The 112383-nt window shown below is 65.9% G+C and carries 108 protein-coding genes, 5 tRNA genes, 1 other RNA gene and 1 riboswitch; of the genes, 36 read left to right on the top strand and 78 right to left on the bottom strand.

Annotated features, from left to right (window positions below; translation table 11 throughout):
* Nucleotides 1–48: 48 nt before the first annotated feature.
* The 3 genes from AC5RWA_RS17770 to AC5RWA_RS17760 form a co-directional block, all read right to left on the bottom strand.
* Nucleotides 49–1008 carry an Fpg/Nei family DNA glycosylase gene (locus tag AC5RWA_RS17770; RefSeq protein WP_494058516.1) on the bottom strand — a complete coding sequence of 320 codons (960 nt, stop codon included), beginning with the start codon at nucleotides 1006–1008 and terminating at the stop codon, nucleotides 49–51.
* Nucleotides 1008–1502, bottom strand: coding sequence for a ribose-5-phosphate isomerase (locus AC5RWA_RS17765; protein WP_494058515.1), 495 nt, complete (start codon nucleotides 1500–1502; stop codon nucleotides 1008–1010). The genes AC5RWA_RS17770 and AC5RWA_RS17765 overlap by 1 nt, the downstream gene beginning before the upstream one ends.
* A 78-nt stretch (nucleotides 1503–1580) precedes the next feature.
* On the bottom strand, nucleotides 1581–2600 hold the full coding sequence (locus AC5RWA_RS17760) for a hypothetical protein (protein WP_494058514.1): 1020 nt from the start codon (nucleotides 2598–2600) through the stop codon (nucleotides 1581–1583).
* 167 nt (nucleotides 2601–2767) lie between these two features.
* Between AC5RWA_RS17760 and pepN the strand changes: the two genes are divergently transcribed.
* Both pepN and AC5RWA_RS17750 read left to right on the top strand, forming a co-directional pair.
* Nucleotides 2768–5320 carry an aminopeptidase N gene (gene pepN / locus AC5RWA_RS17755; RefSeq protein ID WP_494058513.1) on the top strand — a complete coding sequence of 851 codons (2553 nt, stop codon included), beginning with the start codon at nucleotides 2768–2770 and terminating at the stop codon, nucleotides 5318–5320.
* A gap of 24 nt (nucleotides 5321–5344) precedes the next feature.
* Entirely contained in the window at nucleotides 5345–5818 is a 474-nt protein-coding gene (locus tag AC5RWA_RS17750) for an OsmC family protein (RefSeq protein WP_115525811.1), read from the top strand.
* Here AC5RWA_RS17750 and AC5RWA_RS17745 read toward each other — a convergent pair.
* Complete coding sequence (locus AC5RWA_RS17745; RefSeq protein ID WP_494058512.1) at nucleotides 5815–6801, bottom strand: Rossmann-fold NAD(P)-binding domain-containing protein; 987 nt, start codon at nucleotides 6799–6801, stop codon at nucleotides 5815–5817. The genes AC5RWA_RS17750 and AC5RWA_RS17745 overlap by 4 nt on opposite strands.
* A gap of 120 nt (nucleotides 6802–6921) precedes the next feature.
* Between AC5RWA_RS17745 and AC5RWA_RS17740 the strand changes: the two genes are divergently transcribed.
* Entirely contained in the window at nucleotides 6922–7608 is a 687-nt protein-coding gene (locus tag AC5RWA_RS17740; protein ID WP_079596346.1) for a mechanosensitive ion channel family protein, read from the top strand.
* Between the two features lie 2 nt (nucleotides 7609–7610).
* Nucleotides 7611–8063 (top strand): globin, encoded by a 453-nt coding sequence (locus tag AC5RWA_RS17735; protein ID WP_115525808.1) that lies wholly within the window; start codon nucleotides 7611–7613, stop codon nucleotides 8061–8063.
* Between the two features lie 16 nt (nucleotides 8064–8079).
* On the opposite strand, the gene AC5RWA_RS17730 is transcribed toward AC5RWA_RS17735, so the two are convergent.
* Nucleotides 8080–8739: a DUF8185 domain-containing protein gene (locus tag AC5RWA_RS17730; RefSeq protein ID WP_079596348.1), complete on the bottom strand. Its 660-nt coding sequence runs from the start codon at nucleotides 8737–8739 to the stop codon at nucleotides 8080–8082.
* 83 nt (nucleotides 8740–8822) lie between these two features.
* Here AC5RWA_RS17730 and AC5RWA_RS17725 point away from each other — a divergent pair, with 83 nt between their 5' ends.
* Nucleotides 8823–9803, top strand: a complete 981-nt coding sequence (locus tag AC5RWA_RS17725) for an acyl-CoA thioesterase (protein WP_115525806.1) — start codon at nucleotides 8823–8825, stop codon at nucleotides 9801–9803.
* A gap of 98 nt (nucleotides 9804–9901) precedes the next feature.
* Here AC5RWA_RS17725 and ettA read toward each other — a convergent pair whose 3' ends face one another.
* The 3 genes from ettA to AC5RWA_RS17710 form a co-directional block, all read right to left on the bottom strand.
* Nucleotides 9902–11584, bottom strand: coding sequence for an energy-dependent translational throttle protein EttA (gene ettA, locus AC5RWA_RS17720; protein WP_079596350.1), 1683 nt, complete (start codon nucleotides 11582–11584; stop codon nucleotides 9902–9904).
* A 49-nt stretch (nucleotides 11585–11633) separates the two neighbouring features.
* Entirely contained in the window at nucleotides 11634–12236 is a 603-nt protein-coding gene (locus AC5RWA_RS17715; protein ID WP_494058511.1) for a DUF6993 domain-containing protein, read from the bottom strand.
* 116 nt (nucleotides 12237–12352) lie between these two features.
* On the bottom strand, nucleotides 12353–12913 hold the full coding sequence (locus tag AC5RWA_RS17710) for a single-stranded DNA-binding protein (protein WP_476245221.1): 561 nt from the start codon (nucleotides 12911–12913) through the stop codon (nucleotides 12353–12355).
* 214 nt (nucleotides 12914–13127) lie between these two features.
* Here AC5RWA_RS17710 and AC5RWA_RS17705 point away from each other — a divergent pair.
* Nucleotides 13128–13200 (top strand) — tRNA-Arg (locus tag AC5RWA_RS17705).
* A 100-nt stretch (nucleotides 13201–13300) separates the two neighbouring features.
* Here the strand turns inward: AC5RWA_RS17705 and AC5RWA_RS17700 are convergent.
* A complete protein-coding gene (locus AC5RWA_RS17700) occupies nucleotides 13301–14530 on the bottom strand; it encodes an ROK family protein (protein WP_494058510.1) in 1230 nt (409 codons plus the stop codon).
* Nucleotides 14531–14661: 131 nt separating this feature from the next.
* Between AC5RWA_RS17700 and xylA the strand changes: the two genes are divergently transcribed.
* On the top strand, nucleotides 14662–15849 hold the full coding sequence (gene xylA / locus AC5RWA_RS17695) for a xylose isomerase (protein ID WP_079596353.1): 1188 nt from the start codon (nucleotides 14662–14664) through the stop codon (nucleotides 15847–15849).
* A 3-nt stretch (nucleotides 15850–15852) separates the two neighbouring features.
* Nucleotides 15853–17280 (top strand): xylulokinase, encoded by a 1428-nt coding sequence (gene xylB / locus AC5RWA_RS17690; protein ID WP_494058509.1) that lies wholly within the window; start codon nucleotides 15853–15855, stop codon nucleotides 17278–17280.
* Nucleotides 17281–17399: 119 nt separating this feature from the next.
* Here xylB and AC5RWA_RS17685 read toward each other — a convergent pair whose 3' ends face one another.
* From AC5RWA_RS17685 to AC5RWA_RS17675, 3 genes are read right to left on the bottom strand one after another with little or no spacing between them, the layout of a single operon-like run.
* Nucleotides 17400–18239 (bottom strand): sugar phosphate isomerase/epimerase family protein, encoded by an 840-nt coding sequence (locus tag AC5RWA_RS17685; protein ID WP_079596355.1) that lies wholly within the window; start codon nucleotides 18237–18239, stop codon nucleotides 17400–17402.
* Complete coding sequence (locus AC5RWA_RS17680) at nucleotides 18236–19450, bottom strand: dihydrodipicolinate synthase family protein (RefSeq protein ID WP_494058508.1); 1215 nt, start codon at nucleotides 19448–19450, stop codon at nucleotides 18236–18238. The genes AC5RWA_RS17685 and AC5RWA_RS17680 overlap by 4 nt, the downstream gene beginning before the upstream one ends.
* Nucleotides 19450–20619 carry a Gfo/Idh/MocA family protein gene (locus AC5RWA_RS17675; protein WP_079596357.1) on the bottom strand — a complete coding sequence of 390 codons (1170 nt, stop codon included), beginning with the start codon at nucleotides 20617–20619 and terminating at the stop codon, nucleotides 19450–19452. Before AC5RWA_RS17675 ends, AC5RWA_RS17680 begins: the two co-directional genes overlap by 1 nt.
* A gap of 172 nt (nucleotides 20620–20791) precedes the next feature.
* Here AC5RWA_RS17675 and AC5RWA_RS17670 point away from each other — a divergent pair, with 172 nt between their 5' ends.
* From AC5RWA_RS17670 to AC5RWA_RS17660, 3 genes are read left to right on the top strand one after another with little or no spacing between them, the layout of a single operon-like run.
* Nucleotides 20792–21877, top strand: coding sequence for a LacI family DNA-binding transcriptional regulator (locus AC5RWA_RS17670; RefSeq protein ID WP_115525800.1), 1086 nt, complete (start codon nucleotides 20792–20794; stop codon nucleotides 21875–21877).
* Entirely contained in the window at nucleotides 21874–22656 is a 783-nt protein-coding gene (locus AC5RWA_RS17665) for an alpha/beta hydrolase (protein WP_494058530.1), read from the top strand. Before AC5RWA_RS17670 ends, AC5RWA_RS17665 begins: the two co-directional genes overlap by 4 nt.
* A gap of 38 nt (nucleotides 22657–22694) precedes the next feature.
* Nucleotides 22695–23402 carry a DNA alkylation repair protein gene (locus AC5RWA_RS17660; RefSeq protein WP_494058507.1) on the top strand — a complete coding sequence of 236 codons (708 nt, stop codon included), beginning with the start codon at nucleotides 22695–22697 and terminating at the stop codon, nucleotides 23400–23402.
* On the opposite strand, the gene mptB is transcribed toward AC5RWA_RS17660, so the two are convergent.
* Nucleotides 23399–24955 (bottom strand): polyprenol phosphomannose-dependent alpha 1,6 mannosyltransferase MptB, encoded by a 1557-nt coding sequence (gene mptB / locus AC5RWA_RS17655; protein ID WP_494058506.1) that lies wholly within the window; start codon nucleotides 24953–24955, stop codon nucleotides 23399–23401. The genes AC5RWA_RS17660 and mptB overlap by 4 nt on opposite strands.
* Before the next feature lie 156 nt (nucleotides 24956–25111).
* Between mptB and orn the strand changes: the two genes are divergently transcribed.
* From orn to def, 3 genes are all read left to right on the top strand, one after another.
* Nucleotides 25112–25741 carry an oligoribonuclease gene (gene orn, locus AC5RWA_RS17650; protein WP_079596361.1) on the top strand — a complete coding sequence of 210 codons (630 nt, stop codon included), beginning with the start codon at nucleotides 25112–25114 and terminating at the stop codon, nucleotides 25739–25741.
* Nucleotides 25742–25869: 128 nt separating this feature from the next.
* Nucleotides 25870–25942: transfer RNA gene (locus AC5RWA_RS17645), tRNA-His, on the top strand.
* A gap of 114 nt (nucleotides 25943–26056) precedes the next feature.
* On the top strand, nucleotides 26057–26629 hold the full coding sequence (gene def, locus AC5RWA_RS17640; protein ID WP_115525797.1) for a peptide deformylase: 573 nt from the start codon (nucleotides 26057–26059) through the stop codon (nucleotides 26627–26629).
* Nucleotides 26630–26648: 19 nt separating this feature from the next.
* Here def and AC5RWA_RS17635 read toward each other — a convergent pair whose 3' ends face one another.
* From AC5RWA_RS17635 to AC5RWA_RS17620, 4 genes are all read right to left on the bottom strand, one after another.
* Nucleotides 26649–27446, bottom strand: coding sequence for an HNH endonuclease family protein (locus tag AC5RWA_RS17635; protein ID WP_494058505.1), 798 nt, complete (start codon nucleotides 27444–27446; stop codon nucleotides 26649–26651).
* Nucleotides 27447–27558: 112 nt separating this feature from the next.
* A complete protein-coding gene (locus AC5RWA_RS17630; protein ID WP_115525795.1) occupies nucleotides 27559–27768 on the bottom strand; it encodes a hypothetical protein in 210 nt (69 codons plus the stop codon).
* Between the two features lie 70 nt (nucleotides 27769–27838).
* Nucleotides 27839–29317 carry a glyceraldehyde-3-phosphate dehydrogenase gene (locus AC5RWA_RS17625; protein ID WP_275729086.1) on the bottom strand — a complete coding sequence of 493 codons (1479 nt, stop codon included), beginning with the start codon at nucleotides 29315–29317 and terminating at the stop codon, nucleotides 27839–27841.
* Nucleotides 29318–29558: 241 nt separating this feature from the next.
* Nucleotides 29559–30101 (bottom strand): TspO/MBR family protein, encoded by a 543-nt coding sequence (locus AC5RWA_RS17620; RefSeq protein WP_494058504.1) that lies wholly within the window; start codon nucleotides 30099–30101, stop codon nucleotides 29559–29561.
* A 950-nt stretch (nucleotides 30102–31051) separates the two neighbouring features.
* Between AC5RWA_RS17620 and AC5RWA_RS17615 the strand changes: the two genes are divergently transcribed.
* Nucleotides 31052–31453, top strand: coding sequence for a helix-turn-helix domain-containing protein (locus tag AC5RWA_RS17615; protein ID WP_494058503.1), 402 nt, complete (start codon nucleotides 31052–31054; stop codon nucleotides 31451–31453).
* A 78-nt stretch (nucleotides 31454–31531) separates the two neighbouring features.
* A complete protein-coding gene (locus tag AC5RWA_RS17610) occupies nucleotides 31532–31771 on the top strand; it encodes a hypothetical protein (RefSeq protein ID WP_494058502.1) in 240 nt (79 codons plus the stop codon).
* 143 nt (nucleotides 31772–31914) lie between these two features.
* Here the strand turns inward: AC5RWA_RS17610 and rnpB are convergent.
* An RNA gene (gene rnpB / locus AC5RWA_RS17605) (RNase P RNA component class A) lies at nucleotides 31915–32307 on the bottom strand.
* A 56-nt stretch (nucleotides 32308–32363) separates the two neighbouring features.
* On the opposite strand from rnpB, the gene AC5RWA_RS17600 reads away from it, so the two are divergent.
* Entirely contained in the window at nucleotides 32364–33128 is a 765-nt protein-coding gene (locus tag AC5RWA_RS17600) for a YaaA family protein (protein ID WP_494058501.1), read from the top strand.
* Nucleotides 33129–33185: 57 nt separating this feature from the next.
* Here AC5RWA_RS17600 and AC5RWA_RS17595 read toward each other — a convergent pair whose 3' ends face one another.
* Nucleotides 33186–33923 carry a zinc ribbon domain-containing protein gene (locus AC5RWA_RS17595; RefSeq protein ID WP_079596369.1) on the bottom strand — a complete coding sequence of 246 codons (738 nt, stop codon included), beginning with the start codon at nucleotides 33921–33923 and terminating at the stop codon, nucleotides 33186–33188.
* A 68-nt stretch (nucleotides 33924–33991) separates the two neighbouring features.
* Entirely contained in the window at nucleotides 33992–34915 is a 924-nt protein-coding gene (locus tag AC5RWA_RS17590; RefSeq protein WP_181884858.1) for a Nif3-like dinuclear metal center hexameric protein, read from the bottom strand.
* Nucleotides 34916–35014: 99 nt separating this feature from the next.
* Here AC5RWA_RS17590 and msrA point away from each other — a divergent pair, with 99 nt between their 5' ends.
* The 3 genes from msrA to epsC all read left to right on the top strand — a co-directional run bounded on the left by msrA (nucleotide 35015) and on the right by epsC (nucleotide 37164).
* Nucleotides 35015–35539 carry a peptide-methionine (S)-S-oxide reductase MsrA gene (gene msrA, locus AC5RWA_RS17585; RefSeq protein WP_079596371.1) on the top strand — a complete coding sequence of 175 codons (525 nt, stop codon included), beginning with the start codon at nucleotides 35015–35017 and terminating at the stop codon, nucleotides 35537–35539.
* A 64-nt stretch (nucleotides 35540–35603) separates the two neighbouring features.
* The gene (gene cysK, locus AC5RWA_RS17580) at nucleotides 35604–36539 is read left to right on the top strand and encodes a cysteine synthase A (protein WP_079596428.1); all 936 of its coding nucleotides are present in this window, start codon (nucleotides 35604–35606) and stop codon (nucleotides 36537–36539) included.
* A 40-nt stretch (nucleotides 36540–36579) separates the two neighbouring features.
* Nucleotides 36580–37164 carry a serine O-acetyltransferase EpsC gene (epsC, locus tag AC5RWA_RS17575; protein ID WP_079596372.1) on the top strand — a complete coding sequence of 195 codons (585 nt, stop codon included), beginning with the start codon at nucleotides 36580–36582 and terminating at the stop codon, nucleotides 37162–37164.
* Nucleotides 37165–37167: 3 nt separating this feature from the next.
* Here epsC and AC5RWA_RS17570 read toward each other — a convergent pair whose 3' ends face one another.
* Nucleotides 37168–37632 carry an SDR family NAD(P)-dependent oxidoreductase gene (locus tag AC5RWA_RS17570; RefSeq protein ID WP_494058500.1) on the bottom strand — a complete coding sequence of 155 codons (465 nt, stop codon included), beginning with the start codon at nucleotides 37630–37632 and terminating at the stop codon, nucleotides 37168–37170.
* Nucleotides 37633–37750: 118 nt separating this feature from the next.
* Nucleotides 37751–39187 (bottom strand): NADP-dependent phosphogluconate dehydrogenase, encoded by a 1437-nt coding sequence (gene gnd, locus AC5RWA_RS17565; protein WP_494058499.1) that lies wholly within the window; start codon nucleotides 39185–39187, stop codon nucleotides 37751–37753.
* A 202-nt stretch (nucleotides 39188–39389) separates the two neighbouring features.
* Here gnd and AC5RWA_RS17560 point away from each other — a divergent pair, with 202 nt between their 5' ends.
* Nucleotides 39390–40115 (top strand): FadR/GntR family transcriptional regulator, encoded by a 726-nt coding sequence (locus tag AC5RWA_RS17560; protein ID WP_275725403.1) that lies wholly within the window; start codon nucleotides 39390–39392, stop codon nucleotides 40113–40115.
* Between the two features lie 160 nt (nucleotides 40116–40275).
* Here AC5RWA_RS17560 and AC5RWA_RS17555 read toward each other — a convergent pair whose 3' ends face one another.
* From AC5RWA_RS17555 to AC5RWA_RS17535, 5 genes are all read right to left on the bottom strand, one after another.
* Nucleotides 40276–40566 (bottom strand): hypothetical protein, encoded by a 291-nt coding sequence (locus AC5RWA_RS17555; RefSeq protein ID WP_494058498.1) that lies wholly within the window; start codon nucleotides 40564–40566, stop codon nucleotides 40276–40278.
* A gap of 103 nt (nucleotides 40567–40669) precedes the next feature.
* A tRNA-Val gene (locus AC5RWA_RS17550) sits at nucleotides 40670–40745 on the bottom strand.
* 111 nt (nucleotides 40746–40856) lie between these two features.
* A complete protein-coding gene (locus AC5RWA_RS17545) occupies nucleotides 40857–41777 on the bottom strand; it encodes an NAD-dependent protein deacetylase (protein WP_494058497.1) in 921 nt (306 codons plus the stop codon).
* 6 nt (nucleotides 41778–41783) lie between these two features.
* Nucleotides 41784–42278 carry a peroxiredoxin gene (locus AC5RWA_RS17540; protein WP_494058496.1) on the bottom strand — a complete coding sequence of 165 codons (495 nt, stop codon included), beginning with the start codon at nucleotides 42276–42278 and terminating at the stop codon, nucleotides 41784–41786.
* The gene (locus AC5RWA_RS17535; protein WP_079596430.1) at nucleotides 42275–42694 is read right to left on the bottom strand and encodes a DUF3052 domain-containing protein; all 420 of its coding nucleotides are present in this window, start codon (nucleotides 42692–42694) and stop codon (nucleotides 42275–42277) included. Before AC5RWA_RS17535 ends, AC5RWA_RS17540 begins: the two co-directional genes overlap by 4 nt.
* Before the next feature lie 427 nt (nucleotides 42695–43121).
* Between AC5RWA_RS17535 and aceE the strand changes: the two genes are divergently transcribed.
* The 6 genes from aceE (at nucleotide 43122) to AC5RWA_RS17505 (ending at nucleotide 51089) form a co-directional block, all read left to right on the top strand.
* The gene (aceE, locus tag AC5RWA_RS17530) at nucleotides 43122–45863 is read left to right on the top strand and encodes a pyruvate dehydrogenase (acetyl-transferring), homodimeric type (RefSeq protein WP_494058495.1); all 2742 of its coding nucleotides are present in this window, start codon (nucleotides 43122–43124) and stop codon (nucleotides 45861–45863) included.
* Between the two features lie 156 nt (nucleotides 45864–46019).
* Nucleotides 46020–47264, top strand: coding sequence for a PucR family transcriptional regulator (locus AC5RWA_RS17525; protein ID WP_275726756.1), 1245 nt, complete (start codon nucleotides 46020–46022; stop codon nucleotides 47262–47264).
* Nucleotides 47265–47352: 88 nt separating this feature from the next.
* Nucleotides 47353–48282: an ACP S-malonyltransferase gene (locus AC5RWA_RS17520; RefSeq protein ID WP_275726758.1), complete on the top strand. Its 930-nt coding sequence runs from the start codon at nucleotides 47353–47355 to the stop codon at nucleotides 48280–48282.
* On the top strand, nucleotides 48279–49340 hold the full coding sequence (locus AC5RWA_RS17515) for a beta-ketoacyl-ACP synthase III (RefSeq protein WP_079598972.1): 1062 nt from the start codon (nucleotides 48279–48281) through the stop codon (nucleotides 49338–49340). The genes AC5RWA_RS17520 and AC5RWA_RS17515 overlap by 4 nt, the downstream gene beginning before the upstream one ends.
* A gap of 78 nt (nucleotides 49341–49418) precedes the next feature.
* Nucleotides 49419–49664: an acyl carrier protein gene (locus AC5RWA_RS17510; protein ID WP_009359314.1), complete on the top strand. Its 246-nt coding sequence runs from the start codon at nucleotides 49419–49421 to the stop codon at nucleotides 49662–49664.
* A 189-nt stretch (nucleotides 49665–49853) separates the two neighbouring features.
* A complete protein-coding gene (locus tag AC5RWA_RS17505) occupies nucleotides 49854–51089 on the top strand; it encodes a beta-ketoacyl-[acyl-carrier-protein] synthase family protein (protein ID WP_079598971.1) in 1236 nt (411 codons plus the stop codon).
* A 102-nt stretch (nucleotides 51090–51191) separates the two neighbouring features.
* Here the strand turns inward: AC5RWA_RS17505 and AC5RWA_RS17500 are convergent, their stop codons facing one another.
* The 17 genes from AC5RWA_RS17500 to AC5RWA_RS17420 all read right to left on the bottom strand — a co-directional run bounded on the left by AC5RWA_RS17500 (nucleotide 51192) and on the right by AC5RWA_RS17420 (nucleotide 64509).
* Complete coding sequence (locus AC5RWA_RS17500) at nucleotides 51192–51695, bottom strand: DUF3145 domain-containing protein (RefSeq protein WP_009359312.1); 504 nt, start codon at nucleotides 51693–51695, stop codon at nucleotides 51192–51194.
* Nucleotides 51696–51937: 242 nt separating this feature from the next.
* Nucleotides 51938–52864, bottom strand: a complete 927-nt coding sequence (locus AC5RWA_RS17495) for a tyrosine recombinase XerC (protein WP_494058494.1) — start codon at nucleotides 52862–52864, stop codon at nucleotides 51938–51940.
* Between the two features lie 75 nt (nucleotides 52865–52939).
* Nucleotides 52940–54139, bottom strand: coding sequence for a DNA-processing protein DprA (gene dprA / locus AC5RWA_RS17490; protein ID WP_494058493.1), 1200 nt, complete (start codon nucleotides 54137–54139; stop codon nucleotides 52940–52942).
* Complete coding sequence (locus tag AC5RWA_RS17485) at nucleotides 54136–55680, bottom strand: YifB family Mg chelatase-like AAA ATPase (RefSeq protein WP_494058492.1); 1545 nt, start codon at nucleotides 55678–55680, stop codon at nucleotides 54136–54138. Before AC5RWA_RS17485 ends, dprA begins: the two co-directional genes overlap by 4 nt.
* Complete coding sequence (locus AC5RWA_RS17480; RefSeq protein WP_079598967.1) at nucleotides 55681–56037, bottom strand: YraN family protein; 357 nt, start codon at nucleotides 56035–56037, stop codon at nucleotides 55681–55683. It abuts the gene before it with no gap.
* 108 nt (nucleotides 56038–56145) lie between these two features.
* A complete protein-coding gene (locus tag AC5RWA_RS17475; RefSeq protein ID WP_009359307.1) occupies nucleotides 56146–56472 on the bottom strand; it encodes a DUF2469 domain-containing protein in 327 nt (108 codons plus the stop codon).
* Nucleotides 56473–56524: 52 nt separating this feature from the next.
* Nucleotides 56525–57352, bottom strand: coding sequence for a ribonuclease HII (gene rnhB / locus AC5RWA_RS17470; RefSeq protein ID WP_494058491.1), 828 nt, complete (start codon nucleotides 57350–57352; stop codon nucleotides 56525–56527).
* Nucleotide 57353: 1 nt separating this feature from the next.
* The gene (gene lepB, locus AC5RWA_RS17465; RefSeq protein ID WP_494058490.1) at nucleotides 57354–58196 is read right to left on the bottom strand and encodes a signal peptidase I; all 843 of its coding nucleotides are present in this window, start codon (nucleotides 58194–58196) and stop codon (nucleotides 57354–57356) included.
* Nucleotides 58197–58874 carry a signal peptidase I gene (lepB, locus tag AC5RWA_RS17460; RefSeq protein WP_494058489.1) on the bottom strand — a complete coding sequence of 226 codons (678 nt, stop codon included), beginning with the start codon at nucleotides 58872–58874 and terminating at the stop codon, nucleotides 58197–58199.
* An 86-nt stretch (nucleotides 58875–58960) separates the two neighbouring features.
* Nucleotides 58961–59320: a 50S ribosomal protein L19 gene (rplS, locus tag AC5RWA_RS17455; protein WP_079598963.1), complete on the bottom strand. Its 360-nt coding sequence runs from the start codon at nucleotides 59318–59320 to the stop codon at nucleotides 58961–58963.
* Nucleotides 59321–59589: 269 nt separating this feature from the next.
* Complete coding sequence (trmD, locus tag AC5RWA_RS17450; RefSeq protein WP_494058488.1) at nucleotides 59590–60399, bottom strand: tRNA (guanosine(37)-N1)-methyltransferase TrmD; 810 nt, start codon at nucleotides 60397–60399, stop codon at nucleotides 59590–59592.
* Nucleotides 60400–60948, bottom strand: a complete 549-nt coding sequence (gene rimM / locus AC5RWA_RS17445; RefSeq protein ID WP_494058487.1) for a ribosome maturation factor RimM — start codon at nucleotides 60946–60948, stop codon at nucleotides 60400–60402.
* Nucleotides 60949–61053: 105 nt separating this feature from the next.
* Nucleotides 61054–61296, bottom strand: coding sequence for an RNA-binding protein (locus AC5RWA_RS17440; RefSeq protein ID WP_009359302.1), 243 nt, complete (start codon nucleotides 61294–61296; stop codon nucleotides 61054–61056).
* Nucleotide 61297: 1 nt separating this feature from the next.
* A complete protein-coding gene (rpsP, locus tag AC5RWA_RS17435; RefSeq protein ID WP_079598982.1) occupies nucleotides 61298–61708 on the bottom strand; it encodes a 30S ribosomal protein S16 in 411 nt (136 codons plus the stop codon).
* A 204-nt stretch (nucleotides 61709–61912) separates the two neighbouring features.
* Nucleotides 61913–62353, bottom strand: coding sequence for a hypothetical protein (locus AC5RWA_RS17430; protein ID WP_494058486.1), 441 nt, complete (start codon nucleotides 62351–62353; stop codon nucleotides 61913–61915).
* A gap of 94 nt (nucleotides 62354–62447) precedes the next feature.
* Nucleotides 62448–63323: a VOC family protein gene (locus AC5RWA_RS17425; protein WP_494058485.1), complete on the bottom strand. Its 876-nt coding sequence runs from the start codon at nucleotides 63321–63323 to the stop codon at nucleotides 62448–62450.
* 103 nt (nucleotides 63324–63426) lie between these two features.
* Complete coding sequence (locus AC5RWA_RS17420; protein WP_494058484.1) at nucleotides 63427–64509, bottom strand: amidohydrolase family protein; 1083 nt, start codon at nucleotides 64507–64509, stop codon at nucleotides 63427–63429.
* Nucleotides 64510–64585: 76 nt separating this feature from the next.
* A riboswitch (TPP riboswitch) is annotated at nucleotides 64586–64693 on the top strand.
* Between AC5RWA_RS17420 and thiC the strand changes: the two genes are divergently transcribed.
* Nucleotides 64688–66523 (top strand): phosphomethylpyrimidine synthase ThiC, encoded by a 1836-nt coding sequence (thiC, locus tag AC5RWA_RS17415; RefSeq protein WP_494058483.1) that lies wholly within the window; start codon nucleotides 64688–64690, stop codon nucleotides 66521–66523. Its footprint overlaps the riboswitch before it by 6 nt.
* A gap of 71 nt (nucleotides 66524–66594) precedes the next feature.
* Here the strand turns inward: thiC and AC5RWA_RS17410 are convergent, their stop codons facing one another.
* Together AC5RWA_RS17410 and ffh are read right to left on the bottom strand one after the other, a co-directional pair.
* Nucleotides 66595–67329: an alpha/beta hydrolase gene (locus AC5RWA_RS17410; RefSeq protein WP_079598957.1), complete on the bottom strand. Its 735-nt coding sequence runs from the start codon at nucleotides 67327–67329 to the stop codon at nucleotides 66595–66597.
* Nucleotides 67330–67430: 101 nt separating this feature from the next.
* Nucleotides 67431–69014: a signal recognition particle protein gene (ffh, locus tag AC5RWA_RS17405; protein WP_079598956.1), complete on the bottom strand. Its 1584-nt coding sequence runs from the start codon at nucleotides 69012–69014 to the stop codon at nucleotides 67431–67433.
* Between the two features lie 84 nt (nucleotides 69015–69098).
* On the opposite strand from ffh, the gene AC5RWA_RS17400 reads away from it, so the two are divergent.
* The gene (locus AC5RWA_RS17400) at nucleotides 69099–70511 is read left to right on the top strand and encodes a glucose-6-phosphate dehydrogenase (RefSeq protein ID WP_275731312.1); all 1413 of its coding nucleotides are present in this window, start codon (nucleotides 69099–69101) and stop codon (nucleotides 70509–70511) included.
* Between the two features lie 116 nt (nucleotides 70512–70627).
* Here AC5RWA_RS17400 and AC5RWA_RS17395 read toward each other — a convergent pair whose 3' ends face one another.
* The gene (locus AC5RWA_RS17395) at nucleotides 70628–70966 is read right to left on the bottom strand and encodes a P-II family nitrogen regulator (RefSeq protein WP_015937412.1); all 339 of its coding nucleotides are present in this window, start codon (nucleotides 70964–70966) and stop codon (nucleotides 70628–70630) included.
* Nucleotides 70963–72327 (bottom strand): ammonium transporter, encoded by a 1365-nt coding sequence (locus AC5RWA_RS17390; protein ID WP_115525555.1) that lies wholly within the window; start codon nucleotides 72325–72327, stop codon nucleotides 70963–70965. Before AC5RWA_RS17390 ends, AC5RWA_RS17395 begins: the two co-directional genes overlap by 4 nt.
* Nucleotides 72328–72553: 226 nt before the next feature.
* On the opposite strand from AC5RWA_RS17390, the gene AC5RWA_RS17385 reads away from it, so the two are divergent.
* Entirely contained in the window at nucleotides 72554–73795 is a 1242-nt protein-coding gene (locus AC5RWA_RS17385) for an MFS transporter (protein WP_494058482.1), read from the top strand.
* A gap of 31 nt (nucleotides 73796–73826) precedes the next feature.
* On the opposite strand, the gene ftsY is transcribed toward AC5RWA_RS17385, so the two are convergent.
* The 7 genes from ftsY to coaD form a co-directional block, all read right to left on the bottom strand.
* Nucleotides 73827–75032 carry a signal recognition particle-docking protein FtsY gene (gene ftsY / locus AC5RWA_RS17380; RefSeq protein ID WP_115525557.1) on the bottom strand — a complete coding sequence of 402 codons (1206 nt, stop codon included), beginning with the start codon at nucleotides 75030–75032 and terminating at the stop codon, nucleotides 73827–73829.
* An 83-nt stretch (nucleotides 75033–75115) separates the two neighbouring features.
* Nucleotides 75116–78703, bottom strand: coding sequence for a chromosome segregation protein SMC (gene smc / locus AC5RWA_RS17375; RefSeq protein WP_494058481.1), 3588 nt, complete (start codon nucleotides 78701–78703; stop codon nucleotides 75116–75118).
* A 171-nt stretch (nucleotides 78704–78874) separates the two neighbouring features.
* A complete protein-coding gene (mutM, locus tag AC5RWA_RS17370; protein WP_494058480.1) occupies nucleotides 78875–79846 on the bottom strand; it encodes a bifunctional DNA-formamidopyrimidine glycosylase/DNA-(apurinic or apyrimidinic site) lyase in 972 nt (323 codons plus the stop codon).
* A 5-nt stretch (nucleotides 79847–79851) separates the two neighbouring features.
* Complete coding sequence (gene rnc, locus AC5RWA_RS17365) at nucleotides 79852–80580, bottom strand: ribonuclease III (protein ID WP_115525560.1); 729 nt, start codon at nucleotides 80578–80580, stop codon at nucleotides 79852–79854.
* A gap of 21 nt (nucleotides 80581–80601) precedes the next feature.
* The gene (gene rpmF, locus AC5RWA_RS17360; protein WP_009356569.1) at nucleotides 80602–80805 is read right to left on the bottom strand and encodes a 50S ribosomal protein L32; all 204 of its coding nucleotides are present in this window, start codon (nucleotides 80803–80805) and stop codon (nucleotides 80602–80604) included.
* Between the two features lie 36 nt (nucleotides 80806–80841).
* Nucleotides 80842–81366: a YceD family protein gene (locus AC5RWA_RS17355; protein WP_115525561.1), complete on the bottom strand. Its 525-nt coding sequence runs from the start codon at nucleotides 81364–81366 to the stop codon at nucleotides 80842–80844.
* A gap of 122 nt (nucleotides 81367–81488) precedes the next feature.
* A complete protein-coding gene (gene coaD / locus AC5RWA_RS17350; protein WP_079598947.1) occupies nucleotides 81489–81989 on the bottom strand; it encodes a pantetheine-phosphate adenylyltransferase in 501 nt (166 codons plus the stop codon).
* A gap of 43 nt (nucleotides 81990–82032) precedes the next feature.
* On the opposite strand from coaD, the gene AC5RWA_RS17345 reads away from it, so the two are divergent.
* The gene (locus AC5RWA_RS17345) at nucleotides 82033–83262 is read left to right on the top strand and encodes an aminotransferase class I/II-fold pyridoxal phosphate-dependent enzyme (protein ID WP_494058479.1); all 1230 of its coding nucleotides are present in this window, start codon (nucleotides 82033–82035) and stop codon (nucleotides 83260–83262) included.
* Entirely contained in the window at nucleotides 83262–84050 is a 789-nt protein-coding gene (locus tag AC5RWA_RS17340; RefSeq protein WP_494058478.1) for a spermidine synthase, read from the top strand. Before AC5RWA_RS17345 ends, AC5RWA_RS17340 begins: the two co-directional genes overlap by 1 nt.
* Nucleotides 84051–84094: 44 nt before the next feature.
* Here the strand turns inward: AC5RWA_RS17340 and rsmD are convergent, their stop codons facing one another.
* The 6 genes from rsmD to AC5RWA_RS17310 all read right to left on the bottom strand — a co-directional run bounded on the left by rsmD (nucleotide 84095) and on the right by AC5RWA_RS17310 (nucleotide 91855).
* Nucleotides 84095–84724: a 16S rRNA (guanine(966)-N(2))-methyltransferase RsmD gene (gene rsmD, locus AC5RWA_RS17335; protein WP_494058477.1), complete on the bottom strand. Its 630-nt coding sequence runs from the start codon at nucleotides 84722–84724 to the stop codon at nucleotides 84095–84097.
* Between the two features lie 42 nt (nucleotides 84725–84766).
* Complete coding sequence (locus AC5RWA_RS17330; RefSeq protein WP_494058476.1) at nucleotides 84767–87040, bottom strand: ATP-dependent DNA helicase RecG; 2274 nt, start codon at nucleotides 87038–87040, stop codon at nucleotides 84767–84769.
* Nucleotides 87030–88016, bottom strand: a complete 987-nt coding sequence (locus AC5RWA_RS17325; RefSeq protein WP_079598944.1) for a DAK2 domain-containing protein — start codon at nucleotides 88014–88016, stop codon at nucleotides 87030–87032. Before AC5RWA_RS17325 ends, AC5RWA_RS17330 begins: the two co-directional genes overlap by 11 nt.
* A gap of 22 nt (nucleotides 88017–88038) precedes the next feature.
* Complete coding sequence (gene thiL, locus AC5RWA_RS17320) at nucleotides 88039–88989, bottom strand: thiamine-phosphate kinase (protein ID WP_494058529.1); 951 nt, start codon at nucleotides 88987–88989, stop codon at nucleotides 88039–88041.
* Nucleotides 88990–89195: 206 nt separating this feature from the next.
* The gene (locus tag AC5RWA_RS17315) at nucleotides 89196–90563 is read right to left on the bottom strand and encodes a hypothetical protein (RefSeq protein WP_494058475.1); all 1368 of its coding nucleotides are present in this window, start codon (nucleotides 90561–90563) and stop codon (nucleotides 89196–89198) included.
* Nucleotides 90564–90664: 101 nt separating this feature from the next.
* Nucleotides 90665–91855: a hypothetical protein gene (locus AC5RWA_RS17310; protein WP_494058474.1), complete on the bottom strand. Its 1191-nt coding sequence runs from the start codon at nucleotides 91853–91855 to the stop codon at nucleotides 90665–90667.
* 353 nt (nucleotides 91856–92208) lie between these two features.
* On the opposite strand from AC5RWA_RS17310, the gene AC5RWA_RS17305 reads away from it, so the two are divergent.
* Nucleotides 92209–92685 (top strand): DUF3515 domain-containing protein, encoded by a 477-nt coding sequence (locus AC5RWA_RS17305; protein ID WP_494058473.1) that lies wholly within the window; start codon nucleotides 92209–92211, stop codon nucleotides 92683–92685.
* 56 nt (nucleotides 92686–92741) lie between these two features.
* Here the strand turns inward: AC5RWA_RS17305 and AC5RWA_RS17300 are convergent, their stop codons facing one another.
* From AC5RWA_RS17300 to leuC, 6 genes are all read right to left on the bottom strand, one after another.
* Entirely contained in the window at nucleotides 92742–93881 is a 1140-nt protein-coding gene (locus tag AC5RWA_RS17300) for a D-alanine--D-alanine ligase family protein (RefSeq protein WP_079598940.1), read from the bottom strand.
* 2 nt (nucleotides 93882–93883) lie between these two features.
* On the bottom strand, nucleotides 93884–94918 hold the full coding sequence (locus AC5RWA_RS17295) for an NAD(P)H-dependent glycerol-3-phosphate dehydrogenase (RefSeq protein ID WP_494058528.1): 1035 nt from the start codon (nucleotides 94916–94918) through the stop codon (nucleotides 93884–93886).
* A gap of 11 nt (nucleotides 94919–94929) precedes the next feature.
* On the bottom strand, nucleotides 94930–95709 hold the full coding sequence (locus AC5RWA_RS17290; RefSeq protein WP_079598939.1) for a lysophospholipid acyltransferase family protein: 780 nt from the start codon (nucleotides 95707–95709) through the stop codon (nucleotides 94930–94932).
* 11 nt (nucleotides 95710–95720) lie between these two features.
* The gene (gene murA, locus AC5RWA_RS17285) at nucleotides 95721–97046 is read right to left on the bottom strand and encodes a UDP-N-acetylglucosamine 1-carboxyvinyltransferase (RefSeq protein WP_115525569.1); all 1326 of its coding nucleotides are present in this window, start codon (nucleotides 97044–97046) and stop codon (nucleotides 95721–95723) included.
* Nucleotides 97047–97183: 137 nt separating this feature from the next.
* Nucleotides 97184–97795: a 3-isopropylmalate dehydratase small subunit gene (gene leuD / locus AC5RWA_RS17280; protein ID WP_494058472.1), complete on the bottom strand. Its 612-nt coding sequence runs from the start codon at nucleotides 97793–97795 to the stop codon at nucleotides 97184–97186.
* Between the two features lie 8 nt (nucleotides 97796–97803).
* Entirely contained in the window at nucleotides 97804–99258 is a 1455-nt protein-coding gene (gene leuC, locus AC5RWA_RS17275; protein ID WP_079598976.1) for a 3-isopropylmalate dehydratase large subunit, read from the bottom strand.
* A gap of 112 nt (nucleotides 99259–99370) precedes the next feature.
* On the opposite strand from leuC, the gene AC5RWA_RS17270 reads away from it, so the two are divergent.
* Together AC5RWA_RS17270 and AC5RWA_RS17265 are read left to right on the top strand one after the other, a co-directional pair.
* Nucleotides 99371–100090 (top strand): IclR family transcriptional regulator, encoded by a 720-nt coding sequence (locus AC5RWA_RS17270; RefSeq protein ID WP_058266868.1) that lies wholly within the window; start codon nucleotides 99371–99373, stop codon nucleotides 100088–100090.
* A 37-nt stretch (nucleotides 100091–100127) separates the two neighbouring features.
* A complete protein-coding gene (locus AC5RWA_RS17265; protein ID WP_494058471.1) occupies nucleotides 100128–100733 on the top strand; it encodes a DUF1697 domain-containing protein in 606 nt (201 codons plus the stop codon).
* Here AC5RWA_RS17265 and AC5RWA_RS17260 read toward each other — a convergent pair.
* The 8 genes from AC5RWA_RS17260 to AC5RWA_RS17225 all read right to left on the bottom strand — a co-directional run bounded on the left by AC5RWA_RS17260 (nucleotide 100699) and on the right by AC5RWA_RS17225 (nucleotide 108451).
* Nucleotides 100699–102315, bottom strand: coding sequence for a GTPase (locus AC5RWA_RS17260; RefSeq protein ID WP_494058470.1), 1617 nt, complete (start codon nucleotides 102313–102315; stop codon nucleotides 100699–100701). The genes AC5RWA_RS17265 and AC5RWA_RS17260 overlap by 35 nt on opposite strands.
* Entirely contained in the window at nucleotides 102312–104081 is a 1770-nt protein-coding gene (locus AC5RWA_RS17255; protein WP_494058527.1) for a dynamin family protein, read from the bottom strand. Before AC5RWA_RS17255 ends, AC5RWA_RS17260 begins: the two co-directional genes overlap by 4 nt.
* An 86-nt stretch (nucleotides 104082–104167) precedes the next feature.
* Nucleotides 104168–104243 (bottom strand) — tRNA-Glu (locus tag AC5RWA_RS17250).
* Nucleotides 104244–104371: 128 nt separating this feature from the next.
* A tRNA-Gln gene (locus tag AC5RWA_RS17245) sits at nucleotides 104372–104443 on the bottom strand.
* Between the two features lie 109 nt (nucleotides 104444–104552).
* Nucleotides 104553–105290: an HAD family hydrolase gene (locus AC5RWA_RS17240; protein WP_494058469.1), complete on the bottom strand. Its 738-nt coding sequence runs from the start codon at nucleotides 105288–105290 to the stop codon at nucleotides 104553–104555.
* Entirely contained in the window at nucleotides 105290–106804 is a 1515-nt protein-coding gene (gene gltX / locus AC5RWA_RS17235; protein ID WP_494058468.1) for a glutamate--tRNA ligase, read from the bottom strand. The genes AC5RWA_RS17240 and gltX overlap by 1 nt, the downstream gene beginning before the upstream one ends.
* 49 nt (nucleotides 106805–106853) lie before the next feature.
* Nucleotides 106854–107630 carry a fumarylacetoacetate hydrolase family protein gene (locus AC5RWA_RS17230; RefSeq protein WP_079597741.1) on the bottom strand — a complete coding sequence of 259 codons (777 nt, stop codon included), beginning with the start codon at nucleotides 107628–107630 and terminating at the stop codon, nucleotides 106854–106856.
* Nucleotides 107631–107635: 5 nt separating this feature from the next.
* Nucleotides 107636–108451, bottom strand: a complete 816-nt coding sequence (locus AC5RWA_RS17225) for an MBL fold metallo-hydrolase (protein ID WP_494058467.1) — start codon at nucleotides 108449–108451, stop codon at nucleotides 107636–107638.
* 121 nt (nucleotides 108452–108572) lie between these two features.
* On the opposite strand from AC5RWA_RS17225, the gene AC5RWA_RS17220 reads away from it, so the two are divergent.
* Nucleotides 108573–109166 carry a hypothetical protein gene (locus tag AC5RWA_RS17220; protein WP_494058466.1) on the top strand — a complete coding sequence of 198 codons (594 nt, stop codon included), beginning with the start codon at nucleotides 108573–108575 and terminating at the stop codon, nucleotides 109164–109166.
* Nucleotides 109167–109268: 102 nt separating this feature from the next.
* Here AC5RWA_RS17220 and AC5RWA_RS17215 read toward each other — a convergent pair whose 3' ends face one another.
* From AC5RWA_RS17215 to AC5RWA_RS17205, 3 genes are all read right to left on the bottom strand, one after another.
* On the bottom strand, nucleotides 109269–110381 hold the full coding sequence (locus AC5RWA_RS17215) for a branched-chain amino acid aminotransferase (protein ID WP_494058465.1): 1113 nt from the start codon (nucleotides 110379–110381) through the stop codon (nucleotides 109269–109271).
* A gap of 101 nt (nucleotides 110382–110482) precedes the next feature.
* Nucleotides 110483–111535, bottom strand: a complete 1053-nt coding sequence (locus AC5RWA_RS17210) for a 3-isopropylmalate dehydrogenase (protein ID WP_115525578.1) — start codon at nucleotides 111533–111535, stop codon at nucleotides 110483–110485.
* Nucleotides 111536–111578: 43 nt separating this feature from the next.
* The gene (locus tag AC5RWA_RS17205; protein ID WP_494058464.1) at nucleotides 111579–112319 is read right to left on the bottom strand and encodes a class F sortase; all 741 of its coding nucleotides are present in this window, start codon (nucleotides 112317–112319) and stop codon (nucleotides 111579–111581) included.
* Nucleotides 112320–112383: the final 64 nt, after the last annotated feature.

The following is a 112383-nucleotide window of genomic DNA, read 5'->3' as shown; positions in this document are numbered from 1 at the left end:
TCGGGGCCTTTTTAGTTCAGGTCCTTTTTCGTTTTTCAGGAAAGATATTCAGGCTGACTGCTGGCAGTTCGGGCACCAGTACAGCTTTCGGGCAACCAACTCGGCGATCAGCACGGTGGTGCGGCAGACCCTGCACGGCAGTCCGTTGCGCTTGTAGACGAAGTGCGCGTCCTCCCGGGCAGGGAACGTATGGGTCTTCACGACGGCGGCCGGCTTCCCTGTGCCCGCTTCCTGATTGCCCGCTTTCCCGTTGCCTGTCCAGTACTTGGGCGGGGTAGTGATGATCCGGCCGTCGGCCACGCCGTCGTTCATGAGGGATACAACGTCGCGCCACAGTTTCCGGGCAGTGGCATCCGGCACGGCAGCCCCCGGCAGCCAGGGGTCCAGGCGCAGGCGGAAGAGGACCTCGGCGCGGTACACGTTGCCCACGCCGGCGATGATCTTCTGGTCCATCAGCAGCGCGGCCACGGGCGTTTTCCGGGCCTGCAGGTTGGCGGCAAACCTGCCGGCATCGCCCCGAAGGTTACGCAATGGGTCAGGGCCCAGCCGGGCGAGCACTGCGTCAGCTTCGGCGGCGGTGATGGTTTCGCAGGTTGTTGCACCGCGCAGGTCGGCCCAGCCGTGGGCTGACGCAAGCCTTACCCGGACCGCCCCCACCGGGGCCGGCGGCCCTTCATAGGGGGCACCGGCGTCGTCCTCCCCGTCGGCGAAGGCTTCCTGCTCGCCTACCCGGCGGGGCGCACCAATGCTGGAAGACCCCGTGAAGGTGCTGTCGCCGCCGAAGCTCCAGGCACCGTACAGTCCCAGGTGGACGTGCAGCACCAATGCGTTGTCGAAGTGCAGGAAGAGGTGCTTCCCGTGGGCTTCGGCGGCGAGCAGTGTATGGCCGTCGAGCAGCGCCGCTCCCCCGCTGAACCTGCCCTGGGGGCTGGTCACGGCGAGGCTTTCCCCGGTGAAAACGTCCCCGAACTGGCGCGCCAGGCGCCGGACCGAATGCCCTTCCGGCACTACTCGACAACCTCGCCGGTGGACTCGTAGGCGGCGATCTTGCCAATCCTGCGGACGTGCCGCTCGTCGTTGCTGAAAGGCTCGGCCAGGAAGGCTTCGATAAGTTCCGTTGCTTCCTCCACCGTGTGCTGCCGGCCGCCCACGGCCACCACGTTCGCGTCGTTGTGTTCACGGGCGAGGGTAGCGGTGGAGTGGTTCCAGGCGAGGGCTGCCCTGACGCCCTTGACCTTGTTCGCCGCGATCTGCTCACCGTTGCCTGATCCGCCCAACACGATGCCCAGCGCGTGGACACCCGCCTGCTGGTCAGCCACTACAGCCAGGGCGGCGTTGATGCAGAAGGACGGGTAGTCGTCCTGGGCGTCGTAGACCTTGGGTCCGTGGTCCACCACTTCGTATCCCTTGGCCGTCAGGTGGGACACGAGGTGGGCGCTGAGCTCCATGCCTGCGTGGTCGGTGGCGATGTGGACCCGCGGGAAGGCAGGGGAAGAGGTCACGAGCAGAATCCGTTCAGTTGGCGGCGCTGGCAGCCGGCACGGAAGGCGCCGGCCCGTAGAACAACACGGACAAGAATACTAGGACTCCGGCAGGCCTGCCGCAGGCGAGGGGCCGCCGCCCCGCCTTGCCCGGGCAGCCACCCGGGTGAGGACTTCGGCCAGGCGGGCGGCCGAGGCCTGGCTTCCGCCGCTCACCGCGAGCCGCTGTCCGTCCGTTTTGCTGACGACGACGGCGGGGCCGCTGCTGACGAGCATGGCGGCGGTTCCCCCGTGGTTCCGGTAGCCCCACCCGCCGTAGTCGGCAGCCCGGACATCCGCTGCGCTGGCGGCCGAGATGGAGCCGGCAGGAATGTCCATGACCGGAACGACGCCCGCCAGCAGGACTTTCAGCCCGCCGCGGTCCGCCTTAACGCGGGCACACAGGAAGGCAGCACCAAAAAAGGCCAGGACTATGAGCAGGACACCCAGCCACGGCACCACAATGGCGATCAGGGCGGCGGGGAACACGGAGGCGATGGCGATCATCACGAAGACCGAACTCCTGGCATGCACCCACAACCGGATGCTGTCCCGGGTCAGGTCCGGGTCAAGTTCTTTCGCGATGGCAAACTGCAGGGCCCGGTCGTCATCCGGCGACCACTGCTGGTCGGCCTTGAAGGCAAAGGCCACGATCACGCCAAGGGACACTGCGGCGCCGCTGCCGAGCGCAAGGACGGTGAGGTCAACCCGTGACTCGCGGGCATCGGGCACGCCGGCCTGGCCCACCAGGCCGGCAGCCAGGGCGGTGGTGATAAAGAGTGCCAGGAAAAGACCGGCGCCCATCATGATGCGGCGCATCAGGACCGGCCTGCCCACCGGAACCGCCTGGTACAGGCCCAGCCAGCCGAAAACCAGGATCATCAACGCGCCGCCGCCCACGAAGGCGCCGAACGGCGCGAAGGCGGCGCCGCCGTCGTCCGTCCAGCGGATGGCGAGCGGCTCGGGGAGGTCCGGCCGCAGCAAAAACGCGCACACAACGAAACCGGCGGCCAGCATGACCGGAAACCCGACGGCAAAGCGCAGGGCCTTCGCATCCACCGAATCCAGATACTTTCCCATGACTTAACGCTACCCCTGGCGCCGGAACCGTGGCCCCCTCCGCTCCGCCCGGCACAGCTGTGACCAGGGCAACTTGCCAAGGGGTCAGCCAATGCAAGAATGATCAGTGCCGGAGCTGGGTACCCCCAGCCGGCAACCGCAACTTTCTGGAGGTCCATTTGCCAGGCATGAACCTGACGCGCGCTGAGGCCCGCGAACGCGCCGAACTCATCACCGTCGAGTCCTATGACGTCCAGCTGGACCTGACAAGGGGCGGGGAGGTTTTCGGGAGCACCACCACCGTAAAGTTCAGCGCGAAGCCTGGCTCCTCCACGTTCATCGACGCCGTGACCCGCACCGTGCACAGCGTCACGCTCAACGGCCACAGCCTGGACCCTGCCGCGGTGGCGGACGGCGTGCGCATCCAGCTGCCCGGCCTGCAGGAAACCAACGAGCTCACCGTCGTTGCCGACGCGCCGTACATGAATACCGGCGAGGGGCTGCACCGCTTCGTGGACCCGGTGGACAACGAGGTCTACCTGTACACGCAGTTCGAGGTTCCCGATTCACGCCGGATGTTCGCCGTCTTTGAGCAGCCGGACCTGAAGGCGACCTTCGCGTTCACCGTGACGGCACCATCCCACTGGGACGTCATCTCCAACTCCCCCACCCCCGAGCCCGCCCCGGCCGCGCCGGGCGGCGACGGCGGCGCCCGCTCCATCTGGACCTTCCCTGCCACCCCGCGGCTGTCCTCCTACGTCACCGCGCTGATTGCGGGCCCGTACCAGTCGGTGCGCAGCGAGGTAGCCAGTTCAGACGGGCGGGTTATCCCGCTGGGTGTCTTCGCACGGAAGTCGCTGATGCAGTACCTGGATGCGGAGAACATTTTCGAACTGACCCGGCAGGGCTTCAGGTTCTACGAGGCGCAGTTCGGCTGCCCCTACCCCTTCGAAAAGTACGATCAGCTGTTCGTTCCGGAGTTCAATGCCGGGGCCATGGAAAACGCCGGTACTGTAACCATCCTGGAAGGCTATATTTTCCGCGGAAAGGTCACCGGCGCCCAGGTTGAGCGCCGCGCCATCACCGTCCTGCACGAACTGGCGCACATGTGGTTCGGGGACCTGGTGACGATGCGCTGGTGGAACGACTTGTGGCTCAACGAATCGTTCGCTGAGTACATGTCCCACCTTGCCGCGGTGGAAGCCACCTCCTTCACCAGCGCGTGGACCACCTTCGCCTCCCTGGAAAAATCCTGGGCATACCGCCAGGACCAGCTGCCCACCACCCACCCGATCTTCGCCGAGATCAACGACCTGCAGGACGTTGAGGTGAACTTCGACGGCATCACCTACGCCAAGGGGGCATCCGTCCTCCGCCAGCTGGTGGCGTGGGTGGGGCCGGAACAGTTCATGGCCGGCGTCCGTGAATACTTCGCCAAGCACTCCTGGCAAAACACCGAACTGGGCGACCTCATGGTGGAACTGGAGAAGGCCAGCGGGCGGGACCTGGATGACTGGGGACGGCAATGGCTTGAAACTGCAGGGGTGAACACCCTCGCACCGGAGCTGGAGGCTAATGCCGACGGTACGCTGCGCTCCTTCACCATCGTCCAGTCCGCGGTGGAGGAATGGCCCACCATCCGCCCGCACAGGCTCGCCGTGGGCTTCTACAACCTCAACGCTGCCGGAAAGCTGGAGCGGGTGCACCGCGAGGAACTGGACGTCGACGGCGAACGCACCGACGTTCCCGCGCTGGTGGGCCTGCCCCAGCCGGACCTCATCCTGATCAATGACGACGACCTCGCCTTCGCCAAGGTCCGGCTGGACCCGAAGTCACTGGCAACGGCCACGGCACACCTCAAGGACTTCCAGGACAGCCTGCCGCGGACCCTCGTCTGGAACTCCGCCTGGGATGCAGCCCGTGACGGCGAGACCCCGGCCCGGAAATACGTGGAGCTCATCCTGTCCAACGTGGCGGCAGAGACCGACTCCTCGGTGATCCTGGTGCAGCTCCGCCAGCTCGCCACCACGCTCAACTTCTACGTGGCCGAAGAGCACCGCGAGGCTGCCACAGCCGCCGCGGCGGACAGGCTCTGGGACCTCGCCTCCCAGGTTCCCGGCGGTTCCGACGCGCAGCTGCAGTTCGTGAAGTCCTTCGCCCTGCTTGCCGGCAGCGCGGCGCAGCTGGACAAGGTGGCAGGGCTGCTGGACGGATCGGCGGTCCTGGACGGACTGGCCGTTGACCAGGACCTGCGCTGGGAGCTCGTGGCTTCCCTCGTTGCCGGCGGGCGGATGGCACAGGACGGGATCAACGCCGAACTGGCGCGCGACAACACCTCCAGCGGCCAGAACGCGGCAGCTCTGGCCAAGGCCGCCATCCCCACCCCCGAGGCGAAGGCCGCGGCCTGGGACTCGATCGTGGTCAAGGGCGAACTGTCCAACGCGCTGCAGGGGTCGGCGGTGACCGGCTTCATGCGGGTCCTCGACCGGTCGCTGCTGGAACCCTACGCGGAGAAGTACTTCGAGGCGGTGCCGGGCATCGTCGAAAACCGCACGCACGCACTCGCCCAGCAGATCGTCGTCGGGCTCTACCCCGCGCTGCTGACCACCCAGGCCACCATTGACCGTACAGACGGCTTCCTGGCGGCCCTGCCGCCGGAGAGTGCCGCACTGCGGCGCATGATGCTGGAAAACCGCGACGGCGTTGCCCGGGCACTGCGCGCACGGGCCGCAGATGTGTAGCAACGGGGATGGGAGGAGGAACGCATGAGCCTGTCTGAGCACCGCTACGGCCTGGCCGTGGAGTGGACCGGCAACCTGGGTGACGGGACGTCGTCCTACCGCGGCTACTCCCGGGACCATGACGTGGTCATTCCCGGGTTGCCGGTCCTGAAGGGATCGGCTGACCCCACCTTCCATGGCGACCGGGAGCGGTACAACCCCGAACAGCTGCTCCTGGCGGCCCTCGCGCAGTGCCACCTGCTCTCCTACCTGCACGTGGCCGTCAAGCATGGCGTGGTGGTGACCGCTTACCGGGACGAGGCCTCCGGCCTGATGCGGCTGAACCGGGACGGCAGCGGACAGTTCGAGCGGGTGACGCTGCGACCCCGTGTCACAGTCGCCGACGCCGGCCAGGTGGAGCTCGCCGGCCGGCTCCACCACGAGGCCAACCAGGTGTGTTTCATTGCCCGCAGCGTGAACTTTCCCGTGGACCATGAACCGGAAACGGTGGTGGCTTAGGCTCCCAGTCTGCTGACCAGCCGGGCCTCTGTGTCCGGCGCCAGTCCCGCCTTGCGGGGCCGGGCCAGCCCGCGGGCACGTTCATCCCGGAGCGTGTCCTCCAGGGTTTCCTGCCACGGCCGCAGCACCAGGCCGGCCGCCCGCGCGGCCTGGTTGCTGCGCGCCATAAAGCCCCCATGGTCCGGCGGGAGCCAGAGCGGCAGGGAATCGGGTCCCGCCCAATACCCGATTCCTTCAGCCACCAGCCAGTCTTCCGGTGCAGCCACTACAGAGCCGGTATAGCCGGCTATGTCGCCGGACGTGCCCACGTACTGGCCGAACGGCACCTGGTCCCCCACCGCGTTGAGCACCCCACTGGTTCCCTGTTCCGCGGCGAGCAGGATCCAGGCTGCAAGGTCGCGGACGTCGATGACTTGCGTGGGATCCGCGTCAATGTCCGGAACGATGACGGGTCCGCTGTCCCGGGCGAAGCGGCCCGGCCAGTAGCCGTAACGGTCGGAACCGTCCCCGGGACCGCCAATAAGGCCTGCGCGGCAGACGTGGACCCTGCCGCCCGTTGCCGCCAGGGTGGCTCCCTCAATGGCCACCTTGGATTCGCCGTAGTTCTCCGCCGTGGACTGCGTTCCGGACGGCAGAGCAGGCAAGAGCGCCGCGTCCTCCGCCGCGCCCGGCATGGAATGGTCGGCATACACGGAACAGCTGGACACGAAGGTCCAGTGGCCCGCCCGCTGTGCAAGGGCATCCAGGGCACCCTGTGCGGGGTCCGGATCGCGGGCAACCTCGATGACGGCGTCCCAGTCCCCTGACACACCGGCGTAGGCGTTCGCGCCCAGTGAACGGTCGGCCCTGATCCAGGCCGCACCGCTGGGCGGCTGTCCCGCTGATCCGCGGGCGAGGCACGTCACCTGGTGCCCGGCCGCCACTGCCTGGCCGGCGATTTCTGCTGACAGGAAGGCGGTTCCGCCGAGGACAAGGATGCGCATGGCCCCACGCTACGGCGCTAGGGTTAAGACAGAACAGAGGCTTCCGCGCCGGGCATAACCGGCGCTGAAGCAACTCGTCCCGGTTCTGCCGGCACAAACCCCAAGGAGCACTTCTTCCCTATGGTCAGCATGTTGTCAGTCCTCCCTTCCGCCGCCACCGACCCGGACGGCATCAGCATTACGGGGATCGTGATCAGCCTGGGCGTCGGCGTCGCCGTCTGGCTGGCGGCGACGTTCGTCATCTCCCGCATCACCTCGCGGGTGGCGTCCGGGAGCAACTTCTTCAAGAAACCCACGTTCAAGTGGGCGGCTCCCGCTTTCCGGGCCTTGGATCACGAACGCCGGGTGCAGCGGGCGGAAACTATCGGTTCGCTGCTGAACAGCATCGTGGGGGTGCTGGTGGTGGTCATCACCGGCATGTACGTTCTGCAGAACCTTGACATCAACATCGCGCCGCTCCTGACCAGCGTCGGTATCCTCGGTGTGGCCATCGGCTTCGGCGCCCAGCAGCTGATCCGCGACTTCCTGGCCGGCATTTTCATTACCATTGAAGACCAGTTCGGCATCGGCGACGTGATCGAAACCAGCGAGGTGGTGGGCGTGGTTGAATCCATGGGCCTGCGCATCACGCGGGTCCGGTCCGACGACGGTGCCATCTGGTACCTGCGCAACGGTGAGATCCTGAGGGTAGGCAACCGTTCGCAGGGCAATTATGTGCCATTGCATGAATCGGAAGACGGCACCACGGACCAGAGCTCGGATCACGGCGCCGAGAACACCAAGACCGAGCAGAAAGCCGGAGAATAGCGATGACCATTCCCGTAGAGCCGCAGCAGCCACGCCAGCTGATGCAGAACGATCCCTTCAGCCAGCCCGGCTACACGGACAACTTCTACGACGCCGTGGGCGGCCACGAAACGTTCGTCAAGCTCATCGACATTTTCTACGACGGCGTGGCCACCGATCCGCTGCTGCGCCCGATGTACCCCGAAGAGGACCTGGGACCAGCCAAACGGCGTTTCCTGATGTTCCTGGAGCAGTACTGGGGCGGACCCACCACCTACGGTGAAGAGCGCGGCCATCCGCGCCTCCGGATGCGGCACATGCCGTTCAAGGTGTCGCCGGAGGCCAAGGACCGCTGGCTGTTCCACATGCGCAAGGCCGTGGACGCCCTTGAACTGCCGCCCCTGTACGAGGGGACCCTGTGGGATTACATGGAGCGCGCGGCGTTGTCCATGGTGAACAGCCCGTCCGGCTCCTGACCCGGCAGCTCCGCCCTTAGAGCAGGCCGCTTCCGGTGCGCGCCAGCACGTGCCCGCGGCTGCCCGAGAGCCGGAACCAGCGGCCCGCGCGGTAGAGCTTCTGGTCGCCGTCTGCGAGGAAGCCTAAGGCAAGGGCCGCGAAGGCCGCTCCCGTAGGCAGTCCCGAGGAGTCCAGGTCCCTGCCCCAGACCGCGGCGCGGGCGTTGTTCACGATCAGTGCCCCGGGCTTGTCCGGAACAATTCCCGCCACTTCGGCGATGCCGGCCTCTGCTGCCTGCCGCAGGGCGGAGTCGCTGAGCGACCCCACAAGTTCCCAGCCGCCCCTTGGGGCGCTGACGCCCGTCCAGGACTCGGTGACCGTAGCCGGCGGAACCGGCAATTCGACGTCGTCCTCCCCTGCGCGGGCGAGGCGGTCCAGGACGGCCGACAGCGGGACTGTCACGTCCGTTTCCGAAGGTGCCGCCAGCGCCATGGTGCGCAGGCCCAGGATGGTGGGCGTGGATTCGCCCAGCAGCCGGGGACGCAGCACGCACACGTACGCGGCGAGGACGGAACCTGCCGCCTGCAGCCGGATGGCGCCGTCGTCGATCGCTTTTGCTCGTGTGACGTACGTCTTCAGGTCGGCGAGATCCCTGGGGTCGGCGAAACGGAAGGACGAGGTAAGAAGATCAGACACACCAAGAACACTACCGGGTGCACGCTGATTGGACACTGCCCCGGCTGGTTGAGCGGCACCGGGCCGCCGTCTAGAGTCAAACCATGACTGAAGCCGAAGCCGGACTCCTGGCACCTCCCAGCGGTGACCCCACCGCATCGCTGATCAAACTTCTCGACCTTGGCCAGTTGGAAGGAGCCCGGACGGACGAGGACATTTTCCTTGGACCGTCCCAGCAGCAGCCGCACCACCGGGTATTCGGCGGCCAGGTCCTGGCACAGTCTCTCATCGCCTCCATCCGGACCGTGGACGACGAGCGTTTTGTCCACTCCATGCACGGCTACTTCCTGCGGCCCGGCGATGCCAACAAGCCCATCACGTTTGGTGTCCAGCGCCTCCGTGACGGCCGGTCCTTTTCCGCGCGGAGGGTCCACGCCTATCAGGACGGCGTGCCGATCCTGTCCATGATCGCGTCCTTCCAGGGGGAGGACGAAGGCATCGAGCACGAATCCACGATGCCCGCCGGTATCCCGGACCCGGAGTCCCTGCCCAGCACCGCTGACCTGCTGGGGAAGTTCGACCACCCGGTGGCCAGGCACTGGGCGTATGAGCGGCCCTTCGATATCCGGCACATCGATCCGCCGCTGTACGTTTCGGCCAAGGGCACCAAGGAAGCCCGGAACGCTGTGTGGATGAAGACGTTCGGGCCGATGCCGGACAACGCCAACCTGCACCGGGCCGCCCTGGCGTATGCGAGCGACTACACCCTGCTTGAGTCCATTTTGCGGCGGCACGGGCTGAGCTGGATCACACCGGGCATGAATGTGGCGAGCCTCGACCACGCCATGTGGTGGCACCGCCCCGCCCGGGTGGACGAATGGCTCCTCTATGTGCAGGAGTCCCCGAGCGCGCAGGGCGCACGGGGACTCGCCACCGGCAAGATCTTCAACCGGGCCGGGCAGCACGTTGCCTCCGTTGCCCAAGAGGGCATGGTCCGCGTGCCCACCGACCTGAAGAACAAGGTGGTGGGCGCCTTCCAGTCCAAGGTGTTGGAGCATCAGATCCGCAAGGCTGTGCGGGACTAGCAGGCCTCACCGGGCACGAAGGAGGCCGGCACCCCAACGGGTGCCGGCCTCCTTCGTGCCATCGCCGGTGACCGGCGATGGCGCCGGTGCTGAAATCCCTAGTCGCGGGTCAGGCGGCGGTGGGTGACGCGGTGCGGCTTGGCCGCATCCGGGCCCAGGCGCTCCACCTTGTTCTCCTCATAGGATTCGAAGTTGCCCTCGAACCAGTACCACTTGGACGGGTTCTCCTCGTCACCTTCATAGGCCAGGATGTGCGTGGCAACCCGGTCCAGGAACCAACGGTCGTGCGAGACCACCACGGCGCAGCCGGGGAACTCAAGCAGCGCGTTCTCCAGGCTGCTGAGGGTCTCGACGTCGAGGTCGTTGGTGGGCTCGTCAAGGAGCAGGAGGTTTCCGCCCTGCTTGAGCGTCAGGGCGAGGTTCAGGCGGTTGCGCTCACCGCCGGAGAGCACGCCGGCCTTCTTCTGCTGGTCCGGGCCCTTGAAGCCGAAGGCTGCAACGTAGGCGCGGGACGGCATTTCCACGTTGCCCACCTGGATGAAGTCGAGTCCGTCCGAGACGACTTCCCACAGCGTCTTGTTGGGGTCGATGCCGCCGCGGCTCTGGTCCGCGTAGGAGATCTTGACCGAGTCGCCGATCTTCAGGTCGCCGCCGTCCAGCGGTTCCAGGCCTACGATGGTCTTGAACAGCGTGGTCTTGCCGACACCGTTGGGGCCGATAACGCCGACGATGCCGTTCCTGGGCAGGGTGAAGGAGAGCCCGTCGATCAGGGTCCGGTCTTCAAAGCCCTTCTGGAGGTTCTTCGCTTCCAGCACCAGGCCGCCCAGGCGGGGTCCCGGCGGGATCTGGATTTCCTCGAAGTCCAGCTTGCGGGTCCGGTCTGCTTCGGCAGCCATCTCCTCGTAGCGTGCCAGGCGGGCCTTCGACTTGGTCTGGCGGCCCTTGGCGTTGGAACGTACCCACTCGAGTTCCTCGGCAAGCCGCTTGGCCTGCTTGGCGTCCTTCTTGCCCTGGATTTCCAGGCGGGCACGCTTCTTCTCCAAGTACGTGGAGTAGTTGCCTTCGTAGGGGTACAGGTGGCCGCGGTCCACCTCGGCGATCCACTCGGCAACGTGGTCGAGGAAGTACCGGTCGTGGGTTACGGCCAGGACGGCGCCCGGGTAACTGGAGAGGTGCTGTTCGAGCCAGAGCACGCTTTCAGCGTCCAGGTGGTTGGTGGGCTCGTCAAGGAGGAGCAGGTCGGGCTTCTGCAGGAGAAGCTTGCAGAGGGCCACGCGGCGGCGTTCACCACCGGAGAGGTTGGTGACGTCCGCGTCAGCGGGCGGGCAACGGAGCGCGTCCATGGCCTGTTCCAGCTGGGAGTCGAGGTCCCAGGCGTCGGCAGCGTCGATGGCTTCCTGAAGCTTGCCCATTTCCTCGAGGAGGGTGTCGTAGTCAGCATCGGGGCTGGCCATTTCCTCGGAAATTTCGTTGAACCGCTGGATCTTGCCGTAGATCTCGCCTACGCCTTCCTGGACGTTGCCCAGGACGGTCTTTTCTTCGTTCAGCGGCGGTTCCTGCAGCAGGATCCCTACGCTGTAGCCGGGGCTGAGCCGGGCCTCTCCGTTTGAGGGGGTGTCCAGTCCGGCCATGATCTTGAGGATGGTGGACTTACCGGCACCGTTCGGGCCCACAACACCGATCTTGGCACCGGGGAAGAATGACATGCTTACGTCATCAAGAATGAGTTTTTCGCCAACGGCCTTACGGGCCTTGGTCATTGTGTAGATAAATTCCGCCATGGTTCCAAATCTAGTGGGTAGGCGGGCATAACTCACATTTACGGCGGACTCAGGACCCTACGAAGCACTTGCCGCTGGCCAGCACCGGAAGGACCGTGACGGTGACTGTTCCTTCCCGGACCTGGCCGATGACGCAGTCGGTCCCCTGCAGCACCGCCGCCTCTATGGCGTCGGCTTCAAGGCCGGTGGGAGTACGGCTTTGCGACACCTGAAGGACAGCGGGGGCAATGCCCGCGCCGGTGAGTGCATCGGTGACCTGGGCGGTGGCGGGTTTTGGCGCCGCCGCCGCCAGCTGGGTCAGGGTGTTTGTCACGGTCTGCCGTACCGTTTCGGTGGCCGCCGCTTCCGCGTTGGCTGACGGTGCGGCTGAGGTGTCCGCGAGCGCGTCCCCACCTTCCTCGCCGTTGCCTTCGGCACTACTGTCCTGGGTACCGCTGTCCTGCGCGGCAGGGGCCGCGGTTTCCGTTGCCTGGGTTCCACTGTCTGCGGGTCCGGGCGAAGCGGTGGAACCCGGGGTGCAGCCGGCCATGACGGCGACGAGGGCTGCACCCGCGGCGAAGCGAAGCATCATGGTGCGGACCCTGATCGTTTCTGGAGGAGCAGGTGAGGCACCGGCTCCATGATTGTGCCGGTGGTCAAGGTTGTGCCGCATGCGGTCATTCTGCCACGGGTACCGGAGCCGGCGATGCAGCCTGGGCGGACAGGGCACGGCCGGGGGGTGCCGAAGTCCTGCCCGCCCAGGAACTTGAGAGGGCGTTGAGACAGTTCCTACACGCCTGATTCCGCGAGCTCCCCCGTTTCCAGATCCAGTGGCACAAGGTCGCCGTTGCTGTCCTCGATGTAGGCAGCGGCAGGATCGCCGCCCAGGTCCTCGTCGCCGTCCCCGGGTTCGTCGAACGGTCCGTCGGTACCGGCACTGTGGTCACCGGCGAGGGGGGCGTCCTGGTCAACGAGAGAGAGAAGCGGCTTGGTGGAGGATCGGATGAAGTTGGCAGTACCCCAGGTGAGGTCGTGGCCCACGGCGTCAGCATCGATGGTGTGTGAGTAATAGACCCGGCCGTCCCGTTCCCAGCTGCGGATCTTCAGCGTGCCAACCACGATGACCGGCTGTCCCTTTCTGATGCTGCAGCCCATGCTTCCCGCGAGGTGGCGGTAGCCCTGGACCAGGAACCAGTTGGTGTGGCCGTCCATCCAGGCGCCTGTTTCCTTGTCACGCCGCCGCGAGGTGGAACCAATCCGGAAAGAGGCGGTGGCCACTCCCCCTGGCGTTGTGCCGCTTTTGATCTCGGTGGCAACGAATCCCCGGATCGTGATGGTGGTGTCGCTCATCTCTACGTCCTGTCTTCAATGGTGGTGCCTTAGCAGGCAAAACCAGCATCATCCAGCTGATCACCAGGGACGAGGGCCCGGACGTCCTATGTGCACAACCGCGGTCCCGGCGTGCTTGTGGAGGAGAAGTCAGGTGTTGCCGGGAAGCGACACCACCGGCAGTCCGGGCAATGTAAACTTTTTGAGGCGCCGGGCTTCAGACCCGGATGCACCCGCCTCAGTAGCTCAGGGGATAGAGCAGCGGCCTTCTAATCCGCCGGTCGGGGGTTCGATTCCCTCCTGGGGCACCGATGTGATGAGTCGGGACATCCTTCACGGATGAGTCGGGTCATCGGTAGCACCCCGGTCTTCGGACCGGGGTGTTTTCTTTCTTAAATTCCCCCAGTGCTAGGGCTGAACCAGGTATGGCGCCTCGACGAGCGAGCGGACCACGCTGCCCGCCGCGCCAAGCAGCGCTCCGGCTTGCCCCACAGCCGTGAGGGACACCTGCTCCGCGGCGATCCTGCCCGGCGCGTACTTTTCAAGGCTCGCAACGAGCGGCGCCCGCAGCCAGGGGTCGAGGACCGCGAAGTGGCCGCCCAGCACCACCGAGCCGATGTCCGTCACCCTGGCGGTTGAGGCAAGAGCCATGCCCAGGTATTTGCCGGCACGATCGACGGCGAGCAGGGCACCGGGCTCCCCCGCCGTCAGGGAATCTACCAGGGCGGACATGTTTTCGGAGCGTGTCCGGCTGCCTGAGATGCCGGCTGCCGTGAAGATGGCGTCCTGGCCGGCCACTGTTTCCAGGCATCCGGTTCCGCCGCAGGAACACAGGCTTCCGTCAGGGTCCACCACCACATGCCCCACTTCGCCGGCATGCCCTTCAGGCCCGGTGAACAGTTCGGCCCCGATGACCAGTCCGCCACCAACACCAACCTCGCCGGACACGAAGAGGAAACCGGAGCCACCATTGGCCTGCCGGTGCTGGAGTTCGGCCAACGCGGCAGCGTTGGCTTCGTTGAACAGGGCAACACCCAAAGCAGTACCGGGCAGCAGCCGGGTGAGATCGAGGTCAACGCCGGTCCAGCCGAGGTTCGGGGCGAGGAGGACCTTTGACGTCGCAGCATCCACGAGCCCGGGTACAGCCAGCCCGCCCCCGAGGATCCGGACGCCGCGCTTGCCCGCCGCACTGGCCACCGTCGCTGCCAGCAGGGCAAGGGCGTCCATGACAGGGCCGCTGTCGCTGTCCCGGTTGTCGCGCTCCTGGATTTCCTGCACCAGCAGGGTACCCGAGAGGTCGATGACTCCGGCCGCGATGTAGTCGACATTGATTTCCATGCCCATCACGGCGCGGTCCGGGTTGAGCTGCAGACCCACACCCGGCCGCCCGCGCTCCCCCTGCGGGTTCAGCCCTATTTCGCGGACAAGCCCGGCTTCCAGGAGCTCCAGGACCAGGCTCGAAACCGACGCCTTGGTCAGGCCCGTGGCCGAGGCAACCTGGGCGCGGGTGAGATGGGTATCAGCGGAGGACTGGGCGATCCTTCCCAGAACGAGTGCAAGGTTGCTCCGGCGAACATCACCCATGCTGCCGGGCACGGCGGACTCGGTAAGGACTGCGGCCGGCACCGGCATCACCATCAGGACGCTCCTTGAAAAAAATTTTGCCGGCGGGAGGCCGGGGCTGTTGACCCCAGCCTACGTCCCCGCATATAGTTCAGGCAATAAACTAATAGCCGCACCAAGGCGGCACCTGACTGCAAGGACGCACCATGACTCTCTCCCCCACTCCCGCGGACAAGTTCACCTTCGGCCTGTGGACCGTAGGCTGGACCGGCGCCGACCCCTTCGGTGTTGCCACCCGCGCCGCCCTCGACCCGGTCGAAGCGGTCCACCGCCTGGCCGAACTCGGTGCATACGGCATCACCTTCCACGACAACGACCTTGTTCCCTTCGACGCCACCGTCTCAGAGCGTGAGCTGATCCTGAAGAACTTCCGGACCGCGCTGGCCGAGACCGGGCTGAAGGTTCCGATGGTGACCACCAACCTGTTCAGCCACCCGGTGTTCAAGGACGGCGGGTTCACCTCCAACGACCGCTCCATTCGCCGCTTTGCCCTCTCCAAGGTCCTGCGCAACATTGACCTCGCCGCCGAGTTCGGGGCTGAAACCTTCGTTATGTGGGGCGGACGCGAGGGCAGCGAATACGACGGTTCGAAAGACCTCTCGGCCGCCCTGGACCGGATGCGCGAGGGCGTGGATACCGCCGCGGCCTACATCAAGGACAAGGGCTACAACCTGCGGATCGCGCTTGAGCCCAAGCCCAACGAGCCCCGCGGTGACATCTTCCTGCCCACCGTCGGGCACGGCCTGGCGTTCATTGCCCAGCTCGAACACGGCGACATCGTGGGCCTGAACCCGGAAACCGGGCACGAGCAGATGGCCGGCCTGAACTTCACGCACGGCATCGCCCAGGCGCTGTGGGCCGGCAAGCTCTTCCACATCGACCTGAACGGCCAGCGCGGCATCAAATACGACCAGGACCTGGTCTTCGGCCACGGCGACCTCACCAGCGCCTTCTTCACGGTGGACCTGCTCGAAAACGGCTTCCCCAACGGCGGCCCCCGCTATGAAGGCCCCCGGCACTTCGACTACAAGCCCTCCCGCACGGACGGCTACGACGGTGTCTGGGAATCAGCAAAAGCCAACATGGCCATGTACCTGCTGCTGAAGGAACGCGCTACCGCATTCCGTGCCGACCCCCAGGTCCAGGAAGCCCTCGCGGCCTCCGGCGTCTTCGAACTCGGCCAGCCCACCCTGGCAGCCGGTGAGACCGCCGCCGATCTGGTCGCCGACGCCGCCTCCTTCGAGGACTTCGACGCCGACAAAGCCGCGGAGCGTTCCTTCGCGTTCGTCCGGCTGAACCAGCTCGCCATCGAGCACCTGCTCAACGCCCGCTAAGCCATGGCCCTCGTAGCAGGCATCGACAGCTCCACCCAGTCCTGCAAGGTGGTGGTCCGCGACGCGGACACCGGAGAGCTCGTCCGGCACGGCCGCGCCGCCCACCCCGAAGGCAGCGAGGTCCACCCCGACCACTGGTGGACCGCACTGCAGGAAGCCATCAGGCAGGCCGGCGGGCTGGAGGACGTGGCCGCGGTTTCCGTCGGGGGCCAGCAGCACGGCATGGTGTGCCTGGATGAAACCGGCAACGTCGTCCGGCCCGCCCTGCTTTGGAACGACACCCGGAGTGCCGGCGCCGCCGCGGACCTGATCAAGACGGCCGGTGACGGTGACGGTGACGCCGCTGCCGGTGCACGCTACTGGGCCGGTGCAACCGGCACCGTCCCGGTAGCGTCACTGACCATCACCAAGCTGCACTGGCTCGCCCAGAATGAGCCGGAGAACGCGGCGAAGGTGGCTGCAGTCTGCCTTCCGCATGACTGGCTGACCTGGCTGCTGATGGGCTTCGGCCCGGGAAGCGGCGCGGCCGGCCTGAAGGCGCTGGTAACTGACCGCTCGGACGCTTCGGGCACGGGCTACTACTCAAGCGCGGATGGACAGTACCTCCCCGAGGTCCTGTCCGCGTCGCTGGGCCACGTGCCGTTGCTGCCGAAGGTGCTTGGCCCGCTGGAACCAGCGGGCAGGACCCCCCAGGGTTGCCTGATTGCGGCCGGCGCCGGCGACAACGCAGCCGCAGCATTGGGTGCGGGCGCCGGGCTGGGCGACGTTGTGATGTCGCTGGGCACGTCCGGCACGGTTTTTGCCGTGTCGGACATCCCGGCAGCCGATCCCTCAGGGCTGGTAGCGGGCTTCGCCGATGCCGCCGGCCACTACCTGCCCCTCGTATGCACCCTCAATGCAACCCGGGTTTTTGATGCCACCGCGGCGCTGCTGGGCGTGGACCTGCGGGAGTTCAATGATCTTGCGCTCTCCTCGGGACCCGGCGCGGGGGGCCTGACCCTGGTGCCCTACTTTGACGGCGAGCGGACCCCGAATCTGCCCGACGCCACCGGTTCCCTGCACGGCATCACCCGCACCAGCTACACGCCCGCCAACCTGGCCCGGGCCGCCGTCGAGGGCGTTGTCTGCTCGCTGGCGGACGGCCTGGCGGCACTCCAGGACCAGGGGGTGGTGGCCCGGCGGGTCATCCTGGTGGGCGGCGGCGCACAGTCTCCCGCGGTTCAGGATGCGGCCGTCCGGCTCCTCGGCGTCGCCGTCACCGTCCCGAAGCCGGGCGAATACGTTGCCGACGGCGCTGCCCGCCAGGCCGCCGCAGCGCTCACCGGGCAGTTCCCCTCCTGGGCGCTGGACGCCGTCGACCTTCCTGCAGGGAAGGACGACGGCGGCGTCCTGGCCCGGTACCGGCGCTGGGCTGCCCTGCACGGGCAGTAAGGCCGTAAAGAAGAACAGACCCGGACCGCTGAGCGGTCCGGGTCTGTTCTTATGTGGGGCGCAGGCTCCTGCCGTGACGTAGCAGGAGCCCGCGGTCTGGACAGGACATCCAGAGCGTGTCAGGCGTACGGGAGGACCAACTCCGCGTAACGCTCCTTCACTGTGGCCAGGACGGTGTTGCCGTCCGTGTCCCAGATGTCCTGATTGAAAATTTCCACTTCGATGTCACCGGTGTAACCGGCATCCCGGACCCAGGTACCGATCGTGGCGAAGTCCACCACGCCGTCGCCCATGTACCCACGGGAGAGCAGCGGATCCGCGGCGATGGGCATGTTGAAGTCGCAGACCTGGTAGGAGGCGATCCGGTTTTCCCGTCCGGCCCGTTCAATCTGTGCCTTCAGTTCCGGGTCCCACCAGACGTGGAAGGTATCGACGGCCACGCCCACTGTCGACGCATCGAACGGTGCTGCGAGGTCCAATGCCTGGCCCAGGGTGGAGATCAGGGCGCGGTCCGCGGCATACATCGGGTGCAGCGGTTCCAGCACCAGCCGGACGCCGTTTTCCCGGGCGAACGGTACGAGGTCCGCAAGGCGGTCAGCCACGCGCCGGCGCGCCGCCACCACGTCCTTCTCACCGGGAGCGAGGCCGCCCACCACCAGGAAAAGTTCCCTGGTGTCGAGTGCTACGGCCTCAAGGATCGCCGCGCGGTTGTCAGCGAGCGCCGCGGCCTGTCCCTCGGCGTCGGCTGCCGTGAGGAAGCCGCCCCGGCAGAGGGAGGAGACGCGCAGGCCTGCGTCCTTGATCAGGCGTGCAGCCTTGTCCAGTCCGGCTTCCTCCACGCGGTCCCGCCAGGGGCCGATGGCGGGGATGCCCGCCTTGACGCAGCCCTCGACAACCTGGGCAAGTGTCCACTTCTTGGTGGTGGCGCTGTTGATGGACAGCCGGGAGAAGTCGCTCATACTCCCACTCCGTTGATGCGCAGGTAGTCGGACATCCGGAAGGCAGCCAGGGCGGGGTCCTTGAGCAGGCCGGCGTGGTCCGCCAGTTCGAACGTCTTGGCGAGGTGGCAGACGGAGCGGCCGGAGTGCAGGCCGCCCACCATCTGGAAGCCGGGCTGCTTGCCGTTCAGCCAGGACATGAAGGCGATGCCGGTCTTGTAGTAGAACGTGGGGGCGCTGAAGATGTGCTTGCCCAGTTCGCGGGTGGAATCGAGGATTTCACGGGCCTTGGCGGCGTTGCCTGCATCGTAGTTCTGCAGGGCCACCGAGGCGGCCGGGTAGATCGCCGCGAAGATGCCCAGCAGGGCGTCGGAGTGGTGGCTGCCGTCGCCGTCGATGAGCTCGGGGTAGTTGAAGTCGTCACCGGTGTAGAGGCGCACGCCTTCGGGCAGCGCCGCGCGCAGGGCCACCTCGTGGCTGGCATCGAGCAGCGAGACCTTGACGCCGTCAACCTTGTCCGCGTTGTCCCTGATGAGGCCAAGGAACGTTTCGGTGGCGGCGGCGACATCGTCTGAGCCCCAGTAGCCTGCCAGGGCGGGGTCGAACATGGTGCCCAGCCAGTGCAGGATGACCGGTTGGTCCACTTCCTGCAGCAGGGTGGAGTACACCTTCAGGTAGTCCTCGGGGCCGCTGGCGACCTTGGCGAGGGCACGCGATGCCATCAGGATGACCTTGGGTCCGGCTTCGCTGATCACGGCGATCTGCTCGCGGTAGGCCTCAAGGACGGCCTTCAGGCCGGCTTCGCCGGCGGGAAGGGAGAGGATGTCCAGCTGGTCCGTGCCGGCACCGCAGGAGACGAGGTCACGGACGGTCTTGCCTGCCGTAGCCGCGTTTCCGGCGGACACCACCGAGGCAGCTTCCACGCCGGTCCGCTTGATGAGCTGCTGGGTGGCTGCCCAGTCCAGGCCCATGCCGCGCTGGGCCGTGTCCATGGCGTCGGCCACGCCGAGCCCGTAGGACCACAGCTCGTGGCGGTAGGCCATGGTGGCCTCCCAGTCGAGCCGGGCCGGGGCCCCGGGGGTGTTGTCGGCCAGGACTTCGGGGATGACGTGCGCGGCGGCGTAAGCGCGCCGGGCAGTCAGCGGGGCGGTGGGGCGGGCCCACGTGGTGGCGCCCTGCAGGCGGTACTCGCGGGTGCCGCCGTCGTGGGAAGGAAGGATGAGCGAGGTCATTAGAGGGTGATCTCCGGGATGTCGATGGTGCGGCGTTCGTCGTTGGACTGCAGGCCCAGTTCGGCAAGCTGGACGCCGCGGGCGGCGGACAGCAGTCCGAAGCGGTGTTCCCGGCCGGCGACGACGTCGCGGAGGAATTCTTCCCACTGCAGCTTGAAGCCGTTGTCCAGTTCTGCGTTGGCGGGCACTTCCTGCCACTGGTCGCGGAAGGATTCGGTGACCGGAAGGTCCGGGTTCCAGACCGGCTTGGGGGTGTGGGCGCGCTGCTGGGCGACGCACTTGTTCAGGCCGGCGACGGCGGAGCCGTGCGTGCCGTCCACCTGGAATTCCACGAGTTCGTCGCGGTAGACGCGGACGGCCCAGGAGGAGTTGATCTGGCCGATGACGTCGTCGCCGGCGGGGGTTTCGAGTTCGAAGATGCCGTAGGAGGCGTCGTCTGCCGTGGCCTTGTACTCCTTGCCGGCCTCATCCCAGCGGGCGGGGATGTGGGTGGCGGTCTTGGCGTTGACGCTCTTGACCTTGCCGATGATGCCTTCGAGGACGTAGTTCCAGTGGCAGAACATGTCCGTGGTCATTCCGCCGCCGTCTTCCTTGCGGTAGTTCCAGGACGGGCGCTGGGCGGCCTGGATGTCGCCTTCAAAGACCCAGTAGCCGAATTCGCCGCGGATGGAGAGGATGCGGCCGAAGAAGCCTTCGTCCACCAGGCGGCGGAGCTTGACCAGGCCGGGGAGGTAGAGCTTGTCGTGGACGACGCCCGCGGTAACGCCGGCTTCCTTGCCGATGCGTGCCAGCTCGATGGCTTCCTCGAGGGTTTCAGCCGTGGGCTTCTCGGTGAAGATGTGCTTGCCGGCCAGCATGGCCTTCTTCAGGGTGGCAGCGCGGAGGCTGGTCATGGAGGCGTCGAAGATGACATCCACGGTGGGGTCGTTGATCACGGATTCAAGGTCCGTGGTCCATTCGGCAACCTTGTGCTTTTCGGCGAGTTCGCGGATCTTGGCCTCGTTGCGGCCCACCAGGATCGGTTCGACCTGGACCTTGGTGCCGTCTTCCAGGGTGAAGCCGCCGGCGTCGCGGATGGGAAGGATGGAGCGCAGCAGGTGCTGGCGGTAACCCATCCGGCCGGTGATGCCGTTCATGGCGATGCGGATCGTCTTTGTTTCGAAGCCCATGTGTCCTCCACGGTGAGTGAGCAGTTTTACTCAAGCTGGATTGGGAAAGCGCATTCCCACTGCATCCATCATGCACCGCAAGAACTTAGTTGGCAAGCGCTTTCCGAAAGGAACTTTCAACTGCCATAATGTGGTAACCGCTTTATTGGCTTATCGACGCCCAGGAGTTGCTGTGGCTGCAAGTACCCTCACCGAGGTGGCCCGGCTGGCCGGGGTATCCCCCGCCACGGCGTCCCGTGTCCTGAACGGCTCTGCGCGCAAGCCTGGAAAGGACATCGCGGACCGTGTCCGGCAGGCCGCCGATTCGCTTGGTTACATTCCCAACGCCCAGGCCCAGGGGCTGGCCAAATCAAGTTCCGGCCTCATTGGGCTGATCGTCCATGACATCGCGGACCCCTACTTCGCCGCCATCGCCCGCGGAGTGCAGGACGCGGCCAGGGAGCAGCGCAAGATGGTCCTGCTCGCCACTACCGGCGGCGCACCGGCAGAAGAAAAGGAAGCCGTGGCAGCCTTTGCCGCACGCCGCGCCGACTCCATCGTGATCGCCGGGTCCCGCTCGTCGCGGACCGAGGACCGGGACGACAACGCCGAACTGGCTGCCGAGCTTGACAGGTACTGCCGCAACGGAGGGCGGGTGGCCGTGGTCGGTCATCCCGTGGTGGGCGCTTCGGCACTCGAGGGCTACCATGTCATCGCCGTTCCCAACGAGGAACTGGCACGTGCCCTGGCAACCGAACTGGCCGCCGGCTGGGACGGCGACTTCGTGGTCATCGGGGGTCCCGAAGGACTCTTTACCTCGGACGACCGGATCCGGGGCTTCCAGGAGGGGCTCGCGAAGGCGGGACGGGCACCGGCGGAAATTCTGCGCAGTTCCTTCAACCGTGCCGGTGGCTACGAGGCGGGCCTCACGCTGGCGGCCCGGATCAAGGGCGGCCGTGACACCGATGAAGCCACCGGCCCCAGGCTCTGCATCTTTGCTGTCAACGATGTGATGGCCATCGGTGCCGCCGCCGCGCTGCGCGCAGAGGGGCTGCGGATTCCCCGGGATGCCACCATTGCCGGTTTTGACGACATCGAGACCCTGCGCGACTTCCGCCCCGCACTCTCCACCGTCCGCCTGCCGCTGGAGGAGATAGGACGGCTCGCCACCCGGGCCACCGCACCGGGGGCGGACGGCGGGGATGACCACGACGCCGGCCTGCCGCAGCAGATCACCGGCGAGGTCACGCTCCGCCGCAGCACAGAAGTGGCAGCCTGACTGTGGCTGCCACCCTGACGGCGGTCCCGGCACATTCGGACGCCGGCGGCGCCCGGCCCGCGGTCCTGGTGCTTCCCGGCGGCGGCTACGCCAGGCAGGCCGGCCACGAGGCGGAGCCGGTAGCCGAGTGGCTTGCGGGGCTGGGTATCCACGCCTTCGTGCTCAGGTACCGTGTGGCGCCGGACCGGCACCCGGCACCCCTGGAGGATGCCAAGGAAGCCATGCTGCACATCCGCAGCGGCGCACACGGCCTCGCGATAGACCCCGAACGCGTGGGCGTGCTGGGATTTTCAGCCGGCGGGCACCTCGCCGCTACCCTCTCCACAGCCGCCGTTACCGGCAGCCCGCGCCTGGACGTCCCTGAAGCCGTCCCGGACCTTTCGGTGCTGTGCTACCCCGTGGTGTCCTGCACTGAGGACGTCCACCAGGGATCGGTGGACAACCTCCTGGGCCAGGCGCCGTCGTCGGACATCCTGGCTGAGCTGTCCGCAGACCTGCAGGTCACCGCGGAGACGCCGCCGGCGTTCCTCTGGCACACCGCGGACGACGCCGCCGTCCCCGTCAGCCACAGCCTGCGCTATGCCGGTGCCCTGCTCGGCGCCGGGGTGCCGGCCGAACTGCACGTTTTCCCGGAGGGCCGCCACGGCCTGGGCCTGGCGGCGGGAGAGCCAGGGGCGGAGCAGTGGCCTGCCCTATGCGCCGACTGGCTTGCGCGTGCCGGCTGGACGTTCCCCGCCGCTTCCGTTCAGCAGGCGCGTGTGGCAGCAGGCGCGACGTAGTACGGAGCCCGGGAGCGTTGCCCCTTTAGAGTTGCCCCATGAGCAATCCCGGCCCGGTTAACCGGCAAGTCCTCGACGCCGTCCGGGCAGCGCTGCGGGAACGGGGGGACCCCGCCCGTGCTGCCGGCGCGCAGGCTTACATGAAGTCCACCCTGCCCTCGCTGGGTGTGCGGGTACCTGAAGTACGCCGGATCGCCGCGTCGGCCGCTTCCGCGGCGCCGTTTGAGTCGGGAGACCAGCTCCGTGCCACGGTACTGGAGCTGTGGCGGACCTCCACCGTCCGGGAGGAACGGTACGCGGCGATCGACCTGACGGGCAGCCGGCTGGTGGCCAGGGACCTGTACATGCTGCCGGTGTATGAGGAGATCATCCGCAGCGGGGCCTGGTGGGACTTCGCCGATGGGGTGTCGGGCCGCCTGTGCAACCTGCTGCAGGCCCACCGCCCCGAGATGACAGCCGTACTTCTGGGCTGGAGCACCGATCCCGACTTCTGGGTCAGGCGCGCGTCCATTACCGCGCAACTGAAGGCGAAGGGCAGCACCGACACCACACTCCTGGCATGCGTGATCGAGGCCAACCTGGCGGACCCGGAGTTTTTCGTCCGGAAGGCGACCGGCTGGGCCCTGCGGGAATACGCCAAGACCAACCCTGAGTGGGTGGCCCACTTCGTTGCCGGCCACGCGTCCGCCATCAGCCCGCTCTCCCGCCGGGAGGCGCTGCGGCGGATCAACGGGAAGGAAGGTTAGATGACGGGACGTTCGACGACGTTTTCGTTCACCTTCCGGAACAGGCTCCTGGTCCCCGGGTCCCAGAACACCAGGTACAGGCCGAACAGCAGGCCGGTGAGGGCCGCGGCAACCCGGGCCATCGCCAGCGCAAAACCGAGATCCTCGGTCTGGAGGTAGGGAAAGACTTCCAGCTGGTCGGAAATGGCGTAGATCATGAAGAACGAAACCACGAAGTAGAGTGCCTTGACCTGCCAGTCGTTCCGGATGCCGGTGACGGCAAACAGCGGGATCAGCCACACCACGTACCAGGACTGGATCATCGGAGCCAGCAGGACCACCGCGGCAAACCCCAGCGTCAGGCGCCGCATCAGCCGGTGATAGTCCCCCCGGAATATCTGCGACGCGACCACGCCCACGGCCAGCAGCTTGCCGGCGTCGAACACCACGTCAGCCAGGACCGCTCCGTCCAGGCCAAACGAATTGGCCAGCGAGGCAACCACCATCCCGATCAGGCCCACGGGCGCGTACCAGATGGAGATGCTTCCCGGGGCGGACAGGCCGTTGATCCAGCCAAAGCCGAAGCCGTTGACCAGGCTCATCAGGGCAAGGATGCCCAGGCTCAGCCCGCCTGTCATCGCCCAGAAGACGAACTTCCGTGCCCAGCCAGCGTCACGTCCCGCCCACAGCAGCCCGATGAAGGGCAGGAAGACGATGGTGATGGGTTTGACGGCAATGGAAAGGGTCACCAGGACCACGCCCCGGATCACCCGCCGGGTGGCTGAGTAGTACAGTCCGGCCAACGCCAGGCCGATCATCAGCGCGTCGTTGTGGACACTGGCGATGAAGTTCGTCAGGAAGAGCGGGTTCGCCACGGTGAGCCAGAGGGCGCGGTGCGGGTTGACGCCATGCAGTTCAGCGAGCTTCGGCACGTAGATGACGCAAAGGACAACACCTGCCAGCGCCACGAGCCGGAACAGCATCACGCTCGCTTCCGGCTGGACATTGGTAACCCATACGACGAACTGTTCGATCCACAGGAACAGCTGGCCGTACGGAACGGGCGCCTCCGTCCACATCTTGTCCGCACCAAGCTGGAAGTAGTTGGACAGGGCCGAGATGCCGTTTTCGTAGGGGTTGAAGCCTTCCACCATGAGGCGGCCCTGGCCTATGTACGCGTAGACGTCGCGGCTGAAGAGCGGGACGCTGAACATCATGGGCAGGCCCCAGGCCACCACGGCCATCAGGGTGGCATTGCGCGCCTGATCCCCCCAGACCCGCACTTTTTGACCCAGCCGCAGCCAGGCCCGGACCAGGAGCATGCCGCCCACGGCCAGGAGGACGATTGAGAGGGCGACACCCGCCGCTTCGGCGCGCATCCAAATGAACAGGGGCATCCGGCGAAGTTCCGAGACGGGGGCAAGCCAGCCCACCCCCAGCGAGCCGATGAGCATGAACACGGAGCCCACAAAACCGGCGATCAGCGGCGAGCGGGGATTGTCCACCTCTGCACCGCCTGCTGCGGCAGTGGCGGCGGCCGCCAACTCCCCCGTCGCGGGCACAGGCGCCGTCATCTCAGGATCGTCCAATCTTCTTGCGTTTGCGCGGCTTCTGCCCGGCGGGCCGCACAGCCGGCCGGGGCGCGTTTCCTCAGCGGCAGGGCGACCCGCCGCGTACCCGAAATCCTAGCACCGGCCGGTTGCCCGGAGGTGTAACGGTAGGCTGGTCCGGTGCCTATATCTAACGAACGAATCGTCTGGATCGACTGCGAAATGACCGGCCTGGACATCAAGAACGACGCCCTGATCGAGGTGGCAGCCCTGGTCACGGACTCCGAACTGAACATCCTCGGCGACGGCGTGGACGTGGTCATCAAACCCGACGATGCCGCCGTGGCCCAGATGAACGATTTCGTCCGGGACATGCACACCAAGTCGGGCCTCCTGAAGGAACTTCCCGCCGGCAAAACCATGGCCGAGGCAGAGGCAGCAGTCATGGAGTACATCGCCGAGTGGGTGCCCGACCCGCGGAAGGCCCCGCTGGGCGGCAATTCGGTGGGCACGGACCGGGTCTTCCTGTCCAGGGACATGCCTGCCGTGGTGGAGCACCTGCACTACCGGGTCATTGACGTCAGCACCATCAAGGAGCTCTCCCGCCGCTGGTACGCCCGGGCCTACTTCCAGTCCCCGGCGAAAAAGGGCGGCCACCGGGCGCTCGGGGACATCAAGGACTCCATCGACGAACTCCGCTACTACCGGGAAGCGGTTTTTGTGCCGTCCCCCGGACCGGACAGCGCCACCGCCCAGAAAATTGCCCGCCGCATCACTTCGGGCGGAAATGCAGAGCTGGCGGAAACGTAATCTGCGCCACGTTTCCAGGATTTTTTGCTGAAAAGGCTAAAAGTGGACAAAGCACTCCCGAAGAGCAGGTAAGCTATTTGAGTTGCCTTTCCAGAGGGCCGGTTAGCCGGTAATCTGCAGGGCGCATGGTGGGCTTAGCTCAGTTGGCAGAGCGCCTGGTTGTGGTCCAGGAGGTCGCGGGTTCAACCCCCGTAGCTCACCCTCACAGGATGGTATTGCAGCCGTCCAGCAAGGAGGCCGCACCGGATATCCGGTGCGGCCTCCTTTGTTTTGTCCTATTGCTTTTGCACGAGATACCGCCGAAGGACCGCTGACATGACCGTTCTGCCGATCACCATCTGGGGAGAACCCGTACTGCACCGCCGGGCTTCCGAAGTGGAAGTGTTCGACGACGAACTGCGCACCCTGATTGCCGACATGTTCGAAACCAACGACGCCGCCAACGGCGTAGGCCTTGCCGCCCCACAGATCGGGGTGGGCAAGAGGATCTTCGTGTACAAGTACGCCAACGACGACGACGCACCCCCCACAGGCGTGCTGGTCAACCCTGTCCTGACACTCTCCAAGATCTCCGGTGCGGTTCCCGATCCGGACGAAGAAGAAGAAGGGTGCTTGTCTTTTCCCGGGGAAGTGTATCCCCTGAAACGCGCCGAATGGGCGCGGGTGGAAGGCTTTGACGGGTTCGGGCAGCCGGTGAAGTTCGAGGCCACGGGTTGGTTCGCCCGGGTCATCCAGCACGAGTTCGACCACCTTGACGGCAAGCTGTACGTCAACCGGCTGATGGACCGCTACGCCCGCAAGGCGATGAAGCAGGCCAAGAAGAACGGCTGGGGCGTGCCGGGGCTGACCTGGATGCCCGGGGTGGATCCGGACCCCTTCGGGCACTGACTGCTGCGGCCGGCGCCGGTCAGTCCGCCGTGATGGTCTGCTGGCCGGGGCAGGATCCCAGCACCCGCTTCATGGCATCCTTTTCCGCCTCTGTTACCCACAGGCTGTAGGCGGCCTTGACGGAAATCTGGCGCGCGACGTAGTGGCACCTGATTGACTTGTTCTTTGGAAGCCAGGTGGCGGCGTCGCCGGCGCCTTTTTGCTGGTTGGCGGGCCCATCGGCCGCGACCAGGTTCAGGGGATCGTTGGCGAGGCTTTGGCGCTGGCCGGGAGTAAGACGCTGGGCGCCCTTCTGCCAGGCGTCGGCCAGGGCCACGACGTGGTCGATCTGCACTGCCCGGCTGCTTTCGGAGCCGCGGCGGAAGTCGACAAACCGGGCCGTGTAGGGCTCGTGGAAACGTCCGGCCGCCACACTGCAGGAGGAATCCTTCGCGAAGATAACGTCGGCCAGGTCGCGGCGCAGGATGTCGTTGCGGGTATCACAGCCGTTCCGGTCAACGTCCAGCCAGGCTTGGCCAAAAGCCTCCCGGTCATAGTTGTCCTTGCCCGCACGTCCCTTAACGGCGAGGCCCTCCAGCGCGTCCAGGGCGTGGCCTTCCGGGATCCGGTTGACAGGCACCACGGGCTTCATCCAGGCAGGATCGAAGACGGGCGCCTCGGCGGGACCGGCCACGGCCGGTTCTGCAACCGCAAACTGGCCGGCCGTGAAGAACCAGAACAGGCCCGCCACCGTGGAAACGGCGGCAAGTGCCAGCAGCATCCACGCCTGGCGCGAACGGCGGCGGGCCTGCCGGTAGGCGGACCAGCTCACGGTCACGGGGCTCCTGCCCCTGGGTCAACATCACGCACCACAAGAGCCTAGGACAACTGCACGGCCGCCCCCTGTTTTCCACAGTGTGGAGGGGAGGTGGGGGTTCAGCCGGGGGCAGTCACTGCTCCCGCATCACTCTTCGGAGGTCTTCCTCCGCTATTGCCAGGAGTCCTTCAAGCTGGCGGACGCGGTCCTCGCCCACGTCTCCCGCCGCGTGTCCGGCGCGGGCGCCCTCAAGCAACCGGATGGCTTCTTTGTGGTTGGCTTTGGCGACGTCGAGGGCGTGCTCAAGGGTGGTCTCGTGCTGGAGCGTCGATTCTTTATCCATGGCACAAGTGTGGTCCCGTTTCCCGGCTGATTCCAGAGAACCAGCCGGGAAATGTGGGACCGGGGCGGGACTAGACGGCGATTGCCGCCAGGGCCGCCGCGGTTTCCTTCGCGGGGAACGACGGCGGGTTGACGCCTGCCATCTCCTCCATCACGCGGACAACCTGGCAGCTGTAGCCGAATTCGTTGTCGTACCAGACGTAGAGGACCAGGTTCTTGTCCGTGGACACCGTGGCGAGGCCGTCCACGATGCCGGCACGGCGGGAACCGACGAAGTCTGTGGAAACCACTTCGGGCGAGTCGATGTAGTCGATCTGCTTGCGCAGGTCCGAGTGCAGCGACATCTCGCGCAGGTAGTTGTTGACCTCGTCCTTGGTGGTTCCGTTTTCCAGGGTCAGGTTCAGGATGGCCAGCGAAACATCCGGGGTGGGGACGCGGATGGAGCTGCCGGTGAGCTTGCCGAGCAGCTCGGGCAGTGCCTTGGCCACGGCCTTGGCGGCACCGGTTTCGGTGATCACCATGTTCAGCGCGGCGGAGCGGCCGCGGCGGTCGCCCTTGTGGAAGTTGTCGATCAGGTTCTGGTCATTGGTGAACGAGTGGACGGTCTCCACGTGGCCGTGGATCACGCCGAACTTGTCATTGATGGCCTTCAGCACGGGGGTGATGGCGTTGGTGGTGCAGGACGCCGCGGACACGATCTGGTCGGTGTCCTCAATGGTGCGGTGGTTGATGCCGTGGACGATGTTCTTCAGCTCGCCCTTGCCCGGAGCGGTCAGCAGGACCCGTGCAACACCTTTACTCTGCAGGTGCTGGGACAGGCCTTCGGCGTCGCGCCAGCGGCCGGTGTTGTCCACCACGAGGGCGTTGTTGATGCCATAGACGGTGTAGTCGATGGTGGCGGGGTCGTTCGAGTAGATGACCTGCACCTGGACGCCGTTGGCGGTGATGGTGTTGGCTTCCTCGTCGATGCGGATGGTGCCTTCGAACGAGCCGTGGACTGAGTCGCGGCGCAGGAGGCTGGCGCGCTTTGAAAGGTCGTTGTCGGACCCGCGGCGGACCACGATGGCGCGCAGGCGCAGGCCGTGGCCGCCACCGGCCTTTTCGATGAGGAGGCGGGCCAGGAGCCGGCCGATCCGGCCGAAGCCGTACAGGACGACGTCGGTGCTGGTGCGGTCGTCGCCGCCGCGCTTGCCCACGATCTCGGCGAGCTCGGCACGCAGGAATTCCTCCAGTGTGAGGCCGTCGCCCTCTTCCTTGAACTTCTGGTTCAGCCGGGCGATGTCGATCGCGGCGGCCCCCAGCTCCAGCTGCGCCAGGGTGTTCAGCAGCGGGGCGGTCTCCTCCAGGAGCAGTTCGTCCTTGCTCATCCGGCGCGCAAAACGGTGCGCCTTGAGGATGTTCATGGTGGACTTGTTGATCAGGCTCCGGCCATGGATGCTGGTCACCACGTTGTTCTCGCGGTACAGCCGGCCGATCACCGGAATCATGGCCTCGGCGAGGGCCTCCCGGCCCATCCACGTATCAAGACAAGAATCTGACGTCTGGCTCACAGAAATACCTTCCTCGGTTCAGCCGCATACGTCTTCGTACGCGAATGTCGGCCACCTGATGATGTCCAGGGGCACCCACGCCTGCAGGGTTCGGCCCCCAGGCGCGTGGATCGTGTGCAAAGAAAAACCGCCGGCTGCGAACGCAACTTTCGGCGGTAGAACCCCTACGTCCGGTATCCATTCTAAGTTGGCTGACTGCCATGAACAGGCACGGGCCGCGTGAAATCACTCACACGTGACGTCAGTTGTGGAGGGCTGAGTAGAAATTGAGGCTTGAGGAAAACACCACCCAGGAGAAGTACGGCAGCACCAGCAGGCCCGCCGGTGCGCTGACCGGGCCGAACCGCAGGATCAGGAACACCAGGGACAACGCCAGTCCGCTGATCACCGCCAGGGCTCCCCATAACGCAGCCGTACCGAAAACGGGAAACAGGCCAAAAAACGTCAACGGCCACCCTGCGTTGAGCACCAGTTGGACCACATAGCCGGCCAAGGTGCCGCCGTGCAGCGCCCCCTTCCGCCAGACCAGCCAGGCGGCGACGGCAACACCGGCATAAAGCATCATCCACATGGACCGGAACATCCATCCCGGCGGCATCCACGGCGCCTTGACCGAGCCGGCGAACCAGCCGTTCGAGTTCAGGATGATGGGGATCGAGGCAAGGGCCCAGGCGGCAAATGACAGGGCCAGGAAGCCCAGCAGGGCCAGCGCCTGCCGGACGCGGCCGGGAGTCAGCAGGCGCGGAGTGCCGGAGGGCGGGTGCGGATCAGTATTTGCGGGCACGGTTCAGGATCCCCAACAGAGCTTCCAAGGTCAAACGTCATGAGTGGATGGGCCACCCGATTCGCCGGTTCTGAAGCTTTTCCGCGTAATTCCACCCCGGCAAGGGCAATCCATGGGCAAGAGCTTCCAAATCCATTGTTACTCCCCCGTGCGGGATGGCGGCAGCGTTTGTGTCATCGGCGCGCCAAAGATGCCCGTATGTAAGGACTGCGGAGGGGCACGCCGGTGCCATTGCTAGTAAAGCCTTCGTACGCGGCCGCACTGGCCGTGAAGCCGTTTCTCCACAAAGCGCTTCATCTTTTCGGAGGTGGGGCGCTTCCTTTGGTTGGTCTCGGCCATCGCGTTATACACCTCGGTTGACCGGTTTTGTATTCCCAATAGAGGGGACGCATGAAAGCATCAGCGCGCGATAACTTTCTGGGACTATTCGCACCAAGAAAGGCCTTGAAATGAGATTCGCTCTAGCATCAGGTGTCTGTAAAAGGTTGGCGGCCGGAGGCCTGGCCCTGGCGCTCGGGCTGGGAGGAGTAGCAGCCTCGGCTGTTCCGGCCAGCGCCGCCCCGTGGAACTGTCCTATCAGTGGGGCCGGAAATAGCCGCTCGACTTACTGCTTCAATGGTTCCGGTGAGTTCCGAGTAGCAATCCATTGCATCAACCGCGCATCGCTGGGCAGCACAAGCCGCTACGTTTACGGACCCTGGATGCCCATGTTCAGCAAGCCATCCGGTGCATGGTGCGAGTGGTATGAGTACGTCGGTGCTGCTTGGGCGCAGACGCGCTAACACAGCTTGGTCCCAAAGATGCTGAACGCCCGTCCACTTCGGTGGGCGGGTGCTTCTGGTGTTCCAGGGACCGGTAGCGCGTAGGCCTAGGTCGGATATGGTTCACGTTTGTAGGCTTGTGTCACAAATCACAGTGTGTTCTAGGGAGCACCAAGAATGGGGGACGCATTGACCGACGGGATCGAGACTCGGAATGAAGCTCTTGTGCGGCGTCTGGGGGCGCTGGCTAAGCAGAGGCGTGAAGAACTCGGCTCAGCGAGGGCCGCGTTGGCGAAGGAAGCAGGCATCGAGTCAGACAAAACGATCCGAGACTTTGAGTTCGGCCGGAGCCTCCCGCCAGAAGATACCCGCCGGAAGCTTGAGGCGGCTCTGGGATGGCGGCTGGAGATCATCGACGACGTGATTCGGATGACGGGCCGCGCAGCCGACACCCTGACCATGGGCGAACTAGACGCCGAAGACAGCTATGACTTGGCGTCACGCGGCGGGGGCACGTCTCTGGCGGCCGCATCGGACGCCGACCTACTAGCCGAGGTTGCACGCAGGCAGCGGTCCGGCGCGACCAACTAAACGCCGTGGTTTGCACGACAAGCCAACCAGGTTCACCTGGACGGGGCCGAGTACGAGCATGCCGATCCGCTGCCGGAGGTGGACGTCGGCGGGGTGACCCGGTTCGAGCACCGCACCGAGCCGGAGGTCATCGCCCAGGTTCCACCGGCGAGTGGCGGGACGGTCGAGGTCCACGGCTTCGCCAGGTACTACTCGCGGGACTGGGTGGATGTGGTGTGGACGGACGACAAGTTGCAACACTTCGGATGCTGGGTCCCGGCCGCCGATGTGCGCCGCCCTGCTGAGGGCGAATGGCATGGGCATTACGTCCAGTTCTGAGGCTGGATCTCATGGGCAAATTATGGGCAAAACACCCGACCATAAGACGATCGAACCCAGTCATAACGCGACAAGCGGAACTTGCATAAACCCCGGAATGCAGGGCAAAAGCCCCGTAATCACGGGGCTAAACGCCTGTTGAGTGGATGGGACAGCCGATACGCCGGGTTCTGTGCCTCCCCTTCCGTTGCCGGAAAGGGAGCGACGGCCATCCATCTACGAGTACCGTTGCCGGCACCCTCCAGCGGCCTACCCGGACACTCGGGCGGGCAGCCCTCAAACGTGTCCTGTCTGGCCTTGCTCCGGGTGGGGTTTACCTAGCCTTCCCGGTCACCCGGGAAGCTGGTGGTCTCTTACACCACCGTTTCACCCTTACCTGCTTCGTGCCGCTTTCAAACCGGCGCGACCCAGGCGGTCTGTTCTCTGTGGCACTTGCCTGCGGGTTACCCCGAGTGGGCGTTACCCACCACCCTGCCCTGCGGAGCCCGGACGTTCCTCGAGCCACTTGCGTGACGCGCGGCCGCCTGGCTGTCCCATCCGCCTCCAGTCTACCGGCGCGGGCCCACCATCATGGCGCCGGTAGTATCGGACGGTGCTGATTCTGCTTCCCCCCTCCGAAGGCAAGACACCCGCGGTCCGTGGTTCGGCCGTCGACTGGCATTCTTTGGGCTTTCCGGAACTCAACCCGTACCGGGCAAAAGTCCTGGAATCACTGGGCACGGTCAGTGCGCACGAGGACGCACTCGCGCTGCTGGGCGTGGGCACGTCGCTGCGGGACGACGTCGAGCGCAACACCCGGCTCCACGCGGAGCCGGCGGCTCCGGCGCACCGGATCTATTCCGGCGTCCTCTATGACGCGCTGGGCTACCAGAGCCTCACCCCCGCCCAGCGCCGGAAGGCGGAGGAGTCCGTGCTGGTGATCTCGGCGCTCTGGGGCGCCATCCGCTTTGGCGACAGCGTGCCCGCCTACCGCCTGTCGATGGGAACGGCACTGCCCGACGTCGGACGCCTCGCCCCGTTCTGGAAGCCGCTCCTGGCAGAGGCCCTTGGCGCAGTGACTGAGGGGCACCTGCTGGTGGACTGCCGGTCCAGCACCTATGCCGCCGCGTGGGCCCCGCCGTCGGGCCGGACCGTCGCTGTCAATGTGTTCACGGAAACCGGCGGGGTGCGCAAGGTGGTCAGCCACTTCGCCAAGCACACGCGGGGTGAGCTGGCACGGCACCTGCTGGTGCGCCGCGGGAAGGCCCCCGGCACGCCGGAGCAACTGCTCAAGGCCGCCCGGGAGAATTGGGAGGCGGAGTTGGTTGAGGGTTCAGCCCGTAAGCCGCACGCCCTGAACATTATCCTGCCCAACTAAGTCGCGCCAAGTGGCGTTTTGAACCCTCAGAACGACACTTGGCGCTACCCAGTCGGGTCAGGCCCACTCTTCCGAGCGGACCAGGATGGCGCCCGAGTCCGGGCAGAAGACGACGTCGTCGGCGGAGGCTGACTTGATCTCGGCGAGGTCGCCGGGGCTGAGCTTCATGCCCGAGGCTTCGGACGTCCCGTGGAACAGCCGCGCCGCACCTACGCCGCGCTTGGCCAGCGTCTTCTCGTAAACAGCAAGCAGCCCGGCGTCCAGCCCCTGCGCAAACTCCGTCCGTTTCGCCCGGACCTCGCCGGCTTCTGCGTCCACCGCGGCCAGGGCCTCATCAAGTTCCGCGCGGATGTTTCCGAAGGACCCCTGGATATCGTCCACGATCAGCTGCTGGGCCGCCTGCCGGGCACGGAGGGTGTCCAGCCGCTCCAGGACCTCCAGCTCCACGTCCTCCAGGTCCGAGCGGCGCTTGTTCAGCGAGGCAATGTCCTTCTGGAGGGCAACGAGGTCCTTGGACAGGCCCGTGCCGCTGTTGAGCCGCGCCTCATCCCGCTCGATGCGCGAGGCAACCTGTTCCACATCCGCTTCCGCACGCTTCAGCTCGGCCTCGGCATCATGGACTGCCACTTTGGCTGCCCCCAGCTCGCCGCTGGCAACCGAAAGCGCGGCCTCCAGGTCCTTGATCCGGGGATCATTCTCCAGCGAGCGGCGGCGGTTGGCGAGCGACTTCAGTTTGGCATCCAGCCCCTGCAGTTCGAGCAACTTCAACTGTTCCGCCGGTGCTGCCTTCGCCACTGTTACCTCCGCTTGATCCCTGCCGGCCGGAACCGGGCACCTGAACGGCGCTTCCTAGACTCTAGCGCTTAGCCCGGAGTGAGTATGAAGTCCCACGGATCGCTGTTGGTGGCACTGACCTGGATTTCGACGTCGTGGCCCTGGTCGGCGAGGACGTTGCCCAGGGCGGCCGCCGCGGCGGGCAGCCACAGCCATTCGCTGGCAAAGTGGGAAACGTCCACCAGGTAGGGCCGGCCGTTTACTGCCGCCTCCCTGGCCTCGGACGCGGGATGGTGGCGGAGATCGGCCGTGACGTAAACGTCCGCATTGCTGGCCCGGACCTCGTTAAACAATGAGTCCCCCGCGCCGCCGCAGACCGCGATGCGCCGAACCAGGCCGTCCTTGTCACCGGAAACCCGCACTCCCCCGGCAACAGACGGCAGGATTCCGAAGACCCGGGCGGCAAAATCACCCAGGCTCATGGCATCGGCGAGGTCCCCGACACGGCCGATGCCCTCTTCCGGCAGTCCGTTGGCGGCCACCGTGAGCGGGGCGACGTCCTGCAGCCCCAGTGCATCCGCCAGGACATCGGATACACCCCCGACGGCGGAATCACCGTTGGTGTGCACGGTAAGGAGAGCCGTCCCCGACTCGATGAGGCGGTGCACGGCGCGGCCCTTCGCGGTAGTGGCAGCGACGGACGTAACACCCTTGAGCAGCAGCGGGTGATGCGTGATGAGGAGTTCAGCCCCCCATTCCACGGCTTCCTCGATGACTTCGAGCGTGGGATCCACCGCGAACATCACCTTGGTCACCGGAGCGGAGGGGTGGCCGGCCACCAGGCCCACTTCGTCCCAGTTTTCCGCCAGGGATTCCGGCCACAGTTCCTCGACGGCCAGGAGCAGCTCACCCAGCGTGGGAGCATCCGCGGGGCCGGCCGCGGCCGGCTCGCCGGCGGGAGCGTCGCCGTCGGGATTCTTAGGGCCGGTAACGTCGGTGTCCACAGGTTCCATAGTCTTAGTTTTACCCCATAGCCCGGTACCGGCCGGCATACCTGCGCGGCGCCACGGCTGCCAGGGAATCATCCGGGGCCGCCAACCATTGAAGAGGTCATGAAAACTTTTGTTCTTGGCGGAGGCTGCTTCTGGTGCCTCGACGCCGTCTACCAGAAGACCAGGGGCGTCACCTCTGTGGTGTCCGGCTACACCGGCGGGCACGATCCGAACCCGGACTACTACTCGGTATGCAACGGCACCACCGGGCATGCCGAGGTTGTGGCGGTGACCTTCGACGAGGACATTGTTCCGGCGGACGTCATTCTGGATATGTTCTTTGCCCTGCACGACCCCACCACGCTGAACCGCCAGGGGTACGACGTGGGCACCCAGTACCGCTCGTCCATGTTCTACGAGACCACGGAAGAAAAGATCCTGTTCGAGGAAGCCATCGAGCGGAACCAGGCGCTGTGGGCCCATCCGATCGTCACCGAGGTCAGCCGGCTGCCGCGCTTTTATGTCGCGGAGGAGTTCCACCAGAACTACTACGCCAAGCATCCCGAGCAGGGGTACTGCCAGGTGATCATCAACCCCAAGCTCGCGAAGGCAAGGAAATATTACTCTGCATGGCTTAACGCTTAGCCACGGTTACGCCGCCTCGTTAGGCTGACCTCAGTATTCACCCCTCAGAGATAGGCGTATGTACATGGCACGGATCTATGACGATGTAACGCAGCTGGTCGGCGGTACCCCGCTGGTCAAGCTCAACCGGCTCAGCGAGGGGCTGGACGCCACCGTTGCCGTGAAGCTTGAGTTCTACAACCCGGCCAACAGCGTCAAGGACCGCATCGGCGTGGCCATCGTCGACGCCGCCGAAAAGTCCGGCGCCCTCAAGCCGGGCGGCACCATCGTTGAAGGCACTTCCGGCAACACGGGCATCGCCCTGGCCATGGTGGGTGCTGCCCGCGGCTACAAGGTCATCCTGACCATGCCCGAGACCATGTCCACCGAGCGCCGGGTCATGCTGCGCGCTTTCGGTGCCGAGATCGTCCTGACCCCGGGCTCCGAGGGCATGCGCGGTGCCGTGGAGAAGGCCCAGGAGATCGTGGCCAACACGGAGAACTCCATCTGGGCGCAGCAGTTCGCCAACGAGGCCAACCCCGAGATCCACCGCAACACCACGGCCGAGGAAATCTGGACTGACACCGACGGCAAGGTGGACATCTTCGTCGCCGGCGTTGGCACCGGCGGAACCGTCACCGGCGTCGGACAGGTCCTCAAGGAGCGTAAGCCCGGCGTCCAGATCGTCGCCATCGAACCCAAGGACTCCGCGATCCTCAACGGCGGCGCCCCCGGCCCGCACAAGATCCAGGGCATCGGCGCCAACTTCGTGCCGGAGATCCTGGACACCAACGTGTACGACGAGGTCCTGGACGCCACCCTGGAAGACTCCGTCCGGGTGGCACGCGAGCTCGGCGTCAAGGAAGGCATCCTGGGCGGCATCTCCTCGGGCGCCATCGTCTGGGGCGCACTGGAGCTGGCAAAGCGCCCGGAGAATGCGGGCAAGCTGATCGTCGCCGTCGTCTGCGACTTTGGTGAGCGTTACATCTCCACCGTGCTCTATGACGACATCCGCGGCTGATTAAGCCGTCTGTCGCCCCGTTTCCTGTAGAAAGAACTTTGTGGGCTTTTTCGCAAGACTAAAGGAAGACCTCGAGGCCGCCCGGTCCCACGACCCGGCGGCCCGGGGTTCTTTCGAGAACTTTTTCGCTTACTCCGGCCTGCATGCCATCTGGATCCACCGGCTGACGCACCGCCTCTGGCAGAATCCCGGCCTGCGCTTCCCGGCGCGGCTGCTCTCCCAGCTGGGCAGGTTCGTGACCGGCATCGAGATCCACCCAGGTGCCACGATCGGCCGCCGCTTCTTCATCGACCACGGCATGGGTGTGGTCATTGGAGAGACTGCCGAGATCGGCGAGGACGTCATGATGTATCACGGCGTGACCCTTGGCGGACGCTCACTGGCACGGATCAAACGCCACCCCACCATCGGGGACCGTGTGACCATCGGGGCCGGGGCCAAGATCCTCGGTCCGATCACCATCGGCGAGGACAGTGCCGTGGGCGCCAACGCCGTCGTGGTCAAGGACGCCCCGCCTGAATCCATCGTCACCGGCGTTCCCGCCAAGTGGCGCCACCGCGATGCCCAGCGGGAGACCAAGCCCGCCGTGGACCCGGCTGAATACGAGATTGAATACCATCTCTGACCCTCAGCCGGGTGCGACGCGTTTCAGCACCACCTTCACTGCGGCGTCGTAGAGCTGGTCCGGCAGGATCCGGCGCAGCGCCAGGATAGCCTTGGCTCCGCTGCCCACCGGGTAGCGGGTCCTGGGCCGGGCGGAAGGGGCGGCATGCAGCACGGCTTCCGCAATGACCTCAGGCCGTGTGGATGTCCTGGCCCTGTTGGTGGACGCAAGCGCCCCCGCATTTCCCGTGCTAACCAGCACCTCGATCCGTCCCCTTTCCGCCAGGACGCGTCCGACGGCGGCACGCATCGATGCGTCGTCCGTCCCGTCACGCGGCAGGACAGTGACCCCGAGCGGCTTCAGCCGGTCCATCCGGTCCACCCGTGGGGCACCGGCGTAGACGCTGGATCCATTGCCGGCCAGTTTCCTTGCCGCCTCATAACCGATCCCGGCGGATGCGCCCGTGACGATTGCTACTGGCTGGACCATGCTGGGCTCCCCCGGAACAAACGGCTCTGGAAGAAAGCACCGGACGCCGGAAACAGCAACGGCCGGCAGTTCCCACACTAAGCCGGAACTGCCGGCCGGAGCAGGGTTCTACAGGCTGTTAGTGCGTGTCAACAGCTGCGATTTCCGACTTGTCCTCGCCCCAGAGGGTGTGGAACGTGCCTTCAGCGTCGACGCGGCCGTAGGTGTGGGCGCCGAAGAGATCGCGCTGGCCCTGGATCAGGGCGGCTGCGACGCGCTTGCGCCGCAGGCCGTCGTAGTACGCCAGCGAGGAGGAGAACACCGGTACCGGGATGCCAAGCTGCACGGCGGTGGCAACCACGCGGCGCCACGCCGGGAGGGCATCGCCGATGGCCTTGGTGAACGCCGGTGCGAACAGCAGGTTGGCCGGCTTCTCGTCCGCGGCGTAAGCCTTGGTGATGTCCTTGAGCAGCTCGGCGCGGATGATGCAGCCGGCACGCCACAGGGATGCGATCTCGTCCAGCTTCAGGTCCCAGCCGTATTCCTTGGCTGCCGACGTCAGCATGTCCAGGCCCTGCGCGTAGGAGACGAGCTTGGAGGCGTAGAGGGCCTGGCGCACGTCCTCGACGAAGGTCTCGGGGATTTCCACCGAAGCTTCGTTGCCCGGCAGCAGTTCCTGGCCAAGCTTGCGCTGCCCGGCCTGCGAGGACAGGGCACGGGCGAAGACGGATTCGGCGATGCCGGAAACCGGGGAACCCAGTTCCAGGGCCGAGATGACCGTCCAGCGTCCGGTGCCCTTCTGGCCGGCGGCATCGACCACGACGTCGACAAACGGCTTGCCGGTCTTGCCGTCTACGTGGCCCAGGACCTCTGCGGAGATTTCGATCAGGAAGGAGGACAGCTCGCCCTTGTTCCACTCGGAGAAGATCTTGGACTGTTCGGCGGGCTCGATGCCGGCGCCTGAGCGGAGCAGGTCGAAGGCCTCGCCGATGACCTGCATGTCGGCGTACTCGATGCCGTTGTGGACCATCTTGACGAAGTGTCCTGCGCCGTCGGTTCCCACCCAGGCGCAGCACGGCTCGCCGTCCACCTTGGCGGAAATCTTTTCCAGCAGCGGGCCCAGTGCCTTGTAGGACTCCTTGGAACCGCCGGGCATGATGGAGGGGCCGTTCAGGGCGCCCTCCTCGCCGCCGGATACGCCGACGCCCACAAAGTGGAGGTCCTTCGTGGCCAGCGCGGCTTCGCGCCGGCGGGTGTCCTCGTAGTGGGAGTTTCCGGCGTCGATGATGATGTCGCCGGCTTCCAGGAGCGGCTCGAGCTGCTCGATCACGGAGTCAACCGGCTTGCCGGCCTTGACCATGATGAGGACGCGGCGGGGCTTCTCCAATGAGTCCACCAGTTCCTGCAGGGTTTCGGTGCGGACAAAGTCGCCTTCCGAGCCGTACCGCTCCAGCAGTGCGTCCGTCTTCTCCACGGACCTGTTGTGCAGCGCGACAGTGAAGCCGTTCCGCGCCAGGTTGCGGGCCAGGTTGGCGCCCATCACCGCGAGGCCGGTGACACCGATGTGTGCAGACATCAAAACTCCAATTCGTTTCTGTGCGACGGATGCGCAGGGGCGTTTCCCATGCCGGAAACACCATGACATTTTTCAGGGGTCGGAATAAAGCATATATATTCGGGGGCCTCGGGGGAAGTGCCGCCCATCCAGCGAACGTTTTGTTTCGCCCTCTGGCCGGACCAGGCCGGCCGGCAGACCTCATCGCACTAGGCTTAGCTGCATGACCAGCAGCCTGCACCACCGTGCCATTGAGAACCTTGGCACCCGCATCATCTCCGGTGAGCTGCCTGCTGGCCACGTTATGCTCGCCGAGCATCTCGAGGACGAACTTAAGGTTTCCCGTTCGGTAATCCGCGAAGCCGTCCGGGTACTGCAGTCGCTGGGTTTGGTGGAAACCACCAAGCGGGTGGGGATCCGTGTGCTGCCGGCGAGCCGCTGGAACCCCTTCGACCCGCAGGTCATCCGGTGGCGGCTCGCCAGCGATGCGCGCGGCGCCCAGCTGCGGTCCCTCGCCGAGCTGCGTGCAGCCGTGGAGCCGGCCGCCGCCGAGCTTGCGGCCCAGAATGCGCCCGCCCCGCTGCGGCTGGAGCTGGTGGACGTCGCCTATGCAATGCGCGACGCCGGGCACAACGGTGAAGTGCCGCGCTTCCTGGAGCTGGACATCCAGTTCCACTCCCTGCTGCTTTCCGGCTCGGGCAACGAGATGTTCGCCAACCTTATGGGCCAGGTGGCTGAGACGCTGACCGGCCGCACCGTGCACGGCCTGATGCCCGACCATCCGCATGAGGCTGCCCTGCAGTGGCACGTGGACCTGGCCGAAGCGGTCGCCAGGGGCGACGCAGCCTCCGCCAGGGAAACCTCGGACCGGATCATGCGAAGGACCATGTCCCGGATGTCGGATACCTGGACGGAGCAGCCGCGCGTGTTTATCCCCGTGCGCCGTTAGAGTCCCGTAGCCCGGCCGCGTCACAGACTCGCGGCTACTTTTTGTTTCCGGGAGTTCACGGTATATTCATTCCAGGCCCTCCACCGCGGCATCCCCCAATAGTCGCGGTGGAGGGTTTTCCAATGCCCGGATATTGCCGGTCAGCAGCCCGGCGCCCGCGTCAAGCGGCGTCGGCAACTGATTCCCGAAGCCGCCAGCCCCCGCCCAGGCCGTCGCGCTCAAGGAGCATGGTGGTCAGGGCAGAACTCTTGTTGCTACCCAGCCTCACCTGGACCTGCAGGACTTCCACATCCACCCTGCTGTTGCCCTTCGGCATCCTCCGGCGGGTCTCCCACCAGTTGATCCGCTCGAACCATCTGACAGGTTCGGCACCCACTGACCATTCCCTGCCGCGGCTGACCACCGCCGTCGGCATTCCGTTTTGGTCAGTGCGGACTATCACGTGTTCCATACCTGGAAAGCTATGGCAGGGGTCCGACAATCGGCGCTGCCGGCGGAAGACACAAGAAACCCCGCACTTTTCACCGTTACGGGCGAAAACTACGGGGTTTTGCTGGTGGGTCCTACCGGGATCGAACCGATGACATCCACGGTGTAAACGTGGCGCTCTACCAGCTGAGCTAAAGACCCAAGCCGCTGAATCCGGCGTTTCCGCCGCAACCAACGAACATAGACTCTACCCGACCCTGGCCCTCAAACGCGAATCGGACGGGAAGTCCGGCCGGGTGGCCCCCCTGCACATCACAGCGGCGGCAGTTCGGCCGCAAGCCAACTGAGTGATTCTGAGACCCCGGCCTCAAGTTTGATGGTGGCTTTGTCGTCCCCGCGGGTCTCTCCCCTGTTGATGATGACTACCGGCTTGCCGTCCTTCGCGGCGTGCCGGACAAACCGTAGTCCGCTCATGACTGTCAGCGAAGAACCGGCCACCACCAAAGCGGCGGCTTCATCGACCATGGCGTAGGACTTCTCCACCCGGTCCTTTGGCACGTTTTCACCGAAGTACACAAAGTCGGGTTTCAGCGTGCCGCCGCAGGCCGGACAGGCGGCCACAACAAAGCTGCTGATCAGGGCCTGGTCCTCCACGGTGGCGTCAGCATCGGGCGCCATTTCCACCAGCCCCGTTTTTTTCGCCCGTTCAAGGAACTCCGGATTCAGCTCCTCCAGCATTCCCGCGAGGAGCCGGCGCGAGTAGGTCCTGCCGCAGTCCAGGCAGACCACCTGGTCAAACCGGCCGTGGAGATCGATGACGTTCGCGCTTCCGGCATCCTCATGCAGGCGGTCCACGTTCTGGGTGATCAGCCCGGTGAGGTAGCCACGGCGTTCAAGCTCCGCCGCTGCGTAATGTCCCGGATTTGGATCGGCATGGCGGAGGTGCGACCAGCCGATGTGGTTTCGCGCCCAGTACCGCTGCCGGTTTGCGGCATCCCGGACGAACTCCTGGTACGTCATGGGCGTCCTGGGTGGCGAACCCGGGCCCCGGTAATCGGGGATGCCCGAATCGGTGCTGAGTCCTGCGCCTGTCAGCAGCGCGAAACGGGTGCCGGCCAGGATGTCCCGGATACGGACCAGGATCTCAAGGTCAGCGGCAGAAGGCCGGGCGGGAGGCGACGGCGGCATGCTGGCAAAGCCGGTCAGGCCTACCCCATGCCGCCGCGCGTCCATGGCCCGTCAGCCCTGGTCCAGGCCGGCCAGTGCTGCGCGGTACTCGCCAAAGTCACGGGCCTGGCCACGCGGGTTCACCACCGTGTACCGGATGCGACCCGCGGCGTCGATGATGAACGTGCCGCGCCTGGCCATTCCGGTGTCCGGATCGAAAACACCGTACGCGCTGGCTGCGGCGCCGTGGGGCCAAAAGTCCGAGAGCAGGTCGAAGCCGTAGCCTTCCTGGGCCGCGTAGGCACGGAGGCTGAACTTGCTGTCCCCCGATACGGCCAGGACCGTGGCATGGGCATTCTCGAATACAGCGAGGTTGTCCCGTATTTCGCACAGTTCCCCGGTGCAGATCCCCGAGAACGCAAACGGGTAGAACACCAGGACCACGTTCTGCCCGCGGAATGACGACAGCCGGACCGGCTCGCCAAACTGGTTGGGGAGTTCAAAGTCAGGAGCTGTCCCGCCGACCGCGGGTACAGCAGCGGAGGCAGCGGCAAGCGCTGCCGTCACTTGTTCTTCCTGCTCACCAGCCGGGCAGCGCTCCAGTCTTTGGATACGCCGGCTGAAGTGGTGACGTGCAGGCCGGCGGTGGGGGCGGCCTCCTGGATGTCCGCCGGGGAGACGTAGCCATCCCTTCCGGACTTCGGGGTAAGGACCCAGACAACGCCGTTTTCGCTGAGGGTGGTCAGCGAATCCATCAGGCTGTCAACAAGGTCGCCGTCACCGTCGCGCCACCAAAAGATCACGGCGTCCGCAACTTCGTGGTCGTCCTCGTCCAGCAGCTCTGAACCGGTGAGGTCCTCTATATCGTCACGCAAGTCGAAATCGACATCGTCGTCGTAACCGAACTCCTGAATCAGATCCCCGTTTTTGAAACCCAATTTTTCCGCCACATTTACCGAAGTGGCGGCGTCGGCCTCGCTCACGTGTTCCTCCAATGCCTCATATATGCGGTGCGCATAGTGATTTCCATTACTCCCAAGCCAACACCCTTTGTGCCTGCGCTTCAAGCTGCCGCCCCCGTGGAACGGCATATTCTGCGTCACATCGGGTGTGGTCAGCCCGCCTTGCAGCGGCTTTTCGTCACACAACCAGTATGACGGCGAAATACAACAGAGGTGCCAAAGGTGCAGCTACGCATCGCCTTGGTGGGAGGGCTAGAGTGGCTGATGACAACTATGCCTGCGGGACAACAACCTTGTAACTTCGTGCAGACATAGGAGCGCTAGGACCCTGCCCGGCACACATGCCCGGGCTGTTGTAACCGATACGTCGCACACGGCGTATGTACGCCGGGCAGTCACCCTGCCTGGCCTGAGTGCGCCGATTCATGCGCGCAAAGAGAGGTTGGACGTGGCTGCAGGAGAAGATACCTCCCATATCCTCAGCGGGTTGACTAACCAGCTGCCTGATCGTGATCCGGAAGAGACTGCCGAGTGGGTTGAGTCCCTGGACGCGCTGATCAGGGAACAGGGCACCGAGCGTGCCCAATACATCATGCGGAGCCTGCTGCAGCGCGCCGGCGCGCAGAGCGTCGGGGTGCCGATGGTGACCACCACCGATTACGTGAACACGATCCCGGCGGACCAGGAAGCACCGTTCCCGGGCAACGAGGAATACGAACGCCGCTACCGGGCGTACATGCGGTGGAACGCCGCGGTTATGGTGCACCGGGCGCAGCGGCCCAACATCGGCGTCGGCGGGCATATCTCCACCTACGCGGGAGCTGCGACCCTGTACGAGGTGGGTTTCAACCACTTCTTCCGTGGCAAGGACCACCCCGGCGGCGGGGACCAGGTGTTCTTCCAGGGCCACGCGTCCCCGGGCATGTACGCCCGGGCGTTCATGGAAGGCCGGCTTTCCGAGGAGGACCTGGACGGGTTCCGGCAGGAAAAATCCCGTGAGGGCCACGCCCTGTCCTCCTACCCGCACCCGAGGCTGATGCCCGCGTTCTGGGAATTCCCCACCGTGTCCATGGGCATCGGTCCGATGAACGCGATCTACCAGGCCCAGTCCAACCGGTACCTGCACAACCGGGGCCTGAAAGACACCTCCGACCAGCAGGTCTGGGCGTTCCTGGGCGACGGCGAAATGGACGAGCCCGAATCCCGCGGCCTGCTCCAGCTCGCCGCGAACGAGAACCTGGACAACCTGAACTTCGTGATCAACTGCAACCTCCAGCGCCTGGACGGGCCGGTGCGCGGCAACGGCAAGATCATGCAGGAACTCGAAGCGTTCTTCCGCGGCGCGGGCTGGAACGTGATCAAGGTCGTCTGGGGCCGGGAATGGGATGACCTGCTCACCCGCGACACCGACGGGTCGCTGGTGAAAATCATGAACGAAACCCCCGACGGGGACTACCAGACCTACAAGGCCGAATCCGGCGGGTTCGTCCGCGAACACTTCTTCGGCAAGGACCCCCGCACCAAAGACCTCGTCGCGGACCTCACCGATGACCAGATCTGGAACCTCAAACGCGGCGGCCACGACTACCGCAAGGTCTACGCCGCGTACAAGGCAGCCACCGAATTCAAGGGCAAACCCACCGTCATCCTCGCCAAAACCGTCAAGGGCTACGGACTCGGACCCCACTTCGAAGGCCGCAACGCCACCCACCAGATGAAGAAGCTGACCCTGGACGACCTGAAGAAGTTCAGGGACCACCTGCGGATTCCGGTCACGGATGAGCAGCTGGAGAAGGATCCGTACCAGCCGCCGTACTACCACCCGGGCACCGATGCGCCGGAGATCCAGTACATGATGGAACGCCGCGCGGCCCTGGGCGGTTCCGTGCCGGAGCGCCGCTCCAAGCACGCCGAAATCACCCTGCCAGAGGCCAAGTCCTACGAGGTGGCAAAGCGCGGCTCGGGGAAGCAACAGGCCGCCACCACCATGGCGTTCGTCAGGCTCCTGAAGGACCTAATGCGGGATAAGAACTTCGGCAAGCACATCGCCCCGATCATCCCGGACGAGGCCCGTACGTTCGGCATGGACGCGTTCTTCCCCACCGCGAAGATCTACAACCCCAAGGGCCAGAACTACCTGTCCGTGGACCGGGACCTGGTCCTGGCCTACAAGGAATCCGCCCAAGGCCAGCTGATCCACCCCGGCATCAACGAAGCCGGCGCCGTGGCAGCGTTCACCGCCGCCGGCACCGCCTACGCCACCCACGGCGTACCCCTGGTCCCGGTCTACGTGTTCTACTCCATGTTCGGCTTCCAGCGCACCGGCGACGCCTTCTGGGCAGCAGCGGACCAGATGACCCGCGGCTTCATCATCGGCGCCACCGCCGGCCGGACCACCCTGACAGGCGAAGGCCTCCAGCACGCCGACGGCCACTCCCCGCTGCTGGCCTCAACCAACCCGGCAGTGGTCACCTACGACCCCGCCTACGGTTACGAAATGGGCCACATCATCCGCGACGGCCTGGAACGCATGTACGGGCCGGACTCGGAAGACCGGAACCTCATGTACTACCTCACGGTCTACAACGAGCCGATCACCCAGCCCGCCGAACCGGAGGAACTGGACGTCGAGGGCGTCATCAAGGGCATTTACCTGCTCGCTCCCGCAAAGATCGACGGTCCCCGCACCCAGATCCTGGCCTCCGGCGTGTCGGTACCGTGGGCGCTGGAAGCCCAGCGGATCCTGGCCGAAGACTGGTCCGTCTCCGCCGACGTCTGGTCCGTCACCTCCTGGAACGAACTGCGCCGCGACGGCCTCGCCGCCGAGGAAGAAGCGTTCCTCAACCCCGGCGAACCCGCACGCGTACCGTTCGTGACACAGCAGCTCGAAGGTGCCACCGGACCTGTCGTGGCCGTGTCCGACTACATGAAGGCTGTCCCGGACCAGATCCGCCAGTTCGTGCCGAACGAGTACGCCACCCTGGGCGCGGACGGCTTCGGCTTCTCCGACACCCGCGCAGCGGCCCGCCGGTTCTTCAAGAACGACACCCACTCGATCGTGGTGCGTTCCCTGGAGATGCTGGCACGCCGGGGCGAGGTGGACGCGCAGGCTCCCATCAAGGCCATCGAGAAGTACCGGCTGCACAACGTGAATGCCGGCTCAACCGGCAACGCCGGCGGAGAGGCTTAACCACCTCCAGCGCAGCATCAACGACGGCGGCTCCCTCCGGAAGGCGGGGGCCGCCGTCGTTCGTCTGGAGGGGCGCCTGCTGTGTGACGCACAACAAGGCGGATTGTAGCCTTTGCACAAATGGAGCTTGCGGGACGCTGCCCGTATGCTCGAAGGATGCCAGCACCAGCCACCCCGTCCGCCAAGCGCAAACCGTCCCAGCCCAAGGTCACCCCGGAGAAGTCCGAGACCCTGAAAAAGTTGCGCGCAAATGTGGGACAGCTGTCCACCACCACCATGCGTGAGCTGGAAAAATCGCTCCCCTGGTACAGCCGGCTGAGCTCCGACGAACGGTCGGCCCTGGGCATGGTGGCGCAGAACGGCATCGCCGCGTTCGTCACCTGGTACGAGCGCCCGAGTTCCCCGTCATGGATCCTCACGGACGTCTTCGGCACCGCCCCGACGGAACTGACCCGCTCGATCAGCCTGCAAAAGGCCCTGCAGCTGATCCGGATCGTGGTGGAGGTGGTGGAGGACCAGGTTCCGGTCATCGCCCCGGAGGCGGACCAGCCCTCGCTCCGGGAGGCTGTCCTGCGGTATTCCCGGGAAGTGGCTTTTGCCGCGGCGGACGTCTATGCGCGCGCCGCGGAATCCCGCGGTTCCTGGGATACCCGCCTCGAAGCATTGATCGTGGACGCCATCCTGCGGGGCGAAAACACCGACGCCCTGCGCTCCAGGATTGCGGCGCTTGGCTGGAAAGCGCAGGAACGCTTCACGGTCATGGTGGGCAATTCACCCTCCGAACCCAGCGCCAGCTACGTCAGCGAGCTGCGGCGGACGGCCGGGCGCTACGCGGAAGACGCGCTCGTGGGCATCCAGGGCGACCGGCTGATCCTCATTCTCGGAGGGGTCCAGGACCGCGAAACCGCCTACGTGAAACTCAGCGAGATGTTTGCGCCCGGACCCGTTGTGTATGGCCCCGAGGCCGGTTCCCTGCTGGAGGCCAGCGGCTCAGCACAGTCCGCCTTTGCCGGTCTCACCGCAGCCAAGGCCTGGCCCTCCGCGCCGCGGCCGGTCGCGGCCGACGACCTGCTCCCCGAGCGCGTCATCTCCGGCGACGACGCCGCCCGCCGCTCGCTGGTCAAAAACATTTACCGGCCCCTGCTGGCGGCGTCCAATGGACTGGTGGAAACACTTGGCACCTATCTCGAACTGGGGCATTCCCTCGAGGCCACAGCCCGTGAACTCTTTGTCCACGCCAACACCGTGCGCTACCGGCTGAAGCGGGTCTGCGACGTCACGGGCTGGGATCCGCTCCTTCCCCGCGAGGCGTTTGTCCTGCAGGCAGCGCTCGTGGTGGGCCGCCTTTCGGCCCCTCCAAAAGCCGCCGCGGAACGTCAGCCGTCGCGGAATCAACCCTGAGGCGTTGTAGACTTCCTACAACCTGACCCCGTGAGCTTGGTGCGGACAAACACCGCTGGATCACACAGTAATTTGGAAAGCTGGATACGTGCTTGCAATAGTCTGCCCTGGACAGGGCTCACAAACCCCGGGTTTTCTGGCCCCTTGGCTGGAACTTCCCTCGGTGGCAGGCCAGCTGGCCTCCCTGAGCGACATCGCGGGTATTGACCTGATCGCCCACGGAACCACCTCGGATGAGGAAACCATCAAGGACACTGCCGTAGCGCAGCCCCTGATTGTCGCCGCAGGGCTGGTGGCCGCGGCATCCCTCTTCGACGTCGAACTCAACTCCCTGCCGGTGATCCTGGCAGGCCACTCGGTCGGCGAAATCACCGCCTCCGCCCTGGCCGGTGTCCTGACCGAGCAGGAAGCCATGACCTTCGTCCGCGAACGTGCCAACAGCATGGCGGCCGCTGCCTCCGTCACCCCCACCGGCATGAGCGCCGTGGTGGGCGGGGACCCGGCGGAGGTCCTGGCAGCCATCGAGGCGTCCGGCGCCACACCTGCCAATGTCAACGGCGCGGGCCAGACAGTGGCCGCAGGAACCTTCGACCAGCTGAAGGCACTCGCCGACAACCCGCCGGCCAAAGCACGGGTCATCCCGCTGAAGGTTGCCGGCGCCTTCCACACGGGCCACATGTCCCCCGCAGTCAGCGCCCTTAAGGCGCTTGAGCCGCAGCTGAAGCCGCAGGCGCCCACTGTTCCCCTGCTGTCGAACTACGACGGCGGCGAAGTCACCGACGGCCCTGCCGCCGTCGACAGCCTTATCGCCCAGGTATCCCGCCCCGTGCGCTGGGACCTCTGCATGGAAGCCATGGTCCAGCGCGGCGTCACTGGCGTCATTGAACTGGCTCCCGCCGGTACCCTCGCCGGCCTGGCCAAGCGCGGCATGCCAGGGGTCAAGACGGTGGCGGTCAAGACCCCCGACGATCTTTCCGCCGCCCTGGCACTCTTCGCAGAACTGGAGGGCAACGCATGAGCGTTCCCACGCTGAAGCAGGCTCCCCTCCAGGAGCACACCCGGATCCTTGGGCTGGGCGCGTACCGGCCGGACGTCATCGTCACCAACGAGGATGTGTGCCAGTGGATCGACTCCTCGGACGAGTGGATCCGGCAGCGCACAGGAATCGTGACGCGCCACCGCGCCAAGGCGGATGTGAGCGTCATTGACATGGCCGAGGGCGCTGCCCGTGAGGCGATGGAGAAGGCCGGAATCCAGGCCTCTGACCTCGGCGCCGTGATCGTTTCGACGGTGACCCACCCCTACGCCACCCCTTCGGCCGCCGCAAGCCTGGCTGACCGGCTGGGTGCCACCCCGGCCCCTGCCTTCGACATTTCCGCAGCATGTGCCGGCTACTGCTACGGCATCGCCCAGGGTGACGCCCTGGTCCGGTCCGGAACAGCCAAGTATGTGCTGGTGGTTGGAGCGGAGAAGCTCTCCGATGTCATCGACAACCGTGAACGAACCATCTCCTTCCTGCTTGGCGACGGTGCCGGCGCCGTCGTCATCGGCCCGTCCGACACTCCGGGCATCTCGCCCTCGGTTTGGGGCTCGGACGGCAGTAAGTGGGACGCGATCGGCATGACGCGCTCCATGCTGGACGTACGCGACCTCGGCATGGCTGCCCGCCAGTCGGACTCCACCGGCGACCTCGCGCTGCTGGAAGAAGCCCAGGAGCTCTACCCCACGCTTCGCCAGGACGGCCAGACGGTGTTCCGCTGGGCTGTCTGGGAAATGGCGAAGGTGGCCCAGCAGGCACTTGAGGCTGCCGGCGTCGAGGCCGAAGACCTGGTGGCGTTCATTCCCCACCAGGCCAACATGCGCATCATCGACGAGATGGTGAAGAAGCTGAAGCTGCCGGAGACGGTTACAGTGGCACGGGACATTGCCGACGCCGGCAACACGTCTGCCGCGTCCATCCCGCTGGCAACGCACCGCCTGCTGCAGGAAAACCCGGAGCTGAGCGGCGGTCTCGCCCTGCAGATCGGCTTCGGCGCCGGGCTGGTGTTCGGCGCCCAGGTAGTTGTCCTTCCCTAGCAACGCCCCACGGGCCGCATCCGCGGCCCGGCCCATTTCCGGCAGCCCCTGCCGGCAACACAAGAAAAGGAGCCACTAATGGCTAGCAACGAAGAGATCCTGGCCGGCTTGGCTGAAATCGTCAACGAAGAAACCGGCCTGGCCCCGGAGGCTGTAGAGCTGGACAAGTCCTTCACCGAGGACCTGGACATCGACTCCATCTCGATGATGACCATCGTGGTCAACGCGGAAGAGAAGTTCGGCGTGCGCATCCCGGACGAAGAAGTCAAGAACCTCAAGACCGTTGGCGACGCCGTCAGCTTCATCGCCGGAGCACAGGCCTAGTCAAGGCTTCCGCCGTTTCAACGGCATGGCGGGGCTGCCGGTCCGGATGGCCGGACCGGCAGCCCGCCGCTTTTTTCAGCAGCGTGCCCCAGCCGGCACTCCTGCTTCCTATCCGGCCGAGCGCCGTTCAACAACACGCGGGACCCTCCGGACGACGGAGACGGATTCCCACCGACAGAGAGTGATCCCATGACACGCAAAGTAGTCATTACCGGTCTGGGTGCCACCACGCCCATCGGCGGCGATGTACCCACAATGTGGAACAACGCGCTCAAGGGGGTCTCCGGTGCCCGCACCCTGGAAGACGACTGGGTCGCCAAGTACGAGCTTCCCGTCCACTTCGCCGCCCGGTGCAGCACCCCGGCACTTGACGTGCTCAGCCGTGTCGAGGCCAAGCGGATGGACCCCTCCACCCAGTTCGGCGTCATCGCTGCCCGCGAGGCCTGGGCCGACTCCGGCATCACCGAATTCGACAAGGACCGCCTGGCTGTTGCCTTCGCGACCGGCATCGGCGGGGTCTGGACCCTGCTGGACGCCTGGGACACGCTGAAGGAAAAGGGCCCCCGCCGGGTCCTCCCCATGACCGTTCCCATGCTGATGCCCAACGGTGTTGCGGCGGCTGTCAGCCTGGACCTGGGAGCCCGTGCAGGCGCCCACACGCCCGTATCTGCCTGCGCCTCCGGCACTGAGGCACTGCACCTGGGCCTGGACCTGATCCGCTCGGGCAAAGCGGACGTGGTGATGTGCGGCGGCGCCGAAGCCGCCATCCACCCCATGCCCCTCGCGGCCTTCGCCTCCATGCAGGCCCTCTCGCGCAGGAACGATGAACCGGAGCGCGCATCCCGGCCTTACGACCTTGGCCGCGACGGCTTCGTGATGGGTGAAGGCGCAGGCGCACTGGTGCTTGAGGCCGAAGAGCACGCCCTGGCACGCGGAGCCCGGATCTACGGTGAACTCGCCGGAACGTCCGTTACCGCCGACGCTTACCACATCACCGCACCGGACCCCGAGGGCCTCGGTGCAACCCGCGCACTCAAGGCAGCCATGTTCGACGGCCGGATCCAGGCTGAAGACGTGGTCCATGTGAACGCCCATGCCACGTCCACCCCCGTGGGCGACAAGCCGGAATACACGGCCCTCCGCGCCGCCCTCGGTTCGCACATCGACAACGTGGCGGTTTCGGCCACCAAGTCGCAGATGGGCCACCTCCTGGGTGCGTCCGGTGCCGTCGAGGCCGTCCTCACCGTGCTCGCCGTCTACGAACGCAAAGCGCCTGTCACGATCAACCTCGAAAACCAGGATCCGGAAATTCCGCTGGACGTTGTCACGTCTGCCCGCGACCTGCCGGCAGGCAACATTGTGGCACTGAGCAACTCCTTCGGTTTCGGCGGCCACAACGCCGTCGTCGCTGTCCGGAGCGTCTGACACCGGCCCCGGGCCTGATCCCGGACCACAAGAGGAGGCCCCGCCGGCTGGCGGGGCCTCCTCTTTGCTATGGAGTCCTTACTGAAAAACGTACGACGGCGGTCAGCCCACCTGGTGGAGCCAGCGCACGGGAGCGCCTTCGGCGGCGTGCCGGAAGGGCTCAAGTTCCTCGTCCCAGGCCTCGCCCAGTGCGAGCGACAGCTCGTGGTAGACCGCTGCGGGATCGCCTGCTCCGGACTCGTACGCGTAGCGGATCCGGTCCTCGGACACCATGATGTTGCCGTGCACGTCGGTGACCGCATGGAAAATACCGAGTTCGGGGGTATGGGACCAACGGCCGCCGTCCACACCCTGGCTCGGTTCTTCCGTGACCTCGAAGCGCAGATGCGCCCAGCCGCGGAGCGAGGACGCCAGTTTGGCTCCCGTCCCGGGTGTCCCGGTCCAGGACAGCTCGGCACGGAACATTCCGGGCGCGGCAGGTTGAGGGGTCCACTCAAGGTCCGTCCGTTTGTCCACGACGGAGCCAATGGCCCACTCAACATGAGGGCACAGGGCCGTAGGGGCCGAGTGAACAAACAGCACACCACGGGTCATTGCAACAGACATTCCATCCTCCATAGCTCTAGGTACGTCTTCCCCAACGACCTCTGCCTGGATGGAACTGCTGTGCCTTTTCCTGCGGGAGTTGCCTGCCCGGTTATTCAGATGTATCGGATTAAGCTGTGTCCGGACTTGCCGCGCCGCGTAAAGCCTCATGAGCTTCAAGCGTCACTTGAAAGTTGCCGGACGTGACTCTTATTGTGCCGTACCCCGCCGAATTACGCCAGTGCGATTACCCACACTGTCACTCATGCCCGGGGGTGTGCCTGCTGGTAGCTTTTGCGCAGCCGGTCCACCGAAACATGGGTGTAGATCTGGGTGGTGGCGAGGCTGCTGTGTCCCAGGATTTCCTGGACCGCTCTTAGGTCCGCACCACCGTCAAGGAGATGTGTGGCTGCGGAGTGGCGGAGGGCGTGTGGTCCGGATGCCGAGGTGTCCCCCAGTGACCCGAAGAGGCTGTTCACCAAAGCCCGGACCTGTCGCTGGTCCACCCGTCCCCCGCGGGCACCAAGGAAGAGTGCCGGACCACTGGTGTCCCTGGCCAGCAGCGGCCGGCCCCGCCGCAGCCAGTCATCCACCGCGACAGCAGCCGGAACACCGAACGGCACCGTCCGTTCCTTGTTGCCCTTGCCGATGACCCGCAGTGTCCGGCGGTCCGGGTCCAGGTCATCGATGTCGAGGCCTGCCAGTTCACCCACGCGTACGCCTGTGGCATAGAGGAGTTCCACGATGGCGCGGTCGCGGACTGCCATGGGTTCACCGTCGGCTGCCGCTTCCTCCATCTTTGCCAGCAGACGGGTGAGCTGGGAAGTCTGCAGGACGCCGGGCAGGGATTGTTCACGTTTGGGCGCCTTCAGCCTGAGGGCGGGATCGGCTGCGATCCGCTCCTCGCGCAGCGCCCACGCCGTGAACGACCTTATGGTGGCGGACCGGCGGGCAAGGGTTGCCCGTGCGGCACCTGCCTGGCTTTGCACCCCCAGCCAGCGGCGGAGCGTCCCCAACTCGAGGTCCTTGAGTCCGGCGGCACCTTCGGTTGCTGCGTGAGCCAGGAGGCTCCGCAGGTCACCCAGGTACGCCCGCCGGGTGTGGGCCGACAGGGCCCGCTCCCCTGACAGATAACCGGCGAACGCATCCAGTGCTTCCTCGAGCCCTGCGGGCAATTCCTCATGATCCACTCTCCTACTGTCTCAGTTGTGGCCGGCGAACCGCCGGCTGACACGGCCAGGCCGCTGCACAGCATTTGTGCCGAATCACGCTGATGCCTTGCCGCGTTTCCAGCCGCCCCGTTCCGAAACTGCCAGCCCGAGCAATCCCAGGCGGCCGAGCCCGGCGCGCACCGATTCGACACCCAGGCCGGCGACTGCGGACAGTTTCTCGACAGAGGTGGTGGAGCGCAGCGGCAGCGCATCCAGGAGGATCAGGTCCTCCAGGGTGAGCCCATCCTGGACCTGGGCGCGCCCCGGCCGTTGTTCCGGCAGCGCTGCACCGCTTGGTGATGCCAGCTCCGCCACTTCTGCAGCATCAGTGACGCACACCGCTCCCCCGTCCCGCAGCAGCCGGTGGCAGCCTGCCGAGTTGGCACTGTTTACCGATCCGGGAACGGCTCCAACGGCACGGCCCAGCGTTTCGGCGTGGTGGGCGGTGTTAAGTGCCCCGGAGCGCCATCGGGCTTCCACCACGACGGTTACGGCAGACAGGGCGGCAATCAGCCGGTTCCGCTGCAGGAACCGGTACCGGGTAGGCGCAGAACCGGGAGGTACCTCGGCAAGCACGGCTCCCTGGTTGGAGACAGCCCGCAGGAGATCCTCGTTCCCGGACGGATAGAACCGGTCCACACCGCCCGCCATCACGGCGATGGTGGGTACGGAGCCGGAGCCCCCGGCCAGCGCAGCCCGGTGGGCATGGGCATCGATGCCGTATGCGCCACCCGAGACCACGGTGAATCCGCGCTGCGCGAGCGAGTAGGCGAGGTCGCCCGTGACGGCCGCACCATAGCTGGTGCTGTCCCGCGACCCCACCAGGGCGATACAGGTGTCAGCGGCCGGGAGCGGCTGCTCCTGGCCGCGCCACCACAGGCAGATCGGTTCCTGGATTCCGAGGTCAGCCAACTGGCCGGGCCACAAATCGTCGGACGGGATGATGAGCCGTCCGCCCAGGCGCGCCATGGTAGCGAGGTCGCGTTCCGGCGCCAGGTCAGGGATCCGTGGCTGCCAACGCTTAAGCGCAGCGGCCATTCCGGCCCAGCTTGTGGCGGAGCCGTTGTCAGCAAGGAGTCCGGTGATTTCGCGCTCCAGTTCGGGCCCCGCCTTCAGCTGCCCGGTGGCGATTCCGAGGGCGTCCACCGCGCCCGCCAGTTGGACGAGGGCGAGGCCCGCAGCGTCCTGGGGCTCCATGAGCCGTGACAGCGCGGCGCGTGCGAGCCGTTCCGCATCGATGGTTTGTTCCTTCATGCCGCGGCCGCCGCTGCCTGCCGCAGGCCCAGGGCCTGGCCGATGTGGTCTGTATCGGGGACGTCCCGATGGGCAAGGTCGGCAAGGGTCCACGCCAGGCGCAGAACCCGGTCGTAGCCGCGGGCTGTCAGGACGCCGCGTTCCAGGGAATGATCGAGGATGCGGGTGGCAGTTGGGGGAAGCCGCAACTCCCCGCGCAGGATGCGGCCAGGCACCTGCGAATTGGTCTCCAACCCGAACGGGCCTAACCGCTCGGCCTGCCGGGAACGCGCGGCCCGCACCCGCCGGGCGACTGACGCCGTGTCCTCCTCTTCCCCGGCCTGTCCGAACTCGGCCAGGGACACCCGCTCGACCTGGAGCTGGATATCCACCCGGTCCAGCAAAGGTCCCGACATCCTGGCGAGGTAGCGGCGCCGCATCATGGGGGTGCAGGTGCAATCGAGCCCTTTGCCGGAGGCCTTGCCGCACGGGCAGGGATTGGCGGCGAGCACCAGTTGGAAACGCGCGGGGTAGGCAGCGGTTCCTGCGGACCGGTGGATGACCAGCTCACCGCTCTCCAGGGGCTGCCGCAGGGCATCGAGGACACGGCGTTCGTACTCGGGGGCCTCGTCCAGGAACAACACCCCGCGGTGTGCCCGCGATGCCGCTCCCGGCCGGGGCAGCCCGGAGCCGCCGCCGATGATGGCAGCGGCGGTTGCGGAGTGGTGCGGGTTTTCAAAGGGCGGCCGGCGCAGGAGCTGGACCGCGGATGACGGCAGGCCGCACAACGAGTGGATGGCGGTGACCTCCATGGATTCATGGTCGCCAAGGTCAGGCAGCAGGCCTGGCAGGCGTTCCGCGAGCATGGTTTTACCGGCGCCCGGCGGACCTGTGAGCAGCAGGTGATGGGCTCCGGCAGCCGCGACCTCAAGGGCACGGCGGGCGTCGCCCTGGCCGGACACATCCGCCATGTCCGGGCAGCTGGCGGCCCCGCCGGGCGCGTCGCCGTAGTCCTCGGCGTCGTCCGGTTCGAAATCCAGGGCAAGTTCCTGCGGGTCCGCCCCGAAGTCCAGCGCCAGCCTGGCGAGGGTCCGGTATCCGCGGACGTTGGCGCCGGGGACCAGCGACGCCTCGGCGTGGTTGGCCTGCGCCACCACGATCTCCGGATATCCGGCCTGCACCGAGGCCATCACGGCAGGAAGGATTCCCCGGACGGGCCGGAGCCGGCCGTCAAGCCCGAGTTCCGCGATGAAGACCGTGCGGCCGGTCGGCTTGATGTCGTTGGCGGCCCGGAGCACAGCCATGGTGACAGCGAGGTCAAAACCCGAGCCGCGCTTGGGAAGCGATGCCGGGATCAGGTTGGCGGTGATCTTCCGCCGGCTGAGCGGGATGCCGGAGTTCTTCGCCGCGGACCGGATGCGCTCCTTGGCTTCATTCAAGGCGGCATCCGGCAGACCGAGGATCACAAAAGCCGGGAGGGTCTGGCCGATATCGGCCTCAACCTCCACTATGTACCCGTTCAAACCCACCAGCGCTATGGAGTACGTGCGGCCCAGCGCCATTCACCCCACCCCCTTGAGGTGCTCCACCAAGGGTTCGCCGCCGCCGTCGTCCACGACCGCTATCACGTCCACGCGCCGCAGGGGCATCCGCAGTTCCCGGTCCCGGCACCACGCCGAACCGAGCCGGTGCAGCCGGGCGAGCTTTTCGGGTCCGACGGCCTCGAAGGGATGGCCGTAATCCAGCGAGCGGCGGGTTTTGACTTCGGCAATGACCAGCGCGTCGCCGTCGAGGGCCACGATGTCTATTTCGCCCTCGGTGCAGCGCCAGTTGCGCTCCACCACCAGCATGCCCAGGGATTCAAGGTATTCGACGGCGAGGTCCTCGCCGTGCCGGCCCAACAGGTCTTTTGATTTCATCTTCTACCTCCGCAACCAGCCTGCTGCCGGAAGCAAGCGGAGGTAAGGGAACAACTGCCCTATGTGGACCGGGCAGAATGTGGAGGAGAAGTGGAGTGGCGGCCGGCGCTAGTTGCCCAGGTCCACGTCCTTGGGCATGGCCAGCTCCTCGTTGCGCGGAAGCTCTTCCACGTTAACGTCCTTGAATGTGAGGACCCGGACGCTCTTGACGAACCGCGCCGACCGGTACACATCCCACACCCAGGCGTCCTGCAGTGTCAGGTCGAAGTAGACTTCACCGTCCGCGCTGCGGGCCTGAAGATCAACATGGTTGGCCAGGTAAAAGCGCCGTTCGGTCTCGACAACGTAGCTGAACAGTCCGACGACGTCGCGGTATTCACGGTAGAGCTGCAGCTCCATGTCGGTTTCATAGTTTTCAAGGTCTTCAGCACTCATGGTTCCATCTTGCACCATCTCCACCGCCACAGGCGCCGGGGCATGGCAGGACTCAGTCTTCCGCCGGTTCTTCCCCGCCGGGATCCGGTTCCCCGTCCTGCAGCTCCCCGCCCAGCAGGCGCCAGCTCACCCGATGGTAGGGAGTAGGCCCAGCCGCGCGGAGCACGTCGCGGTGCAGCGCAGTGGCATACCCCTTGTTGATGTCCCAGCCGAAGTCGGGGTACTCAACGTGCAGTTCCCGCATGGTCCGGTCCCGCTCAACTTTGGCGATGACGCTGGCGGCGGCCACGCTCAGGCACTGCATGTCCGCCTTGACCTTGGTATGCACCGGGGCGTCACAGGCAACGTCGGGGACGGGCGGATCGAACAGGGACGGCTGCCCGGCCGGCGAGAGCCAGTTGTGGCTCCCGTCGAGCAGCACCATGTCCGGGGTAACTCCGCCGGCAAGGATGTCATGCCAGGCACGGGTACCGGCCAGACGCAGCGCGGCGATGATGCCAAGCGCGTCAATCTCCTGGGCGGAGGCATGCCCCACCGCGGAGGCCACGCTCCACCGCCGCACCAGGGGCTCCAGCCGCTCCCGCTCCGCAGGGGCCAGGAGCTTGCTGTCCCGCACCCCGGCCAGTGACTTCTGCCGTTCGAGGTCGACCACGGCGATGCCCACGCTCACCGGGCCTGCCAGTGCACCGCGTCCCACCTCGTCCACCCCGGCAAGGTACCGGACCCCCTGCGCCTTGAACGACCGCTCGTGGCGCAACGTCGGGGCCTTGGCGCGGACCACCTTGGCGGATCCGGACCGGGTCCTTCCAGGAGCGGCCTGTGCCGGATTGGTCTGCGCCGGATCGGCCTTAGCCCGGCCCGCCTTGACTGCCGGGCACATGTCAGGGGGCCGCCGGCACGTTCCGGAACACGTCCGGGTGGTTGTCCAGGGAGGTGATCCGGCTCAAAGGCCACGCGATGACCGCTGCCTTGCCCTCGAGGTCGTCGACGTCGATGAAGCCGCCGTCGGCGTCCATGTGCGCGCGGGAATCGGCGGAGTGGTTCCGGTTGTCACCCATCACCCACACCTTCCCTTCCGGGACAACGACGTCGAAGTTGCGGACCTGCGGGACCTCGGCAGGGTTGACGTACGTTTCGTCAAGGGCGGTCCCGTTAACAGTGATTTTACCGCCGGTGTCGCAGCAGACCACGTGGTCCCCGGGCAGGCCGATGACCCTCTTGACGAGGTGCTGCTCCGAGTTGTCCGGCAGCAGCCCAACGAACGTCAGACCGTCCTGCACCCAGGTAAACGGCCCCTCCGCCTTTGCGGGCGCTGCCGGCAGCCAGCCCTTGGTGTCGCGGAAGACCACAACGTCCCCGCGGCTGAGCGAGAAGGGTTCAGGCACCAGGAGGTTGACGAAGATCCGGTCGTCGACATCCAGTGTGTTCACCATGGATTCGGACGGGATGAAGAAGGCCCGGAAAAGAAAAGTCTTGATGAGGAAGGAGAGCACGACGGCGATCACCACAACGGTGGCCACTTCCTTCAGCCAGGCGAACACCGGATTGCCGGACGGCTTGTCCGCCGCTTTGGCAGCCGAACGGCTTTCCGCCGGCGCCGGGGCAGGGGACGCGGGGGCCGGTTCGTCCGCGCCGGGGACAGTTGCCCCGGAGGCCGGGCCGGCCGGGGTATCCGAAGTGCCGTCGTGGCGCGGTTCCGGTGTCCGCGCGTGGTTCTCGGGCATCTACTGTCCGTTCTCTATGGTTGGTTCAGCCGCGGGCGGCCGTGGTACTGGAGCAAATCTATCAAGCGGCCAGACGATCTGGACGGGCCTGCCGATAACCCGGTCTATGGGCACCATCCCCCCGCCGGGAGCGCCCAGCAGGCTGCGGGAGTCTGCGGACAGGGAACGGTGGTCGCCCAGCAGCCACAGCCGGCCGTCCGGGACCACCGCACTGAACCTTTGGGTACTGGGCGCGTCGCCGTCGAAAATGTACGGCTCCTCCAGGATCTGGCCGTTGACGGTGATCTTTCCCCCCGCATCGCAGCAGACCACAGCGTCACCGGGGAGTCCGATGACCCGCTTGACGTAGGTGGTGTCGCTGCCGGTGAGTCCGAGCCACTGGGTGATTCCGGATGCGGCATCCGCGAGCGGGCCCCGGCCGCTGTTGAGCGGCGCAAAAGTGCCCCGCCCGTCAAAGACAACAATGTCTCCCCGCCGTATCGGTTCTTCCTGGAAGCCGGTCCGCGATACGAGGATCCGGTCTCCGCCCTCCAGGACAGGCTCCATGGATTCGGACGGGATGAAGTAGACATCAATCCACAGGGACCGGACCAGGCCGCTGACCGCGACCGCCAGGAGGAGCGCCAGGAACGCAAAACGCCAGCCCATTTTTGGGGGCTGGCGTTTTGTCTGGTCCATGTCCGTATCCTGCTGCGCTGGTGCTGATGGGCTCCGGCGCTGGCCGGTTACGGCTGCGGCCCAGCCTTCGTAGGTCCTGGAGGGACTTACTTGGCGGTGCTGAAGTCGCGCTTTTCCTTGATCTTTGCAGCCTTACCGCGCAGTGCACGCATGTAGTAAAGCTTGGCGCGGCGAACGTCGCCCTTGGTGACAACTTCGATCTTGTCGATGATCGGGGAGTGTACCGGGAAGGTACGCTCAACGCCGACACCGAAGGAGACCTTGCGGACCGTGAAGGTCTCGCGGACGCCGTCACCCTGGCGGCCAAGGACAAAGCCCTGGAACACCTGGACGCGGGAGTTCTTGCCTTCGATGATGTTCACGTGAACCTTGAGGGTGTCACCCGCGCGGAACTCGGGAACATCGGTGCGCAGCGAAGCTGCATCTACGGAATCGAGAATATGCATGATTGCACTCCTGGTGAACGCCACAGGTCATTCACTTTGGGTCACGGCAGGCAAACCCGGGCGCTTGGCAGCGGCCCGGAATTTGCTGCCGAAAGTTAAGTGGTCCGGCCGCCTCAATGGTTGACGAAGCCGGTTGCCTAAGCTGTTGGTTGCGCTCCCCCTGTGGCAGGTGCGGACCCAGCAGACACAAGGACTAATTTTGCCACAGTGGAACCGTTACAGCCAATCCTGCCGGGCCCCGGCAGCCAGGATACGCCGGGCGGCGCGGATCAGGGGTGTTGCCCGGTCGCTTCGGGGCGGCGGGTCAGCTTCCCGTCCACGACGTCGTATCCCAGGTTCTGCAGTTCGGTGCGGTCGGCACGGGGGAGGCTTCCGGCGTCGAACCCTTCCAGCAGGTCCGGACGGCGCGACGCCGTCCTGCGGAACTGCTCGTGGCGGCGCCACTGGGCGATCTTGCCGTGGTTGCCGCTCAGCAGCACGGCCGGCACTTCCCGCTCCCGCCAGACGGCGGGCTTGGTGTACACGGGATACTCCAGGAGGCCGTCGGAGTGGGACTCCTCCACCAATGATTCCGGATTGCCCACCACGCCGGGCAGCAGCCGGCCGATGGCCTCCACCATGGCCAGGACGGCCACTTCCCCGCCGTTGAGGACGTAGTCCCCCAGGCTGACCGGCCGCACATCGAAGTGCTCGCGTGACCACTCAATCACGCGCTCATCGATTCCCTCGTAGCGCCCGCAGGCGAAAGCAAGATGCTCTTCCTCCGCGAGTTCGTAGGCCAGCTTCTGGGTGAACCGCTCCCCTGCGGGCGAGGGGACGATCAGGACGGGCTTGCCCTCGGCCCGGGGCCGCTCGTCGGCGATGGAGGCGAGGGCCTGCGCCCAGGGTTCCGGCTTCATGACCATGCCCGCGCCGCCGCCGTAGGGCGTATCGTCCACGGAACGGTGCTTGTCGGTGGTGAAGCTGCGGAGGTCGTGGACGTGGAGGTCCAGGATTCCGTCCTGCCGGGCCTTGCCGATCAGCGAGAGTTCAAGGGGTGCCAGGTACTCGGGAAAGATGCTGACGACGTCGATGCGCATTTAGGCGTTGCCTTCTGGTTCCGAGTGGGCTGCTTCGGCCTCCGCGTTCAGCTCGAAAAGGCCGGCCGGCGGCGTAAGGAGGATGTACCCTTCCTCGATGTTGACCTCGGGAACAATCTGCTCGACAAACGGAACCAGGATTTCGTTGCCTTCCGGGGTGGTGACCATGAGCAGGTCCTGCGCGGTCCCGGTGTTGAGCGCGGCAACCTTGCCCACCACGTCTGAGCCCACCCGGGCCTCGAGTCCAACGAGTTCATGCTCGTACCAGCCTTCGTCGTCGCCCTCATCCAGCTCCTCGGTTTCGATGAAGAGCTTGGCGCCGCGCAGTGTCTCTGCCTGGTTGCGGTCTGCCACCTCTTCGAAGCCGAGCAGGAGGATGTCCTTGTTCCACCGCACACTGCTCACCGTCAGGGGGCCCAGGGCCGCCGGGTCAACCACCATCTCGGTGCCGGGGACGAACCGGTCCCCAGGGGCATCGGTCAGGACCTGGACCGTGACTTCCCCGCGGATGCCGTGGGGCTTGCCAATGCGGGCCACCTGAAGCTGCATGTGTTCCTCTGTTCCAATGTGTGGATTGCGGTTGTTCGGGAAAAGCACTCCGGCCCCTCCACCTGATGGTGGAGGGGCCGGAGCATAACTGATGTTGCCGGACGCTCAGCGGCGGCGGTCGGTGTCGACGACGTCAACCCTTACCGGTTCGCCGCCGGCCAGGGCTGCCACAACGGTGCGCAGCGCGCGTGCCGTGCGGCCCTGGCGGCCGATCACCCGTCCGAGGTCATCCTGGTGAACGCGCACCTCGAGGGTGTCCCCGCGGCGGTTGCTCTTCGAGCTGACCTTGACATCGTCCGGGGAATCAACAATTCCCCGGACCAGGTGTTCCAGCGCGTCTGCCAGCAATTTACTCAGCCTCGGTGGTCTCTGCTTCGGCCTCGGCGGCGTCAGACTTGGCTGCCTTCTTGGTGATGGCTTCCGGGATGATCACGGAACCCTTTTCCGGGGCAACGAAGGCTTCCTTCTCAGCTTTGGTCTTCAGGGTGCCTTCCTGACCCGGCAGGCCCTTGAACTTCTGCCAGTCACCGGTGATCTTCAGGATGGCTGCAACCTGCTCGGACGGCTGGGCGCCGACGGACAGCCAGTACTGGGCACGCTCGGAGTTGACCTCGATGTATGAGGGCTCTTCGGTGGGGTGGTACTTGCCGATTTCTTCGATGGCACGGCCGTCACGCTTGGTGCGTGAGTCGGCGACAACGATGCGGTAGTACGGTGCGCGCATTTTGCCAAAGCGCTTAAGGCGAATCTTTACGGCCACTTTTGTGGTCACTCCTGTTTCAGAAAAGGGGGTGAACCCGGCTTTCTGCACCCGTGGGGCGGGCCGTACTTGCGGGTTCGAAGGACAGGATCCGGACGCGGAGAGAGGGGCCACGCAGATCGAGTACCTGTTTATTGTGCCAGATCAGCGACGGGATTTCGACTTGACACAGCGGCGGCCGGAAGATGGCCGGGGGCGGGCCGCTCAGGCGGACCAGACGTAGAGCCCCGTCCGCTCCGAATCGTCGACGCTGCCGGCCAGTTCAGCCAGCTGCTGCACGTAGGTCCGCGCCTGGTTTGCGTCGAAGGGCATGTCGTCCTGGGCTGCCCACTGAGCGGCAACATCATGAAGGATGTTGCCTTCGCCTTCGGTTTCATACGAGAGCAGGTCCGCCAGGGCGCGGACCATGGCCGGCGGGACGGCCAGCAGCGAATCGCTGGACACGTCCACCATGGTCAGTTCATAGTCGGCACCGCCGGCGTGCACGGCAGTTCCGGCGAGGTCCCCCAGCTGTTCAACTTCGAAATCACTGACCCCCGGGATGCGGACGGCCTGGTCGGCGGGTGCACTGCCGCCTTCGTCCAGGACGCCGGCACGCTTGAGCGCGGCGTCATGGGTGGCAACAAAGATCTCGGTGAAGCCCATGGGAAGTACCCTTCTTCCGTTGACGGTGGTGCCGGCCGGGAGCAATGCCTGCCGCCCGGCCGTTCGGGTTCAGCCTAGTACGGGAACGCCCGGGTCAGCGTGCCGCTACCCGGATGCTGTTCCGCCAGGGGTCTTCAAACCGCAGTTCGGCTCCGGTGTGGTGGGCCCGCACGCCGGCGACCTTCAGGCGGTCCGCCAGCGCGCCGACGTCGTCACCCGCGGGCACCTCGATGAGGACTTCACCCAGGCCCAGCGTGTCCTTGCGCGGCCCCGCGCCGCGGCTGTTCCAGACATTCATGGCCATGTGGTGGTGGTAACGGCCGGCGGAGACGAAGAGGGCCTGGCCATGCCATCCGGCCGTTTTTTCAAACCCCAGGACACCGACGTAAAAATCGCGCGCGGACTGCACGTCACCCACCTGGAGGTGGACGTGGCCCACTCCTGCGGCCGTCCTGTGCTGCCCTTCCAGGGAATCCTCCGTCAGGTGCTGCTCAAGGTACCGCTGCGGCGGCAGGGCCAGGCTGTCCATGACCACGTCGGTTCCGTTCCAGGACCAGTTGCTGCGGGGCCGGTCCCAGTAGAGTTCTATGCCGTTGCCTTCGGGGTCGTTGAAGTAGAAGGCCTCGCTGACCAGGTGGTCGGCGCTCCCGGTGAAGGACCGCGGCTCGTATTGGGCGGCGGTGGCGATGGTCGCCGCGAGGGAGGCCTGGTCCTCGAACAGCAGGGCGGTGTGGAACAGGCCCGCTTCTCCCCTGCCCGGGAGGTTCAGCCCGGGCGCGGGCGCAAGATGGACCAGTGGCTTTTGCAGCCGGCCCAGGTACAGCCCGCCGTCCTGTTCGGCGACCACCTCAAGGCCAAGGGCGCGCTGGTAGTAATCGGTCATGACCTTCATGTCGCCGACCTTGAGCATGACGGTGCCCATGGTGAGGTCGGCAGGAAGAAGATCCTGGCTGGTGGCTTCTGCAGTCATTGAACGCTCCCTGTGCTGGCGGCCGTCGGGATGGGGCGACCTGTCACAGTTAAAATTACTTGAAGCTTCAATTTATTCCAAGTGCTTCGGCCCGGAAATATGCTCAACGGATAATGCGGCCTCCCAGCACCACATGGGCGAGTTGGCTGACCGTCCGGGGTACCGTCAGCGGATCCTCGCTGCAGAGGACGACGTCGGCGCGCGCCCCCTCGTGGACGCCGTCCGCACCGAGCCACTTGCGGGCTGACCAGCAGGCTGCGTCCAGTGCAGCGGCCATGGGCAGTCCGGCCTCATGCAGGGCCAAAATCTCGTCCGCGATTCTTCCGTGGTTGATGACGCTGCCGGCGTCCGTACCGGCGAAGATCCTCACGCCCGCCCCGTAAGCTTCGGCCACCCGCTCCATCCGCCGCTCCCACAGCGCCAGCATGTGGTCCGCGTACCGCGGAAACTTGAGCCGGGCCTGGGCGGCGATGTCCGGGAACGTCGCGATGTTGATGAGTGTGGGGACGATCGGCACTCCCTGTTCGGCGAACCGGGGAAGATGCCGGGGCAGGAGTCCGGTGGCATGCTCGATGCAGTCGATGCCGGCGTCCAGCATCTGGTCCAGGGTGTCCTCAGCGAAGCAGTGGGCGGTGACCCGGGCGCCTTCGTCATGCGCCGCCTGTACCGCGTCCCGCACGACGGCGGAGGGAAAGGACGGCGCCAGGTCGCCAATGCCGCGGTCGATCCAGTCCCCCACGAGCTTGACCCAGCCGTCGCCGTCGCGGGCCTGCTTGCGAACGGCTTCCACAAGGCCTTCCGGTTCCACCTCGTCGGCGAAACCGCGAAGATATCGGCGGGTCCGGGCAACGTGCCGTCCAGCGCGGATCAGCACCGGGAAGTCCCGGCCGCCCTGCAACCAGCGGGTGTCGGCCGGGGAGCCGGCATCCCTGACCAGCATGGTGCCGGCCGCCAGGTCTGCCCGGGCCTGGTCTTCGGCGGCAGCAGCGTCCACCGGGCCGCCGGGTCCGAGCCCGATGTGGCAGTGGGCATCCACGAAACCTGGCAGGACCCAGCCCTCCAGCACCTTGTCCGGCACCTGCTGCGGGCGTGTGAAGGTCAACAGCCCGTCAACGGACCACAGGCCCCGCCGCTCGCTGTCCGGCCCGGCAAGCACCGGGCCGCTGAATTCGATGATCTCCGGCATTGGACTCCTTTTCCCGCCAGTCAGGCTAGCACCGGCCATGTGACAAGCCCCTCCCGGAAGGCTGTGGTAGCTTTCTTCCTGACCACACGGGTGCCCCTGCAGGGGCTGAGATCGGGCTGACGCAGCCTGCGACCGTTGAACCTGTCCGGGTAATGCCGGCGAAGGAAGTGAGTATTCCTTGAATACACCCAATGAACAGCTGGACCCTGCCCTGAATCAGTCCCGCGAAGGCGTGGCCGGTGGGGCGGCGGAAGGCCAGGTCACCCAGTCCCTGACGTCGCATTCGCTGGCGTTCATCGAAGACGCAGAGTCGGGAATCCGGATACCCGTAACGGAAATTGCCCTGGAGCCGTCCCCCAACGGGGAACCGAACGGGCCATTCCGGACCTACCGGACGGCCGGACCGGGCAGCGATCCGGTTCGCGGCCTCAGCCCCTTCCGGTCCGGATGGATCGTGGCGCGGGGCGACACTGAAGCGTACGGCGGCAGGGAGCGGAACCTGCTCGACGACGGCCGCTCGGCTGTCCGCCGCGGCGCCGCCTCCGCCGAGTGGCAGGGGGCCCAGCCGGTGCCCCGCCGCGCCGTCGAGGGCAAGACGGTAACGCAGATGCACTACGCCAGGCAGGGCATCATCACCCCCGAGATGCGCTTCGTAGCGCTGCGCGAGAACTGCGACGTTGAGCTGGTCCGCAGTGAAGTCGCGGCCGGGCGGGCCATCATTCCCAACAACATCAACCATCCCGAGTCAGAGCCGATGATCATCGGTAAGGCCTTCCTGGTCAAGATCAATGCCAATATCGGCAATTCGGCCGTCACCAGTTCCATTGCCGAGGAAGTGGACAAGCTGCAGTGGGCCACCCAGTGGGGGGCCGACACCGTGATGGACCTTTCCACCGGCGATGACATCCACACCACCCGGGAGTGGATCATCCGCAACTCCCCCGTCCCGATCGGCACCGTGCCCATCTATCAGGCCTTGGAAAAGGTCAACGGGGAAGCCAATGCGCTGACCTGGGAGATTTTCCGCGACACCGTGATCGAGCAGTGCGAGCAGGGTGTGGACTACATGACCGTGCACGCCGGCGTCCTGCTCCGGTATGTTCCGCTGACCGCCAACCGGGTCACCGGCATCGTCTCGCGGGGAGGCTCCATCATGGCGGGCTGGTGCCTGGCCCACCACCAGGAAAACTTCCTGTACACGCACTTCGACGAGCTGTGTGAAATCTTCGCCAGGTACGACGTCGCGTTTTCCCTCGGCGACGGCCTGCGCCCGGGAGCTACGGCGGATGCCAATGACGCTGCGCAGTTTGCGGAACTGGACACGCTGGCCGAGCTCACCCAGCGGGCCTGGAAATACGACGTGCAGGTGATGGTGGAGGGCCCGGGGCACATCCCGTTCCACCTGGTCCGGGAAAACGTCGAACGGCAGCAGGAACTCTGCAAGGGGGCACCGTTCTACACACTCGGGCCGCTGGTCACTGACGTGGCTCCTGGTTATGACCACATCACGTCCGCGATCGGCGCCACGGAAATCGCCCGGTACGGCACGGCCATGCTGTGCTACGTCACACCGAAGGAACACCTGGGCCTGCCCAACAAGGACGACGTGAAAACCGGTGTCATCACGTACAAGATCGCCGCCCACGCCGCCGACCTTGCCAAGGGCCACCCGGGGGCGCACGAGCGGGATGACGCGCTGTCCAAGGCACGCTTCGAGTTCCGCTGGCGCGACCAGTTCGCGCTGTCCCTGGACCCGGTGACGGCCGAGGCCTTCCACGACGAGACGCTCCCCGCGGAACCGGCCAAGACTGCCCACTTCTGCTCGATGTGCGGGCCAAAGTTCTGCTCCATGCGGATCAGCCAGGACATCCGGGACGAATACGGGTCCGCCGAGGCGCAGGCGGCCCTGGCCGAGGCGGCCTCAGGCATGCGCGCGAAGAGCCGGGAGTTCATGGCCGCCGGGGCCAAGGTGTACCTGCCGGAGCTGAACGTTCCGGCAGCGGGACGTAGCTGACTCCCCTCGAGTTTCCCGTCCGGCCGGCAATTGGGGGCCGGCCGGACGGGAAGGCTGCGTGCTGGCCGGGGTCAGGAGGCCCTGGCAGGCTCGGTCCTGCTGACCTCGCTGATGAAGGAGCGGATGGCGCGGTCGCCGTCCCGTGAGTCGTGGGGCCGGTGGCCCCCGGCAGCAACGCGGTGCAGGGCGCCCGTCTCACGGAGGTAACCGGCGATCTCCTCATAGAGGGGCTCCCATCCCCCGGTCAGGACCAGGGTGGGGACGCCCGGAACGATGTGCAGCGGTGCCTCCCACGACGGTGACTGCAGCCGCAGCCGCCTTGCCGAGCGCTTCTCCTCGGCAGTGACCGGCTCCTGGAGGTCCGTGGCGTAGACCCGCCGGACGAACTCCCGCTGGAAATCCTCGTCGCTGAGTTGGCGGCGGACGTCGAACAACGGCTGCATGAGGCGGATATGGGCCGCTGTGGCCGGCAGTTCCGCGGTAAGGGAGAGGCACGCCGGCTCCACGAGGGTCAGCGAATAGACGAGGTCGGGCCGTTCGACGGCGGCCATCATGGCGGCGATGGCCCCTTGTGCATGAGCCACGATGTGTCCGCCCGCGGCACCGCGGCCGTCGTCCGCCAGGGACCGCAGCACGATGGCCGTGTCCTCGGCGAAGGAGGACTCCACGGGTTCGGCGACGGGATCGTACCCGTGGCGGCGCAGGAACAGTGCGTCGTAGGACAGCGCCATACCGTGTTGGCGCGGCCAGGCCGCGGCACCGAAACTTCCGGCGCCGTGCACGAACACTACCCTCTGCTTGAACATGACCCAACCCTATTCCACGGCACCGGCAACCCCTGCAAACGGCAGCAGGTGTCGTTTTGAGCCCTCAAAACGACACCTGCTGCTACCTGGTCGGGATGCTGTTACTTGCCGAGGAACTTGTCGAAGCCCTTGGGCAGGTTCAGCTGGGACGGGTCGAAGTCGCCCCCCTGCTGGCCGAAGGCCGCGCCGGTGGGCAGGGCCTTGGCTGCATTGGCACGGCGTGCTTCGGCGTCCTTGCGCTCCTGGGCGGCCTTTGCAGGGTTGCCCGACTTTGCCTTCTTCTTCGGTGCGTTCTTGGCGTTCTTCCGGGCTCCGCCGCCCGCCCCGGGCATTCCGGGCATTCCGGGCATCCCCGGCATGCCGCCCTGGGCCATCTTCTTCATCATCTTCTGGGCCTGGGCGAATCGTTCCAGCAGTCCGTTGACCTCGGAAACGTGCACACCGGAACCGCGCGCGATGCGGGCGCGGCGGGACCCGTTGATGATCTTGGGCGCCACGCGCTCGTGCGGGGTCATGGAGCGGACAATCGCTTCCACGCGGTCGATCTCGCGCTCGTCGAACTGCTCCAGCTGCTGGCGGATGTTCTGCGCGCCGGGCATCATCATGAGCATCTTTTTCATGGAACCCATGTTGCGGATCTGCTGCATCTGGGCCAGGAAGTCGTCCAGGGTGAAGTCCTCCTGGTCGGCGAACTTCTTCGCCATCCGGGCAGCTTCATCCTTGTCCCAGGACTTTTCGGCCTGCTCGATGAGCGTGAGGACATCGCCCATGTCCAGGATGCGCGAGGCCATCCGGTCCGGGTGGAACAGCTCGAAGTCGTCCAGGCCCTCGCCCGTGGAGGCGAACATCACGGGCTTACCGGTGACCGACGCGACGGACAGCGCGGCACCACCGCGGGCGTCGCCGTCGAGCTTGGAGAGGACGATGCCGGTGAAGTTGACGCCTTCGTCGAATGCGTGCGCCGTGTTCACGGCGTCCTGGCCGATCATGGCGTCGATGACGAACAGGACTTCGTTGGGCACGATGGCGCGGCGGATCTGGCGTGCCTGTTCCATCATGTCGGCGTCAACGCCGAGGCGCCCCGCGGTGTCAACGATGACGACGTCGTGCAGCTTCTGGCGGGCTTCCTCGACGCCGGCACGCGCCACCGCCACGGGGTCACCCGCAGGGTGCTCAAGTTCGGACGAGGTGGCGCCCGGGTGGGGCGCGAACACCGGCACGTTGGCGCGCTGGCCCACCACCTGCAACTGGGTGACGGCGTTGGGTCGCTGCAGGTCACATGCCACCAGCATGGGGCTGTGGCCCTGCGCCTTCAGCCACTTGGACAGCTTGCCGGCCAGGGTTGTCTTACCGGCACCCTGCAGGCCTGCCAACATGATGATCGTGGGGCCGTTTTTGGCGAGCCGGATGCGGCGGGTCTCGCCGCCGAGGATCTCCACGAGTTCCTCGTTGACGATCTTGACGATCTGCTGGCTCGGGTTCAGTGCGGCCGATACCTCGGCGCCCAGGGCGCGTTCGCGGACCCGCCCCGTGAATTCCCGGACAACGGGGACTGCAACGTCGGCGTCCAGAAGGGCGCGGCGGATCTCGCGGACTGTTGCATCGACGTCGGCCTCGGTGAGGCGGCCTTTGCCGCGGAGATTCTTGAAGGTTGCTGTCAACCGGTCAGAGAGTGAATTGAACACGCGCCGTGCACTTCTTTCAGTGGATGATCGGGACTCGACTATCTAGGGTACCAAGTCGGGCACCCAAGATGGCATGCTGGCAAAATGACGAGCCAAACAACTGTAAGAACCCTGCTCATCCTCGGTGCCTCCGGCGATCTTACCGGCCGGCTCCTCCTGCCCGGGCTGGCGCGGCTGGTGGCGAAGGGCCGCGCGGCAGGGCTGCGGCTCGTTGGGGCGGGATCTGATCCGTGGACCCCGGAACAGTGGCGGGAGAGGGTGCATTCGTCGTTTGCTGCAACCGCCGAAGCCGCAGCCGCCGAGGGACAGGAAGCGCTTCAGGCGCTCGAAAAGGAAACTGTCTACCATCAGCTGGACGTCACCGCCGGCGGCGGCCTTGCCGCACTGCTGCGCAGCCTCGAGGGGCCCGTGGCCGTCTATTTTGCGCTCCCGCCGAAGATCAGCCAGCTCGCGTGTGAGGCCTTGCAGCCCGAGGACGTCCCGGACGGGACGCGGCTGGTGATGGAGAAACCGTTCGGGTCGGGCGAGGAATCCGCACGGTCCCTTAACCGGACCCTGGTGCGGCTGGTGCCCGAGGACCACATCCACCGGGTTGACCACTTCCTGGGCAAGGCCACCGTGCTGAACATCCTGGGCCTGCGCTTTGCCAACAACTTCCTTGAGCCCGTCTGGAACCGCCACCACATTGAAAAGGTGGAAATCATCTTTGACGAGGACCTGGCCCTGGAAGGGCGGGCGCGCTACTACGACGGCGCCGGCGCCCTCCGGGACATGATCCAAAGCCACCTGCTGCAGATTATGGCCCTGATGGCCATCGAGCCGCCGGCCACCGTGGGCGAGCGGGACCTGCGCGATGCCATCTCCGCCGTCCTTCGGGCCAGCAGCGTCCGTGCCCCCTTCGCCGCCTCCACCCGCAGGGCACGCTACACCGCAGGCTCTGTGGCAGGAAAGGCGGTGCCGGACTACGCCAGGGAGGAGGGAGTGGACGCGGACCGCGGAACCGAAACCCTCGCGGAGATCCAGATAGGGATCGACAACTGGCGCTGGAAGGATGTCCCGTTCGTCCTGCGGTCCGGCAAGGCTTTGGGTGCCAAGCGCAAGGAAGCCGTGGTCACGTTCCGCCCGGTCCCCCACCTGCCCAAAGGCTTCACGGGCGTGGACTCCCCAAACCAGCTGCGGATCGGCTTCGGCCCGGATACTTTGCAGTTCGACGTCGATGTCAATGGCCCCGGAGACATCTTCAGCCTGAGCCGGGCCACCCTTCAGGCCGAACTGAGTGCCTCCGAACTCCTCCCCTATGGCGAAGTCCTGGAGGGCGTGCTCGCCGGTGATCCCCTGCTGTCTGTCCGCGGCGACACCGCGGAGGACTGCTGGCGGATTGTTGAGCCGGTGCTTCTGGCCTGGCAGCGCAACGACGTCCCGCTTGAGGAGTACGACGCCGGTTCGGCCGGGCCCGCTTCCTGGCCTACCGCAGGGCGTGCTGACAGCGGGTCCTGAGGACCGGGCGCACGACTTACGGCCCTGCGCTATTAACGACAGAGCGGGCAGGAAACCTTCCGGTTTCCTGCCCGCTCCTGCTTTGCTCTTCAGGTTCCGGGAGAAGACGCTCCGCCCTAGATGGCGGCGACTCCCCGTTCACCGGTCCGGACCCGGACGGCTTCGAAAACGTCCATGGTCCAAACCTTGCCGTCACCGGCACGGCCGGTGTTGGAGCTGGCGATGATGACGTCCAGGATGTCGTCAGCTTGCTCGTCCGTCGCCAGCACCTCCACCCGGATCTTCGGCAGGAGATCCACGTTGTACTCTGCACCGCGGTAAACCTCGGTGTAGCCCCGCTGCCGGCCGTAACCGCTGGCCGCGCTGACCGTCAGGCCCTGTACGCCGTAGGCTTCCAGTCCTTCCCGGATGGCTTCGAGCTTTTCCGGCCTGACGATAGCAGTAATCAGTTTCATGCCCCCACGCTTTCCTTGCCTGTTGCTGATTCGTTCTTCTGGGCAGCCGCTGCGGGCTGGTCAGAGGTTTCCTGCTGGTTCTTGCCGGTGATCATGTCGTGCAGCGGCTGGAAGCTTCCACCGTGGCCGCCCACACCGAACTCGTAGGCGGTCTCGGCGTGCAGGCTGAGGTCCACACCCACCGTTTCCTGTTCCTGCGAGACGCGGAAGCCCATGGTCTTGTGGATGGCGAAGGCGATGATCGCGGTCAGGATTGCCGAGTACGCGATGGCGATGCCTGCTGCTGCCAGCTGTGCCCACATCTGGGTCATGCCGCCTCCGTAGAAGAGGCCGCCGCCCACGCCGTCTGTGGGCAGTGCGATGAAGCCTAGGGCAACGGTGCCGATGATGCCGGACACGAGGTGGACGCCTACAACGTCGAGCGAGTCGTCGAAGCCCCAGCGGAACTTCAGGCCAACAGCCAGGGCAGAGGCGACACCGGCCACGACGCCGAGGCCGAGGGCACCGACAGGGCTGACGTTGGCGCAGGCCGGGGTGATGGCCACCAGGCCGGCGACCACGCCGGAAGCGGCACCAAGGGAGGTGGGGTGTCCGTCGCGGATGCGTTCAGTGACGAGCCAGCCGAGCATCGCCGCTGCGGGAGCCGCGAGCGTGTTGACCCAGATGACGCCACCCTGTTCAGCAGAGGAGGCAAGGCCGCCGTTGAAGCCGAACCAGCCGAACCACAGGATGGCTGCTCCGAGCATCACGAACGGGATGTTGTGCGGGCGGTGGTTGGGGTCCTTGCCGAAGCCCTTGCGGTTGCCGATGATCAGGACGAGGATCAGGGCCGCCACACCGGCGTTGATGTGGACGACGGTGCCGCCGGCGAAGTCGATGGCCGGGCCGAGGGCCTGGCCAATCGCGCCTTCCTCACCGAAGAGGCCGCCACCCCACACCATGTAGGCGAGCGGGCAGTACACGAGGGTCACCCACACGGGCACGAACACGGACCAGGCGCCGAACTTGGCGCGGTCAGCGATCGCACCGCTGATCAGGGCCACAGTGATGATGGCAAAGGTGGCACCGTAGCCGACAAGGATAAGGCCGTCCGGCGTGTCTGCCGTGTTGACTCCCTCGAGACCAAAGCTGGTGAACGGGTTGCCGACGATCTGCAGGAAGCCATCACCGCCCGTCATGGAGTAGCCCCACAGTACCCACACAACGCTCACGATGCCGATGGAGATGAAGCTCATCATCATCATGTTCAGTGCTGCCTTGGCACGGGTCATGCCGCCGTAGAAAAATGCCAGGCCCGGTGTCATAAACAGCACAAGTGCTGCCGCCACCATGAGCCAAACGTGACCTGCGGTAAGTTCCATGGTGCACGTCCTCTCTCATCGAATGTTGCGGAATGCTCCGCCTGCCAACGCCTTTTTGCGTCCTGTAAAAATTGTGTCGGCGGCGTGTTTCGCCCGGAGAGGATTTAGATTGCCGCTCTGTTACAAGAACCTCTAGGAAGTAAATGGTGCATATCCGGGTTGTTACGGTTGTGTTTCACCACTCCCGCCGGACCCCGGCCGCACTCTCTGCAAGGAACTCCGCTTCATGACTGCAGCACCCCGCGTGAGCGGCGCCACATCAAGGATTTTGGCGCGCCTTCGGCCGCGACGGGACAAGCTCCCGCGCGACATCAAGGTGATGCTCGCCGCCGCGTTCCTGATCGCGCTTGGATTCGGGCTTGTTGCGCCCGTATTGCCGCAATTCGCCACAACCTTTGGCGTGGGAAACACCGAGGCGGCGGTGATCGTGGCGATTTTTGCCTTCATGCGGCTCATTTTTGCTCCGGCAGGCGGAACCCTGATCGGCCGGCTGGGCGAACGGCCCGTTTACGTGGCGGGCCTGCTGATTGTGGCCGGGTCCACGGCGGCGTGCGCCTTTGCCCAGGACTACTGGCAGCTGCTGCTTTTCCGGGGGCTGGGCGGTGCCGGTTCCGTGATGTTCACCGTGGCGTCCATGGCTCTGGTGGTCAGGCTGGCGCCGCCGGAGAGCCGGGGCAGGGTGTCCGGCGCCTATGCGTCAGCGTTCCTGATCGGCAACGTCTGCGGTCCGATCGTGGGCGGCCTTTTGGCCGGTTTCGGGCTGCGGATCCCATTCCTGGCCTACGCCGGCGCCCTGGTGATCGCCGCAATCGTGGTGCAGACCCAGTTGAGCCACCAGCGCCGCGGGTCCCGGGATTCCCGGGACAAGGCGCCGGACATGCGCTTCGGGGAGGCGCTGGGGACCGGCGCCTACCGGTCAGCCCTGTTTTCCAGCTTCGCCAACGGGTGGGCCACCTTTGGAGTCCGCATGGCCACCGTTCCCCTGTTTGCTGCCGCTGCGTTCGGCTCCGGCCCCGAAGCGGCGGGGCTGGCACTGGCGGTCTTTGCCGCCGGTAACGCCGCCGCCCTGACGTTTTCCGGTCGCCTGGCCGACAGCTTGGGACGCAAACCCATGATGATCTGGGGCCTGCTGGTGGCCGGTCTCGCCACCGCCGGCATCGGCTTCACGTCAGACCTCGGCTGGTTCCTGGCCGCTTCAGTGGTTGCCGGCATCGGCTCCGGGCTCTTTGGCCCTGCCCAGCAGGCCGCCGTCGCCGACGTGATCGGCAGCGGGCGTTCCGGCGGGAAGGTGCTGGCCGTCTACCAGATGACGTCCGACGTCGGCGCGATTGTTGGGCCCGTCCTGGCGGGCGTGCTTGCCGACCGGCTGGGCTTCGGCTGGGCCTTCGGTGTCACCGGCGGCATCATGCTGGTGGCCGCGTTCACCTGGCTCGCCACCCGGGAGACCCTCCAGTCAGCCAGGCCCTAGGAACCGGCCGGGCGCAGGACGGATCCGCAGCTCAGTTCAGCAGCGCGTCCACAAAGCCCTCGGCCTCGAACGGGGCAAGATCGTCCGCGCCCTCGCCCAGGCCGATCAGCTTCACCGGAACGCCGAGGCTCTTCTGGATGGCAACGACGATTCCACCCTTGGCCGTCCCGTCCAGCTTGGTCAGGACGATGCCGGTGATGTTGACAACCTCGGAGAATACCCGTGCCTGGTTCAGGCCGTTCTGGCCGGTGGTGGCATCCAGGACGAGCAGCACCTCATCAACTTCGGCAAGCTTTTCGATGACGCGCTTGACCTTGCCGAGCTCGTCCATCAGGCCGACCTTGTTCTGCAGACGTCCGGCGGTGTCGATCATCACGACGTCCACTTCCTGGTCAATGCCTGCCTTGACGGCTTCGTAGGCCACCGAGGCGGGGTCGGCGCCGTCAATGTCGGACTTGACGGTGGGGACGCCAACACGCTGGCCCCACGTGGCAAGCTGCTCGGCGGCTGCGGCGCGGAAGGTATCGGCGGCGCCCAGCAGGACGTCCTTGTCTTCGGCCACCAGTACGCGTGCCAGTTTGCCCACGGTGGTGGTCTTACCCACACCGTTCACGCCCACCACCATCATGACGGCGGGCTTGTCGGCGTGGCGCTGGACATTGAGGCTGCGGTCCATGGTGGGGTCCACCAGCTTGATGAGCTCCTCGCGGAGCAGTTTCTTGACGTCCTCCGGGGTCCGGGTGCCCAGTACCTTGACCCGCTCGCGCAGGGCATCCACAAGCTGCATGGTGGGCTCGGTGCCAAGGTCTGCCAGAAGGAGGGTTTCCTCTACTTCGTCCCAGACGTCCTCGTCGATTTTGTCGCTGGAGAGCAGCGCCAGCAGGCCTTTGCCCATGATGTTATTGGAGCGGACCAGCCGCTCCCGCAGGCGCATGAGCCGGCCCGCCACGGGCAGCGGGGTTTCCACCGGAATGACTTCCAGCCCTGCGGCGGTGTCGGGAACAGTGGTGGCGTCCAGGTCATCGAGGGCAATTTCCTCCGGTGCCTTCCGGTCCGCCACCGCCGGGCCGTCAGCCACCAGGGTGCTGCCGCCGGACTGGATTTCCGGATCGTTGGCGTCACGGGTACCCGGGTACCTGGTGATGTTCTTCCGAGTCTTCAGCAGGACAGGAATCAGCCCGCCGATAACCGCCAGGGCAGCAACAATGGACAGGATAATGGGAAGGATGTCATTCACTCCCCTAGCTTCTCACAAACGGAACAGGCGTTTTGGGCGGCATAGGACGCTTGACCTGCCCCGACGCCCCCGGGATCCCGTGCCTATACCTCGGCGCCGAGCCGCTGGCTGATCACGGTGGAAACGCCGTCACCCCGCATTGTGACGCCGTAGAGGGCGTCCGCCACTTCCATGGTGCGCTTCTGGTGGGTGATCACGATGAGCTGGCTGGATTCCCGCAATTCCTCGAAGATGGTGATGAGCCGGCCGAGGTTGGTGTCGTCCAGGGCGGCCTCCACCTCGTCCATTACATAGAACGGGGACGGCCGCGCCTTGAAGATCGCCACCAGCAGTGCCACTGCGGTCAGCGACCGTTCACCGCCGGACAGCAGCGAGAGCCGTTTGATTTTCTTGCCGGCGGGGCGGGCCTCCACCTCGATGCCCGTGGTGAGCATGTCCGCGGGATCCGTGAGGACCAGCCGTCCCTCGCCGCCGGGAAAGAGCCGTTCGAAGACCCTGACGAACTGGGCTTGGGTGTCTTCGAAGGCTTCCGTGAAGACCCGCTGGACCCTGTCGTCCACTTCCTTGATGATGTCCAGCAGGTCCTTGCGGCTGGCTTTGAGGTCCTCAAGCTGTGTGCTGAGGAACTGGTGCCGCTCTTCCAGCGCGGCGAATTCCTCCAGCGCCAGGGGGTTCACCTTGCCGAGGCTGGCAAGATCCCGCTCGGCTTTCCGCAGGCGTTTCTCCTGCTCCGGGCGGTCATAGGGCTTGCCCTCCCTGATCTCCTCCCCGCCGGCATCAACGGGCGCGCGAAGGGCGGCCCATTTGTCGGCGCTTTCGTCCGCGGGAACCGGAACAGGCACGTGAGGCCCGAACTCGTCCACCAGGGCGTCGGGGGTGATCCCCAGTTCATCAATGGAGCGCGTCTCCAGCGCCTCGATCCGTGCGCGCTGTTGGGCACGGGCCAGCTCGTCCCGGTGCACGTTGTCCGTAAGGTCGGAAAGCTCCCGGGCCAGCGCCTCATTCGCGTTCCGGATTTCCTTCAGCCCCCGGTCCCGCAGCTCACGGTTCTCCTCGGCGAGGTCCCGCTCGTGCCGTGCGAGGTCAACGGAGATGTCCACGTGGCGGAGTGCGAGGCCTACGGCTGCCGAAACTGCCGCTGCGCGCCGGGCCTGGATGCGACGGCGGCGGGCCCGTTCGGCCGCTTCCTCGCGGGCCCGGCGTTCCGTGGCGGCAGCACGTTCCAGCGATGCCACGCGGTTGCGGGTGGCAGAAAGCTGTTCCTCCGCGCTCCGCAGGGACAGCCGCGCCTCCACTTCGGCGGCGCGGGCCTGGGACGCGGTCCGGGCCAAAGCGTCCCGGTGTTCAGTTGACGGCTCCTGCTCCAGCGGCACCTCCTGCGCCGCCGCCAGGCGGGCAGCGACGGCGGCGAGCGCTTCTTCCTCCGCCACAACGTTTGCCTCGGAACGGACCAACGAAGCCGCCAGCCTGTCACTTTCGCCGACGGCGCTGCGCAGCAGGGAGTTAAGGTGGCCGAGGCGTTCCGCCACTGCCGCCAGCCTCGCGTCGGACTCGTGGAGCTTGTCCAGGGCCGCGTCTGCCCGTTCCTGCGCCTCGGCGCGCCGGGCTTCAGCGCCTGCCAGGGCGAACCTGTTTTGTTCCATCGCGGTGGTCACCGCCGAAAGCTGTCTGTCGGCGTCGTCCACGGCGGCCTGGACTTCAAGCAGTGACGGCGTCCTGGCCGAGCCTCCCGTAACTGACAGCGCCGTGAAAATGTCCCCTGCGCGGGTAACGGCCGTGAGGCCGGGCTGCGTCGCCACCAGTGCGGCGGCGCCTTCAATGTCGGGAACGACGGCGGTACGGGACAGCAGGTGCCTGACCAGTGCCAGGGACCTGCCGTCGCCGGACACCAAGGCCGCGGCCCATTGGGCGTCCCCGTGCAGGTCAGGCAGGGTTGTGTCCTGCAGGTCAGCGCCCGCCGCGGAAGCGATGAGGACGGACGCCCGGCCGGCGTCGTCGTCCTTGAGCCGCTGCAGTACCTCGGCGGCCGTGGACGGGTCCTGTACAACAATCGCCTCCGATGCCTCCCCCAGTGCGGCGGCAACCGCCGTTTCGAATCCGGACTCCACCGTGAGTTCCGCGGCGAGGCTTGCGTGCACGCCGGGGATTCCGGACTGCAGGACATGCCTGGCGCCGTCCTTGCGGTCCAGCCCAAGCTTCAACGCATCCCGGCGGGCTGCCAGGGCGTCACGCTTGCGGATCCCCTCGTTGATGGCTGCCTTCAGGTCCGTGATTTCGCTGAGGACGCCGTCCAGGGCAGCACTTGCGGCCTCGTAGTCGGCATCGAGCGATTCCTCGCCCTCTTCAACTCCTGCCACCTGGTTTTCCAGGGCTGTGAATTCGGCCTGTGCGCGGGCACGGCGCTCGGCACCGGCGGCCACCGATTCCCGCAGCCTGCCCAGCTCGGCCTGCGCAGATTCGACCCGCGACCTGGCCGCCGCCACTTGTCCTGCCAGGCGGGCCAGGCCCTCGCGCCGGTCCGCCACGGCGCGCAGCTCCGCGGTAAGCCGCTGATCTTCGGCATGGGCATCCCGTTCGGCCTGGACCTTTGCGGCAGTGGCGGATTCCAGGGCGCCCCGCCGGTCCAGGATGGACCGTTCGAGTTCGGCAAGCTCCTCGCGGACACGCGCGGCCTGGCGTTCCAGCTGTTCCGGATCCCGTCCCGGGGGTGGTGCGGAATCCACGGACCCGAGCAGGCGGCTGCGGTCCCCGGCGAGCGAACCGAGGGAACGAAGCCGCTCCCTCGCCGCCGACAACCGGTACCAGGTATCCCTGGCGGCGTTCAATGCCGGGGTGGCCTCCGCCGCCAGCTGCTCAAGCGTTGCCTGCTGCCGGCGGCCCTCCTCCAACTCCTGGTTGACCACCGTCCGCCGGGCCTTGAGAGCCTCTTCGTCCGCCACATCCTGTTCCAGGGCAAGCTGCATCTGGACAAGGTCGTCAGCCAGCAGCCGGGCGCGGGCGTCCCGGACGTCAAACTGGACGCGCTGGGCCCGGCGGGCCACCTCGGCCTGCTTGCCCAGCGGTGTGAGCTGGCGCCGTATTTCGCCGGTGAGGTCGGAGAGGCGCTGGAGATTGGCCTGCATCGCCTCGAGTTTGCGGACCGTCCGTTCCTTGCGCCGGCGGTGCTTGAGGATGCCGGCCGCTTCCTCGATGAAGCCCCGCCGGTCCTCAGGCGTGGCATGCAGGATGCGGTCCAGCTGTCCCTGCCCCACGATGACGTGCATTTCCCGGCCGAGGCCCGAATCGGACAGGAGTTCCTGGATGTCGAGCAGGCGGCAACCTGCGCCGTTGATGGCGTATTCGGACCCGCCCGTGCGGAACAGGGTCCTGGAGATGGTGACTTCACTGTATTCGATCGGCAGGGCACCGTCGGTGTTGTCGATGGTCAGCGAAACGTGGGCCCTGCCCAGGGGCGGCCGCCCCGATGTGCCGGCGAAGATCACATCCTCCATCTTGCCGCCGCGGAGGGTTTTGGCGCCCTGCTCGCCCATCACCCAGGCCAGCGCGTCCACCACGTTCGACTTGCCGGAACCGTTCGGGCCGACTACGGCAGTGACGCCCGGCTCAAAGTCGAAGGTGGTGGCGGACGCAAAAGACTTGAACCCCCGGACGGTGAGGCTTTTGAGGTGCAAGGCGTTTCGGATCTCCTGAGTGGCTGTAGCGGCTGCTTTCGCAGACCCTAAATCTACTTCGTCTCCGGCCAAAATACGGGATTCCCACGGCTTCCGCCGTGCACTCCGGCGGCCCGGTTCCCGCCGTTCACCGGACCACCGCCAGGGATCGCGTCCGTACTTACGGAGTGGCTACCAGTGTCCGTTGCGGGGACGGGGCTGGCAGACCGGGCAGGTGTGCGATGAGCGGTTCATGAACTGCTCACGGCGGATCGTGGCGTGGATTCCGGCGGCCGCGCAGCGCTTGCAGGGCTCGCCTTCGCGGCCGTAGGCGTTGAGGGACCTGTCAAAGTATCCGGAGGCCCCGTTGACGTTCACGTAGAGGGAGTCGAAGCTGGTCCCGCCTGCTGCAAGTGCATCGAGCATCACCTCGCGGGCGCTGCTGACCACTCTTTCGGCTTCACCCCTGCGCAGTGTCTCGGTGGGCCGGGCGAAGTGCAGCCGCGCCCGCCACAGTGCCTCGTCAGCGTAGATATTACCGATGCCGGACACCAGGCCCTGGTCCAGGAGAGCGCGTTTAAGCCCCGTTTTGCGCTTCCGCAGCCGGCGGTGGAAAAGGTCGAAAGAGAAAGCCGGGTCCAGCGGGTCCCGGGCAATATGCGAGGCCTCTTCCGCAATCAACGGGACGGGAGTCTCGGCCAGGCCGCCCGGGCCGCCGTCGTCCGTGGGCACCATGGCCGTGACAAAGAGGCCTCCAAAAATCCGCTGGTCCACGAACCGCAGTTCTTCCGGCATCCCATCACGGGCGCTGAGCCGGAACCGCACTTTGAGATGCTTTTCGTCCGGGACCTGGCTGTCCTGCATCAGGAGCTGGCCGCTCATGCCCAGGTGCGCCATCAGCGCGACAGCGGGCCGCCCGAACGCGTCGGGGGTAGGTGCCTCCTGAGCGTGGGAGTTGTCCGAAAGCGGCAGCCAGAGGAATTTGCCCCGGCGCACCACGTCGGTCACCGTGGCGCCTTCGAGGTTGCCGATGAAATCCTTGACCCCGAGGGAGTGGCGGCGGACTGACCGCGGGTCCAGTACATCAACGGCCTCGACGGTCCGGCCGCGGACCCAGCTCACCAGGCCGCGGCGGACCACTTCCACCTCTGGGAGTTCCGGCACGGCGCCTACTTGGCTGCTACGGAACCGGTGGACTTGCCGGATGCGTCGGAAGGACCTGTTCCGGAAAGGACGCGCCAGGCATCGGCTGCGGCTTCCTGCTCGGCTTCCTTCTTGGAGTGTCCGGAGCCCTTGCCGCAAGGCTTGCCACCGATGTTCAGGACTGCCGTGAAAGTCCGGGCATGGTCCGGACCCGCACCGTCCACAGCGTAGTGGATGGTGCCCAGCTGGCGGCTGGCGGCAAGCTCCTGGATGCTGGTTTTCCAGTCTGTCCCCGCACCGAGCACGGCCGCGTCCTTCAGCAGGGGCCCGATGAGCCTCATGACAAGCTGGCGTGCGGTCTCGATATCGTTTGACACATAGGTGGCACCGATCAGCGCCTCCATGGTGTCGGCCAGGATGGACGCCTTGTTCTTGCCTTCGGTGAGCTTCTCGCCCTGCCCAAGGTAGATGTAGTCGCCAATTCCAAGGCTGCGTCCAATGTTTGCCAGCGCGCGTGTGCTGACCACGGCTGAGCGGCGCTTTGCCAGGTCTCCCTCGGGAAGGTCCGGGTTGTCCCGGTAGAGGGCATCAGTAACGGAGAAACCCAGGATGGAGTCGCCGAGGAATTCCAGCCGCTCATTCGTGGGAATGCCGCCGTTTTCGTAGGCGTACGAACGGTGCGTGAGCGCAAGACGAAGCGTCCCGGCGTCAATAGTGACACCGAGACGCTTCAGAAGCTCTTCAGTTGAAGACATCAGGTCAGCCTTAGTGGCCGATTAGACGTCAGCGACCTTGCGGCCCTTGTACTCAAGGAACAGCGCAGTGCCAGCAGAGTCGGTAACGACCTTAGCCTGGTGCGGCAGGCTGTAAGTAACCTGGCCGTTCTCAACGGTCTTCACCAGGTGGGGGGCGGTCGCCTTCCACTGCGAGCGGCGGGCGCGGGTATTCGAGCGAGACATTTTCCGCTTGGGAACAGCCACGGCTAACTCATTTCTCTCTAGACAAACACGTACAAATCAATTTTGCCGGTCAGGCTTAGCCATATCAGCTAGGGCAGCCCAGCGAGGATCCAAGACCTCGTGGTGGTGCCCCGGCTCGTCTTCCAGGCGAACTCCACATTCGGAGCAAAGACCCTGGCAGTCTTCCCGGCACACCGGCTGGAACGGCAGGTTGGTGACAACCGCGTCCCGCAACACCGGTTCAAGATCGATTACATCGTGCTCGACTCGACGTTGCTCTTCATCATCTTCTTCGTCCGAAAGCTCAACACCTTCATAGAAGAAAAGTTCTTGCACATTGACCTCAAGGTCATACGCAAGGGGATCCAGGCATCGACCGCACTCACCGGTTACTTCCGTGAGGACGGTTCCTGATACCAGAATTCCTTCGTGTACGGCCTCAAGCCTCAGATCCAGCTCGACATCCGAGCCTTCCTGAACACCAATGAGCGCCACACCAAGGTCACTTGGTGCGGGTACATGTTCCTTCAGTGTCCGCATGCTTCCCGGGCTGCGCCCGAGGTCCTTGACGTCGAACGCCAAGGGCGAACCAGCATCTCTTTTAATGAGAACTCCTGTTGAACATATGACCGACGTACCATCTTAGCCTGAAGAGTCACGGGGACTCAAACCGGCGGCCGGCGGCGCCGAAGTACCGGACCAGCCTACCGCCTCGGCAGCTGATCCTGTGCAGGCTCGCCAGTCAGCATCCTCCGTTGGACGGATCTTGGGACGTACTCAGACACGCTGCCGCCAAGGGCTGCCACCTCTTTGATCAGGGTGGAGGACAGGTGGACATAGTGGGCCTCGGCCGGCAGGAAGACTGTTTCCACGCCGCTCAGCTGCCGGTTCATGGTGGCCATAGGCAGCTCGTAGTCAAAATCCGAGGACGACCGAAGCCCCTTGACGATGGCCGACACACCGCGCTGGCGGCAATATTCGGCCAGCAGGCCCTCCCCCACCGGCTCAACCACGATGCCTTTGAGCGAAGCGAGGGTCTCGCGTGCCATCTCCAGCCGCTCGTCCAGGGTGAACCTGTACTTTTTGGCGTAATTGGTGGAAATCGCGACGATGACTTCGTCAAAGAGTCCGGCCGCCCGTGCGATGACTTCAAGATGGCCGTTGTGGATGGGGTCGAAGGATCCTGGGCAGACAGCTCGTCTCATGCTCCGAACCTACCCCATGAAAAGCCCGGGATACCATGACTGGATGCATCCTCCACGGGAACTTTCCCCGCCCCTGGCTCCTGCTCCCTGGCAGCGCGCCGCGCTGGGCGCCAACCTCCTGGCACCCGACGGCAGCCTGGGTGTCACCATCTTCGAAGAGATGACCGGTTTGGCCCTCCAGACCGGCGCCATCAACCTCGGCCAGGGCTTTCCCGACGAGGACGGGCCGCTGGAGATCCGGGAGGCAGCCCGTGCCGCGATTTCTGCCGGAGCAAACCAGTACGCGCCCGGCAAAGGCCTCCCGCAGCTGCGCGAAGCCGTCGCCGCGCACCAGGAGCGCTTTTATGGGCTCACGTTGAACCCGGACACAGAGGTCATCGTCACCACCGGCGCCACGGAAGGTATCGCAGCAGCCCTTCTCGCGTTTGCCGGTCCCGGCGACGAGGTGCTGACCTTTGAACCCTTCTACGATTCCTACGGAGCAGTGATCGGCCTCGCCGGCGCCACCCACGTGACGGCGCCGCTGCTTGCCCCGGACTTCCAGCCGGACATGGCAGCCCTTGAGGCTGCCTTCAGCGAACGGACCCGCGTGGTGCTGCTGAACAATCCGCACAACCCGACCGGTGCGGTCTTTCCCCGGAACGTGCTTCAGCGCGTGGTGGACCTCGCCCGGAAACACGGCAGCATCATCATCACCGATGAAGTCTATGAACACCTCACGTTCGGTGTTTCGCATCTGCCGGTGGCATGCCTGCCTGGCGCAGCGGAGCGGACCATCACCATCTCATCCGCCGGAAAGACCTTTTCCCTCACCGGCTGGAAAATCGGCTGGCTCTCAGGTCCCGCGGAGCTCGTGGCTGCTGCCCGCACCGTGAAGCAATTCCTCACCTACAGCTCCGGGACGCCGTTCCAGGCAGCCATCGCTGCGGGGCTGGCACTGCCAGACGCTTTTTACACGGGCATCGCCGCGGACCTGGAGCATAAGCGCAACATCCTCCGCCAGGGACTGGCCGCCGCCGGGTTTGATGTGTTTTCCCCGCAGGGCACGTACTTCATCAATGTGGACACCGCCCCTCTGGGCATCGAAGACTCCGTTGACCTGGCCAGGCGGCTTCCGGCCCTGGTTGGCGTGGCCGCAATCCCGGTCCCGGTGTTCTGCCATCCGGAGGGCGCCGCCAGGACGCGCAGCCTGCTCCGTTTCGCCTTCTGCAAAAGGACCGAAGTTCTTGAAGAGGCCGCGGAACGGCTTGCCACGCTCAGCGGAAGGCTCTGATGGCCACCAGGAGCCAGGGGCACGCGGCACGGTTCCTGCAGACCACGGGCCAGCATGCCTCCATCGAACCGGACGCGTTCACCGAGGGCAGCTATGTGCTCAGCATCGGCGGTTCCGAGCAGTCGCACGTAAATCTTGCCCACCCCGAAGAGATCTTCTACGAATACCTCCGGCGGATCGGGCATCTGGTGGATCTCGCAGCGCCTCCCGGAGTCCCTGTGAAGGCACTCCATCTCGGGGCAGGGGCGCTGACGCTGGCGCGCTACATCCAGGCCACCCGGCCTGGGTCGCAGCAGTACGCAGTGGAGCTGGAGCGTGAGCTGCTGGACTTTGTCCTGCGCCAGCTTCCGCTTCCGGAGGGAACGGACCTGCGGACCATCACGGGCGACGCCCGGGAGGCACTCGGTGAGCTCGACCCCGGCCTGATGTTCGACGTCGTGATCCTGGACATCTTTTCCGGGCCCGAGGCCCCGGCCCATATTGCCAGTGCGGAGTTCTACCGGGAGGTGCGGGCACGGCTTGGCCCGCGGGGCGTGCTGGTGGTCAATGTGGGCGACGAGCCGGGCCTGACGCTGGTCCGCAGCCAGGTGGCGGCGATGCGGCAGGCGATGGCTGATGTGGCCGCCTTTGCCGAAGCAGGGATGTTCCAGGGACGCTATCCGGGCAATATCATCCTGGCCGGAACGCAGGTGCCGTGGCCGGAGGAGTGGTCGGCGGAACTCGTCGCCCGCGGCCCGCACCCGGCAAAAGTGCTGGCAGGAGTGGATTTGGACCCGCTGGCGGGATAACCGTGTGGAATGTGGCCCTGCCGGGGTGGCTCCCCCGGCCGGGGCTAGTACCCGGATCCTTCCGGTTCTGCCACCGGCGGAACGTCATCTCTGTCGATGGCGTCGGGGACGAAGGGCTCCGCGAACCACAGCCTGGTTTCGCCGTATTTCTTTTCCGCGAACCGTGCCAGGGCGTCGGGCCATTGCGGTTCAGGGGAACGGGACGAGCGTTCCACCACCACCACCGCCGCCGGTGCCAGGTGGGCGGAAAGCTTCTGGAGGACGGCGGCCAGCGCCTCCTCCTCCAGCGGATACGGCGGGTCAAGGAATACGAGGTCCCAGGTATCGTCGGGCGCCGCGCGGTCCAGAAACGGCTCGACCTTGGAACGGTGCACCGTGACGGCTTTGCGGCCGAGGACGCCATTGATGAGGTCGGCGTTCCGCTGGCAGACAGCGCTGGCCTTGGCGTCAGACTCCACGAGTTCCACCGTCCGGGCTCCACGGCTGCCGCTCTCCACCCCCAGCGAACCCGACCCGGCGTAGAGATCGAGCACGCGGGCGCCTGCGACGACGTCAAAGGCGTCAAGGCGGGAGAAAAGGGCCTCCTTTACCCGGTCGGTAGTGGGCCGCGTCAGGGAGCCCGGGACCGCTGACAGAGGGGTGCCGCCGGCGGCACCCGCGACGATCCTGGTCATGTGCTCCACCTGAATCCATTGCCGCGCACTGCGGCCTCCTGCTTAACCGCGCTCAAGGAACGCCTCCTTCTCCGGGTTGAGGTACTTATCAATGGCATCCGCGAGTTCCGGGTGGCTGGACAGGAAGGGATCCTTCCCCACGATGTCCTGCGCGTCCTCCCGGGCCCGGGCGATGACGTCCTCGTGTTCCAGAACACGCAGCAGTTTCAGGGTGGAACGCCCGCCGGACTGGGAGGCACCGAGGATGTCACCCTCACGACGCAGCTTCAGGTCCTCCTGCGAAAGGATGAACCCGTCCGTGGTCGCAGCCACTGCCTCCAGCCTTCGCCGGCTGGGATGAGCGGGCTCCAGGGCCGTGACCAGCAGGCATGTTCCGGGCAGGCCGCCGCGGCCCACGCGCCCCCGGAGCTGGTGCAGCTGGGAGATGCCAAACCGGTCGGCATCCAGGATCACCATAAGCGTTGCGTTATGCACGTCGACACCCACCTCGATCACCGTGGTGGACACCAGCAGTTTGACGCTGTTGCCGACGAACCCTGCCATGGTGGCGGACTTGACCTCAGGATCCTGGCGCCCGTGGAGCGGAGCCAGCGGGACGCCGGCGAGGGACGGTTCGGTCGAAAGGTGCTCGACGACGGCAGCCACCGATGCGAGTTCGCGTGACGCGTCGTCCGACTCGAGGCCGGGCGGTTCGGCTTCGCCGGGGCTGAAATCGCCGTCGTCGTCCGTGCCGATTTTGGGGCAGACGACGTACACCTGGTGACCTGCGTCAATCTCCTCGCGGGCGCGGGCCCAGATGCGCCCGGCCCAGGCCGGGTTCTCGGGGAGGCCCACCAGATGCGTGGTGATGGGAGCCCTGCCCTTCGGCAGCTCGTCGAGGGTGGATGTCTCCAGGTCACCGAAGACGGTCATGGCAACAGTGCGGGGAATGGGCGTGGCAGTCATGACCAGCAGGTGCGGGGGCTTTCGGGCCTTGGCACGAAGGGCATCGCGCTGCTCCACGCCGAACCGGTGCTGCTCGTCCACCACGATCAGTCCAAGATCGTAGAAGGACACATTGTCGCTGAGCAGGGCGTGGGTGCCGATCACAATGCCTGCCGTCCCGGACGCCGCGTCCAGCATGGCCTGCTTGCGCGCCGCGGTGGGCATGGACCCGGTGAGGAGGGTGACCTGGACGGATGCGCCATCCGGTCCGGCAAGCCCGCCGAGCAGGCCGTCCCGGGAGAGCGGTCCGAGGGTGCGGCGAATTGAGTCATAATGCTGGGCGGCGAGGACTTCCGTGGGTGCCAGGAGCGCCGCCTGGCCCCCCGCGTCAACCACCTGCAGCATGGCCCGCAGAGCCACCACCGTCTTGCCCGAGCCCACCTCCCCCTGCAGCAGCCGGTTCATGGGGGTATCCTGGGCCAGTTCCGCGGCGAGCGTCTTCCCGACGGCGGCCTGCCCGTCTGTGAGCGTGAAGGGAAGGCTTCTGTCGAAAGCGGCCCGGACCCCGTCTGCCACCGGCCGGCGGGCAGTGGCTTCTTCCGAGGCGAGTTGGGCCCGGCGCCGGGCGAGCGCGGACTGCAGGACCAGGGCTTCGTGGTACCGGAGCCGTTCCCGGGCCCGCTTCCAGTCTGCGGCAGTCTCCGGCGCATGGATGAGCCGGTAGGCCTGGGCCAGGGACAGGAACTTCTCCCGCTCGGCAACCTTGGGCGGCACCGGGTCCGGAAGCGAAGCGAGGTCCACGGTCTCAAGCAGTGTTGTAATGACCTTCTGGATCTTCCAGCTGGGAAGTTTGGCGGTGGCGGGATACACCGGAATAGGCATGGCCGCCAGCTTCTCCGGATCCTGGCCGCCGTCGCTGAACGGGTCCTCATCCAGGACATGGAAATCGGGGTTCGTGAGGCCCAGGACACCGTTGAAGCTGGTGACCTTGCCGGAGAACAGTGCACGGCGTCCCTGCAGCAGTTCGGCCTTGGCCCGGTATCCGTTGAAAAAGCTGATCTTGAGCGTCCCGGGGACCTTGCCCCGGTAATCCGTCCCGCCTACCACCCTGAGGCCTGCCTTGCCGTCGTCGTCCGAAACCACGACGTCGGTGATGCTGCCGCGGCGCGCCCGCATGGTGCGGGTGCTGCTGGACAGGACCCGGGCGATCAGGGTGACCTCCTCATCGCGCGGGATTTCGCTGATCGGCGTCAATTCACCGCGGGTCAGGTACCGGCGGGGAAAGTAGTTCAGCAGTTCTTCCACCGTGGTGATGCCCAGGTGCTTCTCGATGACGGCGGCGGAACGTTTTCCCATGCGGCGTTCCAGGCCCAGGTCCAGCTCAGCGTTCATGCCCACTGGAGTTCACTGCGTCCGTGTCCGGATCACGCGGCAGCGCGAGTTCGCTGATGCTGATCTGGGAGGGTTCCCCCAGGGATCTGATGATAGCGACCGCGGGGTCGGGGTCGGGGACGTGGACGTGCACCCGCCACCGGTAGTTCCCGTCGGCATCCATGCCGCTCCCCACCTGGCTCATGATGACCGACTCGCCGATCTCGTCCAGCCGTTGCCGTAGTGTGGCGGCATTCAGGGGTGAAAGGCTGATGGTGCACATGACCTCCACACCGTCGTCGTCCGGCATGTCGGTGTGGATGTGCGGATCGGCGACGTCATAACCGTGGAGGCCGTCAAGGAGTTCGCTCTGCAGTTCCTCGCCCAGTACAGCGGAGCGCAGGCAGTCAAGGATCAGGAGCATTCCCACTCCGCCGGCGTCCACCACATGCGCGCTGGTGAGTGCGTCAAGCTGGTCCTCGGTGTGGATGACGGCCGTGAGTGCCGCTTCGACGGCGGCGTCCAGCACAAGGCCCAGGGCGTGGTTGCTGTCATCTCCGTTTTGCCCGGCATCCACGGCCGCTGCTGCGCGTGCCGCAGCTTCCATCACGGAAAGCATGGTGCCTGGAACGGGGTCGCTGAGGGCGGACCAGGCACGGATCTGGGCCCGGTTCAGGGCTGCCGCCAACAGTGTGGACGTCAGCCGGGTATGGCCCGCGAGCGGTTCGGCAGCGGCGCACAGGAACACAGAGAACAGCGTGCCGGAATTTCCCCTTGCCTCTTCGAGGGCGGCCTGGCCGGCTGTGGCCAGCACGGCGCCGACGTCCATCTGGACCGGCTGGTCTCCGCTGGTGGCAAGGGCCCGGGCCGCGGCACGTACCGTCAGGTAGAGGTTGGTTCCTGTGTCCCCATCCGCCACCGGGAAGATATTGATGGCATTCAGGCGGTCGCTGTGGTTGCCCAGGGCAGTCTCAGCCTTGCCCAACCACCTCTTCATCGCTTGCGCGTTGGCGGCAACCTTAGTGTGCAAAGTGATCCCATCCCCCGGTGTCCGCGGACCGGCCCGCAATCATGACGCCCGGGCCTTCATCGATTCCCAGTGCTTGTACCGAGCCTATCGCAGTGAATCCCGCAGGCAGCTGGAAGCCCGGCGGGAATGTGGCGAGGAGTCCGTGGTCCTCGCCGCCGCCCAACACCCATTCCGCTGCGTCCATGCCCAGCAGCTCCGCTGCCGGATGCAACACCGCTGCCAGGCGCGCCAAGTGTCCGGGGTCGAGGTCGATGCCGACATTGCTGGCAACCGCCATGCGCCGGGCATCGCGCAGCAGTCCGTCCGAAACGTCCAGCATGGCTGTCGCTCCGGCTTCCCTGGCGGCCGGCCCTGCGGCGAGCGGTGGCCGCGGCCGGCACTGGAGGTCAAGGAAGACGCGCTGCTCCGGGGCGAGGAGTTCCACGTTCATGGGGGATTCAAGAAGGGCCAGGCCTGCGGCGGCATGCCCGGCAGTGCCTGCCAGCGCCAGGATGTCACCCGGGCGCGCGCCGGAGCGGAGGACCGCCTCTCCCCCATGAAGGGTGCCCACCACGGCCACGGTGACAGAGATTTCGCGCCCGCGGCCCAGGTCGCCGCCCGCCACCGAGCAGCTGTCCGCCCCGAGTTCCCTGATGCCCGCTGTAAGGCCGTCCGCCACGCCTTCAACCCAGCTGACGGGAGTGTCCGGCGGCAAGGTGAGGCTGACCACCATGGACGTTGCCGTTGCCCCCATGGCGTTGATGTCGCTCAGGTTTTGCGCTGCCGCTTTCCACCCCACGTCAAAGCCGGTGGTGCGGTAACCATTGGACCAGCGAAGGCGGAAGTCCTGGTCTTCAACCTGGGTGTCAATGCTGATGACAGTCTTTCCGTCAGGGGCAGCCACCACGGCGGCGTCGTCCCCCGGGCCAAGGAGGGTGGCTGCGGAGTGGGCCCCTGCCATGGAAAGCCGGGGAAAGATCCGGGCCAGCAGTTCGGCTTCGGAGAGGTCTGCCACGGCCGGCGGCTGTCCCGGTCCGGACCCGTCCGGGCCGGCCTGGCCTGCGGATGTCCCGTCAGTGCGGGTCTGTTCACTGCTGCTTATCGGCTTTTCTGGCACGGCACTACGCTACAGCGCGGCACCGACATTGAGGCCCCGAGTCGGCTTAGCTACTTGCCCGGTAGGAGCCTGCAAGGAACAGCTACCTGCCAGTATGCCGGCGTAACGGGGATAACCGCCTCAGTCAGCGACGGGTCCGCGGCACACTGGACGGTAGCGGTCTCGACACCTGTCATCCACTCGGGGCCGGTTTGCCGGACAGGCGTAGCCTGCAGGTAGCTGTTGGAGAGAAAGACCGCCAGCAGGACAGGCGCGAGGTACTTGGTCTTGTTAGTGCCGATCACCCCTTTGTCTTCCGCCACTGCGCAGGCTATGGGAACCAGTGCGAGCAAGAACATGGAGGGTGCGGCCGCGTAGCGGAAAAACGTGAATTTTGACTGCCACTCTTCTTTGGAAAAGTTGGCGAAATCGAGTTCCGGTGAAGGATTGAGTACCGTTGCGGCAGCCCAGCAGGATGCAGCGGCGGCGAGGGCATACAAGGCAGTCACCTTCCACTGTGCCCGACCGTACGCCACGATGTACGCGAGCAATCCGCAAATGACGATGACGGGAATGGCCACAGCAAACCCGCCGAATGTCACAACATTGAGTGCCATCGTGTCCGCATCCGTCTCCCAGATGGATCCGACCGGTTGCAGGAGGAACCCGTAGATGACTGACAAAGGGTCCATCGAATCGAGACGGGGAGCTTCGGAGTAACGCGGATTTGCGACCGTGGCGAGAAACTGCAGGCCGATGCCAAGAATGAGCGCGGCCGGCGCGGCATAATTCTTCCTTTTGACGATCTCCCAGATCGCCAATGGCAGGAAGATTCCTACGATAATTTCAGTCGTGGCTGCTGCCAGCGTGGCAACAATAAGGACGGCACGCACGGGCCAGGTGCGGGGCTCAAAAATCAGCAGCCATGGGCAAAGCCAGAGCAGATACCAATGGAGGTTTGCCGCGTTTCCCAAAACTTCAAGCGGCCCAACAGGTATGAGGACCGGGATGAGCGCCACCATCAGGCGATAGCTTTTGTGCTGGAAAAGCTGCCCGGACAAAAAGTACGTGCCTGTTGCTATGGCTGCAACCGTCATGCAACTGAGGAAAGTAACAAGCATCGCATACGCCTCGATGGGGCCGGCTGTGTAGGCAATGGCAGATACAACCCGCGGAATCGTGTGAAGGTAACCCGCGTACGGCTCAACGATGCTTTGCCAGGACCCGACGGATATTGTCTCGGCCAGGAAAACAGCGGCATCCTCGGCCCAAAGAGTGCCGCGGGATACTTCAGGAAGGCGGAACCACGTCACAAAGGTTAGCCCTATCACCGCCGCCGCCACGCTCACGGCCCTCAGACTGCGTACACGGTAGGACCGTTTGGCCTTTTTCTCTGGATTTAGCCGGTGGCCTGGCGCAGCAACAGCAGTGTTATTCATGATGGAACCAGCTTATAAGGAGAAGAAACCGACACGGGCCACGCGCTAGTCAGGCGAAGTGGAACACAGGAGCCAGCCCATGGGCTTGGCCGTTACACCTTTCACTTACTTCGCAATTCCGGGCAAGCGATTTCGACCTGCGCGAACTTCCAGGTAGCAGGTGCGACTACCACCACTGCAGAGGCCAAAGCTCTGTCGTTGCTGCAGGCCGTGCGGGCTGCGTCTACTCCCGGTGCCCACGCAGGGCCCGTTTGACGGGTTGTGGCAGTGGGAAAGTAGCTGATGAGAAGAAATATGACGAAAATCCCCGCAAAGAAGGGGACGTTGCCGCGACTGATGTGCCCATTCTGCACGGCAGTGGCGATGGCCAGTGGAACCAGCAGGAGAAGGAACATCCCAGGGGCAGCCGCATAGCGTATGTACGTAAAGCTGTTGGCCCAATCTGATTCCGCATAAGCGGCGTAGTTGAACATGGTATTTCCGCTCAAAACTACTGATGCCGCCCAACACAATCCGGAAGCTGCAATGGCAACCACCGCCCCGAATTTCAGAACTGTGGTGCCTTTTGCCAGTACAAACGCCAGCAGCCCGATAAACAGCAAAGTCGGGATAACAAGGACCCACGAACCGAAGTTCACAATTCCAGATGCCAAGGTCCTGCTGTCCGGATGCCAGATCGATCCGATGGGCAGCAGCACGTATCCCATAAGGACTGACAATTTGTCGACTGCGTCGGTGGGAGGTGCAGCCCCATTGAACCTCGGGTTGACGAGGGTTGTCAGGACTTGGAGAATCAGGCCGAGCAGCAGTCCCGCGGGTGCTGCGTAGCTCCGTCGCTTCCAAGCAACCCAAACAGCGAGGGGCAAGAACATGCCGCTGATAATTTCGCTAGCTGCAGTCAGGAAGGAAAGCACGAAAAGCACGGCACCGGCCGCCGGGTTGGCTGGCTTCTTCAGCAGGAGCCAGGGCGCCAGCCACAGCAGGTACCAGTGCAGATTGGCTGCATTTCCCAGGACTTCGTTCGGACCAATCGGCAACAGGATCGGAATTACGGCGATCATGAGGCGGACTGATACTGATTCGGTCAGTACGCGGGCCAAGTGGAAAACACCAATTGATATCCCTGCCACCACAGCACAACTCAGCAGCGACATGGCAATGGCGTAGCCCTCCAACGGAACAAGGGCGTGGGAGATGCTGGCCAGGAGCCTGGGCAGGACGTGCAAGTAGCCGTCATAAGGCAGAAAAATGCTTTGGAGGTGTCCAGCGCGCAAAACGTCCCGGAGGAACACTCCGCCGTCCTCGGCCCACACGGTCTCCCGGGTCAAAGTCGGTAGCCGGCCCCACGCGATCATTGTCAGGACACAAGCGGCGCCCAGCAGACTGGCTGCCTTCAGTATGCGGCTCCTCACCGGTGGGGAGGCCTCCACAGCCGGAGGGGCGGAGTCAATTATTCTTGTCATTGTTTCTTCAGCTTATCGCCCTGTCGGCCGGCAGGTTGTCCAGTCGAGCGCGGGGCAGCGTTCGCCTTAGGTTCGTGCAGAGCAGGCTGCAGCCAGCAACCCGCGAAGATTGGCGTGCGGCTCTCTGGCTGGAGATGATGGTTGTCATGCCCATCTTCCTGTCCAAGCCACATCCCGGCAGCATGACGAAAATGCGAACGGCCCTCGCAGCGGCGTTCATCGTCTCTTCGTTGGCAGGGTGTTCTCCCGCGGTGGATGTCACCGCCGCCAAAGATGCAGCGGATCCCGCCTGCGCACCCATGATGGTGGCATTGCCGGACGCGATCGGGGATGCCCGCCTGCGGAAGACGAACAGCCAGGCCACCGCGGCCTGGGGGGACCCGTCCCTGGTCATCCTTCGCTGCGGCGTCAACGTTCCCGGCCCCACCACCGACCGCTGCGTGACGGTCAATGGCATCGACTGGGTCATCAAGGAAGGCGACCCGGTGTGGACCCTGACCACCTACGGCCGTGAACCTGCTACCGAGATCCTGATGGACCCGGACAAGATCAGCTCCGCCACGGTGCTGGCAGACCTCGCAACGGCGGCCGGGAAGGTGCCAGCCACCCGGAACTGCGTGGGCCAGGAAGAACTCCAGGACCTGCCGCAGAGCCAGTAGGCGCAGCCCGGCCGCCGGGGTCTTTACGCCGGCCTCAACCGTAGGGAGGCCCCTGTTTAGCGCAGTCCGGTCTTCCGGTTCAGGGCGAGGTGGATGAGTTCATCGATCAGGTCGGCGTAGCCCAGCCCGGACGCTGCCCACATCTGCGGATACATGCTCTTGGGCGTAAAGCCGGGCATGGTGTTGATCTCGTTGATGATGAGGTCGCCGTCGGGCGTATAGAAGAAGTCGACGCGGCTCAGGCCCTCGGCCCCGACGGCGTCAAACGCGGCCGCCGCCAGTTCGCGGACCCTGGCGATGGCTTCCTCCGGAATCTCCGCGGGGCAGCTCAGCGCTGCAGCATCGTCCTCCACGTACTTTGCGTTGAAGTCGTAGAACTCGTGGCTGCCACCGGACACTGAGATCTCGCCCGGCATCGATGTCCTGGGGGCGTCCGTGCCTCTGCCTTCCAGCACGGCGCACTCGATTTCACGGCCGGCGATTCCGGCTTCGATGACCAGCTTGAGGTCGTGCCGCCGTGCTTCCTCGATGGCGGCATCCAGTTGGTCGAGGGAGTCCACCTTCGAAATTCCCATGGACGATCCGGCCCGTGCCGGCTTGACGAAGACGGGGAACCCGAGCAGGTCCACCTGCTTGCGGACGGCTTCCGGATCCTTGCGCCACTGCCGGTCAGTCACCGCGATATAGGGACCGACCTGGAGCCCGGCCGCCTCAAAGACCACCTTCATGAAGTGCTTGTCCATGCCCACTGCGGAAGCCAGGACACCGGCACCCACGTAACGGGTGTCGGAAAGCTCCAGGAGCCCCTGGATGGTGCCGTCCTCCCCGAAGGGTCCGTGCAGCAGCGGGAAGACCACGTCCACGGCGCCCAGTTCCCGGGGGACTTCATTCGGCGAAGCCACGATCAGCTGGTGTTCGCCGCCGATCTCGGCCAGGGTCACCGTGTCCGAAGACGGCGCCACCTCCGGGAGGGATGACGCAGCCAGGGACCACTGCGCGGTGTCGGTGGAGGCGAGCACCCACTGTCCGGACTTGGCAATCCCGATGGGAATGACGTCGTACTTGTCTTTGTTGATGGCGCCGAGCACTCCGGCGGCCGTTACGCAGCTCACGGCGTGTTCACTGGAGCGGCCTCCGAAAAGTACGGCCACCCGGGGCTTTGCCGGCACTCCTGCAGTCAGGTTGTCAGGGGACATCGTCAGTAATCGCCTTCAGGTTTCAGTTCCCGGGACAGCAGGAGGGGCCCCAGTTGGTCAACAGACAGCTTGCCGGCCAGCACCGCCACGACGGCAGCCGTGATGGGCATATCGACGCCCAGCTTGCCTGCCAGCTCATGCACGGCCTGGCCGGACTTGATGCCTTCGGCAGTCTGGGTCATTTTCTGGCCCACTTCCTCCAGCGTAAGGCCTTCTCCCAGCAGCCGCCCTGCGGTGTGATTCCGCGACAGCGGTGATGAGCAGGTGGCCACGAGGTCGCCGAGGCCGGCGAGGCCAGCCATGGTTTTCGCGTTCCCGCCCAGCGCCAGTGCAAGCCGCGAGGTTTCGGCCAGTCCGCGCGTGATGACGGAAGCCTTGGTGTTGTCGCCCATCTGCTTGCCCTCGCAGATGCCAACGGCCAGTGCGATGACGTTCTTGACGATGCCACCGATTTCGACGCCCACCACGTCTGAGGTGGTGTACGGCCGGAAATACGGCGCCGTGCACGTCCTGGCGAGCCAGCCGGCGACCGCTGAATCGGCGCATGCCACCACCGATGCGGTGGGCTCCTCCCGCGCGATTTCCATCGCGAGGTTGGGGCCGGAGACGACGGCGATGCGTTCAGCCGGCAGGGCGAGTTCCTCGCTGATGACCTCGCTCATGCGGGCGTCAGTGCCGAGCTCCAGTCCCTTCATCAGGGACACGACGATGGCGCCGGGGGCGATCATGTCCTTCCATTCGCGCAGTTGGGGCCGCAATGACTGGGCCGGCACCGCGAGGACCACCAGATCCGCTCCCTGGAGCACATCCCGGACGTCGGAGGAGGCTGTGATACTTGCCGGAAGTTCGATGTCTTTCAGGTACTGAAGATTGCGGTGGATGCTGTTGATCTGCTCCACCACTTCATCGCGACGCCCCCAGATCCGGATGGCACGCGTGGTGTCCGCCGCGATGGCGGCGTCCCCGAGGATTTTCGCGAACGTGGTACCCCAGGACCCCGCGCCGAGCACGGCGACGGAACGGGCGGAGCCCGTCATGTTCCCGGAGGTCACTGAGCATCCGCCCCATTGCCGGGCTGCTGCTTCTGCTGCTCGCGCTCCACGAAACGTCCGTGCTTTGCCTGCTGCTGGCGGGTCGGATCCCAGCGCTCTGCCGGTGGCTCCTCGCCCCGGATCCCCGCCAGGAGTCCGGTGATGGCGTCCATGATCGCGTCCGTGGCGGCCGACAACGTGGCCTTGTCCAGCGGCCGCCCGGAGAATGCACTGAGGTCCACGGGATCACCCACCACAACCCTGGACTGCTTGCGCGGGAAAATATGGAACCGCTTGCCATAGCGGGGAAATACCTCGTGTGCGCCCCAGTGGGCGATGGGAACCACCGGGATCCCGCCTTCGAGGGCCAGCCTGGCTGCACCCGTATGCCCCTTCATGGGCCATAGGTCCGGATCGCGTGTCAGCGTGCCTTCAGGGTAGATGATGATCGCCCCACCTTCGGCGACAATCTCCTGGGCGACCTGCAGCGAGCGGTTCGCTCCCGCCGTCGAACGTTCCACCGGCACCTGCTTGGTGGCCCGCAGGAGCCAGCCGAGGCCCGGCACGTTGAAGAGCGCTGCTTTGGCCAGGAAGTGCGGCGCGCGCTTCTGGTTGTAGAGCATGTGCCCCACCACGAGGGGGTCTATCTCGGTGCAGTGATTGGGCGCGGCGATGAAGCCGCCGGCGGGAAGCTTCTCGATCCCCTCCCATTTCTTGCCCATCATGAGGGTCAACAGCGGGCGGACGACGCCGGCGATGAACACGAATGTGGCCCTGCTCTTGGCAGATTCCTTCACGGTCCGTCCCGTTACTTCGTGGTGGTGATGTCGAAGTCAGCACCCAGGCCGGCAAGCTTTTCGGTGAAACGCTCGTAGCCGCGGTTGATGATGTCGATGCCCGTTACCCGCGAAGTACCGGTGGCCGCCAGGGCGGCAATCAGGTGGCTGAAGCCGCCGCGGAGGTCAGGGACGTCGATGTCGGTTCCCTTGAGCTGGGTGGGCCCGGAGATGACTGCCGAATGCAGGAAGTTGCGCTGCCCGAACCTGCAGGGAACGCTGCCGAGGCACTCGCGGTGGACCTGGATGCTGGCACCCATTCGGATGAGGGCGTCTGTGAAGCCGAAGCGGTTTTCGTACACCGTTTCGTGGACGATGGAGACTCCCTCGGCCTGCGTAAGCGCCACGACGAGCGGCTGCTGCCAGTCCGTCATGAAACCGGGGTGCACGTCTGTTTCCAGGACCAGCGGGTTGAGCTTGCCGCCCCGGTGGTAGAAGCGGATGCCGTCCTCGCCGATGTCCATTCCGCCGCCCACCTTGCGGTAAGTGTTCAGGAAGGTCATCATGTCCCGCTGCGAGGCTCCTTCGACGAAGATGTCTCCACGCGTGACCAGCGCAGCGGACGCCCAGGACGCTGATTCGTTGCGGTCCGAAAGGGCCCGGTGGTTGTAGCCCCCAAGGTCGCGGACGCCTTCGATCCTGATGGTGCGGTCCGTCTGGACGCTGATGATGGCGCCCATCTTCTGCAGCACGGCAATGAGGTCGATGATCTCGGGCTCGGTGGCCGCACCGGACAGCTCGGTGATGCCCTCGGCACGGGTGGCGCTGAGCAGTACCTGCTCGGTGGCCCCCACGGACGGGTAGGGCAGCGAGATCTTGGCTCCGTGCAGACCCTTGGGTGCTGAAATGTGGATTCCGCCGGGACGCTTCTCCACGACGGCACCGAACTGGCGCAGGACGTCCAGGTGGTAGTCAATGGGGCGGTCGCCGATCTTGCAGCCGCCCAGGTCGGGGATGAACGCCTCGCCGATCGCGTGGATCAGCGGTCCGCAGAGCAGGATGGGGATCCGGGAGTCGCCGGCGTGCGCATCGATGGCCGTACTTGGTGCCGTCTTGGCAGCCTTGGGGTCAAGGGTGAGATCGCCGTTTACCGGGTCCTTCTCCACGGTGACGCCGTGCAGCTGCAGGAGGGAGGTGACTACCTCCACGTCCTTGATCTCCGGAACGTTCCGCAACACCGACGGTTCGTTGCCCAGCAACGCCGCCACCATCGCCTTGGGGACCAGATTCTTGGCCCCGCGGACGTTGACGCGGCCTGTAAGCGGGACTCCGCCGCGGATTGTCAGAACACTACTCATATACCGGTTTCCTCACGATTACTCGCCCCCAAATCCTTGCAAAGGCTCCAACCAAGCATAGGAGGTCGCGTTACCGAACCGAAATACGCGGGCCCACCGGCAGGGCGTGGCGGGCCCGCGTACTGCCGATTCCCGCGTCAGTGCGGCTGGGAAAGCCGCGCGGGCAGGGTCTTGGGCTTGAAGGCAGGGCGGGTGGCTTCGTAGGCCGTGATGTCCGCCTCATGCTGCAGGGTGAGCCCAATGTCGTCCAGGCCTTCCAGCAGGCGCCACCGGGTGTAGTCGTCGATCTCGAACGGTGCGACGATTGTGCCGCACACCACCGTTTTCGACTCCAGGTCCACCGTCACTTCGGTTCCGGGAGCGTTTTCCAGCTCTTTCCAGATCAGTTCGATGTCATCCTGCGCAACCTGCGCTGCCAGCAGTCCCTGCTTTCCGGAGTTGCCGCGGAAGATATCGGCAAAGCGTGATGAGAGGACGGCTTTGAAACCGTAGTCCTTCAGGGCCCACACAGCGTGTTCCCGGGAGGAACCGGTGCCGAAGTCCGGTCCCGCCACCAGGACGGAGCCGGTGGTGTAGGGCACCTGGTTCAGGATGAAGGAGGGGTCCTTGCGCCAGGCGGAGAACAGAGCATCCTCGAAACCGGTGCGGGTAATGCGCTTGAGGTAGACCGCGGGGATGATCTGGTCCGTGTCAACGTTGCTCTGGCGCAGCGGGACGCCGATGCCGGTGTGCTTGGTGAACTTTTCCATGATGTGTCCTAGGCTGCGTCGGTGCGGATGGCTGCGGGTTCGGGAGCGGGTTCGAGGTCCGACGGCGAGCTGAGCGTGCCGCGGACTGCTGTGGCTGCGGCCACCACCGGGGAAACCAGGTGGGTGCGGCCGCCCTTGCCCTGGCGACCTTCGAAGTTGCGGTTGGAGGTGGAGGCACAGCGCTCCCCCACGTCCAGCTGGTCCGGGTTCATGCCCAGGCACATGGAGCAGCCGGCAAAACGCCATTCGGCGCCGAAATCCTTGAAGACCTTGTCCAGGCCCTCGGCTTCGGCTTCGAGCCGCACGCGTGCCGAACCGGGCACCACCAGCATGCGGATGTTCGGGTCCTTTTGGCGGCCGCGGACGATGTCCGCCGCAGCACGGAGGTCCTCCATCCGGGAGTTGGTGCAGGAACCCAGGAAGACCGTGTCAACGCGGATGTCCTTCATGGGGGTGCCGGCCTCCAGTCCCATGTACTGCAGGGCGCGCTCCGCGGCGGCCTTGGCGTTCTCGTCGCCGAAGTCTTCCGGGGACGGGACGGACTGGGACAGGGAGACGCCCTGGCCGGGGTTGGTGCCCCAGGTGACGAACGGCTCCAGGGTGTCGGCGTCCAGGTCCACTTCGACGTCGAAGGTTGCGTCGTCGTCGGTGCGCAGGGTGTTCCAGTATTCGACGGCGGCGTCCCACTCCGCGCCCTGCGGCGCGTGCGGGCGCCCGTACATGTAGTCGTACGTCGTCTGGTCCGGCGCGACGAGGCCGGCACGGGCGCCGGCTTCGATCGACATGTTGCAGATGGTCATCCGGGCATCCATGGACAAAGCACGGATCGCCGAGCCGCGGTATTCGAGCACGTAGCCCTGGCCCCCGCCGGTGCCGATCTTTGCGATGACGGCCAGGATGATGTCCTTAGCGGTGACGCCGGGACGCAGGGTCCCTTCCACGTTGATGGCCATGGTCTTGAACGGCTTCAGGGAGAGCGTCTGGGTGGCCATGACGTGCTCCACCTCGGAGGTGCCGATGCCCATGGCCAGCGCGCCAAAAGCGCCATGCGTGGAGGTGTGGGAGTCACCACAGACCACGGTCATGCCCGGCTGCGTGAGCCCCAGCTGGGGGCCCACCACGTGCACAATGCCCTGTTCGGCGTCGCCCAGGCTGTGCAGCCGGACGCCGAACTCGGCGCAGTTGTTGCGCAGGGTCTGGATCTGGGTGCGGCTGGTCAGGTCGGCGATGGGCTTGTCGATGTCCAGGGTCGGAGTGTTGTGGTCCTCCGTGGCGATGGTCAGGTCCGGGCGGCGGAGCTTGCGCCCGGCCAGGCGCAGGCCTTCGAATGCCTGCGGGGACGTAACCTCATGCACCAGGTGAAGGTCGATGAAGAGAAGGTCGGGCTGCGCGTTGGCTCCTTCGCCGTCGCCTTTGCGCACCACGTGTGCGTCCCAGACTTTCTCGGCCAATGTCTTTGCCATGGCCATCTCCCTTCACTGCTGTTGGCTGAATGGTTCAACTGAATCAGCATGGCTCCATACTGCGCCAGCCGAAAGATTTGCATCTCAGATAATGAGACGGCAATATCATTACATGGACAATTCTAGTGGAGTCGGTGTCATTGATAAAGCGGCCCAGGTGCTTGATGCACTGGAGGCCGGCCCCACCACGCTGGCACAGCTGGTGGCGGCAACCGGCCTGGCCCGGCCCACCGTCCATCGCCTGGCCCTGGCCCTCGTCCACCACCGGCTGGTCAGCCGCGATATCCAGGGGCGGTTCGTCCTCGGCAGCAGGCTGGTGGAGCTGGCATCGGCCGCCGGCGAGGACCGCCTGATTGCCTCTGCAGGACCCGTACTCATGCAGTTGCGCGATGCCACGGGCGAGAGCGCGCAGATCTTCCGCCGCCAGGGTGATTGGCGCGTCTGCGTCGCGTCTGCCGAGCGCCCCATCGGCTTGCGGGACACCATTCCGGTCGGCACGCAGCTGTCCATGAAGGCAGGCTCCGCGGCGCAGGTCCTGCTCGCATGGGAAGACCACGACCGCCTGCTCGAGGGCCTGCAGGCCGCACGCTTTACGCCCACCGTCCTGGCAGGCGTACGACGGCGGGGCTGGGGCCAGAGCCTCGGCGAACGCGAGCCGGGGGTCGCCTCCGTCTCGGCACCGGTGCGGGGCCCGTCCGGCCGGGTGATCGCCGCGGTGTCGATTTCGGGCCCGATCGAGCGGCTCACCCGCCAGCCGGGCCGCCTCCACGCCGAGGTTGTGTGCAACGCCGGGCGGATCCTCACCGAAGCCCTGCGCAAGAACAACGACTGACGGCATCCTCCTGGAGCCCGGGCGCTAGGCTGTGGCCATGGGCAGCTACGCAGTGTTTCTCCGCGGCATCAATGTGGGCGGCATCAACATCAAAATGGCCGACCTCAGGGAAGCCCTGAAGGCCTGCGGTTTTCCGGATGCCCTGACCCTTTTGGCCAGCGGAAACGTGGTGCTGACCAGCGGCCTCGGTGCCGCCGCCGTCAAGCGGGAATGTGAAAAGTGCCTGCGCGCCGCTTTCGGCTACGAAGCCTGGGTGGTGGTCCTTGACGCGGGCAGGGTAGCCGAACTGGTGGAAGCATGCCCTTACCCCGACGATGACAGGTCCACGCACACCTACATCACCCTGTCCTCGGACACAGCGGTGCTGGACGAACTGGAGACAGCAGGGGCGGCCCTCGACGGCGCTGAGCAAAAGCGGCTGGGACCCGAGGCCCTGGCCTGGCTGGCACCGGCAGGCGGAACGCTGGACAGCCCGTTCAGCAAGATCACTGCCAAGGCCAGGTTCAAGGCAGCCACCACCACCCGCAACCTGCGGACCCTGGTCAAGGTCCGGGACGCCGCTGCCGCCCTTAATACAGCGCAGGAGCCCGTACAGCAGAAGCAGGGCGCTACCCGGACCAGGCCTTCTTCAGCGCGGCGTTGAAGGCGCCGAGCCTGCTCACCTTCACGTCCACCGGTTCCACCACGAACTCCTGCGCCACGGAAGCGACGGCAGCGTTGAGCCGTTTCCGTGCTTTGCCTGCCCGGGCGCGGCCTGCATCGGCGGCGATGAAGCGCCCGGTGATGGCCAGGAAGATCCCCAGCACCACTCCCAAAGCGATCATCAGGGTCGGGACCGGCCACCCTTCCACCCGGGGCACCTCCGGTACGGGCATCTGGAAATAGCCCAGCGCCGCCAGGACGCCAAGCCAGCCGAGCCCGCCCACGACAGTCAGCAGCGCCAGCCATTGCACCACGTTGAACACGCCCCACCACCAGGATGTGCGGTTGGCACCCAGGTCCGTTCCGGCAATGGCCTGGTCCAGGGCATCAGGAAGTCGTTCCCTGCCCTCACGGGCCGCGCCGCGGATGGCGGCGCGCCAGGGGCCGGGAGCGCCGGCACTGGCTGCATCGGCAAATTCCCGGACGGCCGCATCAGTGCGGGCCCGCTCCGGTGCGCCGGCCGGCGGCAGTGATGTCCGGTTCAGTTCTGCCGGTGCGCTGCTGCGAAGGTTGAGCCGGCGCAGCGGGTCCGGCCGGAACCGGGATAACCAACGGGTGACGGGCCAACCGGTCCGGCGCACGGATTCCAGCCGGTAGGACTGGCCTACCGCCCTCACCACCACCGGCACGTTCGCCGCCACTGCCAGTTCATCAGCAAGCCGTTTTTTTGATGCGGGGCGGACGCCGGCCGCTTCCCCCTCCCCCGACACGGCCCGCAGCTCCTGTGCTGCCTTGGCTATGTCGGCAGCCAGCCGCTGTGACTGTGCCTTGCGCTGCATGGCTACGCTGCGGATGGCAGCGCGGAGGGCGGCAACGCCGGCACCCGTCGTGGCCGAGGACGCGAGGACCCGGACCTCCGCGAGGCCGTCGCGGGCCAGGATGCCGCGCAGGGAGTCGAGCACGGGCTGCACGTCCCGCTCGGGCAGCCGGTCCACCTGGTTCAGAACTACGAGCGTGACGGCGCCGTGGGAGGCAAGCGGGGCAAGGAAGCCGTGATGGACGGCTGCGTCGGCGTACTTTTGTGGATCCAGGACCCAGACAAGGACGTCCACCAGGCCCACCATCCGCTGCACTGTCTCGCGGTTCGCTTGCCGGGTGGAGTCGAAGTCCGGAAGGTCCAGCAGGATCAGCCCGGTTTCCTCATCGGCGAAGCCGTCAACCGCTGCAGCGTGATGCCTGTTGCGAACCTCAAGCCAGTCCAGCAGCGGCTCGCTGCCCTCCGCTCCCCACACCCCCGCCAGAGGCTCGGATGTCGTCGGGCGGCGGGCGGCCGCCGTCGCGATTTCCGCGCCGCTGACCGCGTTGAACAGGGACGATTTGCCGCTGCCGGTCGCCCCGAAGAAGCCCACCACAGTGTGGTCCCCGGACAGTGAACGGCGGGAACTGGCCCGTTCCAGGACACGGAGCACTTCCTGCAGGGTTTCATCGGGAAGGACGCCTTCGCCCAGCTCCCGGGCGTCGTTGAGCGCCTGAAGCCGGCCGTCCAGCCGTGTTGACTCCCGTGCGTCGCTGTGCCGGCTCACGCGGTGCCCGCCAGCCGGGCCAGGGCGTCGGACTGGGCCGGCAGGGCATCTTCGGCAACTCCGCCGGCAGCAGGCAGCCGGAGCAGGAACTTCTGCTGCTCCCCGTCCAGCAGGCGCTGGCAGCGGGCTGCGAGGTCCTCCCGGGCTTTTTCGGCCATGCGCCGGACCGCATCCTCGCCGAAGACCGCTTCCAGCAGCCGCTGGCCCACGACGGCGGTCCCGCCTGCCACACCAATCTCCAGGCCGGTCAGTCCCGCGGTCATCGAAAACACCACAATCATTAGAGCCGCTCCCAGTCCGTTGATCCCGAAGGACAACCAGCGGGCCTGGGTGCGCTTGCCCTGGCCCTCCGTGCGGATGAGTTCCATCAGTGCCTCCTGCCAGGCACGGATCTCCTCGGCAGTGCGGTCCGCGAAGCCCGGCGAGGTGCCGGAAAGATCGTCAGTGCCCAGCAGTTGCCGTCCCGCCGGATGGGAGCGCCAGCGCTGGTCAGTTTCCTCGGCAGCATTGGCTGCTTCATCAACAATCACTGCCTGCAGACCGGTCTCGATGGCGGCCTCGACCTGCACGGCGGGCGCCGGTTCGCCCCGGAAGAAGGCTCCCAGCCGGTCCCGGAACCGTCCAACGTTCTGTTCCAGGGTCCGGAAGAATTCGCCGGTGCCGACGAAGTCCTGCCAGCGTGCCAGGACTTCGCCGCGCAGGAGTGCCCCGTCCCGGGTGGCGTCCAGAATGCGCTCCGCTGCATGCCGGTAGGCTGCCACGGCGTCGGCTTCCAGGCTCCCGGCAGCGCGCTCCTGTTCGCGGGCCGCCTGGGCGATTGCGGCAACCCGGCCGGAGAGGGCACGGACCGACCCGTTCAGGGTCCGGCGGGCAACCTCGGACCGGCCCGCGGCATCGGCCGCCAGCTCGTCCAGCCAGGTCTTCAGCTGACGGACTGCTCCTTCCGGCAGCATGCCCCTGGAGTCCAATGGGGTCTCGGGGATGACGAACATCGGTGCGCTCCCCAGCCCTTCCTTGTCCAAAAGTGCACGGAGGTCCTCGCTGACCTCCGCCTCCGCACCCGGCGGGACCCGGTCCAGTACCACCGCCACCATGATGTCCCGGGTGGCGGCATCCAGGAGCAGCTTCCAGGGGACGGCGTCGGCATAGCGGTTGGCGGTTGTGACGAAGATCCAGAGGTCTGCGGCCGCCAGGAGTTGCCCTGCCAGCTTCCTGTTGTCGTCAGAAATGGAATCGACGTCGGGGGCGTCGAGGAGGGCGATCCCGGCAGGTACCGACGGGTCGGCAAGCAGTACCAGCGACGACATCGGGGCTGCGTCGGACGTGATCACGTCCATAGCGGAAGGAACGTGGGCCACGGCGAGGGCGCCGCGGATCCGGTTGAGGCCGGGCAGGACGCGCTGCCCCTCGAACCAGGGCGCCTCGGCCGGGTTGTGCAGCAGGATGGGCTGCCGGGTTGTGGGGCGGATCGCTCCCGCGCGGGTTACCGGGTGGCCGACGAGCGCGTTGACGAGGGTCGATTTGCCCGCGCCGGTGGAACCTCCTACGACGGCGAGGAGTGGAGCATCCAGGCTGCGGTAGCGCGGAAGGATGTAGTCATCGAGCTGGGTCACCGCATTCGCAGCCTCGAGGCGGGCCTGCTCCGCTCCCGGAAGTGCCAGCGGCAGGGCGACGTCCACAAGCCCGTTGCGCACATCCTCCAGCAGCGCCAGCGCTTCGGCGGTCCGCGGCTCCGGCTGCGTGTGATCGTGGGGCTCGTTGGACATGGTCACAGCAACATCATGCCAGCTCAAAGCTCCGCGCGCCGGGAAATGAAAAATGGCCCCGGGCTGTTGCCCGGGACCATTTCCGTTGGTGACCCCAGCGGGATTCGAACCCGCGTTACCGCCGTGAGAGGGCGGCGTACTAGGCCGCTATACGATGGGGCCGTGTACTTCCTGCCAGCGTTTCCGCTGGTCAAGCTCAGTGATTGTTTCACACACTGCGCTGTGGTTTCAAATCGGCGGACCCGTTGAAACCGTTCCGTTTTGAGGCCGGAATGGCGCTCAAACCAGAGCTGGGATACCAGGACTCGAACCTAGAATGACGGTACCAGAAACCGTAGTGTTGCCAATTACACCATATCCCAATGATACTTTCGGGCCGGTTTTCAGGGCTTTTGCCCCGCTCCGTGCCCCTCAGCACGAGAAATTACTTTACCCGAGACTTCCGGCTCGCACAAATCGGAACTGTGTGACTTAGCTGACCAGCTGGTCCAGCGAGGCAACCATGCCGCCGTCGAACCCCTGCCCCGGCTCCCCCGTCCGGTTCAGCCAGACGCCAAGCAAGCCGGCCGCGGTCGAGCCTTCCGCATCAAGCAGCCGGTTATCGCCGACGTAGAGGGTTTCGGCGGCAGGGGTGCCCAGCAGCCGGACGCCTTCGAGGTAGATGGCCGGGTTGGGTTTGGCCACCCCGAGGGTGTCCGTGCCCACCAGCCGCGAGATGCGCTCCAGCCCGGCGCTGTCGAGTTTGGCCCGCTGGTAATCGTGGACATTGTTGCTGACCGCGCCGTAGGGAATACCCGCGCGGTCCAGGACGTCGAGCAGCGGCAGCACGTCCGGAAAGGGTTTGACGTAGGAGGGCTGCTTCTCCATGTAGGCGCTGAGCCACCGGTGCGATTCCTCACCCTCCCCCAGGTCCACGCCAAAGTGCCCCAGTGCGGCACGGCCGCGGAGGAGGCGCTGCTCGTTGAACGTCAGGTCACCGGCCAGGTACTGGTCGTAGTAGTGCGTGGTCTCGTGGGTGAAGATGCGGCCAAACCGCTCCCACCCGGCCTGGTCCAGGCCGGGCAGGAGGTGTTCGCTGACCTCCCGCAAGGCAGTCGTCATCGAATATTCGAGGTCCACCAGGGTGTCGTCGATGTCGAAAAGGACGCCCCGGACGGGCCCGAAGGGCGTTTCCAGGACACCGCTGCGTGCCTTGCTGGGAGCAGTCATCAGCCGCGGAAGGTCCGGAGCCGGCGCAGGGAGGATTCCTTGCCCAGGATCACCATGGATTCAAACAGCGGCGGCGAGATCCGCCGCCCCGAAACCGCTGTGCGGACGGGGCCGAAGGCGAGGCGCGGCTTGATGCCGAGGTCTTCCACAAGCGCCTGTTTCAGGGCCGTCTGGATGTTGTCCGGGGTCCACTCGTCAACGGGCTCGAGCGCCGTGATGGCCGCGTCGAGGACTTCGGCCAGGTTTTCCGGCAGTCCCTTGCGGGCGTCGTCCGCGATGTCGATGGCGTCATCGTCCTTGAACAGGAATCCGAGCATGTCCGGCGCCTCGCCCAGGAGCGAGATGCGCTCCTGGATCAGCGGTGCGGCTTCGGTGAGGATCTCTTCCTGCCGCGCGGTCGGCTGCTCCCCCAGGTAGCCGGCCGCCTGCAGATAGGGCACCAGCCGGTCCCGGAAATCCTCCGGCGCAAGCATCCTGATGTGGGTCCCGTTGATGGCTTCTGCCTTCTTGATGTCAAAGCGCGCCGGGTTGGCCAGGACGTCGTGCACGTCGAAGTTCTCGATCAACTGGTCCACCGTGAAGATGTCTTCGTCGGCAGACAGGCTCCAGCCCAGCAGGGAGAGGTAGTTCAGGAGGCCTTCGGGAATGAAGCCGCGGTCCCGCAGCAGGAACAGGTTGGACTGGGGATCCCGCTTGGACAGCTTCTTGTTGCCTTCGCCCATAACGTACGGCAGGTGGCCAAATTCCGGCATGTAGCTGGCCACGCCAAGTTCCATCAGGGCGCGGATGAGGACAACCTGGCGCGGCGTGGAGGAGAGCAGGTCCTCACCGCGCAGCACGTGCGTGATGCCCATGAGTGCATCGTCGACAGGATTGACCAACGTGTACAGGGGGGATCCGTCAGCGCGCACAATGACGTAATCCGGGATGCTGCCGGCCTTGAAGGTGATCTCGCCGCGGACCAGGTCTGTGAAGGTGACGTCCTCATCCGGCATCCGGACCCGCAGCACGGGCTCGCGGCCTTCGGATTTGAAGGCCGCTATTTGTTCCTCGGTCAGCTCACGGTCAAAGTTGTCGTAGCCGAGCTTGGGGTCTCGGCCCGCTGCGCGGTGGCGTGCCTCGACCTCCTCCGGGGACGAGTAGCACTCGTAGGCGTAGCCGGCCTCGATCAGCTTGGCCACGACGTCCTTGTAGAGGTCCAGGCGCTGGGACTGCCGGTACGGCTCGTGCGGACCGCCGACTTCCACGCCTTCTTCCCACGTGATGCCCAGCCACTTCAGTGCTTCGAGCAGCTGCTGGTAGCTTTCCTCCGAGTCGCGTGCCGCGTCCGTGTCCTCAATGCGGAACACGAAGGTGCCCTTCGTGTTCTTGGCATGGGCCCAGTTAAACAGCGCCGTGCGGATCAGCCCGACGTGCGGGGTTCCGGTGGGCGAGGGGCAGAAACGGACCCGTACGGGTGTTTCGGCAGGAACGGAGGGCAGGGAGGCAGCAGGCGACGCAGAAGCAGTAGTCATAGTGGCTTCAACTTTACCGCCTGCCGCCAGGGGCCTTGGCGGGCCTGGGTCAGCGGCGGACTATGGGGTTGGACAACCGGCCGATTCCTTCGATTTCCACCTCAAAGCGGTCGCCGGCGTTAACCAGGCCGACCCCGGCCGGGGTGCCGGTCATGATGACGTCGCCGGGCAGCAGCGTGAAGGCCTGCGAGACGACGGACACGAGTTCGCGGACACCGCGGATCATCTGGCTGGTGCTGCCGTCCTGGCGCAGTTCGCCGTTGAGCCGGCCCTGGATCTGGAGATCCTCGGTGTCCAGGTCGGTCTCGATCCATGGACCCAGCGGCGCGGAGGTGTCAAAGCCCTTGGCACGCGTCCACTGCAGGTCGCTCTTCTGAACGTCCCTGGCGGTGAGGTCGTTGCCGCAGGTGTACCCGAAAATGACGTCGTCCACCCGGTCTTCCGGGACGTCCTTGCAGATCCGGCCGATCACCACGCACAGTTCCGCCTCGAACGAGACTTCCTCGGAGAACTCCGGCAGGACAACGGGATCGTTGGGGCCAACGACGGCGGTGTTGGGCTTCAGGAAGAGGAGCGGCTGGGCGGGCACTTCATTGCCAAGCTCATGGGCGTGCTCCACGAAGTTGCGGCCCACGCCGATGACCTTGCTGCGCGGGATGATGGGCGCCAGCAACCGGACGTCCTCCAGCTTGTGCCGGACGGACGTGCGCTCCACGCCGTTGAAGAAGGGGTCTCCGTGGATGACAGTGATTTCCTCACTGCCCGTTTCGCCTTCCACAACGCCGTACAGGGGATCAGAATCGACAACAAACCTGGCAATACGCATGGTCCCTACCCTACCGTCCCCGCCTGGCCGCTTCCTTCAGCGCGCAGGTAGTGCAGCTGTGCGGCAACGGACATTTCGGCTGCCCGCCGGACGGAAGGGCCGACGTCGGAATAGACGGCGTCAGCCACCTCACCCACGGTGGCGTCCCGGCCGAGTTGTGCCAGCGCCGCGCGGACCTGGCCGAGCCGCTCCTGCCGGTGCAGGCGGTAATCCCGCGCAATGGACTCCACGGAGGGCAGCACGGGTCCGTGCGCCGGGAGGACGGTGGCCGGACCCAACGCCTCAAGCCTGTCCAGCGTGGTGAGGTAGTCCCCCAGTGTGCCGTCCGGGAAGTCCAGCATGGTGGTGCCCCTGCCCAGGATGGTGTCGCCGGTCAGCACGGAACCGTGGGGGCCGTCGTCGGGAAGATGGAAGGACAGCGAATCCGACGTATGGCCGGGAGTGGGCAGCACGTTAATCTCCAGCCCGGCGGCGTGGACCACCCCGCCGTGCAGGGGTTCTCCGCCGCCGTGGCAATGCACGGGATCGGCGGCACGGACCGGGGCGCCGGTCAGTTCATGCAGGCGGGCCGATCCGGCAGTATGGTCAGCGTGGCGGTGGGTGATGAGGATCAGTTCCACCGGGCCGGCATCGGCAAGTGCTTGGAGGTGGGCCTCGTCCAGCGGGCCGGGGTCCACCACGACGCCGCCGGGATACCCGGCGGCCCGCACCACGTAGGAGTTGGTTCCCTCGAGGCTCATGGGCCCGGGGTTCGGGGCCAGGATGTACCGCGTCAGGGCAGAGCTGCGCTGCAGGATGGGGCCGGAAACTGAAGTCACCATCACATCTTTGCATCCGGCGCCGGACCACCGCCGCCCCGCGTCCGGAATAGAACAGCCGGGTGCCCCGGTTGACCACCAGTGAATCCCCTCGCTCTCTCCCAGGAAGCCGGAACCACACACCATGAGCACCACAACACTTGCAGACCTCCTCGCCGAAGCCGATTCCGCCGGCCACGACCATGCCGCGACGGAGAAGAACAGCGGGCTCCTGCACATCCACAACCATGCAACGGGTGGCATCGTCTGGTTTCCCACGTGGCGGAAGTTCCGCGAAACCGCCGATTGGAGTGAGGCGGTGGAAAAAGCGGCCAGGGACCTGCCTGCGGATTCGGTACCCGCGGAGGAAGCGGCAGCGCGTGTTCTGGCCGACGACCTGGAGGATCTCCTGAAGCGCGCCGCCGCGGCCAGTGACGCAAACATGTTTGTCCAGGAGAACCTCACGCGCCACCTGACCCGGACCTGGGCTGTCGCGGACGCCGTCGCCAAGGCAGCAGGCAAGGATTTGCCTGGCGGCACCACCACGCCGCCCATTTTTGCCGGCTACCCCTACGACGTGTACGCCCAGGACGGCGGCGTCTTTGCGACGACGCTGTGGAACGACATGATCGACGCCCGCCGCAACCGGGCGCTGGAAGAAGAAGCTGCACGGAAGGCCCTGAAGCCTGTTTCCCGCAAGGCTTTGAAGAACGCCGCCAGGAAGGCCGCCCGCCGCTGACCCGGACGGCTGACTCCCGCCGTGGTACGTACACAACGAACGGCGCCCGCCGGGCAGAAGCCCGGCAGGCGCCGTCGTTGTTGTGCAGGGCTTGAGCGCCGGCTATGCCAGGCGGGTCAGCCAGCCGTGGGTGTCCGGGACCGCCCCGGTCTGGATGCCCAGCAGCTGCTGGCGGATGGCCATGGTGGTCTCCCCCGCCGTAGCGTCCTCGGAGCCAATGAACTCGGTGGCGTCCTTCAGGACACCGATGGGGGTGATGACGGCCGCGGTGCCGCACGCGAAGACCTCGGCAATATCGCCGGAAGCGACGCCGTCGCGCCACTCATCCAGGGTGATCTTGCGTTCGGTGACCTGACGGCCCATGTCCTTGGCCACCTGGATGACCGACATCCGGGTAATGCCTTCCAGGATGGTGCCGGTGAGGGCGGGTGTGACGAGCGAGCCGTCCTTCATCACGAAGAACACGTTCATGCCGCCCAGTTCTTCAACAGCATCGTCGTTGAAGTGGTCCAGGAACAGGACCTGCTTGCAGCCGTTGGCTTCAGCCTCCTGCTGGGCAATGAGCGAGGCTGCGTAGTTGCCCCCGCACTTGGCGTCGCCCGTACCGCCCCGGCCCGCGCGGGCGAATTCACGTGAGATCCAGATGGAGACAGGCTTGAGTTCGCCGCCAAAGTAGTTCCCGGCGGGCGAGGCGATCACGCGAAAGGACACTTCACGGGCTGCACGGACGCCCAGGAACGCCTCCGTGGCGATCATGAAGGGCCGGAGGTAGAGTGCTTCGCCGTCGCCGGCGGGAACCCATTCCTTGTCAGCGGCCACCAGTTCACGGATGGCTCCGAGGAAGTACTCTGCCGGCAGTTCCGGCAGGGCCAGCCGCCGGGCTGACTTGTTCAGGCGTGCGGCGTTGGCTTCCGGACGGAAGCTCCAGATGGAGCCGTCGGCGTGGCGGTAGGCCTTGAGCCCCTCGAAAATCTCCTGCCCGTAGTGCAGCACCGCAGCCGACGGATCCAGGGTGATGGGTCCATAGGCCTCCACGCGCGGATTGTGCCAGCCGCCGTTGCCGTCCGCGTCCACGCTGTAATCGACGATGGCGGTGTGGTCGGTGAAGTGGTTGCCGAATCCCGGGTTCGCCAGGATGGCTGCACGCTCTTCAGCAGACTTCGGGTTGGCCGAAAGCTGCTGGCTGAATTCGACGCCATGGGCAGTCTGGGTCATGGTTCCTCCACGATCGGCCGCCCCGGGTTCAGCGCTGAACGGCAGGGCGGCATTTGGTGATTCGAGACAAGCTTACGCCCGATGCAGGAGGCCTCGGCGCGCTAGAGTCCGGCGGCGATGGCATCGCCCACGGCGCTGGTGCTGCGGGGGCTGCCGTCGCGCTTTTCGACGTCGGCAACCACCGCGGCTTCGATCTTCCGGGCCGCACCGGCGTAGCCGAGGTGGTCGAGCAGGAGGGCCGCCGAGAGGATTGCCGCGGTGGGGTCTGCTTTGCCCTGCCCGGCGATGTCCGGGGCGGAGCCGTGGACGGGTTCGAACATGGACGGCGCCGTGCGGTCCATGTTGATGTTGCCGGACGCTGCCAGCCCGATGCCGCCGGTGATGGCCGCGGCGAGGTCGGTGAGGATGTCACCGAAGAGGTTGTCGGTGACAATCACGTCGAAGCGGGACGGGTCCGTGACCATAAAGATGGTGGCGGCGTCCACGTGGAGGTAGTCGTGCGTCACCTCGGGGAACTCCTGGGCAACGGCCTCGACGGTGCGCTTCCAGAGATGCCCGGCGTAGACCAGGACGTTGTGCTTGTGGACCAGGGTGACGTGCTTGCGTTCCCGGGCGCTGGCGCGGCGGAAGGCATCGCGGACCACGCGCTCCACGCCGTGTGCGGTGTTGAGGGACACTTCGGTGGCAACTTCGTGCGGGGTGCCGGCGCGCAGGGTGCCGCCGTTGCCCACGTAGGGGCCCTCGGTTCCTTCACGCACCACGATGAAATCGATGGTGCCGGGGTTGGCCAGCGGGCTGCCCACTGTTCCGTAGAGGCGGGACGGCCGCAAATTAACGTAGTGGTCCAGGCTGAAGCGGAGCTTCAGGAGCATCTCGCGTTCAATAATGCCGGAGGGAATGCGCGTGTCGCCGGGGGCTGCCCCCACGGCGCCGAACAGGATGGCGTCCCGGGTCCGGAGGTCGGCCAGGACCTCGTCGGGCAGCGTCTCCCCCGTGGCCAGCCAGTGCTCGGCGCCGAGCTTGTAGTGCGTCTGCTTGAGCTCAACGCCCTCAGCGGCCACAGCCTTTTCCAGTACTTTGACTGCCTCGGCGATGACTTCGGGGCCAATGCCGTCGCCGGGAATAACTGCCAGATCAATGGAGGATGCGCTCATGGTTTCAGGGTAGCCAAGTCATCCATATGCTGGTCAAGCTGTCTCAATATACGGGCGATGCCACAACGACGACGTTGGTTCCCCAGAGGTCATCCGTGTAGCAGGAAATAAGAACCAGCCTGTTGGGAGCAACGTCCCAAATGGCGCTGTCCTTCAGGCCTGATTTTTCGTAGGTGGTGACCGAATCAACACGGTAACCGAGTTCGCCGGTACCGGTGGCTACGGTGAGGAGGTCGCCGGCAGAGGCCCGGCTGCTGAGCCGGTTGAAGGGCGCCTCACGGTCCTGCCAGCTGTGGCCCACCACGTAGGTGGTATTGGTTGAGCCGGCTCCCGGTGCCCCGTACGGCGTTAGCCAGTATCCGTCCATGGTGGGAGGCGGAATGATGGTCTGGCGCTCCTTGTCGTCGGCGCTCGGATCGAGGGGATGAACCACCACGTCAATGTCCGCAGACGGGTAAACCAGCCGTTGCGGAGGCGCCGCGGGCGGCCAGGCGGGAGTGGCCGGCGGCAGGTCGGGAGTCAGCGGCGCTGCCGGGGATTCCGGGGCAGTACCGTAATTCGTCGACGACGGCGGTGCGGAAGCCACGGGCGGGCTGCCGCCAGGCTGGACGCTGCCGCCTCCCATACCCAACAGTGCGGGCAGCAACAGGAACATCAGGCAGCCCAGCGCGGTGAGCAGGCCCAGGGCGGCGATAAAGCGAAGGCGCGGTGCGTCCCATCGGGTCCGTTTCGGGGCGGCAGGACTTTCTTTTTGATGTGCAGTGGATGGTCCGGGTTCGTTCACGGTCACCTCGGGCTTCGGTCAATTCGATCAAAGGCGTTAAAGGCACACGGCGCCGTGCCACTTG

The sequence above is a fragment of the Arthrobacter sp. 210 2 genome (assembly GCF_059093025.1).
The sequence above is the reverse complement of the archived record's forward strand: the minus strand, read 5'-3'. Positions and strand labels throughout refer to the sequence as shown.

Bases quoted from the DNA above. Each gene is read 5' to 3' on its own strand.
- AC5RWA_RS17760 (WP_494058514.1), bottom strand. From the start codon at position 2,600: ATGGGAAAGTATCTGGATTCGGTGGATGCGAAGGCCCTGCGCTTTGCC.
- pepN (WP_494058513.1), top strand. From the start codon at position 2,768: ATGAACCTGACGCGCGCTGAGGCCCGCGAACGCGCCGAACTCATCACC.
- AC5RWA_RS17750 (WP_115525811.1), top strand. From the start codon at position 5,345: ATGAGCCTGTCTGAGCACCGCTACGGCCTGGCCGTGGAGTGGACCGGC.
- AC5RWA_RS17745 (WP_494058512.1), bottom strand. From the start codon at position 6,801: ATGCGCATCCTTGTCCTCGGCGGAACCGCCTTCCTGTCAGCAGAAATC.
- AC5RWA_RS17740 (WP_079596346.1), top strand. From the start codon at position 6,922: ATGGTCAGCATGTTGTCAGTCCTCCCTTCCGCCGCCACCGACCCGGAC.
- AC5RWA_RS17735 (WP_115525808.1), top strand. From the start codon at position 7,611: ATGACCATTCCCGTAGAGCCGCAGCAGCCACGCCAGCTGATGCAGAAC.
- AC5RWA_RS17725 (WP_115525806.1), top strand. From the start codon at position 8,823: ATGACTGAAGCCGAAGCCGGACTCCTGGCACCTCCCAGCGGTGACCCC.
- ettA (WP_079596350.1), bottom strand. From the start codon at position 11,584: ATGGCGGAATTTATCTACACAATGACCAAGGCCCGTAAGGCCGTTGGC.
- AC5RWA_RS17715 (WP_494058511.1), bottom strand. From the start codon at position 12,236: ATGCGGCACAACCTTGACCACCGGCACAATCATGGAGCCGGTGCCTCA.
- AC5RWA_RS17710 (WP_476245221.1), bottom strand. From the start codon at position 12,913: ATGAGCGACACCACCATCACGATCCGGGGATTCGTTGCCACCGAGATC.
- AC5RWA_RS17700 (WP_494058510.1), bottom strand. From the start codon at position 14,530: ATGGTGATGCCGGTGCCGGCCGCAGTCCTTACCGAGTCCGCCGTGCCC.
- xylA (WP_079596353.1), top strand. From the start codon at position 14,662: ATGACTCTCTCCCCCACTCCCGCGGACAAGTTCACCTTCGGCCTGTGG.
- xylB (WP_494058509.1), top strand. From the start codon at position 15,853: ATGGCCCTCGTAGCAGGCATCGACAGCTCCACCCAGTCCTGCAAGGTG.
- AC5RWA_RS17685 (WP_079596355.1), bottom strand. From the start codon at position 18,239: ATGAGCGACTTCTCCCGGCTGTCCATCAACAGCGCCACCACCAAGAAG.
- AC5RWA_RS17680 (WP_494058508.1), bottom strand. From the start codon at position 19,450: ATGACCTCGCTCATCCTTCCTTCCCACGACGGCGGCACCCGCGAGTAC.
- AC5RWA_RS17675 (WP_079596357.1), bottom strand. From the start codon at position 20,619: ATGGGCTTCGAAACAAAGACGATCCGCATCGCCATGAACGGCATCACC.
- AC5RWA_RS17660 (WP_494058507.1), top strand. From the start codon at position 22,695: ATGAGCAATCCCGGCCCGGTTAACCGGCAAGTCCTCGACGCCGTCCGG.
- mptB (WP_494058506.1), bottom strand. From the start codon at position 24,955: ATGACGGCGCCTGTGCCCGCGACGGGGGAGTTGGCGGCCGCCGCCACT.
- def (WP_115525797.1), top strand. From the start codon at position 26,057: ATGACCGTTCTGCCGATCACCATCTGGGGAGAACCCGTACTGCACCGC.
- AC5RWA_RS17630 (WP_115525795.1), bottom strand. From the start codon at position 27,768: ATGGATAAAGAATCGACGCTCCAGCACGAGACCACCCTTGAGCACGCC.
- AC5RWA_RS17590 (WP_181884858.1), bottom strand. From the start codon at position 34,915: ATGGAACCTGTGGACACCGACGTTACCGGCCCTAAGAATCCCGACGGC.
- msrA (WP_079596371.1), top strand. From the start codon at position 35,015: ATGAAAACTTTTGTTCTTGGCGGAGGCTGCTTCTGGTGCCTCGACGCC.
- cysK (WP_079596428.1), top strand. From the start codon at position 35,604: ATGGCACGGATCTATGACGATGTAACGCAGCTGGTCGGCGGTACCCCG.
- AC5RWA_RS17570 (WP_494058500.1), bottom strand. From the start codon at position 37,632: ATGGTCCAGCCAGTAGCAATCGTCACGGGCGCATCCGCCGGGATCGGT.
- gnd (WP_494058499.1), bottom strand. From the start codon at position 39,187: ATGTCTGCACACATCGGTGTCACCGGCCTCGCGGTGATGGGCGCCAAC.
- AC5RWA_RS17560 (WP_275725403.1), top strand. From the start codon at position 39,390: ATGACCAGCAGCCTGCACCACCGTGCCATTGAGAACCTTGGCACCCGC.
- AC5RWA_RS17555 (WP_494058498.1), bottom strand. From the start codon at position 40,566: ATGGAACACGTGATAGTCCGCACTGACCAAAACGGAATGCCGACGGCG.
- AC5RWA_RS17545 (WP_494058497.1), bottom strand. From the start codon at position 41,777: ATGGACGCGCGGCGGCATGGGGTAGGCCTGACCGGCTTTGCCAGCATG.
- AC5RWA_RS17525 (WP_275726756.1), top strand. From the start codon at position 46,020: ATGCCAGCACCAGCCACCCCGTCCGCCAAGCGCAAACCGTCCCAGCCC.
- AC5RWA_RS17515 (WP_079598972.1), top strand. From the start codon at position 48,279: ATGAGCGTTCCCACGCTGAAGCAGGCTCCCCTCCAGGAGCACACCCGG.
- AC5RWA_RS17510 (WP_009359314.1), top strand. From the start codon at position 49,419: ATGGCTAGCAACGAAGAGATCCTGGCCGGCTTGGCTGAAATCGTCAAC.
- AC5RWA_RS17505 (WP_079598971.1), top strand. From the start codon at position 49,854: ATGACACGCAAAGTAGTCATTACCGGTCTGGGTGCCACCACGCCCATC.
- AC5RWA_RS17500 (WP_009359312.1), bottom strand. From the start codon at position 51,695: ATGTCTGTTGCAATGACCCGTGGTGTGCTGTTTGTTCACTCGGCCCCT.
- dprA (WP_494058493.1), bottom strand. From the start codon at position 54,139: ATGAAGGAACAAACCATCGATGCGGAACGGCTCGCACGCGCCGCGCTG.
- AC5RWA_RS17485 (WP_494058492.1), bottom strand. From the start codon at position 55,680: ATGGCGCTGGGCCGCACGTACTCCATAGCGCTGGTGGGTTTGAACGGG.
- AC5RWA_RS17480 (WP_079598967.1), bottom strand. From the start codon at position 56,037: ATGAAATCAAAAGACCTGTTGGGCCGGCACGGCGAGGACCTCGCCGTC.
- AC5RWA_RS17475 (WP_009359307.1), bottom strand. From the start codon at position 56,472: ATGAGTGCTGAAGACCTTGAAAACTATGAAACCGACATGGAGCTGCAG.
- rnhB (WP_494058491.1), bottom strand. From the start codon at position 57,352: ATGTGCCCGGCAGTCAAGGCGGGCCGGGCTAAGGCCGATCCGGCGCAG.
- lepB (WP_494058490.1), bottom strand. From the start codon at position 58,196: ATGCCCGAGAACCACGCGCGGACACCGGAACCGCGCCACGACGGCACT.
- lepB (WP_494058489.1), bottom strand. From the start codon at position 58,874: ATGGACCAGACAAAACGCCAGCCCCCAAAAATGGGCTGGCGTTTTGCG.
- rplS (WP_079598963.1), bottom strand. From the start codon at position 59,320: ATGCATATTCTCGATTCCGTAGATGCAGCTTCGCTGCGCACCGATGTT.
- trmD (WP_494058488.1), bottom strand. From the start codon at position 60,399: ATGCGCATCGACGTCGTCAGCATCTTTCCCGAGTACCTGGCACCCCTT.
- rimM (WP_494058487.1), bottom strand. From the start codon at position 60,948: ATGCAGCTTCAGGTGGCCCGCATTGGCAAGCCCCACGGCATCCGCGGG.
- AC5RWA_RS17430 (WP_494058486.1), bottom strand. From the start codon at position 62,353: ATGGGCTTCACCGAGATCTTTGTTGCCACCCATGACGCCGCGCTCAAG.
- AC5RWA_RS17425 (WP_494058485.1), bottom strand. From the start codon at position 63,323: ATGACTGCAGAAGCCACCAGCCAGGATCTTCTTCCTGCCGACCTCACC.
- AC5RWA_RS17420 (WP_494058484.1), bottom strand. From the start codon at position 64,509: ATGCCGGAGATCATCGAATTCAGCGGCCCGGTGCTTGCCGGGCCGGAC.
- AC5RWA_RS17410 (WP_079598957.1), bottom strand. From the start codon at position 67,329: ATGTTCAAGCAGAGGGTAGTGTTCGTGCACGGCGCCGGAAGTTTCGGT.
- AC5RWA_RS17400 (WP_275731312.1), top strand. From the start codon at position 69,099: ATGACGAGCCAAACAACTGTAAGAACCCTGCTCATCCTCGGTGCCTCC.
- AC5RWA_RS17395 (WP_015937412.1), bottom strand. From the start codon at position 70,966: ATGAAACTGATTACTGCTATCGTCAGGCCGGAAAAGCTCGAAGCCATC.
- AC5RWA_RS17390 (WP_115525555.1), bottom strand. From the start codon at position 72,327: ATGGAACTTACCGCAGGTCACGTTTGGCTCATGGTGGCGGCAGCACTT.
- AC5RWA_RS17385 (WP_494058482.1), top strand. From the start codon at position 72,554: ATGACTGCAGCACCCCGCGTGAGCGGCGCCACATCAAGGATTTTGGCG.
- rnc (WP_115525560.1), bottom strand. From the start codon at position 80,580: ATGTCTTCAACTGAAGAGCTTCTGAAGCGTCTCGGTGTCACTATTGAC.
- coaD (WP_079598947.1), bottom strand. From the start codon at position 81,989: ATGAGACGAGCTGTCTGCCCAGGATCCTTCGACCCCATCCACAACGGC.
- AC5RWA_RS17345 (WP_494058479.1), top strand. From the start codon at position 82,033: ATGCATCCTCCACGGGAACTTTCCCCGCCCCTGGCTCCTGCTCCCTGG.
- AC5RWA_RS17340 (WP_494058478.1), top strand. From the start codon at position 83,262: ATGGCCACCAGGAGCCAGGGGCACGCGGCACGGTTCCTGCAGACCACG.
- rsmD (WP_494058477.1), bottom strand. From the start codon at position 84,724: ATGACCAGGATCGTCGCGGGTGCCGCCGGCGGCACCCCTCTGTCAGCG.
- AC5RWA_RS17330 (WP_494058476.1), bottom strand. From the start codon at position 87,040: ATGAACGCTGAGCTGGACCTGGGCCTGGAACGCCGCATGGGAAAACGT.
- AC5RWA_RS17325 (WP_079598944.1), bottom strand. From the start codon at position 88,016: ATGAAGAGGTGGTTGGGCAAGGCTGAGACTGCCCTGGGCAACCACAGC.
- thiL (WP_494058529.1), bottom strand. From the start codon at position 88,989: ATGGCAGGGGCCCACTCCGCAGCCACCCTCCTTGGCCCGGGGGACGAC.
- AC5RWA_RS17315 (WP_494058475.1), bottom strand. From the start codon at position 90,563: ATGAATAACACTGCTGTTGCTGCGCCAGGCCACCGGCTAAATCCAGAG.
- AC5RWA_RS17305 (WP_494058473.1), top strand. From the start codon at position 92,209: ATGACGAAAATGCGAACGGCCCTCGCAGCGGCGTTCATCGTCTCTTCG.
- AC5RWA_RS17300 (WP_079598940.1), bottom strand. From the start codon at position 93,881: ATGTCCCCTGACAACCTGACTGCAGGAGTGCCGGCAAAGCCCCGGGTG.
- AC5RWA_RS17295 (WP_494058528.1), bottom strand. From the start codon at position 94,918: ATGACGGGCTCCGCCCGTTCCGTCGCCGTGCTCGGCGCGGGGTCCTGG.
- murA (WP_115525569.1), bottom strand. From the start codon at position 97,046: ATGAGTAGTGTTCTGACAATCCGCGGCGGAGTCCCGCTTACAGGCCGC.
- leuD (WP_494058472.1), bottom strand. From the start codon at position 97,795: ATGGAAAAGTTCACCAAGCACACCGGCATCGGCGTCCCGCTGCGCCAG.
- leuC (WP_079598976.1), bottom strand. From the start codon at position 99,258: ATGGCAAAGACATTGGCCGAGAAAGTCTGGGACGCACACGTGGTGCGC.
- AC5RWA_RS17270 (WP_058266868.1), top strand. From the start codon at position 99,371: ATGGACAATTCTAGTGGAGTCGGTGTCATTGATAAAGCGGCCCAGGTG.
- AC5RWA_RS17265 (WP_494058471.1), top strand. From the start codon at position 100,128: ATGGGCAGCTACGCAGTGTTTCTCCGCGGCATCAATGTGGGCGGCATC.
- AC5RWA_RS17255 (WP_494058527.1), bottom strand. From the start codon at position 104,081: ATGTCCAACGAGCCCCACGATCACACGCAGCCGGAGCCGCGGACCGCC.
- AC5RWA_RS17240 (WP_494058469.1), bottom strand. From the start codon at position 105,290: ATGACTGCTCCCAGCAAGGCACGCAGCGGTGTCCTGGAAACGCCCTTC.
- gltX (WP_494058468.1), bottom strand. From the start codon at position 106,804: ATGACTACTGCTTCTGCGTCGCCTGCTGCCTCCCTGCCCTCCGTTCCT.
- AC5RWA_RS17230 (WP_079597741.1), bottom strand. From the start codon at position 107,630: ATGCGTATTGCCAGGTTTGTTGTCGATTCTGATCCCCTGTACGGCGTT.
- AC5RWA_RS17225 (WP_494058467.1), bottom strand. From the start codon at position 108,451: ATGGTGACTTCAGTTTCCGGCCCCATCCTGCAGCGCAGCTCTGCCCTG.
- AC5RWA_RS17220 (WP_494058466.1), top strand. From the start codon at position 108,573: ATGAGCACCACAACACTTGCAGACCTCCTCGCCGAAGCCGATTCCGCC.
- AC5RWA_RS17215 (WP_494058465.1), bottom strand. From the start codon at position 110,381: ATGACCCAGACTGCCCATGGCGTCGAATTCAGCCAGCAGCTTTCGGCC.
- AC5RWA_RS17210 (WP_115525578.1), bottom strand. From the start codon at position 111,535: ATGAGCGCATCCTCCATTGATCTGGCAGTTATTCCCGGCGACGGCATT.